103 protein-coding genes, 5 pseudogenes and 1 riboswitch are annotated in these 115,343 nt (G+C 29.6%); of the genes and pseudogenes, 20 read left to right on the plus strand and 88 right to left on the minus strand.

Features of this window, described 5'->3' with window-relative positions:
* Positions 1-1,124 (plus strand): transposase (locus V6137_RS00005; protein WP_425445816.1); only part of this gene is annotated, 1,124 nt, incomplete at its 5' end.
* A 524-nt stretch (positions 1,125-1,648) separates the two neighbouring features.
* Entirely contained in the window at positions 1,649-3,223 is a 1,575-nt protein-coding gene (gene abc-f, locus V6137_RS00010; protein WP_425445817.1) for a ribosomal protection-like ABC-F family protein, read from the plus strand.
* A 128-nt stretch (positions 3,224-3,351) separates the two neighbouring features.
* Here abc-f and V6137_RS00015 read toward each other — a convergent pair whose 3' ends face one another.
* Positions 3,352-4,185, minus strand: a complete 834-nt coding sequence (locus tag V6137_RS00015) for a hypothetical protein (RefSeq protein WP_425445818.1) — start codon at positions 4,183-4,185, stop codon at positions 3,352-3,354.
* Positions 4,186-4,874: 689 nt separating this feature from the next.
* Here V6137_RS00015 and V6137_RS00020 point away from each other — a divergent pair.
* A complete protein-coding gene (locus tag V6137_RS00020) occupies positions 4,875-6,224 on the plus strand; it encodes an NCS2 family permease (protein WP_425445819.1) in 1,350 nt (449 codons plus the stop codon).
* A gap of 71 nt (positions 6,225-6,295) precedes the next feature.
* On the opposite strand, the gene V6137_RS00025 is transcribed toward V6137_RS00020, so the two are convergent.
* Complete coding sequence (locus tag V6137_RS00025) at positions 6,296-8,380, minus strand: COG1361 family protein (RefSeq protein WP_425445820.1); 2,085 nt, start codon at positions 8,378-8,380, stop codon at positions 6,296-6,298.
* A gap of 210 nt (positions 8,381-8,590) precedes the next feature.
* On the opposite strand from V6137_RS00025, the gene V6137_RS00030 reads away from it, so the two are divergent.
* The 4 genes from V6137_RS00030 (at position 8,591) to V6137_RS00045 (ending at position 15,092) form a co-directional block, all read left to right on the plus strand.
* Positions 8,591-9,073: a hypothetical protein gene (locus V6137_RS00030; protein ID WP_425445821.1), complete on the plus strand. Its 483-nt coding sequence runs from the start codon at positions 8,591-8,593 to the stop codon at positions 9,071-9,073.
* 189 nt (positions 9,074-9,262) lie between these two features.
* Entirely contained in the window at positions 9,263-11,698 is a 2,436-nt protein-coding gene (locus tag V6137_RS00035) for an ATP-binding cassette domain-containing protein (protein ID WP_425445822.1), read from the plus strand.
* A gap of 26 nt (positions 11,699-11,724) precedes the next feature.
* Positions 11,725-14,103 (plus strand): excinuclease ABC subunit UvrA, encoded by a 2,379-nt coding sequence (locus V6137_RS00040; RefSeq protein ID WP_425445823.1) that lies wholly within the window; start codon positions 11,725-11,727, stop codon positions 14,101-14,103.
* The gene (locus V6137_RS00045; RefSeq protein ID WP_425445824.1) at positions 14,103-15,092 is read left to right on the plus strand and encodes a serine hydrolase domain-containing protein; all 990 of its coding nucleotides are present in this window, start codon (positions 14,103-14,105) and stop codon (positions 15,090-15,092) included. Before V6137_RS00040 ends, V6137_RS00045 begins: the two co-directional genes overlap by 1 nt.
* Positions 15,093-15,129: 37 nt before the next feature.
* On the opposite strand, the gene V6137_RS00050 is transcribed toward V6137_RS00045, so the two are convergent.
* The 8 genes from V6137_RS00050 to V6137_RS00085 all read right to left on the minus strand — a co-directional run bounded on the left by V6137_RS00050 (position 15,130) and on the right by V6137_RS00085 (position 21,942).
* The gene (locus V6137_RS00050) at positions 15,130-15,531 is read right to left on the minus strand and encodes an FMN-binding protein (RefSeq protein WP_425445825.1); all 402 of its coding nucleotides are present in this window, start codon (positions 15,529-15,531) and stop codon (positions 15,130-15,132) included.
* 16 nt (positions 15,532-15,547) lie between these two features.
* Positions 15,548-16,219, minus strand: coding sequence for an NAD(P)H-dependent oxidoreductase (locus V6137_RS00055; RefSeq protein ID WP_425445826.1), 672 nt, complete (start codon positions 16,217-16,219; stop codon positions 15,548-15,550).
* Complete coding sequence (locus V6137_RS00060) at positions 16,212-16,769, minus strand: flavodoxin family protein (RefSeq protein WP_425445827.1); 558 nt, start codon at positions 16,767-16,769, stop codon at positions 16,212-16,214. Before V6137_RS00060 ends, V6137_RS00055 begins: the two co-directional genes overlap by 8 nt.
* A 13-nt stretch (positions 16,770-16,782) precedes the next feature.
* A complete protein-coding gene (locus V6137_RS00065; protein WP_425445828.1) occupies positions 16,783-17,475 on the minus strand; it encodes a TetR/AcrR family transcriptional regulator in 693 nt (230 codons plus the stop codon).
* 227 nt (positions 17,476-17,702) lie between these two features.
* Positions 17,703-18,989 carry a glycoside hydrolase family 10-like protein gene (locus V6137_RS00070; protein ID WP_425445829.1) on the minus strand — a complete coding sequence of 429 codons (1,287 nt, stop codon included), beginning with the start codon at positions 18,987-18,989 and terminating at the stop codon, positions 17,703-17,705.
* Between the two features lie 159 nt (positions 18,990-19,148).
* Positions 19,149-20,957: a methyl-accepting chemotaxis protein gene (locus V6137_RS00075; protein WP_425445830.1), complete on the minus strand. Its 1,809-nt coding sequence runs from the start codon at positions 20,955-20,957 to the stop codon at positions 19,149-19,151.
* A gap of 169 nt (positions 20,958-21,126) precedes the next feature.
* Positions 21,127-21,636 (minus strand): hypothetical protein, encoded by a 510-nt coding sequence (locus V6137_RS00080; RefSeq protein WP_425445831.1) that lies wholly within the window; start codon positions 21,634-21,636, stop codon positions 21,127-21,129.
* Positions 21,637-21,657: 21 nt separating this feature from the next.
* Positions 21,658-21,942, minus strand: a complete 285-nt coding sequence (locus V6137_RS00085; RefSeq protein ID WP_425445832.1) for a hypothetical protein — start codon at positions 21,940-21,942, stop codon at positions 21,658-21,660.
* 608 nt (positions 21,943-22,550) lie between these two features.
* Between V6137_RS00085 and V6137_RS00090 the strand changes: the two genes are divergently transcribed.
* From V6137_RS00090 to V6137_RS00100, 3 genes are all read left to right on the plus strand, one after another.
* On the plus strand, positions 22,551-22,889 hold the full coding sequence (locus V6137_RS00090; RefSeq protein ID WP_425445833.1) for a LytTR family transcriptional regulator DNA-binding domain-containing protein: 339 nt from the start codon (positions 22,551-22,553) through the stop codon (positions 22,887-22,889).
* Positions 22,890-23,183: 294 nt separating this feature from the next.
* Positions 23,184-24,395 carry an ABC transporter ATP-binding protein gene (locus V6137_RS00095; protein ID WP_425445834.1) on the plus strand — a complete coding sequence of 404 codons (1,212 nt, stop codon included), beginning with the start codon at positions 23,184-23,186 and terminating at the stop codon, positions 24,393-24,395.
* A gap of 456 nt (positions 24,396-24,851) precedes the next feature.
* Positions 24,852-25,361 carry an LURP-one-related/scramblase family protein gene (locus tag V6137_RS00100; RefSeq protein WP_425445835.1) on the plus strand — a complete coding sequence of 170 codons (510 nt, stop codon included), beginning with the start codon at positions 24,852-24,854 and terminating at the stop codon, positions 25,359-25,361.
* 598 nt (positions 25,362-25,959) lie between these two features.
* Here the strand turns inward: V6137_RS00100 and V6137_RS00105 are convergent.
* The 4 genes and pseudogenes from V6137_RS00105 to V6137_RS00120 form a co-directional block, all read right to left on the minus strand.
* The gene (locus tag V6137_RS00105; RefSeq protein ID WP_425445836.1) at positions 25,960-26,325 is read right to left on the minus strand and encodes an ATP-binding cassette domain-containing protein; all 366 of its coding nucleotides are present in this window, start codon (positions 26,323-26,325) and stop codon (positions 25,960-25,962) included.
* 69 nt (positions 26,326-26,394) lie between these two features.
* Complete coding sequence (locus V6137_RS00110; RefSeq protein ID WP_425445837.1) at positions 26,395-27,138, minus strand: DUF5694 domain-containing protein; 744 nt, start codon at positions 27,136-27,138, stop codon at positions 26,395-26,397.
* An 18-nt stretch (positions 27,139-27,156) separates the two neighbouring features.
* Positions 27,157-27,663 carry an amidohydrolase family protein gene (locus tag V6137_RS00115; RefSeq protein ID WP_425445838.1) on the minus strand — a complete coding sequence of 169 codons (507 nt, stop codon included), beginning with the start codon at positions 27,661-27,663 and terminating at the stop codon, positions 27,157-27,159.
* Positions 27,664-27,896: 233 nt separating this feature from the next.
* Positions 27,897-28,112 (minus strand): annotated as a pseudogene (locus V6137_RS00120) (YkgJ family cysteine cluster protein); the annotation flags it as partial.
* Positions 28,113-28,304: 192 nt separating this feature from the next.
* On the opposite strand from V6137_RS00120, the gene V6137_RS00125 reads away from it, so the two are divergent.
* On the plus strand, positions 28,305-28,817 hold the full coding sequence (locus tag V6137_RS00125) for a hypothetical protein (protein WP_425445839.1): 513 nt from the start codon (positions 28,305-28,307) through the stop codon (positions 28,815-28,817).
* Positions 28,818-28,997: 180 nt separating this feature from the next.
* Here the strand turns inward: V6137_RS00125 and V6137_RS00130 are convergent, their stop codons facing one another.
* The 20 genes and pseudogenes from V6137_RS00130 to V6137_RS00225 form a co-directional block, all read right to left on the minus strand.
* Entirely contained in the window at positions 28,998-29,963 is a 966-nt protein-coding gene (locus V6137_RS00130; RefSeq protein ID WP_425445840.1) for a serine hydrolase domain-containing protein, read from the minus strand.
* Positions 29,956-32,319, minus strand: a complete 2,364-nt coding sequence (locus tag V6137_RS00135; protein WP_425445841.1) for an ATP-binding cassette domain-containing protein — start codon at positions 32,317-32,319, stop codon at positions 29,956-29,958. The genes V6137_RS00130 and V6137_RS00135 overlap by 8 nt, the downstream gene beginning before the upstream one ends.
* A 70-nt stretch (positions 32,320-32,389) precedes the next feature.
* A complete protein-coding gene (locus tag V6137_RS00140; protein ID WP_425445842.1) occupies positions 32,390-32,815 on the minus strand; it encodes a hypothetical protein in 426 nt (141 codons plus the stop codon).
* A gap of 29 nt (positions 32,816-32,844) precedes the next feature.
* Positions 32,845-32,976 (minus strand): hypothetical protein, encoded by a 132-nt coding sequence (locus tag V6137_RS00145; protein WP_425445843.1) that lies wholly within the window; start codon positions 32,974-32,976, stop codon positions 32,845-32,847.
* Positions 32,973-33,134 carry a hypothetical protein gene (locus tag V6137_RS00150; RefSeq protein WP_425445844.1) on the minus strand — a complete coding sequence of 54 codons (162 nt, stop codon included), beginning with the start codon at positions 33,132-33,134 and terminating at the stop codon, positions 32,973-32,975. The genes V6137_RS00145 and V6137_RS00150 overlap by 4 nt, the downstream gene beginning before the upstream one ends.
* 198 nt (positions 33,135-33,332) lie before the next feature.
* A complete protein-coding gene (locus tag V6137_RS00155; protein ID WP_425445845.1) occupies positions 33,333-34,154 on the minus strand; it encodes an amidohydrolase family protein in 822 nt (273 codons plus the stop codon).
* A gap of 218 nt (positions 34,155-34,372) precedes the next feature.
* Complete coding sequence (locus V6137_RS00160; RefSeq protein ID WP_425445846.1) at positions 34,373-34,735, minus strand: RsiV family protein; 363 nt, start codon at positions 34,733-34,735, stop codon at positions 34,373-34,375.
* A 319-nt stretch (positions 34,736-35,054) separates the two neighbouring features.
* Positions 35,055-36,599, minus strand: a complete 1,545-nt coding sequence (locus V6137_RS00165; protein WP_425445847.1) for a S41 family peptidase — start codon at positions 36,597-36,599, stop codon at positions 35,055-35,057.
* Positions 36,600-37,095: 496 nt separating this feature from the next.
* The gene (locus tag V6137_RS00170; RefSeq protein ID WP_425445848.1) at positions 37,096-37,233 is read right to left on the minus strand and encodes a DUF4351 domain-containing protein; all 138 of its coding nucleotides are present in this window, start codon (positions 37,231-37,233) and stop codon (positions 37,096-37,098) included.
* Between the two features lie 17 nt (positions 37,234-37,250).
* Positions 37,251-37,439 (minus strand): hypothetical protein, encoded by a 189-nt coding sequence (locus tag V6137_RS00175; RefSeq protein ID WP_425445849.1) that lies wholly within the window; start codon positions 37,437-37,439, stop codon positions 37,251-37,253.
* A gap of 27 nt (positions 37,440-37,466) precedes the next feature.
* Positions 37,467-37,973: pseudogene (locus V6137_RS00180) on the minus strand (Rpn family recombination-promoting nuclease/putative transposase).
* Between the two features lie 62 nt (positions 37,974-38,035).
* Positions 38,036-38,413, minus strand: a complete 378-nt coding sequence (locus tag V6137_RS00185) for a hypothetical protein (protein WP_425445850.1) — start codon at positions 38,411-38,413, stop codon at positions 38,036-38,038.
* Complete coding sequence (locus V6137_RS00190; protein ID WP_425445851.1) at positions 38,400-38,966, minus strand: hypothetical protein; 567 nt, start codon at positions 38,964-38,966, stop codon at positions 38,400-38,402. Before V6137_RS00190 ends, V6137_RS00185 begins: the two co-directional genes overlap by 14 nt.
* A gap of 188 nt (positions 38,967-39,154) precedes the next feature.
* The gene (locus tag V6137_RS00195) at positions 39,155-40,105 is read right to left on the minus strand and encodes a phosphotransferase (RefSeq protein ID WP_425445852.1); all 951 of its coding nucleotides are present in this window, start codon (positions 40,103-40,105) and stop codon (positions 39,155-39,157) included.
* Between the two features lie 124 nt (positions 40,106-40,229).
* The gene (gene fes, locus V6137_RS00200) at positions 40,230-41,471 is read right to left on the minus strand and encodes an enterochelin esterase (RefSeq protein WP_425445853.1); all 1,242 of its coding nucleotides are present in this window, start codon (positions 41,469-41,471) and stop codon (positions 40,230-40,232) included.
* 163 nt (positions 41,472-41,634) lie between these two features.
* Positions 41,635-42,438 carry a class I SAM-dependent methyltransferase gene (locus tag V6137_RS00205; RefSeq protein WP_425445854.1) on the minus strand — a complete coding sequence of 268 codons (804 nt, stop codon included), beginning with the start codon at positions 42,436-42,438 and terminating at the stop codon, positions 41,635-41,637.
* A gap of 133 nt (positions 42,439-42,571) precedes the next feature.
* On the minus strand, positions 42,572-44,050 hold the full coding sequence (locus V6137_RS00210; protein ID WP_425445855.1) for a nitrilase-related carbon-nitrogen hydrolase: 1,479 nt from the start codon (positions 44,048-44,050) through the stop codon (positions 42,572-42,574).
* 406 nt (positions 44,051-44,456) lie between these two features.
* Entirely contained in the window at positions 44,457-45,170 is a 714-nt protein-coding gene (locus tag V6137_RS00215) for a DUF362 domain-containing protein (RefSeq protein ID WP_425445856.1), read from the minus strand.
* Complete coding sequence (locus V6137_RS00220) at positions 45,122-45,403, minus strand: DUF362 domain-containing protein (protein WP_425445857.1); 282 nt, start codon at positions 45,401-45,403, stop codon at positions 45,122-45,124. Before V6137_RS00220 ends, V6137_RS00215 begins: the two co-directional genes overlap by 49 nt.
* 120 nt (positions 45,404-45,523) lie before the next feature.
* On the minus strand, positions 45,524-46,129 hold the full coding sequence (locus V6137_RS00225) for a hypothetical protein (protein WP_425445858.1): 606 nt from the start codon (positions 46,127-46,129) through the stop codon (positions 45,524-45,526).
* Between the two features lie 428 nt (positions 46,130-46,557).
* On the opposite strand from V6137_RS00225, the gene V6137_RS00230 reads away from it, so the two are divergent.
* Entirely contained in the window at positions 46,558-46,773 is a 216-nt protein-coding gene (locus V6137_RS00230) for a hypothetical protein (RefSeq protein ID WP_425445859.1), read from the plus strand.
* Positions 46,774-46,777: 4 nt separating this feature from the next.
* Positions 46,778-47,989 carry a DNA (cytosine-5-)-methyltransferase gene (dcm, locus tag V6137_RS00235; RefSeq protein WP_425445860.1) on the plus strand — a complete coding sequence of 404 codons (1,212 nt, stop codon included), beginning with the start codon at positions 46,778-46,780 and terminating at the stop codon, positions 47,987-47,989.
* Positions 47,990-48,008: 19 nt separating this feature from the next.
* Here the strand turns inward: dcm and V6137_RS00240 are convergent, their stop codons facing one another.
* The 18 genes from V6137_RS00240 to V6137_RS00325 all read right to left on the minus strand — a co-directional run bounded on the left by V6137_RS00240 (position 48,009) and on the right by V6137_RS00325 (position 69,230).
* Positions 48,009-49,178: a PDDEXK family nuclease gene (locus V6137_RS00240; protein WP_425445861.1), complete on the minus strand. Its 1,170-nt coding sequence runs from the start codon at positions 49,176-49,178 to the stop codon at positions 48,009-48,011.
* A 1-nt stretch (position 49,179) separates the two neighbouring features.
* Positions 49,180-50,559: a Sau3AI family type II restriction endonuclease gene (locus V6137_RS00245; RefSeq protein WP_425445862.1), complete on the minus strand. Its 1,380-nt coding sequence runs from the start codon at positions 50,557-50,559 to the stop codon at positions 49,180-49,182.
* A gap of 231 nt (positions 50,560-50,790) precedes the next feature.
* Positions 50,791-52,581, minus strand: coding sequence for a KAP family P-loop NTPase fold protein (locus V6137_RS00250; RefSeq protein ID WP_425445863.1), 1,791 nt, complete (start codon positions 52,579-52,581; stop codon positions 50,791-50,793).
* A gap of 218 nt (positions 52,582-52,799) precedes the next feature.
* Positions 52,800-52,946 (minus strand): hypothetical protein, encoded by a 147-nt coding sequence (locus V6137_RS00255; RefSeq protein ID WP_425445864.1) that lies wholly within the window; start codon positions 52,944-52,946, stop codon positions 52,800-52,802.
* A 158-nt stretch (positions 52,947-53,104) separates the two neighbouring features.
* On the minus strand, positions 53,105-53,230 hold the full coding sequence (locus V6137_RS00260) for a hypothetical protein (protein WP_425445990.1): 126 nt from the start codon (positions 53,228-53,230) through the stop codon (positions 53,105-53,107).
* Entirely contained in the window at positions 53,199-53,516 is a 318-nt protein-coding gene (locus tag V6137_RS00265) for a nucleoside triphosphate pyrophosphohydrolase (protein WP_425445865.1), read from the minus strand. Before V6137_RS00265 ends, V6137_RS00260 begins: the two co-directional genes overlap by 32 nt.
* A 12-nt stretch (positions 53,517-53,528) precedes the next feature.
* A complete protein-coding gene (locus V6137_RS00270; RefSeq protein WP_425445866.1) occupies positions 53,529-53,903 on the minus strand; it encodes an HIT family protein in 375 nt (124 codons plus the stop codon).
* A gap of 31 nt (positions 53,904-53,934) precedes the next feature.
* Entirely contained in the window at positions 53,935-56,400 is a 2,466-nt protein-coding gene (locus V6137_RS00275) for a DEAD/DEAH box helicase family protein (protein ID WP_425445867.1), read from the minus strand.
* A 44-nt stretch (positions 56,401-56,444) separates the two neighbouring features.
* Positions 56,445-57,473 (minus strand): NERD domain-containing protein, encoded by a 1,029-nt coding sequence (locus tag V6137_RS00280; RefSeq protein ID WP_425445868.1) that lies wholly within the window; start codon positions 57,471-57,473, stop codon positions 56,445-56,447.
* A gap of 286 nt (positions 57,474-57,759) precedes the next feature.
* Complete coding sequence (locus V6137_RS00285) at positions 57,760-58,746, minus strand: phosphotransferase enzyme family protein (protein ID WP_425445869.1); 987 nt, start codon at positions 58,744-58,746, stop codon at positions 57,760-57,762.
* Between the two features lie 189 nt (positions 58,747-58,935).
* Entirely contained in the window at positions 58,936-60,300 is a 1,365-nt protein-coding gene (locus V6137_RS00290; protein WP_425445870.1) for an ArsR family transcriptional regulator, read from the minus strand.
* 256 nt (positions 60,301-60,556) lie between these two features.
* Positions 60,557-62,272, minus strand: a complete 1,716-nt coding sequence (locus V6137_RS00295; protein WP_425445871.1) for an ABC transporter ATP-binding protein — start codon at positions 62,270-62,272, stop codon at positions 60,557-60,559.
* 384 nt (positions 62,273-62,656) lie between these two features.
* Entirely contained in the window at positions 62,657-63,379 is a 723-nt protein-coding gene (locus V6137_RS00300) for a flavodoxin family protein (protein WP_425445872.1), read from the minus strand.
* Positions 63,380-63,618: 239 nt separating this feature from the next.
* Entirely contained in the window at positions 63,619-64,740 is a 1,122-nt protein-coding gene (locus V6137_RS00305) for an NADH-dependent flavin oxidoreductase (RefSeq protein ID WP_425445873.1), read from the minus strand.
* A gap of 177 nt (positions 64,741-64,917) precedes the next feature.
* Positions 64,918-65,949, minus strand: coding sequence for an alpha/beta hydrolase (locus tag V6137_RS00310; protein WP_425445874.1), 1,032 nt, complete (start codon positions 65,947-65,949; stop codon positions 64,918-64,920).
* Positions 65,950-66,204: 255 nt separating this feature from the next.
* Positions 66,205-67,152, minus strand: coding sequence for an AraC family transcriptional regulator (locus V6137_RS00315; protein WP_425445875.1), 948 nt, complete (start codon positions 67,150-67,152; stop codon positions 66,205-66,207).
* Between the two features lie 50 nt (positions 67,153-67,202).
* Complete coding sequence (locus V6137_RS00320) at positions 67,203-68,141, minus strand: CPBP family intramembrane glutamic endopeptidase (protein WP_425445876.1); 939 nt, start codon at positions 68,139-68,141, stop codon at positions 67,203-67,205.
* Between the two features lie 228 nt (positions 68,142-68,369).
* Entirely contained in the window at positions 68,370-69,230 is an 861-nt protein-coding gene (locus V6137_RS00325; RefSeq protein WP_425445877.1) for a GNAT family N-acetyltransferase, read from the minus strand.
* 443 nt (positions 69,231-69,673) lie between these two features.
* Between V6137_RS00325 and V6137_RS00330 the strand changes: the two genes are divergently transcribed.
* Positions 69,674-70,918 (plus strand): DUF418 domain-containing protein, encoded by a 1,245-nt coding sequence (locus V6137_RS00330; RefSeq protein WP_425445878.1) that lies wholly within the window; start codon positions 69,674-69,676, stop codon positions 70,916-70,918.
* Between the two features lie 104 nt (positions 70,919-71,022).
* Here the strand turns inward: V6137_RS00330 and V6137_RS00335 are convergent, their stop codons facing one another.
* The 3 genes and pseudogenes from V6137_RS00335 to V6137_RS00345 form a co-directional block, all read right to left on the minus strand.
* Positions 71,023-72,681 carry an ATP-binding cassette domain-containing protein gene (locus V6137_RS00335; protein WP_425445879.1) on the minus strand — a complete coding sequence of 553 codons (1,659 nt, stop codon included), beginning with the start codon at positions 72,679-72,681 and terminating at the stop codon, positions 71,023-71,025.
* Positions 72,682-72,820: 139 nt separating this feature from the next.
* Positions 72,821-72,901: pseudogene (locus V6137_RS00340) on the minus strand (SEC-C metal-binding domain-containing protein); the annotation flags it as partial.
* 1,326 nt (positions 72,902-74,227) lie between these two features.
* Positions 74,228-74,728 (minus strand): annotated as a pseudogene (locus tag V6137_RS00345) (tetratricopeptide repeat protein); the annotation flags it as partial.
* 248 nt (positions 74,729-74,976) lie between these two features.
* Between V6137_RS00345 and V6137_RS00350 the strand changes: the two are divergent.
* Positions 74,977-75,936 carry a hypothetical protein gene (locus V6137_RS00350; RefSeq protein ID WP_425445880.1) on the plus strand — a complete coding sequence of 320 codons (960 nt, stop codon included), beginning with the start codon at positions 74,977-74,979 and terminating at the stop codon, positions 75,934-75,936.
* 2 nt (positions 75,937-75,938) lie between these two features.
* Here the strand turns inward: V6137_RS00350 and V6137_RS00355 are convergent, their stop codons facing one another.
* The 3 genes from V6137_RS00355 to V6137_RS00365 form a co-directional block, all read right to left on the minus strand.
* Positions 75,939-76,121, minus strand: coding sequence for a hypothetical protein (locus V6137_RS00355; RefSeq protein WP_425445881.1), 183 nt, complete (start codon positions 76,119-76,121; stop codon positions 75,939-75,941).
* A gap of 160 nt (positions 76,122-76,281) precedes the next feature.
* Positions 76,282-77,511: a hypothetical protein gene (locus V6137_RS00360; protein WP_425445882.1), complete on the minus strand. Its 1,230-nt coding sequence runs from the start codon at positions 77,509-77,511 to the stop codon at positions 76,282-76,284.
* Positions 77,512-77,763: 252 nt separating this feature from the next.
* Positions 77,764-78,390: a deoxynucleoside kinase gene (locus V6137_RS00365; protein ID WP_425445883.1), complete on the minus strand. Its 627-nt coding sequence runs from the start codon at positions 78,388-78,390 to the stop codon at positions 77,764-77,766.
* Between the two features lie 222 nt (positions 78,391-78,612).
* On the opposite strand from V6137_RS00365, the gene V6137_RS00370 reads away from it, so the two are divergent.
* Positions 78,613-79,476: a tRNA 2-thiocytidine biosynthesis TtcA family protein gene (locus V6137_RS00370; RefSeq protein WP_425445884.1), complete on the plus strand. Its 864-nt coding sequence runs from the start codon at positions 78,613-78,615 to the stop codon at positions 79,474-79,476.
* Between the two features lie 85 nt (positions 79,477-79,561).
* Here V6137_RS00370 and V6137_RS00375 read toward each other — a convergent pair whose 3' ends face one another.
* Together V6137_RS00375 and V6137_RS00380 are read right to left on the minus strand one after the other, a co-directional pair.
* A complete protein-coding gene (locus tag V6137_RS00375) occupies positions 79,562-80,416 on the minus strand; it encodes an ATP-grasp domain-containing protein (RefSeq protein WP_425445885.1) in 855 nt (284 codons plus the stop codon).
* 81 nt (positions 80,417-80,497) lie between these two features.
* On the minus strand, positions 80,498-81,838 hold the full coding sequence (locus tag V6137_RS00380; protein ID WP_425445886.1) for a S41 family peptidase: 1,341 nt from the start codon (positions 81,836-81,838) through the stop codon (positions 80,498-80,500).
* 368 nt (positions 81,839-82,206) lie between these two features.
* On the opposite strand from V6137_RS00380, the gene V6137_RS00385 reads away from it, so the two are divergent.
* The gene (locus tag V6137_RS00385) at positions 82,207-83,976 is read left to right on the plus strand and encodes an IS1182 family transposase (RefSeq protein WP_425445887.1); all 1,770 of its coding nucleotides are present in this window, start codon (positions 82,207-82,209) and stop codon (positions 83,974-83,976) included.
* Positions 83,977-84,184: 208 nt separating this feature from the next.
* On the opposite strand, the gene V6137_RS00390 is transcribed toward V6137_RS00385, so the two are convergent.
* The 17 genes and pseudogenes from V6137_RS00390 to V6137_RS00470 all read right to left on the minus strand — a co-directional run bounded on the left by V6137_RS00390 (position 84,185) and on the right by V6137_RS00470 (position 101,610).
* Complete coding sequence (locus tag V6137_RS00390) at positions 84,185-85,741, minus strand: YecA family protein (RefSeq protein WP_425445888.1); 1,557 nt, start codon at positions 85,739-85,741, stop codon at positions 84,185-84,187.
* Between the two features lie 136 nt (positions 85,742-85,877).
* Positions 85,878-86,327, minus strand: coding sequence for a YkvA family protein (locus tag V6137_RS00395; protein ID WP_425445889.1), 450 nt, complete (start codon positions 86,325-86,327; stop codon positions 85,878-85,880).
* Positions 86,328-86,370: 43 nt separating this feature from the next.
* Positions 86,371-88,065, minus strand: a complete 1,695-nt coding sequence (locus V6137_RS00400) for a DUF4153 domain-containing protein (protein ID WP_425445890.1) — start codon at positions 88,063-88,065, stop codon at positions 86,371-86,373.
* Between the two features lie 192 nt (positions 88,066-88,257).
* Entirely contained in the window at positions 88,258-89,040 is a 783-nt protein-coding gene (locus V6137_RS00405) for an ABC transporter ATP-binding protein (protein ID WP_425445891.1), read from the minus strand.
* 2 nt (positions 89,041-89,042) lie between these two features.
* Entirely contained in the window at positions 89,043-90,161 is a 1,119-nt protein-coding gene (locus tag V6137_RS00410; RefSeq protein WP_425445892.1) for a FecCD family ABC transporter permease, read from the minus strand.
* A gap of 26 nt (positions 90,162-90,187) precedes the next feature.
* Positions 90,188-91,228 carry an ABC transporter substrate-binding protein gene (locus V6137_RS00415; protein WP_425445893.1) on the minus strand — a complete coding sequence of 347 codons (1,041 nt, stop codon included), beginning with the start codon at positions 91,226-91,228 and terminating at the stop codon, positions 90,188-90,190.
* A gap of 301 nt (positions 91,229-91,529) precedes the next feature.
* Positions 91,530-91,712, minus strand: a riboswitch (cobalamin riboswitch).
* 108 nt (positions 91,713-91,820) lie between these two features.
* On the minus strand, positions 91,821-91,994 hold the full coding sequence (locus V6137_RS00420; protein WP_425445894.1) for a hypothetical protein: 174 nt from the start codon (positions 91,992-91,994) through the stop codon (positions 91,821-91,823).
* Entirely contained in the window at positions 91,987-92,913 is a 927-nt protein-coding gene (locus V6137_RS00425) for a transposase (RefSeq protein ID WP_425445895.1), read from the minus strand. Before V6137_RS00425 ends, V6137_RS00420 begins: the two co-directional genes overlap by 8 nt.
* A 124-nt stretch (positions 92,914-93,037) precedes the next feature.
* Complete coding sequence (locus V6137_RS00430) at positions 93,038-93,481, minus strand: VOC family protein (RefSeq protein WP_425445896.1); 444 nt, start codon at positions 93,479-93,481, stop codon at positions 93,038-93,040.
* Positions 93,482-93,547: 66 nt separating this feature from the next.
* Entirely contained in the window at positions 93,548-94,462 is a 915-nt protein-coding gene (locus tag V6137_RS00435) for a helix-turn-helix transcriptional regulator (RefSeq protein WP_425445897.1), read from the minus strand.
* 118 nt (positions 94,463-94,580) lie between these two features.
* Positions 94,581-95,171 carry a class I SAM-dependent methyltransferase gene (locus V6137_RS00440; RefSeq protein WP_425445898.1) on the minus strand — a complete coding sequence of 197 codons (591 nt, stop codon included), beginning with the start codon at positions 95,169-95,171 and terminating at the stop codon, positions 94,581-94,583.
* Between the two features lie 59 nt (positions 95,172-95,230).
* The gene (locus V6137_RS00445) at positions 95,231-97,288 is read right to left on the minus strand and encodes a S9 family peptidase (RefSeq protein WP_425445899.1); all 2,058 of its coding nucleotides are present in this window, start codon (positions 97,286-97,288) and stop codon (positions 95,231-95,233) included.
* Between the two features lie 146 nt (positions 97,289-97,434).
* The gene (locus V6137_RS00450; RefSeq protein ID WP_425445900.1) at positions 97,435-97,899 is read right to left on the minus strand and encodes a GNAT family N-acetyltransferase; all 465 of its coding nucleotides are present in this window, start codon (positions 97,897-97,899) and stop codon (positions 97,435-97,437) included.
* Positions 97,900-98,086: 187 nt separating this feature from the next.
* Positions 98,087-98,356: a CD3324 family protein gene (locus V6137_RS00455; RefSeq protein ID WP_425445901.1), complete on the minus strand. Its 270-nt coding sequence runs from the start codon at positions 98,354-98,356 to the stop codon at positions 98,087-98,089.
* A 519-nt stretch (positions 98,357-98,875) separates the two neighbouring features.
* On the minus strand, positions 98,876-99,802 hold the full coding sequence (locus V6137_RS00460; RefSeq protein ID WP_425445902.1) for a transposase: 927 nt from the start codon (positions 99,800-99,802) through the stop codon (positions 98,876-98,878).
* Between the two features lie 145 nt (positions 99,803-99,947).
* Positions 99,948-100,763 (minus strand): EFR1 family ferrodoxin, encoded by an 816-nt coding sequence (locus V6137_RS00465; protein WP_425445986.1) that lies wholly within the window; start codon positions 100,761-100,763, stop codon positions 99,948-99,950.
* Between the two features lie 77 nt (positions 100,764-100,840).
* Positions 100,841-101,610, minus strand: a pseudogene (locus V6137_RS00470) (serpin family protein).
* Positions 101,611-101,789: 179 nt separating this feature from the next.
* On the opposite strand from V6137_RS00470, the gene V6137_RS00475 reads away from it, so the two are divergent.
* Positions 101,790-102,521, plus strand: coding sequence for a VCBS repeat-containing protein (locus V6137_RS00475; protein WP_425445903.1), 732 nt, complete (start codon positions 101,790-101,792; stop codon positions 102,519-102,521).
* A gap of 165 nt (positions 102,522-102,686) precedes the next feature.
* Here the strand turns inward: V6137_RS00475 and rluF are convergent, their stop codons facing one another.
* The 6 genes from rluF to V6137_RS00505 all read right to left on the minus strand — a co-directional run bounded on the left by rluF (position 102,687) and on the right by V6137_RS00505 (position 107,129).
* Entirely contained in the window at positions 102,687-103,445 is a 759-nt protein-coding gene (gene rluF, locus V6137_RS00480) for a 23S rRNA pseudouridine(2604) synthase RluF (RefSeq protein ID WP_425445904.1), read from the minus strand.
* Between the two features lie 94 nt (positions 103,446-103,539).
* Positions 103,540-103,920, minus strand: a complete 381-nt coding sequence (gloA, locus tag V6137_RS00485) for a lactoylglutathione lyase (protein WP_425445905.1) — start codon at positions 103,918-103,920, stop codon at positions 103,540-103,542.
* A 110-nt stretch (positions 103,921-104,030) separates the two neighbouring features.
* Positions 104,031-105,023, minus strand: coding sequence for a hypothetical protein (locus V6137_RS00490; RefSeq protein WP_425445906.1), 993 nt, complete (start codon positions 105,021-105,023; stop codon positions 104,031-104,033).
* Positions 105,024-105,090: 67 nt separating this feature from the next.
* Positions 105,091-105,999: an MBL fold metallo-hydrolase gene (locus V6137_RS00495; protein WP_425445907.1), complete on the minus strand. Its 909-nt coding sequence runs from the start codon at positions 105,997-105,999 to the stop codon at positions 105,091-105,093.
* Positions 106,000-106,250: 251 nt separating this feature from the next.
* Positions 106,251-106,694, minus strand: coding sequence for a DMT family transporter (locus V6137_RS00500; RefSeq protein ID WP_425445908.1), 444 nt, complete (start codon positions 106,692-106,694; stop codon positions 106,251-106,253).
* Positions 106,695-106,706: 12 nt separating this feature from the next.
* Positions 106,707-107,129: a DMT family transporter gene (locus V6137_RS00505; RefSeq protein ID WP_425445909.1), complete on the minus strand. Its 423-nt coding sequence runs from the start codon at positions 107,127-107,129 to the stop codon at positions 106,707-106,709.
* Between the two features lie 101 nt (positions 107,130-107,230).
* Between V6137_RS00505 and V6137_RS00510 the strand changes: the two genes are divergently transcribed.
* Positions 107,231-107,911, plus strand: a complete 681-nt coding sequence (locus V6137_RS00510) for a Crp/Fnr family transcriptional regulator (protein WP_425445910.1) — start codon at positions 107,231-107,233, stop codon at positions 107,909-107,911.
* 45 nt (positions 107,912-107,956) lie between these two features.
* Here the strand turns inward: V6137_RS00510 and V6137_RS00515 are convergent, their stop codons facing one another.
* The 3 genes from V6137_RS00515 to V6137_RS00525 form a co-directional block, all read right to left on the minus strand.
* A complete protein-coding gene (locus V6137_RS00515) occupies positions 107,957-109,246 on the minus strand; it encodes a histidine--tRNA ligase (protein ID WP_425445911.1) in 1,290 nt (429 codons plus the stop codon).
* A gap of 491 nt (positions 109,247-109,737) precedes the next feature.
* Positions 109,738-110,715, minus strand: a complete 978-nt coding sequence (locus tag V6137_RS00520; RefSeq protein WP_425445912.1) for a helix-turn-helix transcriptional regulator — start codon at positions 110,713-110,715, stop codon at positions 109,738-109,740.
* Between the two features lie 61 nt (positions 110,716-110,776).
* Entirely contained in the window at positions 110,777-111,352 is a 576-nt protein-coding gene (locus tag V6137_RS00525; RefSeq protein ID WP_425445913.1) for a GGDEF domain-containing protein, read from the minus strand.
* A 355-nt stretch (positions 111,353-111,707) separates the two neighbouring features.
* Between V6137_RS00525 and V6137_RS00530 the strand changes: the two genes are divergently transcribed.
* Complete coding sequence (locus tag V6137_RS00530; protein ID WP_425445914.1) at positions 111,708-112,553, plus strand: YitT family protein; 846 nt, start codon at positions 111,708-111,710, stop codon at positions 112,551-112,553.
* A 33-nt stretch (positions 112,554-112,586) separates the two neighbouring features.
* Here V6137_RS00530 and V6137_RS00535 read toward each other — a convergent pair whose 3' ends face one another.
* A complete protein-coding gene (locus tag V6137_RS00535) occupies positions 112,587-113,996 on the minus strand; it encodes a sensor domain-containing diguanylate cyclase (RefSeq protein WP_425445915.1) in 1,410 nt (469 codons plus the stop codon).
* A gap of 215 nt (positions 113,997-114,211) precedes the next feature.
* Positions 114,212-115,105: a DMT family transporter gene (locus tag V6137_RS00540; RefSeq protein ID WP_425445916.1), complete on the minus strand. Its 894-nt coding sequence runs from the start codon at positions 115,103-115,105 to the stop codon at positions 114,212-114,214.
* Between the last annotated feature and the right edge of the window lie 238 nt (positions 115,106-115,343).

Consider the following 115,343-nt stretch of genomic DNA (forward strand, 5'->3'; position numbering starts at 1 on the left):
TAGTGTTATTTGGATTTATGCTACAAATAAGGAGTTTCAACAGATTAGAACGATGGATTGAAAAGGGCAAATTTAAAAAATTATTTTCTAGAAAAACTAAAATACCTCATATAGATACTATTAGAAGGTCTTTAACTGACTTTGATATTAGTAGTTTGTCTGATATGCATAATCATATAATAAAAAAAGCAATAAAAAATAAGGTTTTTAGAAAAGGTACTATAGATGGATTGAAAGTTGTTGCTATAGATGGAGTAGAGCTATTTGATAGTACTAAAAAATGTTGTGATAGGTGCTTAACTCGAGTTGATAAAGAGGGGATAACTCATCATTTCCATAGAGCCACAGTATGCTCAACTATAGGTTCAGATCCTCATTTGATATTAGGGCATGAAATGCTTGAGCCTAAAAAAGATTCTTCAAAAAAAGACGAAGGAGAGATTACAGGAGCTAAAAGGCTTATAAAAAAACTTCATAGAAATTTCAATCATTTTGCAGATATAATTATGGCTGACGCCTTATATTGCAAAGTGCCTTGGATAAAAGAAGTAAAATCTATAGGCATGGATGCAGTAGTAAGAGTGAAAGATAAAAGGCTTAATATTGTGAAAGATGCTTTAGCAATATTTAAATGCCGTCAGGCAGATGAAGAATGGATAGCTGAAAAAGAAAGTAATAAGAGCATTAAAATAAAAGCATGGGATGAAGATAATATTGAAATGGCTGATGGAGAAACAAAAATTAGATTTATAAAATTTAAAGAAAAAATTAAAAAAGGTGATAAGATTGAAGTTAAGGAAGCTTGGATTATAACAACTGATAAGGTTGTTTCTGTTAAAACTTTATGGAAAATAATGCATGACAGATGGCATATAGAAAACAATATATTTCATCAATTAAAAACAGAGTGGCATTTAGATCATTGCTTTATTCATAGCCCTACGGGCATAGAAACAGTTATTATGTTTATATTTATGGCTTTTAATCTAATGCAATTATACTTTTTTAGATGTATTAGAACATTTAGAAAAAAGGGGATGCTCCAAATAGATATAATTGAAGATTTAAGAGATGGAGTGTTACTAATACAGGATTGGAAAAATCCTATATTTGAGAAAACATAAGCTAAAGAAAAACTGGAAATTAAAATTTTGAATATTATGGGGAGGGGGAAAGTGTATCCTTTTTTAGGGCCAAACGGTCTTTTGATACCCATTAATAGTAAAATGTGTATAATAAACATTTTTTGTATGAGTAAAATTTTTACTGGAAATTAGATGCGAAATTTCTGCCAACTTTATAAATCAATTGACATACCTTTCCACTTATGCTAAAGTAAAGTTATAATAAATGGGAGTAGGTGTAGAAATGATCACTTTACAAAATATATCAAACTTAATTAAACTTAATAGTATCGTTTCTTCAAAGCCTAAAGGATATTTTGCTCTACAGGTTTAGCCTATTTATGTAAATTAAAATAATTTTTGTTGATAAGCAGGCTTAGCCTGCTATTTTTGTATATTTAAATAGATTACCACTATATCTAAGGGATGGCTTTGCCATCCCTTTTTTTCTTATTTTGGGGAGGTGAAAAAAATGATCAATGTACATTTAATTAAACATAAATTAAATGTAAGGAGAGATGCTTATGTCGACTATAACACTAAAGGATATGACATATTATTATGACAATTTTTTTAAAAATGTATTTTCAAATGTAAATTTAAACCTTGATACCGATTGGAAACTAGGATTAGTTGGTAGAAACGGTAGGGGTAAAACTACCCTATTAAGACTTTTAAACAAAGACTTAGACCCTTCTAAGGGGAAAATATCTATGCCTGTTAATACAGAGTATTTTCCCTATAATTATAAAAAAAGTTTTACCAAAACTATAGATGTTGTTAAGGAAAACATAGCCCCTTATCACCAATTAGAAGAAGATATGGATACCCTTATTAAAAAAGGAGACCCCAAAAGTATAGACACTTATGGAGAAATCCTTTCTAGATACGAAAAGCTCGACGGATATATTATAGATTCCTTACTAGAGAAGGAATTTAGACTTATTGGTCTTAAACCAGAGCTATTAAATAGAGACTTTAAACTATTATCCGGTGGAGAAAAAAACAAGGCGCTTATAGTAGCTATGTTTCTAAAGAAAAACCATTTTCTATTGATCGATGAACCTACAAATCACTTAGATATCGAAGGTAGAAAAAAACTTTCTAAGTACCTTGCTACAAAAAAAGGTTATATAGTTATATCCCATGATAGAACATTTTTAGATGGATGTATTGACCATGTATTATCTATAAATAAAGAAACTATCCACATTGAAAAAGGAAACTATTCTTCATGGTTAAATAATAAAAATTTACAGGATGAATACGAGCTAAATACTAGAAAGAAACTAGAAAGACAAGTTAAGGTTTTAGAAAAGGCAGCCAATAAAAATAGAAGATGGTCCTTTGATAAAGAAAAAGAAAAGATAGGCTGTAAAGGTGATAAAGGAGCCATTGGAGCCAGAGCAGCTAGGCTTATGAAAAGGGTCATTAACATAGAAAGAAGAACAAACAATATGCTAGATGAGAAAAAAGAACTCTTAAAAGATTATGAAACAGTTAAGGCCCTAAATATAAACCAAAGGCAATTAGAAGATGATATTTATATAACCACTAAAAAACTATCCTTCTCTTATGATAATAAAAAACTAATTGATAATCTAAACCTTAAATTATACAAAGGAGATCGTCTGTGGATAAAGGGGCAAAACGGATGTGGTAAAACCACATTATTGAAGATATTATGTGGAGAACTAGATATAACCGGTGGAACACTAGAAGTTAATCCAGAGATGAAAATATCTAGAGGATACCAAGATGTGGTTTGGAAACAAGGCTTTCTAAATGATCTACTAAAGAAAAATAAAATTAATGAAAATAAATTTAAATACATCCTTTCATTCTTCGATATAGGAGAAGAATATTTTAAAAGACCTATTGAGACCTTTAGCCAAGGGGAAAAGAAAAAAATTGATATAGCTAGAGCCTTTTCTAGTGAAAATCACATTTTCATATGGGATGAACCCCTTAATTTTATGGATATATTATTTAGAACCCAGCTTGAAGATGCAATACTAAAGTTTGAACCTACTATTATTTTTGTTGAACATGATGAATCCTTTGGAAAGAAAATATCAAATAAGATTTTAGATATGTAATCAGTTGGGGGATTACGAATCCCCCAACAACAAAAAAAGATTATTAAATCTATGCCAAGAAAAAAATTATTAATTTCCAGTAACAAAAGAATCATTAAATAATATTTTGAAGAAGGTACTATATAAAGTCATTTCACAAGCTTTTGACATTCTTCACAATAATAAATACTTCCCCCTTGATAAGTAGCTTTTTTTATAATAGAGCCACATCTTGGACATGGATTATTAACAGTTTTTCTGCTAACCTTAGTCTTATATCCTCCATACTTATTATATAAATCCTTCTCTGTATCTCGTCCACCTTTTTCAACCATCTCCTTAAGTGTATCCTTTATTGATAGAAATATATTTTCTTTTTCTGTTTTTGATAGTGTTTTTATCTTTCTCTTTGGATGTATTTTAGCATTATAAAGAATATCTTGTAATACTCCATTCCCTAATCCAGGTATTCTTTGTTCAGTTGCAAGGAATCCCTTTGCACTTAACCTTTGAACATCATCTAAAGAAATGAGATTATGAAAATACTCCATATCAAATTCTTCAGATAATGGAGAAGGTTTTTCCTTTGCAATATCATAATACTTATTATCAAATTCACCTTCTTTAAAACACCATAAACCCCCGTACATTTGAACACTTCCAGTCATTGATGATGAATCATCAAACTCAATTAATAATTGATGCTTTTTAGGCCTTCTTTCCCCTTTATTTTGATATCTAATATTAACTCCATCTCCTAATAATATTATAGCATCCTCTACCCTAATCTCGACAATACCACCAAAACTTTCTATGTTGCCTACGACTTTACCTTTAAGTAAATCCCCATAATTTTCAGGATCACCATGATACCAGGCAAATTTATGGGGAGAATGATTAGCTATTACGTTGACGATGGTTTTACCATAAACATTATCCTTAACCTGTCTAGATATGTTTATTGCTTCAGGAATTTCAAGCATAGACTTTCCTCCTTTAATAATTAGTATTTAAGTATTTGTTCTATATTTTTCCAAAATATCCTTTTAAAATATTCTTTAATTTTTATATTATTACTTATGGAGTAATAAAGACTATTTTTGTTAATATAATTGAAAACATAGTTCTTTCAGATAGTTCATTAAAGAGCTTTAAAATTCTACTGAATATATTAAGTACCAAAGCATACTATTTATATATTTCTTATAAATAGATCCTATCCCCCCTAATTTTATTAAAAATCCTTAATTAAAACTTGTCTTTTCTCCAATAATATTTACATTCTATTAATATAATTACGAATTTCTACTGTTTTGCCCTTTTACTTTGTTAGAAAGTTACCATTGACAACCTAAATAAAAATTTGTTAAACTCTTTAAGTCTCATGAAAAGCTTTGCAGAACTATAGTGAATTATATCACAAAATGTCAAAAAAATATCACTGCTTAGAAGGGGGTAATTTGTGAACTTTTTATATAGTCTATAATAAAATAGCAAAATATTGGTTTCAAAGAAAACATTTTCATGAACCACACAATAATTTGTAGTAAAATGTTTTCATGTCACTTTTATTAACTCACAACTAAATATTGTAAAAATTAATTTATTTGAATTATGTTTAACTTATCTATATATAATAAACATATCAAACAACTTATGAGGAGGAAAAAAAGTGAAACAAAACAACAGTTCAAATTCTTTAGTAGAAAGGTTTTATCATCTCTCTAAATATGGAACAGATGTAAAAACAGAAATCATGGCAGGTATTACTACATTCTTAACTATGGCATATGTTTTAGTGGTTATACCAGATATTTTATCAAGTGCAGGTATTCCTCAAGCAGGACTTTATACTTCTGTATGTTTAATAGCCGTTATAGGAACCTTTGGTCACGCATTCTTTTCTAAGTTACCATTGGCTACTTCTCCAGGTTTAGGACTTACAATATTCTTTGCTACTGCAGTTACTAATCCTGACGTTATGGGATATACTTGGCAACAAGGTTTAGCAGCCGTAGCAATATCCGGTGCTACATTCTTTTTAATTGCTGTTACACCTCTTAGAGAGAAAATAATAAATGGTCTACCTAAAAATATAAAAATAGCCATGACAGGTGGTGTAGGTTTATTTATTGCACTTATAGGATTTAAAAATGCTGGAATAGTTAATGCCGTTGACGGTGGTATGTACTTTGGCGATTTAACAAATCCAGAAGTAATACTTAGTTTAATTGGATTATTCCTAACCCTTATATTTATGGCTAAGGGAGTTAAAGCAGCTCTTATTTTATCTATAATTTTAACAACTATAATCGGTATACCTATGGGAATAACTGACCTTTCCGGCATTGGATTTTTATCAGTTCCACCATCAATAGGAGATACTTTCTTTAAACAAGATTTTGCAGGACTTTTTGGAAGCCAAGGTGTAGGTACAGCTATTCTTAATGTTATAATGGTTATACTTACTATAAGTTTAGTTGACCTATTTGACAACATAGGAACTGTTTTAGCGGTTGCCGATAGAGGTAAGCTTTACGATGAAAATGGAGACGTTAGAAATATGAAAAAAGCTTTACTTTCAGACTCTATAGCTACCACTATAAGTTCATTTTTAGGAACAACTACAACTTCAACTTATTTGGAGACTTCAGCGGGTATATCAGCCGGTGGTAGAACTGGACTTACGGCTCTTACTACAGGAATATTATTCTTATTCGCTATGTTCTTCTCTGGTATAGTTAGTATAATTCCAGGAGCGGCTACAGCACCAGCTCTTATTGTAATAGGTGTACTTATGATTGGGTCTATAACTAGAATAGACTTTACTGATATAACAGAGGGTGCTCCGGCATTCTTTACTATAACATTAATGCCCTTTACAGGAAGTATAGCAGAAGGTGTTGCCGGTGGTATTATAACTTATGTTGTTCTTAAACTAGCAACAGGAAGATATAAAGAAATTAAACCAGTTATGTATATACTGTCAATACTATTTATTATAAGATTTATTACAATGTAATTGGAAAACCATTGCCCCCCTAGATAACAGTTACTGTTATCTAGGGGGGCAATCACTATATACTGTTAAATTTATTCTTCTATATCCTCATATTGAGGTGGGAAAAACTCTGGGAAACCTTGGTTCATAAATTCTTCACATATGTCTCCATCGGGACTAAACTCTTCACATCTAGGCGGTTCGGGACAGAATCCAAAGGCAGGTATTAATAATTGAACTCTCCCAACTACTTTTATAATAATAAAAACTCCAGCAGCAAAATTAATTAAATTATCACTTTGAGTTATGTCTCCTAAAACCTTAGAACTTGTTTCAACCACAATTTTAAAGTTAAATTCATCCCTAGTGTTATCGGGGATAAATAAGACTATGTCTTTAAATATATCTGGTAAATACCCTGTTATATTAGTTCCCTCTTCAGTCTCAACCTCAAAGGGTATCCTTATGGTGAATCTTACCCGTTTAAAATTAGGTCTATTAGTAATAGGAGACATATTCAAAGTCCCATCTACAATAATTCCAGATTTAAATTTAATATTTTCAAAGGTAAAACAATCAATATCAAAGCTTACATCCTCAAAACATTCTCTTTGCTGACAGTGGGAATAAACTTTATCAGTAATCACACAAACCGTTTCTACAAACTCCGTTGGACAAAGAACATCTATAACACTACCTGAAGAAATATTTGACTCCACAATAATAGGGTCCCCTTCTTCTGGAGCAAAAGTCCCGGTTACTATGGCTCTATTTAAGAATCTTGATCCACAACCTCTAAATGTTCCAGATATCTGGAAAAATCCCGTAACTGTTTCCCCAATATTAAGATCCCCAATAACCCAAGTAATGGTTCTATTGTTGAAGGTTGCAGCCCCTTTACTTACATTACTATCCACAGATAGTATGTCATCAAGTTCTATTAAATCGGACAATATAACATTTGAAAGGAACGTATTCCCTGTATTAGTTACCGTTAGCCTAACTTCCCAAGCACTGGCTTGATCTTGAGGTATTGTAAGGGGACCATCTATAATATTTTTTTCAACATTTATTAGTGGCTCTGTTGGTTCTCCTGCTGGTCTAACCGTAATTGCCACTCCCCTTGCAGGTCCTGCAAATATTTCTCCTTCATTTGGATCTACTCCAGTTACATTTGCTTCATTAAGGGTTCTAAAGCCTGTCATTGTAAATATACCTGTAATATCAAAGCGTATTATAGCTGCATCTCCAGCATTTAGTGTTCCCACATTCCATGTTAATCTCTTAGTTACTGGATCATAGCTGGCATCTCCAGTGCCTGGGGTCTTTTCAACAACTGTAACATCGGTTACCGTATCAAGTAAGATATCATCTGTCATAACCACATTATTAACTGGACCTGTTCCTATATTTTGGACAATTATCTCTATATGCCAGGTATTACTGGTATTTTCTTCAACTATAGTTGGCCCAACATGAATAGCTTTTTGTATATTTAAAATACCCGTTCCCGGTGGAAGTGGTCTCAGAGTAATAGTATCCCCAAAACACTCCGATAATGTCCTTGGCCTGCCACAGGTCTTATCCTTATTTGGCACCCTATTTGAAGTAGCCGTATAAAAACAAAAGCTAAGGGGACTAAGTTCTGTTATATTAAGAAATGATGATAATGTAGTAAAATTAATTTGCCACTCTATAAAGAAGTCAGGATTACCATTAAAATCTGATCCATCTCCAGTGGGAACAATCCTTACATTATCCCCTAATGTAACAGGTTCTGTATAGTTTGGAGTAGGTGGTCCCATGGTACTTATACCTTCAGCTTGGTCTGCAAAACTATTTGGAGGTTGATTAATAAGATTTTCCCAAAGCTCTATGGTTCCATTAACCCCTCCACTTCCATTGACTGTTAATAACCATTGATAGGTCTCATCATTTTCATTTGTATTTAGTAAAACCCCCCAGTTAAAGTTATTAAAATCATCTAAAGCAATGGGGCTTCTATCGAGTCTCATCCTGAAAAATACAGTATTATTTTCAAATTGGAAAAAAACTGCAGGAAATTCTTCATTACCTACTATATCTATTGTAGCAGGTGACTCATCTCCTACCAAATCTCCAACACAAAATTCATCTTTAGTATACACTCGCCAATTCGTTGGCCATGGAGCAGCCATAAAAACACCACCTTTAATATACTCTTAAATTAATATTTTATGTTTAAATCTATATTTACCTAAGTCATTTATAACATATATTAACTAAATATAACTAGATAATATATACTATGCTATAACTTTTATTTAGTTCTTTACTTTATAAATTATATTAATAATGAAAGAAATACCTACCTTTGAACCATACTATATTCACTAGGAGGTCTTTCATTGTTTACTAAAATTATTATCAATTTTTTAGATACATATAATTTACCTTGGCTAATCTTAGCCCTAATGACATGGTCCTTAATCTATATTTCATGTTCTTTAAAACAGTTTTTTTACGCACTTCCTGTGGGTATCTGGACTATGGTGGTGGGGACAATCTTAGAGAACTTTTTTATTTATCATAAATTTTGGTCAGATCATTTTATTTTAGTTCATATTGGAGAGTTGGATTTGTTTCTTATTATTGGACCATTTTTCTCTATAGGACTATTATTAATAAGATTTCTTCCTAAAAGTTCCTTTGGAAAGTATATGATTATTTTATTATTTTCAGCTATATCCGTTGGTATTGAGTTGATTGCTATAAAATTAGGTTTTCTATCTTATAATGCTGAAAAATGGAGCTTAATACACTCTTTAGGAGCATACTCTTTAAGTTTAATGAGTGGATTGGGATTTTATTATATTTATTATAATAAGTGAAAAAACGTTATAACCTCAGCACCTGTATTTATATAATTGTTATTTTTATTTTAAAATTATATAAATACAGGTGCTTAAAGTATTTCCACCTTATATCATAGTTGTAACTTATTTTTTCAATTTTTAAAGGATTTAAAATTTCCATGTTGAAATCTTATTTTAAATAAAAGTATATTAAGGTTGGTGCTTATGAAGGAAATAAAAATAACAAATGCCCATATACATAACTTAAAAAATATCAATATATCTATACCTAAAAATAAATTAACGGTTATAACAGGAGTTAGCGGCTCGGGGAAATCAAGCTTAGCTTTTGATATTATTTATAAAGAGGGTAGAAACAATTATCTACATGCCATTGGATTCCCTAAGAATATAACAGGTAAAGATAGACCATTTGATACCATAAAGGGGCTATCCCCTACTATTGCAGTGGAACAAAGATTGATAAAGGGAAGTAATCCCAGTTCTGTTGTTGGTACCATAACAAAGATCTATGAATATTTGAAGATGCTTTACTGCTACGATGGAGAGATTACATGTCCCACATGTGGAAATATTATAGATAAAGATTTGATGTGCAAACATTGTAATACTAAAATAGAAAGATTATCTCCCCAACACTTTTCCTTTGGTTCCCCTACAGGTATGTGTATAAAATGCGGAGGACGGGGATATGTATATAAACTTGACTCTAAAAAAGTAATAGATAATCCCACTAAAACCCTAAAAGAAATATGTAAGCCAAGAACCATATTTTATCATATAGATAAAACATTAAAGGTTTTAAGTAAGGCATATGACTTTAGTTTAGATGAACCCTATAAAAGTTTATCAATTGATATAAAGAATGCCTTCTTATATGGCTTTTCATATAACAATAAGGAATATGACGGTATATTGAGTTATTTAAGGGATAGAATGATCACAACAAAGGGGGTAAGCCAACTTATAAAAAGTAAATTTACTAGTGAAAATATATGTCCCGACTGTAATGGTCAAAGAATAGGTCATAGGGGAAGAAATATTTACTTTATGGAAAAAAATATAGTTGATGTTTCCCAAATGACTATATTAAAACTTAAAAGTTTTCTTTTAAAAGCTCTAGAAAAAGCTAACTTATCGTCCTTTGGTAAAAAGAATATTAATATAATTTTAAAACAACTTAATAATATGATAGATGTTGGACTTTCCTATTTAACCCTATTTAGAAAAATATCCACCCTTAGTGGTGGTGAAGTCCAAAGACTCTTTTTAATGTCCCATTTAGGCTCTAAAATGGACTCCATAATATATATCTTTGATGAACCAACCTCGGGACTTCATGAAATGGAAAAGGGAACTCTCCTTGATAAAATAGAAAAGTTAAGGGACTTGGGAAATACCATTATAATAGTAGAACATGATAAAAACACTATAAAAAGGGCTGACCATATAATAGACCTTGGCATCTATGGAGGACAAAACGGGGGTGACATAGTCTATAAAGGGGACTATGATAATATTTTATTAAATAAAAAATCTATAACGGGTAAATATCTATCCCAAAATTCCCCTCTAAATATTAGGGAAAATAATATGACAGTTTCAAACTTAACACCTATGCTAAATATCAAAAATATCAAAACCAATAACTTAAAGGACATAGATGTTAATATCCCCCTTAAGGGAATTATTGGAATATGTGGAGTCTCTGGTAGTGGTAAAACTTCCCTTATACGTTATACCTTAGCTCCAATACTAAAGGATTATTTTTCAAATAGGGGGAAAAATAGTGATGGATCTAGCCTTTTAGATAATAGAGTGGCACCTATATTTAATAACATAGAAGGACAGTCCAATCTATCCCAATATGATGGTGTGGCCTTTGTCTCCCAAATTCCTATAGGTAAAAACAGAACCTCTATTATGGCTACATATTTAGGTGTATGGAAATATATAAGAAAAATATTTTCAGATATTCCCTATGCTAAAAAAATGGGATATAAATCAGGATATTTTTCCTTTAACTCCAAGGGAGCCTGTGAACACTGTGGCGGTTTAGGTTTTATAGAACATATGGTTAAATCCCCTAATATGGATATAGTTACTTCTACATGTCCAGAATGTAATGGTAATAGATACAAAGAAGATATCCTTAAAGTAAAATACAATAACAAAAACATATTAGATATTTTAAACATGAGCATATCAGAATCTCTAGACTTTTTTAGAGAAAATAAAAAAATTCAGAAAATATTAAAATCTATAGATGATATGGGTATGGGATATATTCTTTTGGGACAACCTACTCCCACTTTAAGTGGCGGGGAAGCCCAAAGATTAAAGCTAGCTAGGGAGCTCACTAATACAAAAAAGAACTCAAAATCCATCTATATATTTGATGAGCCTACTACTGGTCTAAGCTTTTATGATATAGAAAAATTATTAGTTATTATTGATAAACTATCTAAAAATGGAAATTTAATTATTATCATAGAACATGACCCTAATGTATTATCCTTCTGCGATCGGCTCATAGAATTAGGCCCTGGAGGAGGAAATAAAGGTGGAAAAATAATAGCAGAGGGCTCTCCCCTAGATTTAAAAAATGATGCTGATTCCATTATAGGTAAGTTTTTATAATATATTAAATTATGTGAGGTTTTATTATGAAAAATATAAAAGTGAAAAATGCTTATTTAAATAATTTAAAAAACATAGATTTAACTATTCCAAAGGATAAATTTGTTGTTGTCACAGGGGTAAGTGGCTCAGGAAAATCCAGTATGGTCTTTGATATTATATTTCAAACTGGAAGAAAGGGATATTTACAATCCATAGGTATACTACCCATGATAGATGAAAAGGAATACTATGATACCATAGAAGGAATAGGTCCTACAGTTGCAGTTAAGCAAAGTATAATAAAAGAAAGTAACCCTAGGTCAATTGTAGGTACTAAAACTAAAATATATGATTATCTAAGGTTATTTTATTCCTTAGAAGGGATCATAGAGTGTTCCATATGTGGCTCTAAAACAAATGAAAATCTAGTCTGTGAGTCCTGTGGTAATGTAGAGGAAAAATTACACCCTCCTGTTTTTTCCTTTAATACCCCTAGGGGGATGTGTTTACGATGTAGAGGTAGGGGTTATGTATCACAAGTGGATGTTAATAAGATATTAGACAATAAAGACCTTTCCCTAAGGGAAATCTGTAAAAAGTTAAATATAACTTCATCCAGGATAAAAAAAGAATTGAGAGAACTTCCAGATTCCTTTAACTTTGATATAAATACCCCCTTTAAAAATTTAGATGAAGAAGTTAAGGATATATTTTTATATGGTGGTGAATTCGGTGACTGTGGAGACTTTTGGGGAGTAGTAAACTATTTTCATTGGAAAGCAGCTAAGGGTAGAGTCTCCCCTGGGATAATAAAAAGAAAAACCTGTCCAAAGTGTAATGGTTATAAGGTAGGAGATGAAGCTAGAAGGGTGACAGTTATGGACAAGCACATAGCCCAAGTAGGAAATATGACTATTAAAAATTTAAAGAACTTTTTATCAAAGTTACATAATCAAAGTCTATCTAATTATGGAAAAAACATATTAAACATAATATCAAATCAAATACAAGATATTATTGATGTGGGACTTTCCCACCTTACCCTCTATAGACCCATGCCCACATTAAGCGGTGGTGAAATCCAAAGACTCTTTTTAGCATCCCATTTAGATTGTGAGATGGAGTCTTTAACATACATATTTGATGAACCCACCATGGGATTACATGAACTAGAAAAGAAAAAACTCCTTAGTAAAATAGAAAAACTTAAAAACCTAGGCAATAGTGTTATAATCGTTGAACATGATAAGAACACAATAAAAAAATCCGATTATATAATAGATTTTGGTCCCCTTGCCGGTGAGTTAGGGGGAGAAGTGATCTATGAAGGTGATTATAAGGGCTTATTATCCTGTGATAAGTCTATCACAGGTCAATTTTTATCGGGGAAAATAAATATACCCTATAAAAATAAATATAAAAATATAACTAACTTAACCCCTAAACTATTTATGGAAAATATAAGTACAAATAACCTGAAAAATATAAGTGTAGAAATACCCTTAGGTATGTTAGTGGGTATATCAGGGGTTTCAGGCAGTGGTAAAAGCTCTTTGATATCCCACACACTGATACCTAAATTAAAATCATATTTTAAGTATGGTAAATATTCTAATATTAAAGGCATGGAGAATGTTGCTGATTACAAAGAAATGTCCCAAGACCCCATAGGAAGAAATAGACGCTCTATCCCAATGACCTACCTAAACATATGGGATGAGATTAGAAATATTTTTTCCAATCTACCTATATCTAAAAAATCAAATTATACTTTAGGGAATTTTTCTTTTAACTCAACGGGAGCTTGTCCTGTATGTCAGGGTATAGGATATATGGAAGAAAATCTAGGTGAGTTTGGTAAGGTATCCTATATATGTAGTGAATGTGAAGGTAAAAGATATAATATCGATATTTTGAAGGTTAAATATAAAGATAAAAATATAGCAGATATTCTAGACATGAGTGTTTCTGAAGGAACAATATTCTTTAAAAATCACGAAAATATTTATAATATGCTAAGTACACTGGAAAAAGTAGGTATGGGTTATATAAAATTAGGACAACCCACACCCACCCTTAGTGGCGGCGAAGCCCAAAGAATAAAGCTTGCAAAGGATATTGGTAATAAAAAGTCATGTAAGGATAAATTAAATACACTATATATACTTGATGAACCTACTACTGGTCTAAGTTTTTATGATACATCTAAGTTATTATCACTATTAGATCAACTAATAAAGGATAATAATTCTATCATTGTTATAGAACATGACCCCGATGTATTATCCTTCTGCGACTGGATTATTGAACTTGGTCCTAATGGTGGAAATGAAGGTGGACAAGTGATAGCTGAAGGTTCCCCTTTGGATTTAAAAAATAATAAAAACTCAAAAATAGGTGAGTTTCTAAAGGTGGTGGATTAATGGAAAAGTTAGATTTTAATACATCTACTTTTAAGTCCTGGGATGATATAGATATTAAGGTGGATAAAGAAATATTAAAAAATATCGATATAGATGTGGTTGGAAAACTAAAAACAGTAAATGCCATATTAGTACTAAAGGAAAACTATATTGTTTTTGAAAAATATTATAATGACCATAATAAAAATGATTTACACCCTGTTATGTCTATAACCAAAAGTATTATTTCTATTTTGATAGGAATAGCCATTGATAAGGGCTATATTAAAGATGTAAACGAAAAAATATTAGACTTTTTCCCAGAGTATAAATCTAGAGATATTGATTGCCTTATTAGAAGAGTAACGATAAAGGACTTACTTACAATGACCTCTGGAATACTATGGCAAAATCGAGGCATGAAAGAACCCCTTTTAGATAGAATGAAAAGAAGTAAAGACTGGACAGAGTTTATATTAACACTACCTATAGAACCAAACCTAGTTGATAGGTTTTTATATAATAGTTCCAGTTCCCATCTACTATCTATAATAATATCTAAGTCAACTAATATGTCTGCTAAAGAGTTTTCTAAAAAATATCTATTTAGTCACCTAGGTATAGAAGATATAAAGTGGGAAACAGACCCCCAAGGTAATAGTATTGGAGGCTATGGACTTTCTTTAAAACCAAGGGATATGGCTAAGATAGGCCAACTATATCTTAATAATGGTATTTGGAACAATGACAATGTCCTATCGGGTAATTGGATAAAGACATCAACTACCCCCTATTCAAATGGGAATGATATAGGGAAATATGGCTATCATTGGTGGATAAGTAAAGATAGTAGACGCCATATCTACTTTGCTTTAGGCTATGGTGGCCAATATATAATAAATGTTCCACAAAAAAACACCTCAGTAGTTATTGTATCCCATGCCAATAGGGGGCAGTGGAATTCTCCAAAATATTTATTAGACAAATATATTTTGCCCTCTATAAAATAAAAGCTAAGATAAAGGGCCTATCCCTTTATCTTATCCTTTATATCTCTCCCTCTCCATTAAGGGCATTTTCTACTGCCTTTAGTATGATCTTACTACTAATAGTAGCTCCTGAAACATAATCTACATCTAGACCCTGTTTTTCTATTATCCTATCATTTATTTCATGACCAGATTTTCCTGGTCCATGACTATGTTCTATAATATCAATCCCAGTTATTTTATTATCCTCAACCACTACTTTTAATTTAACCTTTGACATTTCATTAAGAGTATATTTTCCTATATATTCTCCATCATTAATATCCGATAAGTCTATATTATTGATTTCTACAGCCTCTGCCGCCTCTTTTACATTATCAAGCTTTAAATAAAAACTTATTCCCCCTACTGCAACTAATATAATGATTACAAGTAACCCTATTTTTAGAGCTTTTTTCATCATAACCCTCTCCTTTTTATTCAATATACACTTTTCTTTTTATATCTCTAACCCCATTATCTTTAGCAAATTTTTTATTATTATGATTTAATAACATAGCCAAGGGTCTATATAATATTTTAGGCATTTTAAATGTTATTAAATCTTGAGCCTTATAAGATATACTACTTTCCTTTAAAACCTCCTCTACTAAAATGGTAAAGCCGGCGATGATTTTCTCTCCCCTTTTTCCTAACTCATTAATTGGCATTCCATCTATGACTGCACCCCCTCCATAACTTAATCCCCCTAACCATTTCATTTCTGTAGTTTTGGCAAAAAATCTACAAGATTCTATTAATGGTTTACAAACCTTTATATCAATAAATCCACTTTGAGCTATTGCAAAAAAACTTTTTCCCTTTAATTGGTTTCTAAGTTCATTGGATAACTTTTCAAAGAACCAAATATTTGTATAGGGAAGGGTATCCACATATAGGGGAGATATTATACCTATAACATCAACATCTATTAATATATTCTTTAGATTATTAAAATCTTCTTTTTGATTAAAATAATCTATAATATGTATTATATTAGCTTCATGCCCCTTATCTGCAGTGATATCTTTTATTGCTTTAGCAAAACTATAGGACGTTTTTTTCTTTCTATTGCTACCATTTAATAAGAGAATTTTCTTTTTATCCATAATTAATCACCTCTTTAATAGATAATAATACATCTTCTTTAATTTTTTCTATATCCTTTAGTGGATTAATAGTAATGGCTCTATGTTTATACTGAAAGTTTATGGCATTTCTCTTAACTAATCTTTTAAAAGCCTCTTTTTCACCTTCTATATTCTGTTCTACTATACCAATACCTATTAAAGACTTGTTCTTATAACGCATGGGATGGAGAAGGTTTCCCTTTTCAACTTTATAAAGGGGAAGACTTAAGGGCATGAATCTATCGACGGCTTTTTTAAGACAGAAAGAATAGCCTCCAAATCTTATTGGTGTAATCATCATAAGTACATGACATTTGGCTATAGACTTATATATATCTATCATGTCATCATTAAGTATACATTCTCCCGGGGCTCTAACTCCACAGGCTCCACAGGAAATACAGGGCTTAATTTTCATATCCTCTAATCTATAATAGGTTACTCTTTTATCCTTAGCCTCCAGTAGCTTAGTTATAGTGTTTCCTATATGACTATCCTTCTCTGTACCATCTAATATCACAATACCCATAGTCCCATCTCCTTTACATATTAATAATTCTCTCAGTCATACAATGAATATGATACTCTATAAGTTTATCTTTTTGCTCCTTTGATATTTCCTTTTCAGTAATCATTTTTAATATAAGTCCGAAGGTTGCAGACCATATTATTTGGGCTGTTAATTCTATTTCATTATCATCTTTACTATGAGATAGTTCTTTGATTCCTTCACATAACATACCTATCCCCTTATTTTTATGGGCAACCCCTTTAAAAAGTACCGATGTATGTTCAAGTATGCTACTTGAGTCATTAAGGAGCATATTTTTATATTTATCCGGTATTTCTAAAGCCATATATATATATCTTCTTAGTGATTCCTTCATTTTTTCTTTAGGGTCATTAGATATACCTTCAGCCGATAATAAAGTTTTTATAACCTTTTGATATTCCTTTTCCATAAGTTGATTTATTATATCCTCTTTATTATCAAAATAATGATATATAATAGGGGGTGAATATTCTATCATTTTAGCAATCTTTCTTATTGATACCTTATCTATCCCCTCTTTTGTAATAATCTCATTTGCTGCATCTAAAATAAGATTTCTTTTTTCCCTTTTCTCCCGCTCTTTACGTTCTTTTATTCCCAATACCTTTTCACTCCTTTTTAATTTCGTTAATATATTTAACACTGTTAAATATATTATACTCTTTTGATAAATATATGTCAATCCTTAATAATAAAACACCGGTGACTTTGTTCTACACCTCAAAAAAAGGAAATCCCAGTGGGATTTCCTTTTTTTGAGGTCTGTTTTATTATAAACAATGCATTTGACAGCAAATTTGTATTATATAAAGGTTTGACCCTTCATAAGAATAGATATTATCAAGTAAAAACAGTATCGGCTAGACATACATATATTTTAATTGATAATTATTATCATCTACATTTATATTATACTATTTGTCTAATATATTTGTCAATAACTTTGATAACTATTTTCAGTTTCTCCATATCCATAACATATTGCTTCTCTTGATAAATTGACTTAATAAGCCCACTTAAAGCTGGTTTCCCTTCAAATGAATTGTAAGTAAAAAATACACTTCCCTTTACCTGGGAAAAATTACTATTTAATGTAAGTTGTCTTTCTATTTCGGAAAATCCATGCCATGGACTATTTGGGTCGGGATTTCCTGCTCTATAGGCAGCTTGTCCAATATATAACTCAACATTAGTTCCCTTTGTGGTATCAACCCACCAATTTAATAATTCACTATAATCTGCTATGGAAAAGCCAATATGCCAATATATTTGGGGCACTATATAATCTATCATTTCTTCCTTTACCCATTTTCTAGTATCTGCATATTGCTTGTAGTATGACTGCATTCCCTTTGTGTTGCTACCTAATGGGTTTGTTGATTTATTTGCCCATATACCAAAGGGGCTAATTCCAAAGGAAACATCTTTAGAAGTTTCTTTGATTCTCTTAGAAAGTTCCCCTATAAGTATATTTACATTTTCCCTTCTCCAGTCATGAATATTTTCAAATCCCTTTCCATACTTTTCAAAGGCATCTTTATCATCAAAGTCCTTTCCTGGATAAAAATAATCGTCAAAGTGGATTCCATCAACGTCATAATTTTCCACTATTTCAATAACACCATCCATAACTAGTTCCCTTACCTCAGGAACACCGGGATTGAAGTATAGATTACCATCTGAATGTTTTACCACCCAATCAGGGTTCGCTATAGCTGGATGGAAAAAATCTAATGAAGCAAAGTCATGTTCCGGTTCATTGTACTTCTTCTTAGTTATCCTATAGGGATTAAGCCATGCATGTAACTGAATACCCCTTTTATGGGCTTCATCAATCCAAAACTTTAAAGGATCAAATCCATCACTTGGCATTACTCCCTGTTTTCCCGTAAGATATTTAGACCAAGGAAAATATTTAGAAGGATATAATGCATCTCCAGAGGGTCTTACCTGTAAAAATACAGCATTAAGTCCCATATCTTTTACATCATCTAAAATCTTAATTGCCTCTTTTTTAAGAACTTCTGCATCGGTAGTTGGCTTTGAAGGATAATCTATATTCAAAACAGTAGAAACCCAAAGCCCCCTCATCTCTTTTTTCTCTATGGTGTTCAAACTAGGTGTAGCAAAAGCTATAGTACTTTGAAATATAACCATAATAAGTAATATAGATATAATTTTAAAACTATTTTTCATAACATCCTCCTTTATATTTTTGTAAAGTCCTTTATATCTTATTTCGTCAGATTTAGGCAAATATCCTTTTAGTTTTTATTTTTTAATAAAAATAACTTAATAAAATAAAAAATGAGGAGCCAGATAACTTGGCTCTCCATTCTAAGTTTAATTTAAGTATTAATTAGACTCATTAACTTTAAAATTCTTTATATAATTATATAGTGTAATTGAATTTGAATTTAATTCTTCCGTTGATTCCGTTACACTTTGGGTAGCAGATGCCTGTTCATTAATGCCTATGGATATCTCCTTAGTTTTATCAGATATTTTTTCAACTAGATTAGAAGATTCCTTCATTGCAAGGGTCATTTCCTTTGTAGATTTTTCTTGCTTTATATAGCCCTCTAGGGTTTCTTCAGACATTAATGTGATCTTACTGACACCATCTGATATATTACCAAACTTAGTTGTTATGTCATCCATCTGATAATTAACTTCTTTTACATTTTCAACTGTAGTCTTTATGGCATTTTTCGATTTCTCGGATTCTTTTTGTATCTCTCCTAATATTGATTCGATCTTTTTCGTCTCCTCTTGACTTTGATTAGCTAGTTTACTAATTTCATCGGCTACAACTGCAAACCCCTTGCCAGCCTCCCCTGCCCTAGCAGCTTCTATAGCAGAATTTAATGATAATAAATTGGTTTGATCGGCTATACTTCTAAGACTATCTACTATCCCCTTTATTTCTTGGGCATTTTCATATAAAGTAGATATACTTTCATTGGTTTTATTTGAATCATTTACAGTGCTTTTAATGGATACTTCCATCTTTGCGACTATATCTTTCCCTGAACTAACAAGATCAAATATATCCTTAGCATCTTTATTTAATTCACGGAATTTTTCTGTGGCCTTTTCTGTATCCTCTAGCATATTTTCTGATTTTAGGTATGTGTCATTAACGAAATTAAAAACCTCTTCCGCATCAGACTGTATTAGATTTGTATTGCTAGCTAGCTGTTCTGTAGTAGCAGAAGTTTCCTCAGCCATAGCTGAAATATTAGCCGATGAATCCTGCATGGTATTAGCACCGACCTTTATCTTCAGTATCATCTCATCAAAGTATTCTAATATTTTATTGAAGCTTTTAGAAATAACCCCTATCTCATCTTCAACAATATATGGTATTCTTTCTCTTAAATCTCCTTGGGATACCTTTGTTGCTATCTCCTGTACTGTAATAAATGTATTATGTATATTTCTATTTAATAGTAATGCAAAGGTAACTGAAAGTCCCACAGCAGCTATAAACTCCATAATCATTGGAACAGTGAGATACTCAACTCTAGTATACCCAACCATGATTAGACCAAAGACACTGGAAAACATACCTAATATATAGACCGCTAAAAATATAAAGGCTATCTTTATCTTTTTTGAAAAACCTAAAAAGTTTAATGTCTTTTTACTATCTTTAACTTCATGAAGATTATAATGATATATTATATTTGAAAATTCATTTTCTGAAATAAGATAAAATATAGGTCCTTCAACTAAACCGGTAAATAATAACAATAATCCAAAGGCAATAATATCTTTAAAACTTGCCATTCCCATAGGTATAAGGGGCCCCACAGCCACTATAGGTCCTATTATTGAATATCTAAGAATGATAGCTATAGCATCAAAATATGGCATATTTATTAGTCTATTTTTTATATAGATACAATCATCTTGTCTAATATTATCCTTATCATTTTCTAATATGTTAAAAGCTTTTTTAAGATAGAAATGTCTTACTATAACATGGATTAACATTGTAACGGTAGAAGCTATTGTGGCAGCAATAAGGAAGGGCACTGGATTATTTCTAGCAAAATCAAATCCCATAATAGCGAAAAGTATAATAACCGGTACTGGAAATAGGTACGTAATCAACTCTTGCTTTGCCAAAATTCTTTTCATAATCTTTTTCGTATTCATAGATAACCTCCTTTAATTTTAAGTACTTTCGATAAATTTCGACTTTATATACCATTTTATTATACCATAATTTTTATATATTAGTAAATATATAAGCAAAAGGAAAGACCCACTCTAGTGGATCCTTCCTTTTGCTTATATTCTCCATAATGTTTACTTATTAAAATAATTAATATATCCAATCTGCCGGTAAGAAAAATGTCCAAGGTGCTGTAATAATAGCAATAGTCATTGCAATTTTAAATCTTAAGGCCTTTTCTTTAATATGCTTTTCAAATACAAGTTTATAATTAAATAAAAATATAAATCCTGCTGATACAAATACAGCACTTATTATTATTATTGAGGCAATAGGGTTAGTAAAAGGATGATAAGATAGGGCACCTACCACTTGATTTAATACTTTAAATTTATCCCCTAAAAGAATTATTAAAAATAATATTCCAGCCCCTATAAAATCTGCTAAAAATCCATATAGCCAAACCTTTAATATATTCTTTTTATAGAATATCTTTAAATTAAATCCCTTGTCCTTTAATTTATAAACATAAAAACAAATCATTATCATTAAAGAATCTATAACATAATTTCCTAAGATAGTTATAAATATAACTGGTGGAAAAAATAATAGAAACCATATAGGAAAAATTAAGTTATATAGTTTAGTTGTTTTCTTCATATTTTCTAAGTCCCCTTTTCTTTATTTATCAAATATATCCGATATTTTATGCTTCAATTTATTAACAATTGTTTCTTTCAATGATTTCTCGAGCTCTTCTGGATTAACCTTTGTTACTTTCCATGAATTTTCGACACAAATTTCCATAATTTCATTTATTATAAATCTATGCTCTTTATTTTCAGATCCCCAACTTAACATAAGAGTTCCAGTTTTTCCACCACTTACAATATATTCTATGTCGACTCTATTATCATCAATAAACTTTAAAATTATAACTGATATTAATGTTGAGCTAATCCTCATATAGTACTTTCCCTCATAATCATCATTGTATCTCCATCTTTATAGATGTATGAACTACTATTGTATTAATACAAATTTTTTCAATGAAAATATCTTTAATTTCTATTATGATAATCGTTGTAGATTTATATGCTATATTTGATTCTTATAAGAATCTAAAAAAAATAAACTGGAAATCCGTTAAAGATGATTAGTTTAAATAAGTCGCTAAAAATCAACCATAAAAGGTATAAAAAATATATATACTTATATTATTATCTCTATATTTCATCCTTAGATTCTTTTTAAATTTTGGACAAGTAGGTATCCAATCAGGGATAAATCCTGCAATTTATTATTCTGCTTCTATAACACACGGAATAGGAGAGATTTTTGTACTCTTTATAGTATTTATCTTTACAATGGAACAATTTATACTTTGGATAAAATTCTTTAAAAACAAAAATTTTGTTGAAGTAGAAAATTTCTATAAAAAATTTTTAACAAAAGTACTTTTACTCATTAGTTTGATATTACTATTTAGTGCTTGTTTTGAGGTGCTAATCTCAAATCGTTTAATAAATATTATATACAATTAAAATATAATAGGAGGATGATGAGGAATAATTATGAAAGTTAAAGTGAATTCAAACAACTTAATTATAAAGAAGAAAAAAGATCTTTCTCTAATACCACTATCGAACATTTTATACATAGAAAAATTTGGTAACATAAGTGTTATTAAAACTAAACAACACGAATTCGAAGTAAGAATAACTTTAAAAGATCTTGTTACACTATTACCCCAATATTTCATAAGAAGTCATAGATCCTATATAATTAACACAAGATTAGTAACAAAATTAAAACATATGAAAAACGATTTGTATAAAGTTGTTTTTAATATAGATGATTATGACTACGCATTTCTAAAGAAAAAAGAAATTAATAAAATAATTAATGATTAATACGTAAGGATATCATCGATTACAAAATAAATAATAGAGTTATATACAATAAAAATTAAAAAAATAAAAGTTAGCCTCAAAATATGCTTAATAAAACATATGACTTTTTGTAAAAAATAATACGCATTATACAAGAAAAATATCAATTCAACCTCCCTATGATGAAATCAATTATATATAATTGATTTCATCATAGAAAAACAAAAACCTATTGGCCAGAATATAGTAATTTAAGCGATCGTAAAGTTTTACAATCGACTAGATATGTGAAGATAAGTAAGGAGGGAAATATAAATGTCTTTAAGCTTAAAAGTAAATAATCTATATAAAAGTTACAAAAAACAAAAGATTTTAGAAGGTATTTCATTTCAAATCAATAAAAATGAAATAATAGGGCTTATTGGTAACAATGGTGCAGGTAAAACAACTTTAATGAAATGTATACTACAATTAACAAATATAGATAGTGGTGAAATTTTAATAAATAATATAAATATAAAAAAGAAACTTTGTTTTAAAAATGTTGGCTCCGTCATAGAAACTCCTAAATTATATGGATACATGACTGGATATGAAAATTTATATGCCCAATCTTTGCTTTACAATCATATCTCCAAGGATCACATCATTTCATTGTCTAAAGAACTAGGTATATACAATTCTTTAAACAAAAAAGTTAAAAACTATTCTTTAGGGATGAAACAAAGATTATCAATCGCACAAGCCCTATTAAACAATCCAATATTATTAATATTAGATGAGCCTATGAATGGACTAGACCCTCAAGGAATATATAAATTAAAGCAATATCTTAAAAAGATATCTAGAAATACTAGCATATTAATTAGCAGTCATATATTGTCACACATAGATTATTTATGTGACACAGTGCTTATGTTAAAAAACGGAAAAATTGTCAATTTAGATTTAAATAAACATAATAAAAAGTCTACAATATTCGAAACATCTAATTCTAAAAAATCAATGGAAATTTTAAATAATTTTAATAAAAATAGTAAATATATAAATTCACATAAAATAGCTGTAGAATTGAACAAAGAAGAGATACCTATTTTTATAAAAAAGTTAGTAAACAATAATGAAGAACTATTGAATGCTAATATTCAATATAAAAGACAAATTGGGTCTACAGATAACCTTTCTGATAATCTTAGAAACATATTTAATGATAATATTAAATTAAATTCTTATTATATAAATAACAATATTAACCCTAAAGAAATGAACTTGTGGAAATTTTTAGATGAAAGTAGTATACTAACTTTAATAATTATTATATATGGAATAATTACCTCTAGCTCAAATCTTCCTAGAGAAATAAATAATGGAACTCTAGGATTATTAGTAACAAAACATTATAAAAGAAAAGAAATTTTTTTTAGGAAAATTATTAAGTTTTGTACTTTTAAGTTTAATGCTATTTATTTATTTGTTTATAATCACATTTATAACTGGTATTCTATTATGGGGAATAGATGGTATTGATATACCAAAAACTATAATTACTTCTAATGGATTTAAAAAAATAAATATAATTGAAAGTTTAAGCTTCAAATATTTATCTTATTTCGTAACAATGTTAAATTTCACTGTGTTAGTTTTTTGTATTTCATCTATATTCAATAGTGTATCAGTTTCCTATGTTATTTCAATAAGTATTTTATTTTTCGGCGCCTCTCTAAGTTCCATATTTAAAAACTATAACTGGTACAAATATTTATATTTTAGTAATTTAGACATTAGTATTTATTTAGGTAATTACAACAAATTAATTAATGGATTATCTCTCAAAGAGACAATAATAAAGCAGTTAATATGCATGTTATGTTTTATATTTACCTCATTTTTTTTATTTAAAAGCAAAGAAATTAAGTCCAAAAATTAAGATGTGAACAGTTATTTAGAGATTATTTATAATATATTTAAAGGAGATGAATTTAAATGAGTATTTATTATATGGAACAACAAACATTTTCCACAAAAGATAAGTATCAAATATATGATACAAATAGACAACAAATATTAGAAGCTACTGGAAATAGATCTACCGGGACTTTCGATAGAGTTTTTGGGAACTTTTTTTCTATAGGATATACATTAAATGTAAATAATATAGAAGGAGAATTGGTATTTACACTTAATAAAAAAAGAGGATTTATTTGGAGTCATTATGATATGTTGGTTAATAAAGACCTACATGCTTCAATACAAGAAGAGAAAAGTTTGTTTAAATCTAATTTAATTATAAATAGTTCATTGGGTGAATACAAAGTTAATGGAGATGTATTTGCCAAAAACTTTACTATTAATAAAGCCCAAAATACAGTTGCAAAAATCAAGAAAAAAACATTCTCTTTTGGTGATAGTTATGAAATTTCTGTATATGAAGAGGATAATTACAAGTTATTCATAGCAACAGCTATAGCAATAGATAATTGTAAACATAATTAAATATAATTATCTGTATACTTATATATATTGCTTTTAATTCACTCTAAACATTTTAAATACTCGTATATATTTTTATCAAAATGAAAACTAAAAGGAATATATTATGTTTTCAAAATCAATAGAACTGTAAATAATTATGTATATATATCATTAAATGTTTACAATTCTATTGATTTATCCCCAGTTAATAAAAAATAGATACTTATATACTTTTGCATTTTTACTAACTAACTTTCTATAGTGCCGTAATAAAATAACAATGGATATTAAGATTTTTTTATTTTTATAACACCCTTTAAAAAACTAAAATATATTAGATACCCCCTTTATAATATCTATTAGCATATAGCTTATATACTCCTAAATGGATTATTATAAAAACAATTGAAATAATAAGAGCATATAAAGTCCCTATATCCCCATATCCATATGAACTATTAGTATAATAACTATATGCAATATTTATTATTACTGCATATAAAAATGGTATAAAGTAAATTACTAATATTTTTTTGATACCATTTTTTAATTTCATTTTCCCTTATTCCAATTCTATAAAGACTATGATATTTCTGTTTTTCATCTTTATACTCCATTTTTAATTTAAAATGTCATACTTTTTATCTAAAAGTAGGGGAACCATAATATTTTCCTTTACAGTTAAGCTAATAAGTAGGTTAAAGTCCTGAAACACCATGCCAATATTATTTCTTCTAAACAATGATAATTCATTCTTTTCCATTTTACATATATCTTTACCTTTTATCTTTATTTCACCTTTATCACAATTATCTATCCCCGACGCTACATTTAATAAAGTGGTTTTCCCACTTCCCGATGATCCCATAATACCTACAAACTCATTGTCTTTTAATGTTAGGTTTATATTATCTAATACTACCTTACTCACTTTTTTGTTGTTACTATACTTTTTATATACATTTTTTATTTCTAATATATTCATAATAGTTAGTCCTTTACTTTAATATTTTTTTAAACCTGGGACAAAGGGACAGTCCCTCTGTCCCAGGTTTTACTCTTCACCTATATAATCATTAACATCTACTAATTCAACCTCATCACTTTCTTGTAAAAATTGATTTAATAAGTATATATGGCTACTTCCTATTAAAACTAGTATTCTCTCTTCCCCAGATGATGCTAGACGACAAATGTTTGAAAAAAGAATTAAGTTACGTTGATACCACCATACTAACCAGTCAATGCCTACATACTCTCCTATATTACCAATACGAGCCATATTTATGTACTGTTTATGACTCCTTTTGATTTCACCTAGATTATTACAAATTTTATACATCTCTAATATACTTTTATTTGTATCAAGCTTAAAAATTTCTCCTTGAAAAATCTTATTAAATAACTCCGGTTGATTTGTTTCTGCCCAACCATGGACTTCTCCATAGGGTCTAGTGGCAACTCCTACTTCCATCCAGTCAATAGGATATACCCTTTCATGTCCTAGTTCTGAAGCTATAGGAAAGCCCACCTGCTGATCTTCCCTTGGTTCTAATTTAAGTTGTCCTTCTGTATATGCCTTATATTTATTATTGATAGTTTTTTCTTCTTCTGTAACAATTTCTAATGCAACTTTAGTTGGGTTAAAATCCTTTAGTCTATCTATGACTTCTCTTATTTCCCTTTGTCTCTTTTCAGACAAAAGATCATCTACTTCTGTGCTATACATATCTGAAGATTTTCTCATATGAAATGTACCCACTAGAAGTACCTTAGGCTTCGGAGAAGATCTTTTCATTTTCTGTACCCCCTTTCACTAAATATCCATGATAGAAGCTATATTGCCATATAAAATCTTTTCTATTTCCCCTTCATTGAAATCCGTTTGATTCAATATAGAAAAATATCCTTCATAATTACACTCAGGATAATCAGTACCAAATATTAAACGATCTGAACCAAACATTCTTAAGATACGATTAGTCTGTTTAATGCCATATAACATAACTAGCTCTGGTAATATAAATGAAATATCGACCCATGTACAGCCGGAAAAGGCATCTAGATATTTCATACCTCCCATATGGGCTGTAATAAATGTGATATCTGTAAATACTTTTATCATTTTATTGATTTTATCTGGGGCACAACTATCATGAAAGCCTGTCCTACAGGGATTGCTATGATACATAACAGGGACATCTAACTCTGCTGCTTTTCCCCATGTACATTCTTCCCCTTGATATTTAATAAATTCTAGTCTTTTATCTTCGGGTAATATATGTATATGGGCGTCTATTTTTCTAGCTTTATTCCAGTCCATATTATCCCCCTTAAAACAATATTATTTCGTTATTTTTTTCAATTATATATTCATTATAGCATATTATGGTAGTACCAGAAGACAATAAAAGATACTCAATAAATTGAATACCCTTATTTAAAACTATACATCTCTTTCAACTTTTCTATCATCTCAAAAACAACAGGACATATACTAGAAAACTCAATTATACTATACAAACTAAATAACCTATTCGGTTCATTTGTAAAGGGCTAATCCCTGCAATTCTCTGGTTTACATTTTTCAATCTTACAGCTATTATCTTTCCCTAAAAAACAGCAGGGCTCTTCCTTTACCCTATAACCATTGGGCGTCACTTTTATATACTTGTCCTTAAATTCTTCTTTTGTAATATTAAGCTCACTTGCAGCTGGTTCTATTTCATTTTCCTCAAAAGCTATGGAATAAACTTTACAACAATTTCTGCACTTACTACAATCATAATCTTTAAATAACTCTTCATGTAGCTTAGAAAACTAACTATCTATTTTAGATGGGTCCCCATGTATTTTTAGGTATCTTCTGAAAGCATAACTTCTGTTTTCAACTTTTTTAAACTCTTTTTCTACTTTTGATTTTACTTTACATGATAATATAGTCTATATTAGGGAGGTTTTTCTATGTTATTTAAAAAACTATTAATATTAAGTCTTGTATCGTTGTTACCTTTTACTCCTTTAAATAACAGTAATAATCTATATCAAGGAGTAAAAATTCCAATTCCTTTAAATAAGACATCTGATAATATTAGTTCAAAGGTCTATTCCATATTAAAGGATACAAAGACACCTTTAGAATCTGATATAATACATAATATAAATCAAAAATATGGTAATGATAATATTGTTAAAAATGGTTATAAATATTTTTTTAAACAGTTAAATGGAGGCGGTAGACACGAGCTTTCTATTCCTAAGAACAAAGTTTTAAAAGTTGACTATTATCTGTTAAATGACGGTGGGGATCTTCATTTAAAGATATATGATGATGATAATAATATTATAAAGACCATAGATCCAAATTCAAAAGGAACAATTGAAATTAAATTTCATAAACCAACCCATGTTCATATAGATACAATAGGTAAAGATACCCACTGCTATGTTAACGTGAAGTGGAATATTAAAAAGTAAAGGAATATATCCTCAGCTCCATAAATTTATTGAACTATGATGATCCTGAGATTATTTTTAAGGCTGTGGAGTAGGTTAGCTATCAACGGGCAACATGACGGGATAAATACCCTTTCTGTTAGGGGAGTAATTGATGTTGGTAACAAGGGGGTATCCCTAGTACTATGAAAATTAATTAAATTAAAAATCCTTCATAGCTAATATTATTTCCTTACTGATATCATAATAGGACTTACTAGAAGGCGTTGGTGTTGCTTGAATTACTACAACCGTTTTATATTGTGGATACACATTTACTTCCTGTCCTCCGAAACCACGACAACTATATCCATGGTTAGATAACCATAGGAGATAACCATACTCTGAATTTTTCAAACTGGATAATGTGGCCTGACGTATATATTCTTCTGATACAATTCTTTTACCTTTGAAAACTCCATTATTTAAAAGCACTAGTCCTATTTTCCCTAAATCCCTTGCTGATAAGTCTGAATTCGATTCCCCTTCCATTACTATATATGAAACATTATCAGGGCTATAGGGCCATATTTTACTTTTAATATTAAGGGGTCTATATAAAAATTCATTACAGATCTCATAGGAAGTTTTACCAGTAACTCTGCCAATTATGGCAGAAAGTAAGATAGCATCCCACTCTTTGTAGACAAACTTATTGCCTGGGCAGTTTGATACATCTATATCTGATAAGAAATCTACCCAATTATTTGATCTCATCATTTGAGTCATCATAGGGGAACTATAATGAATACCTGAGTTCCAATGTATACCAGAGGTCATTGTAAGTAAATGCCTAATGGTTATTACTCTATGATAAATATGTTTGTTGTAAGAAAACTCCTCTAAGTAATTACAAATAGGTTCATCTAAATTTTTAATAATTCCACGGTCAACACAAATTCCTATAATTATAGATACAATACTCTTCCATATTGATTTTATATTATTTTTACTATTTTTATTGAATTGATTATAATATTGTTCAAAAACAATTTTTCCATTTCTTATAACAAGAATACTGTTTACAAGTCTATACTGTTTTTGCTTTAGATAATCATCAATATTATTTAGAGAATCACTTTTCATATTTTCCTCTTCTGGTGTAGAAATCTGCCACTGGTTATCCATATAACCACCTTCCTATTATAGATTTTTTATTCCCCTTTAGTTCCTTAGGACTTCCAGTGGCAATAATACTCCCTCCGTCTCTTCCTCCTCCTGGTCCCATTTCAATAATATAATCACAGTTACTAAGTACCACTGGGTCATGTTCAGTTATAATTATAGAGTTTCCTTTGTCACAAAGTTCTTGTATTAAATACATAAGGTTTTCCCTGTCATAAAATGATAATCCTGTCGTTGGTTCATCGAAAATATATAGGCTATTTTTAACTTGTTTCTTAGCAAGCTCTTTTGCAAGCTTTATCCGCTGGGCTTCACCACCAGAAATAGTTGTTGTCTTTTGGCCTAATTTTATATATCCTAATCCCACTCTATTAAGAGTTTTAAGCATATTGTGTGTGATTTTATCTATATTTTCAAAAAACTCTACACCTTCTAAAACACTCATTTCAAGTACTTCTCTTATATTTTTATCATAAAGCTTTATCTCCAGTGCTTCTTCTAAAAATCCAGTACCACCACAATCTTGACACTCCATATCAATAAAATTCCCATAACCAACATGATAATGTATAACTCCCTCTCCCTTGCAGGAACCGCATCCGCCCTTTGAATTTAGACTAAACATACCTGATTTATATCCTTTTTTCTTGGCCTTTTCAGTATTAGCAAAGAGCTTTCTAATTCGATTAAAAATTCCAACATACGTAGCAGGACAAGATATTTTACTCCTTCCAATAGGTTTTTGATCAACTATAACACATTTATTTATATCCTCAAATCCCTTAAGGACAACCCCTTCAGATCTTTTATAGTTGTTATTTTCGAAAACCTTTTTTGGAGCTTTTATTTTTAAAACTTCTTTTAATTTGGGTACTAAAGTTTCCGTAATAAGGCTTGACTTTCCACTGCCGGATACTCCTGCAATTCCGACAATGACTCCTAAAGGAATATTTATCGAAATGTCTTTGAGATTATTTAATTTAGCATTTTTCATTGATATCACTTTATTTCTGTTAATGAATCTATACTTACTTTTAATTGTTATCTCTTTATCTCCTGATAGATATGGAGCAGTATTTGAGTGTCTACACTGGATAAAATCATTGTAGACACCTTGAAATATTCTATCTCCACCAAAAACACCCGCCCCTGGTCCTAAGTCTATAATATAATCTGATTTCTTTATAAAGTTTTCATCATGCTCTACTGCAATAACGGTATTACCTTTATTCACTAAATTTTTAATTATTCTAATAAGATTTTCCTTTTCAATCTCATGGAGTCCAATTGTTGGCTCATCAAGAATAAATATGATAGAATCCATATCTACAATTATAAATGTGGCTAAAAAGAGCCTCTGTACCTCTCCACCTGATAAAGTTGGAACAGGACGAGATAGGGATAAATGATGAAGACCTAAATCCATCATGCATTTAAGTTTTATAAGTATTTCATCAATTAAGCTGTTTCCATCGATTTCTTTGTTATACCTTTCTAAAAAATTATGTAATTCTTTTATATACATATTTTCTAAATCAACTATAGATTTTCCCGAAATTGTAGTATGTATAGCTTGTTGACTAAGTCCTGTACCTTTACACTTGGGACAAGTCGCTATGGTCAAACATTCATTTTCAATCAATAACTTGCCTAATCTACTATTTTTATTATTTACCCCTTTCAGTATCCAAGGAATAAACCCTGGAAATATAGTCTTTCCTCCATCTCCATATTTCAAATAATTAAATTCCTCAGTAGTCAATGTATTAACCTTTTGAGCAATTGATAAACCATGATATTTACAAAATGATTTCACCTTTTTCCCCGTAATTCCCCGCTTAGCCAATCCAAATACCAACTCATCTATTTGTTTTGATCTATCTCCAAAAAGCTTATCTTCATCAATTTTATGTATATGTCCTTTTCCTAAACATTTTACACACATACCCCTTGGTGAATTTTTTTGAAACATTGCCACTGAAAGGGGAATACCATCATTATAGTCCTCATCACGTTTTCCAAAGGTTGAGAAAAACATCCCTAGCATATTGCTAATTTTTGTACGGGTTCCAACGGTACTTCTTGGATTGGATTGACGAATAATCCTCTGCTCAACTGCCACAGTAGGTGAAATCCCTTGAATACTGTCGAAACTAGAAACAGTATCAATCATAAACTGTGTATCCGAAAACATAAGATACCTTTTTTTCCCTTCTTCATATAAAATATCAAAGGCAAGACTAGATTTCCCACTACCAGATACTCCAGTAATAACCGTCAATTTATTTTTAGGAATCTTTACATCTATATTTTTTAAGTTGTGGATATTCCCCCCGTGGACTTCAATGTAATCCCTCATTTTTAACCCCCTATTCTTTTTTATAAATCATTCTTATTTACTCAAACTGAAATCCATATCTAAATATTTATTAATTAAATATATCTGAAACTTTATCCTTAAATTTACTAATCATTGATTCCTTTAATGACTTCCTAAGGGCTTCTGGATTAACTTTTATTACTTTCCACGAGTTTTCAGCACAAATTTCCATAATGTTGTTTATCATAAATCTATGTTCACTATTTTCAGACCCCCAACTGAGCATTAAAGCTCCACTTTTTCCTCCACTTACAACCTGTTCTATTTCCACTCTATTGTTACCAATAAACTTCAAAATCGTAGCTGACATTAATGTGGAACTAATCCTCATATAATAACATTCCCTCATAATCATCATTGTGTCTCCATCTCTGTAAATATGGCTATTAGTATTATAACTACTAATACTTTGATCTAATATATCACCTAATTTTCTAATATCGTCTCCTTCAATAGTCATATAAGCCACATTCATACATTGAACACCCCTTATGCAATTTATTTTTATATGCCATCTACCAACTTCTCTAAATACCTTAAGTCCGCTTCCCTCCAGAAAATTTTGTAGTTTTTAGTATCTTCTCCCATATGCAAATCTATTGTCATATATTTTTCCCCAACTATATCTATTTTCATAAATCCCCTGACTTTTCATTTGTATAATCAAAAGTAAATCCAAAAGTATAATTTTTATATCCTTCTACTGGGAGCCAGTCTTTTAAAGTACGTCTAACCCTAAATTTACTTACATAATCTAATATTTCTTTAATAATCTTTTCTTCTTTTATTTCCACCTCGTAATGTTTACTATCATTGCCATCGTTTTCTAAATAATTAGCACTTATATATACCCCTTCAACTGTGTTATTTTCAACTATATCGTCTAATATATTCTCTACTTTTATGGGGCGAAAATAGAAACATATAATTAGTACTAGTAAAATAATAATATATCTTGAAATTTTCTTTTTTATTTTTGTAACCCCCTTTAACTAGATATTCATAATGGAAGCTATATTTCCATATGAAATCTTTTCTATTTCCTCTTCATTAAAATCCATTTGATTTAATATAGAACCATAACTTTTATAATCACATTCAGGATAATCGGTACCAAATATTAGACGATCTGCTCCAAACATTCTTAAGATTCGATTAGTCTGCTTGATCCCATATAACATAACTAGCTCTGGCAATATGAATGAAATATCAACCCAGGTACATCCTGAAAATGCATCTAGATATTTCATACCTCCCATATGAGCTGTGATAAATGTAATATCTGGAAATACTTTTATCATTTTATTGATTTTATCTGGGGCACAACTATCATGAAATCCTGTTTTACATGGATTACTATGATACATAACAGGAATATCTAATTCTGCTGCTTTTCTTAATACTGGTACTAACCTTAAATCATCAGCATCTATACCTAAGTTATTAGGATGAATTTTTAACCCATGTAGCCCTAGCTCCTTTATAGCATAGTCCAGTTCATAGGGAGCTCCATCTAAAATATAAGAGCCATTCATATTTATATCAGCAAAAGCCATAAACCTATCTGGGTACTCCTTTATAATCTTAGAGTGAAATTCATTTGTCTCTCTAGCTGAATAATACATATACATATCATTTGTAGGCTGCAAAATAGCCTTTTTAATATTATACTTGTCCATTAAGTCAACATATGTTTCTATATCTGCCTTTGCCCAAATACACTCTTCACCTTGATATTTAATAAATTCTAGCCTTTTATTTTCTGGTAATATATGTATGTGACCATCTATTTTTCTAATTTTATTCCAATCCATTTTATGCCTCCTTAAAATAATGTGACTTGTAGATTTCAATTGTATATTTATTATAGCACATTCTGGTAGTTTTAAGATAATAATAAAAGATAGCCTATAAATTGACTATCTTTTATCTAAAGTTATACAATTTTCAGTAAAACATTCATAAAACATGGGTAGGGCTTCAATAAATTGAAGCTCTACGCAGATCATTATTATCCCTATTTTTAAACTTATTATTTTATATATTTATCACTGACTAATATATCTGATAATATCTCTGTCGGTATAGTGAACTCTACAACCCCCATATAACCAGGAGCTACTTCGTATTCATTAAATGAGATTGTTAGCTTACCTTCATCATTGATATAGAACTCTTGATTCTTTGATATTTTTTCAAAAAACTCTCCAGGGCCATCTCCTTCTATTTCTTTTATCATATAGATTTTCCCTTCGTCTTCTTTGTTTTCCTTTATCATTTGCTCTTTAATGTTTTTAGTTATAACATCAACATAGCTATCATCTTTAAATAAACTTGGTAATGTTATCAAAACTTCCTTTTCCTTATCTATAGTGTCATATTTTACTTTGGTCATTGATGATGCTCTAGTCTCTGTGACATAACGTTATTCTCTCCTTTTTCCATATTCTTAATGGCTCTACACTTTATAGACGGCTAAGGTCTTCAAAAAGTTTTTATTTTTTTATAATTGCCTATTCTTTTATGAAAAATTAATAGTTGAAAATAAAAAAGACCATAACTAATATGTTTAACTACTAGTCATAGCCCTTCATTTATTACATATTTATCCCACAATAAATTTTAAAGAGCAGAATAATGTCTGCTCCTATTAAAATCTTAATCTTAAAATCCCAATATACTAGTTCTTCCTTTTACGATGATAATTCTAGTAATTATTGTTTGAAATTATATCGGTTATACAACTTAATAACTCTATCTAACATATCTTCATTATCTAACCATATATCAGGTTCAAAACCAACTCCATCTATAAAATAGGGAGGATATTTGTTCATATCAAGACCAGCACCTAGATAAACATTTAAATTAGAGTTAGGAAGATACACATTTTGTAAATCTGATACATCATGATATCCTGCTGTATTGGTCCCAACAAATACAACATTGTCTAAGGTTCTAAGATGCTCAATAAAAATTTCACCAGAAGATGCAACACCTTTATCCACTAAAACAAATATTATATTATCATTATTTACCCATTTACTATCTTCCACTTCAACCTTCCAATCATCATAAGCTTTATTTTTTAATGCTTCTACTTTGGGTCCATAATACTTTTCTACTTCTTCATTTAACCTTGGCATATCATACTTTTCCAGTAATGGCTCTATATTAATATCCTGTATGTTTTTTTGTGCCTGGAGATAAAGCTTACTATATCTTTTCATACTACTTTTTCCTGTCTTAGGAGGATGTCCTATATAATTTTCATACCAAAAATTACACCAAATATCACTTCCACCACCATTACCTCTTAAATCTATAATAAAAACTTCTTCATTCTTTAACTTTGAACCAGTTTCAACAAAATACTTAAGTGTATTCTCTTCTCTTTTATCATCAAGTCTTCTACATATTAGAACAGGTATCCCTTCTACTGTCTTTTGTTCAAATGCTGTTGGATTCCTATGAACCTTTCTTTTGGCTTTTGCTAGCTTTATGACATCCTTCTTCCTCTCTGAATCAAGATTATATTCTATTTGAAGAGATAATTTTGCCTTTTTATCATTTTGCAATAATCCTATATAATAAATAAGTTCCCCATTTTCATTTATAGCTAACTTTAAGTATTTCTCTACTTTCTCATCTTTATTAATTGATTTTAGATATCTTTTTTTATTATCCTTAGTAAAATAAAATCCTTTATTATTTTGTTTAATTTCTATTTCCTGATTACAATAATAATTTAACCTATGTTTTTTATTAATATGAATTCTACCAATTGCCAAATGACCATCTGTAATAAATGATAGTTCCTCATAAAATATGGTTTTAAGATCATTTACAGATAGTTCTTCCTTAGCATTAATACTATTGATAACTTGTTTTTTTGCTTGGTTAAAAATTTCATCACCGCCATAGTAACCATAACCACCATACATATATTTTAAAATTTTAAATAAGTACTCAGTATCTTCTAAGGCATTCTCTTTTGATATTGTTCCCTGTTTTTCTTCTCTTGGTTGTAATAAGCTTTCTATTTCATCCTCTGTAAACCCCTCTCTATCACCTGATACCTTGTATATATACTGCCTAATATCATTTTGGGATTCAGACTCAAGCCTAGCCTTTCTTTCCTGATTCACTTCTTTAATCACCTTATTAAAATCTAGTTCTTTCTCTGGCTTACATGATGGTAAAAATAATATTGCTAAAAATATTACTATAATCGATGTCTTAGCTAAATATTTTTTCATCTGATCACTCCTTGTCCTATTATTTTCTACTAAATATAAACGTGTTTCTAGCTAATACTTATACTTTATTTTGAAAAGCAAATTCTATCAACATATATATTAACTACTTTCCCATATAGTTTCATGACATTTCTTGCTGTTTACTTAAAAAGGAATGTATTCCATGCCTCGACTCATGAATTAAAATATCAGCTTCAACAGGTCTCCCTACCACATTCATACAAAGAAAATACATACCAGTGCTATCAATAGAATAACAAAATCCTCCCCGGGTCTTACCTTCAACATAATGTCACCCTTAGTTTTCATTAGTTACTGAGGAATTTGTAATCCCTCGGTAAATTATATGTTTATTATAGCATATAGTGGTAGGTTTTTGAGAAAAGTAAATCTAAAGCTCTTAGTAATTTCGAATCCATTCGAAGGTTTTCCATTATTCTACACTAAAAAAAGACTATAACTAATAGTTTTAACTACTAGTTATAGCCTTTTTTTATTACTGAATATACTTTTTAACATCATCTAGGCTTTCATACTCTAAAATATCATCAATTATAAGTTCTAAAGTCACAGAATCTAATTCACTTATCTTAGATTTAAGCTCTTCTGATACTGCTCCAAATTTTTTAATCAATAGTTTAATGCTAGTTTTTACAAGAGCTTTTTTTCTCCTCTTGTTTCGCCCTTTTCCATTCCCATTATTATTCCTTCTTCCCTAAACTTTTCAGCTAAAGTCATAACAACTTTCCTCCCTTCTGGATATGTTGCTTCTATTTCCTCAATTATTTCATTAGCATCTTCCTTCGTTAATTTTTCCCCTGCATTTAATATATATCTCATAAATGTTTCAAAATACTCTATTGCTGATTATTTATCTTCTAATTCTTGTAAATACTCCGTTGCTCTTGTAATAGTTTCTTTTAGACCCTTATTATCTTTTATAAATATATCTCTAAATATGCTAATCAATATTCTAAGCTTGGCTTCACCTTTTATCTCTTCATCTGTATATCTTGAAATATCATAAATTAAGTATTCATAATCTGGAATAAACCTTTGTATATCATTTGAAAGCTCTTCATATCCCGTTATCATTTCTCCCAGTGTAGTTCTTATATTCCAACTTTCCTTTCCATGATATACTACAAGAGGTATAATCATTGGCAGTTCATCTGTTTTCTCTTTTTTAACTTTTGCTTCCCAAATCTCTATCATATACTTTAAAAGCTGAAAAGATATGTTTTTACTAGTATAACTTTTATGTTAAAATAGAAAATAAATATATCCTTCTATATTATTTATATTTACCCTAAAAAGCATATCCGAAAAAACTTCTTTAAGTTCTTTATTATTTTGCCTCTCCCACTGATCTATTAGCTTACTTAATTGAAAAAAATCTCACCGCAGTTTACTAAGATGATAAACTTATATATATTTTAAATCCTTTTTATCCCTTGCAAGTGAAAGTAAACATTTCGCCTACTAAAAGGAGCAGGACTAGTATATAATAATTTAAACTTGTCAAAGTCACTTAACCTTTTTGAATGATAATAGGGTTTTTCAAATCTTAATTTTCCATTTCTAATCCAATCTGGTACTTTCATTCCATACATTTGTAGTTTATAATCTATTAATGCTGATATTTTTATTAAATATTCTAATTCCTCTTTATTGCACATCTCTATATCTATAGGTTCATATAGGCTATCTATAAACTCTTTATCTTGTGTTTTTAATAACTCTAACAGTTGATTTAAACTAGTATCTTCATCTGGGTATTCAAATAATGCCCTTAAGTACTTATTCCCAATCATAACCTAAATCCTCTCCTAAATATTTAATAAAATTCATTTGTCTCTCATCTACGATAGTCTTTGGCACATAATTCGAAACTATTTCTAAAAGTTTGTCTTTAGTATCTATATTTAAATCTTTACACAATATGTATGCATCTACAAAGTCTTTAGCTGGTTCCGGTCTAGCAGCTAACACCTTCATAGCTAATAATTGTTCTGCTTTAGGTTTTAATATCTTCAAATTAGAATACGCCTTATAAGTTTCTTTATCTTCTTTTAGAATAGATTTAAGAGGTTCTTTAATCTCTTCGTTTATCCAACCATCTGAAAGATTAAAAGTGGATTTAGTAAGCTCTAATATATTTTCTAATAATCTAAAGTTAGTTTCGCTAAATACACAATCCACATCTTTAGTTGCAGGTCTATTGTCATAAATCATAGTCATGATGGAATCACGATAGATAGTTATTTCCAACTGTAACTGATTCTCTTTTAACCGTTCATTTAAATAATCAAATATCTTTATAAGCTTATCTTTATCCAATAAACCTATATTATTGAAAATATCCATATAATCATCTCCTTGCTTATAAGCATATATTTATATTTTATCATATGATTATGTAATTTAGTTTCTTCTAAAATATAAACTATATGAATATATTCTTATTACTTACAACATTACATCATATAAGACGCTATATCTATTTAATACTTTCAATTTATTATCTATAATATCTTTCTCCAACCCTTAGTGGGTTAAATGATTACTATTTCCCCTTCTAATATCCCCTTTGATATTTTTCTAAGCTTTCTATCATAGAATTGAAAAAACTCATTTTCCCTAGCTCCATCGGGGTCTTTTAAGCTTTTTTCAATAAATTCAATACTTTCATTTAAACATGATAATTGTATATCCCACAAATATTCTTCGTAAGAAAGTCCCGTTTCTGTTAGGTTTTCGTAGTATGACTCTAGAAATATTTTTTTCAGTTCCTCTGTCATATAGTAAATGTTATCAGTTTCTGAACCGTGGGTAATAAGCCTAGCTGGGTCTATAGAATATGGCATAATACCTGAAAAACCCCAATCAATAAAAACTACTTCCTTTTCAGTTTTAATTGCATTAAGGGGTAATAAATCCCCATGGGAAAGTGTCCTTGGACAGGTTCTTTGTCTATTAATAAATATTTCATATGCCTTAAGTTCATCTGGTCTATTCTTTAGACACTCTTTGCGTTTTAATATCCTCTTAAGGTATTTATCCATCCTACTTCCTTCATGTATTCCATTAGGCTTTTCTGACCAATAGTAATTGGATATAGTAGCTAAACTATCAGCACATAAAACCGCCGTTTCCTTATTAAATAATTTTAAATCTATTCCCGATACAAACTCTTCTATAATCCAAAAATTTTCTTTATATTTGTAATCAGTGTAGTAAGCTGGAACTGGAAAGTTATTATTATTTAAATATTTTTTAAATACTTCAACCTCTGACTTATCTGTCCTTTTTAAAACATAAATCGATCCATCAACATTAACTTTATATACATCATAAACCCTTTCCTCTTCAGGGTTAGTTTCCTTAAAGGCAGTAATATCAATTTTCGAGGCCTCGGTAAATATACTCTGTACTACTTCTTTCAAAGTAGATAATAGGTTTTTATCTTCGACTCTTACTGTAGTAACTGACATATTGTTTTCCATTTTATCCCTCCATAAATTGCCTATTTCCTATAAGCTCCACTACATAATATACTTACCTCAAAATTATAACATCACTTTACCATCTATTTATGTTCACAAATGATTCTGTATAGAACTTAGTTTTTTATTTTTTTGTTCCTATAAGTTCTATCAACCCATCTGAAAGAGTTCCTCTCCAGCAAAGAGGTTGATGACCTCCCATAAACTCTTTATAACAATAATTATAACCCTTTTCCTTAAGCATATCTCTAAAGTTTCTATTTGTTGTTACCATCCCTTCAAAATGCTCTAGTTTTCCTACATCTGCATAAATTTTTAAAGGTAATTTATCTTTTTTCATAAATTCTCTAGTTAACCATTCTTTTTCTTCCTCATCCTCAGGGGACCACCAATATGCTCCAGATTGAGATAATACATTTCCAAAGATTTGTGGATACTTCATACCTATAAAAGATGCAGCTAAACCTCCTAAGCTAGACCCAGCAATAACTGTTTGTAATGGATCCTTTGTTACATTATAGTTAGTTTGTACCCAAGGTATCAACTCTTCAGACAGAAATTTCCCAAAGGTTTCATTACACATCAATTCACTAAACCTTGATTTAGATGAAGCGTTACCTACAAACACGGCTATAGTAGGAGGTATTTCCTCCTTAGCTATTAAGTTATCCAGTATGGTTGGTGTTGGAATAGTTTGTGTATATGTAAAACCATCAAATGTTAATAATAGATGATAAGGTTTACTATTTTTACTATAGCCACTAGGAGTATATATCCATATCCTTCTCTCGTTGTTTAACAAGCTACTTGACATCCTAATTTCTTTTAAGCTTCCCTTTGGAACATCTTCTTGTGACTCAATCCAAGGTTGCTTTACCGCATCAGGAAGTTCTAAAATTGATGTTATCTCTTCATGATCCCCACCTGGTTCGTCATCTGCTGGAGATACAAACTGTTTCTTATTATAGGGGTCTGTAACACACCTTTTACCATACTTATCCCAATTATCAAATACCTGTTCAAAATCAAGGGGAATATCTTTCCCTATAAAATAATTGTCTCTAACTCCATTTTGTACCTTATAAGACCTATAGTAGATATCTGTTCCCTCTAGTCTATCAAGAATATTATCTTTTAATATATATCCTGATATAAAAGAAGCTACAACAAACTGTTTGACACCCTCTTCTTCCTTTACTATAAAAGTAACTAGCTTATGTTCATTGTCACCTTCAATATCTTCAATTAATGGAGCTCCATTTTCTTCGATTTCTCTCCAGAAGCTCTCTAGTGCACTTTTATCTCCTGCTTTTACTTTGTTCTGTAATTTTTTTAATTTTGGACTTTTTATATTTTCGTTAGTCATATTTTCGCTAAATTGTTAAGCCACTAATGCTTATACAATTAGCTGCCTCCCTTCACTATGTCTTTTAATATTATAACTACTTACAATAAATCATTACACCTTAATATCCTTTAACCTTCACATAGATATAAAAAACCCTTAGATAAATATTTACCTAAGGGCTTTATTTAATAACTTTCTTCCAGTATCTATAAACATCTCCACCAAATTTAGAAGTATAGTGGGAATATTCAAAACCCAGTTCAATCATATCCCTAGATGGTCCTTCCTTTTTACGTTCATCTTCCCCTGGACAATCAATAATATATCCCCCTGACTTTAGTACACGACAAAGCTCTCTATATTCCTCTTCATAATCATCCCCAATAACATGACCAGCCATAATTATATCAAAGGTATCATCCTCAAAGGGAATAGTTTGTATAGTTCCATCTAAGACAGACATGTTTTTTACATTAAGTCGCTTCTGTTTTTCCCTTAAGTATTCCCTTAGAAGTTCTCCAGGTTCACTGGCATAAACCCATTGTGCCACCGGTGCCACAGCAAAAGCTAGACGGCCTGTACCACTTCCTAAATCTAGTACCCTTTTATCTTTAAAATCTGTAATGGATAAAATACGCTCAGAATCCCATCCCTTAATATAATCCAATTCCTCCATCATTTCTGGATAAACATACACCATCATCGTATCCATTACATCAATAATGTAAGCTTCACTTTTCCTTACTTCTTCTTTAGTTAAACCCTCTTCTACATCCTTAACTAAATTATTAAAATAATCCTTATATTCTGGACATCTATTTATAAAGTACCATAAAACCGATGGATTATAGGCTAAGGCAATAGAAAGATGCTTTTGGGACTCTTCTTTCTGTAAATTTTTTGCTATAACTTCAATCATAAACTTATCCATTAATAATAAACTGTCAAATGAAAATTCTTCTGCTTCTATCCAATTAAGCGACATATTTTTCCCCCTTAGTTGTTGTATAAGATCATTGTATATGGTTATCTTTAGTGAAGCAAGGTATTAAACATTTTAGATTGTTTTATACTTATGAAACTGGGCTAAATATATCATTGTTGATAATCGGTATACCTTAATACACATCCTTTTTATGATACTTTTTTCTCAGTACGATCATAAGAATTAATGCTATAATACTAATCCAAGCGAAAACATCCCCTATCCCTGAATATATAGTTTTTACTCCGTTAATTGGAACTTGGGCTACTGTTACCCATTCAGAAGACTGACAGTGATCCATAGAAGCTATGATATTCCCCTTTGGGTCAGTGGCTAAAGAAAGCCCATTAATCGATTGTCTAAATAAAGAATATCCATTTTCTACTGCTCTAAAATAACCAACAATGGTATGTAACGGATCTATTTCCCTCCAATCTGCAGTGGGAGCAAGCATAATGTCTACATTCTTTTGTCCTGCTTGTCTTATTATCCTAGGAAAGTCTTGATCCCAACAAATAACTCCAGAAATTTTTCCATAGGGTGTATCAACGGTATGGATATTTCCATCCCCCTTGACAGTACCTTCAATGAAATTTCCACCAAACTTATAATGGGACAATACTATGTCACCATGGGGATCAACCATTATGAGCTTATTTTCATCCTTTTCCTTTGTATCTTGGTGTTCACTAAATAAAGACATTAGCAGATAAATGTTTTCTTCCCTTGCAATACTCTTTGCTTTCTTTAGAAGCTTTGATTCATCCTCCTTTGCTACAATTGGGAGAACTTCACTCCAAAGTACAATCTTAGCTCCAGCTCTTGCTTCTCTTATAGTTGCTTCAAAGGTTTTATCTTGTAACTCTTTAGTTATTTCTCTAAAGTATTCCCAATCATCTTCAGCAGCCTTCCAATATTGTTTTCCTTCAGAATTCCTCAAATCATAGGTGTGGATTCCTGCTATTCTTACTGTTCCTTTTTTAGGTATTTTAATTAAACGTATTCCCCCATAAACAAAAACCAAGGATATGATAGTTCCGTAGATAAGGATTGCTTTCTTTATTTGATTTTTATTGTCTAGATTGTCCCAAATATAGGTTACTGTTGAACCGAACCAAGTAATTAAAAAAGTAAGTCCCCACAATCCGGTTATTGAAACAAGTTGTACTAAAGGCAATATCCTATATTGAGAATATCCCAATGCTCCTGTACTTCCCATGGGACTTAAAGATGCATATATATAATCAATCGAAGTATAGGCTAAGGGGAATATCAGTGTGGCAATAAATCCTCGGTACTTATAGTATAATAATCGATCTAGTAGAAATGCTCCACCATATAAAAACCCTAGTAAAGCTGGCAAATAAAATAAGAAACTCTTTGGATTATAAGATGAAAATCTTAAAAAGGCTAATTGACTACATACGCTAAGAATAATTGCAACAATAATATAACCTTTTAAAGGTTTTTGCTTACGGGTAAACCTAAGTATAAAAATTGGGAACATCCATGCTGCAAAGGCAAAGCTCCATCGTCCATTACTAAAAAAAGTGAAAAAAGCTGCTAAAATTAACAGAACAATATTTATGTATAATTGTTTTTTATGTTTCATTTTTCAATACACCTCCTATGTTTCTCTGTAACACTTCCATAAACCTCTCCAACAAATTTATCCTTGTCTAATGCTACTGACATGATATTTAAAGTAAATAAAAAACTATATTAACATATGAGATTATTAATTCAATATATTTCTCTAAATTCCTTTAAAAAGAATAATATGTTGTATTTATAGGGTGAAAAATAAGCATGAACTTTCTCCATGCTTATTTTAGTTATGCTATTCTTTATCCTACTTCTTTAATTGGTTATAATCATTTCTTGCTGCCGTTGCTGTAAATAGCATATAGGTTCTAAATAGACTTTTAAAATATTTATTGAAAACTTCAGTCTCTAGCTCATCTGTCCTTTTTAAAACATATACCGACCCACCAACATTAACTTATATCAATCCTCTCTTATCTATATTTACTAAAATTAAGTTTCGATACTATACGGGCTAAGAAGTTTTCCTTTTTTAGTTCCACTGCCTCATGGACACATAACTCATGACAGCACATACATTCAATGCAAATATTATAATCAATCTTTTTATTATCTGTACTAATAGCCTCTACTGGACAACTCTCCACACATACATTACAACCCTTACATTTTTTCATATTAACCTTTGGCTTAGTCTTAAAGAAATCAATAACCTTAACTAGTGCATTATAATTCCGTTGTTTAGTGCTTTTATAGCGCTTTGGTAATTTAAAATTATCTAGTTTAGGAATCCTTGTATAGTCACCATCTATCCTTATATTCTCCAGTTTACTTTCCCCTATATTTCTTTTTCTAGATCCCCTTAGGATAGGTATATCTTCTATATCCATCCTCAACATATCAATAGCTACAGTATCTAGTGCTAAGGGATCTGTACTGATTAGAATCTTATTTGCTTTATATACATCTCCTGCAGTTGGCCCTTCTCCCTCCATAGCAGAAATACCATCCATAATATGTAGTTGGAATTTTGCTGATTCATGGATATCCGCTATTATTTCACCAAAGTTCTCTGGATTGGGAGCTACCTTATGATATTTCGCCTTTCTCAAACCGGGTATACACCCAAACACATTTTTCACAGCCCCTGTATAAATACCTGCCGAATGGGTTTTAAGCCTATCCAAACCTCACATCCCTGACTTTTTAAAATCCTTATCATTCCCCTGACAAATTCACAGTGGGTCACAGCGGCTGATTCAGGTGGTTTAGGACCAATTAGATTTACCTTTAATAAAACTTTATCCCCTGGATGTACAAATGAGTCCCATCCCCCTAATTTTTCTATACCATCATTAATCTTTGACATTAACGTACTTAGATCATATTCCTTACACTCATTAATAACTACCTTACTCATATTACCCCCTCCTTGCTATTAAGTTATTAATTCAATATATTTCCTTAAATTCCTTTATGAACAATGATATATTTGGAATATAATAAAAATAAGCATGGAGAAAATCCATGCTTATTTTTATTATGCTACTTCTACCATTTCACAAGTTTTGTTAAAAATTAAAGCCTCTCTTATATCATCAAATCTAATCCATAACCTTTCGTCATAATCACCACATATATGAGATAATGTAGTATCACAATTTTCTAATCTTTTATCTCTCCAATATAAATTATCATCCTGAATTAAGTTATTTTCATATTCATCCATAGCTGCTAAAATAATATCTTCATTTTCTAAAGTATTTCTGTTTCTTTTAACACTATATTCTAATGCTCTATCAATGATAGCTGTTTTCCCACTTATTTCTCTACCATCTATTTTAGAATAACTATAATCTATTTCAGAATAACTGGACATTTCGTCTATTAGCTTGTAGTAGTGCTTCTCTAAAACTAAAGATATTAGCCTTGGATTAGCACCCTTATTCAGTAAGATTTCTTGTACATGTTTTGAATTTTCTATTACCTTACTAAAAAAGAGTTCATAATTCACAGGATTATCACATTCATATGCAAAGTTTTCTATGTCAGTTAAGGTTTTCTTTGAGTCTTTAGATAATGAAATATTATATAATTTCAAATATCTTTCTAGGTCAGCAATAACTAAGTTTGGCTTAATTTTCATAAACTAATCTATCCCTTCTATAAACTAAATTTTTGATACTTTGATTTATAGCTTGTCCATATTTGTAGATTTTATTCACATTTAGAATATACTTATTGCATATCTCTTCATCTGAACAAACATCCTCTGCTCCTTCAAATTCTATTCCCTTCTGATGAATTAATAACTCAATTCTATATAGATAACAAATATTATTGCAGTAAATTTAAAATTTTTTTCTGTTTTTGTTTTCTAAAATCTCTCCTTTTTATTTCGCTAGCATAATTTTTTTATTTATCTATCAATTTATATAACTAATAATGTATAGTACAATAATTCTATGACCATAATCATAAAATAAGGCGAACTTACGTTCGGAAAAGAGGGTTTGAATTTCAATTGTACTATAGTATAATATATTTATATTACATATATAGAGGGTGAAATTTTTGAATTTTAAAAAGCGTGGTGGCCCTAGAAAAGGAGCCGGAAGAGTCCCTTTGAAAGATAGTGAAAAAAAGAAGGGAGTCAAAATATACATAACAAATAAAACCAAAGAAGAAATTATTAAGTATGGCTTTGGTAAAAATTTTTCTACTAAAGCCGTAAATTTAATAAAAGCAGAATTAACGAATAGAAAAAATAAATGTACATTGGAGGAATAATGATATGAAAAAGACAGTAGTGGAGCTTTTTGCCGGAGTGGGCGGTTTTCGTTTAGGATTAGGTAAGGCTTCAAATGAATGGGAATTTGTATGGACTAATCAATGGGAACCAAAACGAAAGTCACAACATGCTTTTGAATGTTATACTCAACATTTCAGAAAAACAGATAGTGATATAAATGAGGATATAAATAATATAGATAAGAATATAATCCCAGAACATAGTTTACTTGTTGGAGGATTTCCCTGCCAAGATTATAGTGTAGCAAGAACAGGAGCTAAGGGTATAGAAGGTAAAAAAGGAGTTCTTTGGTGGAATATATATGAAATATTAAAACTAAAGAAACCTTCATTTGTATTACTTGAAAATGTAGATAGATTACTAAAGTCACCTAGTAGCCAACGTGGTAGAGATTTTGGTATAATGCTCGCTTGTTTTGACAAATTAGGTTATTCAGTAGAATGGAGAGTAATAAATGCAGCCGAATATGGTTTCCCCCAAAGGAGAAGAAGAATTTTCATATTTGCTTTTAAAAATGACACAACATACTCTAAAAAATTCGATGGAGTAAACTTTTATGACTGGGTTCATAATACTGGCTTTTTTCAATCCCAATTTCCAATATTAAGTGAAAATACAGCACGTTATACCCCTTGTGAAACTAACATTAAATATAATGATTTAGTAGAAGTTTCTGATAATTTTAGCTTTAAATTTTTAAATACAGGTGCCATGGCTAAAGGTAATATATATACTGAAGAAACACGCCCAAAATTCAATGGGCCTTTTAAAACTTTGGGCGATATTTTAGAAAAAGGTGTTGGCAGTGAATATTATTTGAATAAGGACTTGGACAAATGGAAATACCTTAAAGGTGCCAAAAAAATTGATAGAGTCAGTAAAGATGGACATAAGTATAGATTCTCTGAAGGTGCAATAGCTTTTCCTGACCCTCTTGATAAACCTTCAAGAACTATGCTTACAAGTGAATCTTCTAAAAATAGAAGTACCCATATAATTCTAGATCCTGAAACAAACAAAAAACGAAAACTTACACCTGTTGAATGCGAGAGATTAAATGGATTTCCTGATAACTGGACAAATACTGGTATGTCACAAAGATTCAGGTATTTTTGTATGGGAAACGCATTAGTTGTAGGTCTTGTAGAAAAAATGGGAATTCAACTTAATAATATTATAGAAAATGAGAACTAAAAGCTGTAGCTTTTAGTTCTCATTTAACTTCAACAAATTTTAATGTTTCAGTATTAACATCATAACTATATTTAATAAGCCTCACATTCATCCATTTGTCAGATACTATTGGTCTTCTTCCTTTTGTATAGTTTCGAACACAAATTTCATTTTTATAATCTATAACTTTTTTAGGAAAATCATATGCTACAATAAAAGCTTCAATCATCGAGTAATCCCCAGCGGCATATTCTTGATTAATCCAATCTACATATTTCATAGTCTGGTCTACTGCATCCTTCGTTGCAGTGTCTTTTTTAATTTCGATTAGTAAATATTTTGATATAGTATCAAACCCCATTATATATCTATAACCGAATATATCTATTTTGTCCATATAATCTATAGGTTTAAATGGGGAAGCTATAACTTGATGAGAAATATAATCCCAGTGTCCAAATATGTTTTTTTCATCAGAACTTAATACATCAATTATTCCAGCCTCAACAGCCATTTCATGTTTTATAAAATCTTCTTTAGAACTATATTTTAATATATCTTTTGAAGATACTTTATAATTATAGTCCATTATATTGTTTATCTTATTATGTACATCCTTTTTAAAAGAAAAAACATTTTTCTGTGAATAAATATACTCTTCATTACGTTTTAATATTATGTCTCTTAATGCCTTATTTTCTTCATCATCTATCTTTATAAATGAAAGTTTCCAAAAAGCTCTTAACATTCTAAATCTTTCTGGCTTAAAAGAAAGGATATCATCCATGTCAACTCCATTTATGAAAAAATACGGTGATGGCTCAAAAGTACATACTATTCTATTATTTATATTCTCTTTTTTATTAAGTACCATTTTTCCTTTTATATCATTATATCTTTGAACTTCTGGCTCTAATGATTTAGGATAATTTAAATACTTACACTCTTTAGTATCGGTGTCAACCGAAGTAAGTTTACCTATTCCAAATATTTTTCTGTCACTAAAAAAATAGATGTTGTCACCTGGTTTCATACTTAAATAATCTGCAAAAGTTCCCTCATGAGCTGTTAACCATCCCTTCCTATTAGATGGTGGCTTCTGGATTGTACTATAGACTCCATTGTTAATACAAAATTGTAAGTAAGGATTATCTGCAGGCTGTATTTTCTTTTTCTTAGGTTTCTTTATACTAAAAATATATCCAGCCATATTATACTCCCTCTTTATTTATTTCATCTAATACATAACTATTGTTTAACCAAAAACACTGTTTTGTAAATTCTTCACCATTTGGTAATGGATAAGTATCATTTCTATTTCTAGCATGTGGTCTTACATGTGCCACTCTATTTTCTGAAGGTGACGGAAAATTATTGAACTTTCTTTTTCCTACCCTTCGAATTTCTATACCTTCATTTATAACTTCTACAGCTCTTCTCCAAACCTTTTTAACTTCATTATCTAAATTCTTTAAGGGCATATTCCAAAACATACCCTTATGCAACCTAAGTACATTATCTTCATCAAATTTGAAAATAACAAAAAAGAATTTAGTTTCTATAAACATCTCCCTTAATTTAGAACTTGTCCATTTTTCTTGTACAATCTCTTTGAATTTAAAAGTTGGAAATGACATATGTTCTTTAATCTTGCCATTTCTTTCTATACGAATTGCCTTTACTTTTATGTTAGCTTTTGCAAATTCTGATGCATTTTTCGTATTTACCCCCAACATTCTTAGAGCAACTTTTGAGGCAAAATTCTTTAACCCAGTGTTTTTTACTGAATATTCCTCTGCAAGTTCTTCTACACTTTTTCCATGATTTGAGTTTATAATATCTAAAACATATTGTTCAAATGTTTTATCTTCCAAATCATTAACATTTTTTATTATAGGTTCATATGTCTTTTTTCCTTTAATCATATAATCATTTAAAACATGGGTCATATACTTGTTTTTTAAAGACAATGCCCGCTGCTTTGCCAATTTATCAGAGAAAGGTTGCTTTCTTAATGACCTTTTATTTGCACCTTTAGTACATGCACCTAAATAAAAGGTGTCCCCCTCAGATAATTCATGGGCCTTACCTTCTCTTATTTTATTCACTATTTTTTCCCAATCATCTTTAATTATTTTTAAGTCTTCTTCAGGATATTCAAATAATTGTGCATATTCTACTGTATAATCTAATCTATTAAGTTCTTTTTTATATAAATAGAAAATAAGAAGCAATAACTTATTCTTTCTCCAAAATGTACTACTTGCAAAATTTTCATTCACAATATCCATATAATTAATTATATTTAATACAAGTCTTTCTTTGGCAGAATATTTTTTGCCCCTTTTATTCTCTTTAAAAGGAGTTACTTTTAGCTCCACACCAGCTGCATTAAAATCAGGTTCATTATCACTATTAGGTTCATATTTAAAATGATACTTTTCAGTAATTTGACCTAACCGCCCTTTTCCTTTATAGTTTTTATATTCATCGGGTAATATTTCTCTAAATGTTTTACCTATTAATTTTTTAGCATATTCTTCGATTTCAACAGGTGAAGCCTTATCATATGGTAAATCCTTTAATAACATAACATTCGCCCCTTTTTTAAATAATATATATTTAAACTAAAACTTTCATATCAATACATATACATCTTAATTTCTCTTTTACAACTGTTTTTAACCCATATTTCAAGATGATTTTATAGCTTCATTTAATATTAAATATTTTTCACTTATCATTTTTATTTATAATATAGTTCTCCGCAACTAATCTATCAGAGGTTTTACTATAGATTTCATTTGAATGTAAATGTAATATTATAGTTCTGGGTTATACATAAATAGACTTGAGACATATGAAAATATAGATATTTCCTCTATCCTTATGTCATGGATAATTCTAATACATGATTTACCAATTTTTTCATCCTCTACATATAAGTTTTTTTTATCTTTTTCACTTAAACTTTCTAAAAATTCTTTGATTGTTTTATGTTTATGTTTATTATAATTGCTTTCTTTAATAATATTTAAAGCTGTTATATTATTGAAATATTGAAACATAAACCACCTAATGTATTTCTTGAAATTTATCTTTTCATCGTAATACTCTAGTTGATTAGAAAAAATGCATATATCTTTCGATATTACAAGTATATTTATTATCGTTTTGACTTCTCTTGGAGTTATATGCTTCTTTTTGTTGACCCAATCTAAAAATGTATTTATAAAAGCCTTCTCTTCTTCTTCGAAAACATCAGAAAATTTATCGTTTTCTTCATATTCTGGCTCTTTAACTTCATATCCACAACTAACTTCATCTATATTACTAGAATCTTTAGTATTATCAATTTCATTTAATATATAAGTTATATATCCCCCATATGAAGGTATCGCAGTTAAGTGTATTGGGATATTTATATATTTCTTTAAATACTCCATTCCAAATTTAATTTTATCTTTATTTTCTATTTTCTCATCAAAATAATGTTTATGATTTTCTGCTAATGAATAACATACAGAGGTATAATTAACAGATAATATAATTACTATATCTTCAACTGACAAAAAAAGCTGCAATGCATCAAAAAATTCTGAAATAGTTTTATCTGAGCATCTATCTAATTCATCAACCATGACTACTATTTTTTCTTCATTTTTATTTATCCATGCCTTTAATAGTTTTTTTAAATCCTTCTTAATATTTTCACGAAACCCTAAATCTTGTTTGTAATTTGGTAATTCTATCTTAGAAACAACTCTACTTGATAATGGTTGAATAAATTTTATCTGTTGTTTAATAAATGGTATTAAGATATTTATGATAGACATTATAAATGGTATAATTCCTGCTATACCTAAAAATTTATTTTCCAATATGCTTAATGATAAATTCTCACCTTTTAAAAAATATAGCCATACCATAGAAAGAATAAGCATAATGGCATTTATTACATATTTAGTAATATTTTCTTTTAATCCATCTATTATACTAACTCTTGCAAAGGAAAATTTCGCCCTAAATTTGTTCAAGTTTTCAAATTTGTCAAATAGCTTCGCTAACATAGACGCCCATATTTTTTGTCGCTCATCATATTCAGATGCATTATATCGTACAACATGCATTTTATTAATATGATTTCCTCCTATTTTATTGAAACTTTCTATTTCTTTCTCTATGAGATTTAAAAATGATGATTTTCCTTCTCCCCATTCCCCAAAAACTCCAACATTTAGTGGTGTTTTTGTAGTTTTTTTTGCGATATGTCTTGTTAAAATTTTAGCATATGTATTTCTTGAAAGTTTATCTATATAACTACCTCTATCTATAGCTATCATACCTGATTGATACTTTTTACTAAGTTCCTGAAATTTTTTTTCAAACTCTTTTTTTTCAATCTCAGCCCGAATTCTGCGATTTTCTTTAAGTAGTTTTTCCCTCTCTGAATCTAACTGTGCTATTGCATAATCATCACTATTTTTATAATCTTCATACTGCTCTTCAAAATCACCTTCATAATCTTCATATCCATTAATAATATAGCTAATTTCATCACCTATTTCAGTAATTCTTTCTTTATTTTTTTTAATTACATTGTCTTTATCCAAAATTCTTCCCCTTTTCTTTATTAATATCTAATAGTACATTGTAATCATTTAATCATATTAGCATCTTAAATTTTCAAATCTTTAATTATTACTTTTTGATGTGTTAAAATATTTTTTTATTAATTAACTATTAAGCTATAACTCATTTAAATATTATACTCATATATTCCCTCCTGAAGTGAAATCTTTTATAGTCATAACATTGCCACATACTGAATTTACACCTTATTTCCTATTCCTCTCATCTCAACCCATTCCCTAAACTCATCTATATTCCTCCCATTAAACAAGAAATACTCTATAGCATACATAATCCTACTAACTCCAAATCCCTTTATCTCAATAACCTTATCTAGCTCTTCCACTGACCTATCTCAAATCTTACATACAATTGATCACTACCTTTAGGTATCTCTTCTATTCTCTTCTTTTTACTATCTTCATATCTATAACTTGTCCATAATATCTAACACCTAAATCATCTTTAAATAATATATTGGACTAGCTATAGTTATAGTTTTTATTATATGTTTTCTAAATCTACATTCTTAAGTTTTATATGATAAAGGTCATTTTTATAATTCAATATAAAAAGTATCCTCTGCTTATCAACTCCATCACTCAAAAACCTTAACCAACCTAACCCCATCACTAAATCCCCCACGTTCATCTCTCTTCTTCTTCCTAATCTCCTCTAACTCTTCCCTAGAAACACCTTTACTTTCCAAAATCCCATAAATAACTTCTAATATATCCGCCAATTCTTCTATATCATGAGATTCTAAATACTCCTCTACTTCCTCAACTAATTTTTTATTTAATGAGTCCTTAAGTTCATCACTATTTACAATTTCTACCTCACACTTTTTATTATCATTTCTAATTATCTCAGGTATTTTATCTCTAACTAATTTATTATATATTTTTTCAGCCATATTGGTTGCCTCCTATCCTTTGTATGGTACTAACTGGGGTTTTAAGTTTCTTATTCCACCCCTAGGGTCTTCTACATCCCCTTTATATCTAGGTATAATATGTATATGTAGATGCATAATAGTTTGTCCTGCAGCTTCATTTATATTAACTGCAATATTATATCCATCTGGATTATATTTTTTATCTAGTAGGTCCCTACACTTATCAATTAATTCTTTTATGGATTGTAGTTCTTCTTTGGTTGCATCAAAATAACTTTGAAAGTGTCTTTTAGGAATTACCAACATATGTCCTTCGTTAACAGGGTATTTATCAAATATAGTATAGGCTAAATCATTTTCTACTTTAATATTTAGTTTATCAGTATTACAAAATATACAAGACAATCTTTTATCCCCCTTAAAGTGTCATAAATAATTATTTATATTTACTAAAATATTTGTTCAATCTATTCTTATAGAACTGCTTAGTTCTAAAGTTTATGGCATCTTTAAATTGTTCTATAAAGACTTTATTATTTATATATTCATTTAGTTTATTATCTAAACAAAATAGACCTTCCTCTTCATAGAAAAAATTACTATGGGTCTTTTTTAAATATTTGATAGGATTTCTTTTTGCCAAGTTTACATACTGTTTTTTATCCCAACTTTTATAGTTTTTAGTGCTTTTGTCCCTTAGCATATCTATTCCATTTGAACCCTTGGAATAGAACTCTTTAAAACTTTTGTATATATCATTATCATCTATTTTCATTTTTATTTTCCCATTATTATAAAAAGCTAAAAGTACAGGCATTTTATATGTTTTACTCATACTAGTGTTTTCTATCATATTTATAAAATCAATGGCAACTGTATTTAGAAGATTCTTTTCTTCTTCTAAGAGTTCTTTATTTTTATTTAAAAAGCCTATATAGTTTTTAAAAATATTATTTTTTGACTTTTTCTTCATTGCATTATATATATCATTATCCATATATGTTAGCATATCAACTCTAGAAGGTCTTTTATCTATTTCATTTTTTATCCTATAATATTCTTCTATAATTTTATCTCTAAACCTTTTACTTTCTTCTGATATTTTTTTAAATATATCTATTAATCTAAAATCAAAATCTATACGACATTCCTCTGGTAAGTCTTCTTCTCTAGGTATAATATTTTTCCCTTCACTACCCTTTATATGTTGACTTGTTCCTTTAAGTAAAAATGGAATCAAATGGGCCTTTTTATAATTTCCAATAAAGTCCAATACATTGAGATACTTTTTATTTGTATCTTTCCTTAACCCCCTTCCCAACTGTTGTAAAAATATTGTTGGTGATTCTGTAGGTCTTAAAAACAATACCATATCCAATGATTTAATGTCCAAACCTTCATTAAACATATCCACTGAAAATATAATATTAATTTCTTTATTTTTAAGTTTTTCCAAAGCTTTATTTCTCTCTAAAGAATATGTCCCCTGTTCTCCACTGTAAACTGAACAGGCTCGTACATTATTTTCATTAAAATATTTTGCCATAAATTCTGCATGTTCTCTACTGGTACAAAAGCCTAAAGCTCTGTTACTACTGAACTTTAAATAATTCTTTAGTATTAAGTTGGCCCTTTTATTAATACTTAAAGCCTCTTCCAATTGTTTCTTATTATATTTACCATCTACTAAGTCTATGCCTTTATAATCAACACTATCATCATATACTCCATAATATCTAAAGGGAACTAACCAACCTTTATTTATTGCCACATTTAATGTTGCTTCATAGATTACATTATAATCACATAACTCGTATATATCTTTATTATCTAGTCTATCAGGGGTTGCTGTAAGTCCCAACATAAATTTAGGATTGAAATATTCTATTATATTTCTATAACTTTTGGCCACTGCATGATGGAACTCATCTATAATGATATAGTCAAAATGATCTGGTTTAAAATATTTATTATTTAGATAACTTTCCTTTCCAAGGGTTTGAGCACTGGCAAAAATTATATCTGAGTATACGTTCTTATTATCCCCCATAAAAAACCCTGTTTTTGAGTCAGGTCTTATTGTATTAAATGTTTCTTCTGCTTGTTTTAATATTTCTTCCCTATGGGCTACAAATAAAATCTTATTATAGTCTTTAGAATCAAAAGCTGCCAAATAGGTTTTACCTACCCCTGTGGCAGCAACCACTAATCCTTTGTCTATCCCTGACTCTCTAGCATTTTCCAATTCATAAAGGGCTTCTATTTGTGCTCCCCTAGGTTTATATAACTCTGTTACTTTGGCAGTTTTATCCTCTTTTATATCAAGATTCATTTCCCTTCCGTTAGAAAGTTTTGGTTTTTTCCAATTGATTGAATACCTTCTTAATTCATCATCATTTATAACTATTGAATTATTATAAAATAATTCTTGAAATATTTCTTTATATGTCATAAAATCTTTGATATTTTCTTTTTTGTTAATTCTATAATTCCACTCTACCCCCTTTGTCATTGCTGACTTTGATATATTCGATGAACCAATAAATATTTCACCTCCATCCTTATAGTTAAACATATATGCCTTTGGGTGAAAGCTTCTTGATTTATCAGCATAAAATCTTACATCCCCTTTATCTCCTAATATGGACCTTATTAAATATAATGCAGATGGTTCGGTTATATTTAAGTAGTTTCCAGTTAAAATCCTTATTGGTATATTCCTTTTTGATATTTTCTTTAAATCCTCTTCCAATAATCTAACTCCCGATTCCATTAAAAAAGCAACAATAATATCTACACTTATAGCTTTTTCTATGGCTGCCTTTATATAACTATAAAGATGGTCATTAATCCCCGTTATACAATTTGTATTTCTATATAACTTATCCTTTGTACCTTCCATGTCTATTCCCCCAGCTTTGTGCTAACTATTTAATCTATTCCCTATCACTCATATGTCTTAACTATATTAATAATATCATTACCATATTTTTCAGCTTTAATTTTTCCAAAACCTGAAACTTTGATTAATTCCTCTTTATTTTTAGGCATTTCTGATATTAGGTCTTCCATTTGCTTATTATTAAATATAAAATAAGGTTTTATTTTTTCTTGTCTTGATCTTTCCACTCTAAACTTTTTTAGCTTATTAACTAGTTCTTCTTTATTATAATGACTTGTTTCTTCTTTTATTATCTCTTTACTATTATATCTATCATCTGGATCTTTATATTTTGAAACTATATAGTGCTCTCTTTTTTCAATATGTTGAGCCCTTAAAAAATTTCCTATATCCATAATTGATTGATAAGACATATTAACAATATCTGTATCCTTTAAAAGCTTTCTTAAGCTTTCATTAATCTGATCATGTTTGATTAACTTTTCTTTTATATTTTTAGGTGCATATCTCGTACTAATCACACTCTTTGGATTTGCCATAACCACCCTAGAAAATATGGGACATCTATTAATAAGTTTATATTTTTTTAATAGTTCTTTTACAATACTTATATGTCTTTCATTCTGTGTTATAGGGCTATATATACCTTCCTTTTTTACTACTTTCCCTTTGGAGTTTTTAATTCGTCTTATAAAGTCCCCCTTATTATTAACATATATATCTCCATTTAATTTTTTAGTTTCTAGTATACATATAAACTTGTTCGTTATTATTACAAAATCAATCTGAGCTTCATAACCCTTATATTTTATATACAAATCATGTAAACATACCATTGGCAGAAAGGAATTTTTCAGCTCATAATATACATTCTTCTCACCAATGTGACCTGCTTTTAGAAAGTTTATATCCCTTTCTATTTTTCTTAAATTTTCTTTTCCTTTGTTAGTTTCCTTTAGCTGCTCTAGTTCTAAAACTATTGGATTTTCATCTGTAAAATTCTTTATAAAAATTGGTCCTTCTATTGACTTTCCTATACTAAGTATAGAATCCTTTAACCCTTTTAAAATCATTTTTCTCCCCCTAATACCCCTTTGTAAACTTCCAATATTTTCTCTAATCTTGTTACTATTTTATCATAAAATGTTTATATTTGTAACACCCCTATAGGACTCAAGTCTTATATCATTAATTTTAATACATTTACATTCTATAGGTTAAGGACCTGAAAACCGGTCTAGGCATGCCTAGACCCTACATAAGATATTAGTCCCCACATGGAATGTTAATGTGTTAATTCCTATATAAAAGAAGTCTACACTGAAAAATCAGTATAGACTTCTTTTATATAAATCTCTTCTATTCCTCTTCTGCAAACCCTTTTCTTAAGTTATTCATTATATCAGTTAACCTATCTCTTACATGTATAATACTCTCTTTATGTCCTTTTTCATCTAAAATATCCACTGCATGGGATAGTCTTGCAAAGGTCATTAGATTATGAAATCTCATAAACAAGGGAATTTTTTCTAGCATAACATCATCTATATCTGTTTCCTTTCTATAACCCTTGATAAAATAATTATATTTTTCTTTATCAATAATCCTAGTGCCCTCTATGATATCCCTTAGGGCATAGGCGATATCAGCTCCATACCAATAGTAAGCACTATCATCAAAGTCTAAAATCTGGACACTATTATCTTGCCATATTAGATTATCTAGTTCAAAGTCATAATGGATTAGTCCAAAGTTTTCTTTGTTTATATCAAGACTCTCTAATTGTTCCCTTACTCTTCCTAACTCCTTTTTCGCCTCAATATCTTCCTCACATAGCATATCTTCAATATAGGCTAAATTATCTTTCCAACTCTTTCGATTATAATTGGGCTGTTGTTTCTTCATAGTATGATGAAGATGTCCTAAAGCTTTTCCCCAGTTATAAAATTCTTCTTCTTTTAAATCTTCAAACTTATGTAAAATACCCTTTAGTCCTTCAAAGACAACTCCATAAAATGTACCTAGTTCTGTTTCGAAGGTTTCGATATATTTGCCATTTAAAGACTTAGTAGGTTTAGAAACCTTCATTCCTTTTTCTAATAGTCCTTCTAAAAGTTGTATCTCCCCTTTTATATGATCAATATCCCTTTCACTGGAGTGGTTCATCCTAAAGTAATAGGTCCTCCCTTGTTTTTTAAATACAAATACAAAGTTAGCACTTCCCCTCCAATAGAAAACCGAATTTGGGTCATAACCCCACAGTTTGATCATATCTTCAACAAATGGGCATCGCCACTCTTCATCAACTTTATTTAATATTTTGCTAATTAATCTTAATGACATCATAAGATCAGTACCCCCTAGTATATGACTTATTATTTAAGTATTATATCATTATTTAAAATATATTTATATTGTATAAATTAAAGGTTTAATGCTTGAAAACCGGACTGGGCATGCCCAGTCCCTACGCAACATGTTGATTCCTGCATGGGGTATCAAAGGATGTTGAGTCCCACGTAAGAGGTTTAGATTTTATATAAACTTCTTTTCAATCCCATTAACCCAATTTGCTAATGTTTCTTTGTTCACACTGTAATACACCCTATTTCCGATCCTCTCTTTGATAACAATGTTACCAGCTAAGAGAAACTTTATATGATGGGAAATGGTTCCACCTGAGAGATCCATAGTTTCCCCAAGTTCTCCACCATACATCTTTTTATCAGTCAAATGTTTTATTATTTCATACCTACTACCATCGGATAAATATTTTATAATTTCACATAGACTTTCTTCATCTATATTATGGTCTGTAACTTTCACTTCTTTTAATTTAAAATCTCTCTTTAATACTTCTACAAATTTAATGATAGAGTCCTCTCTTATCTTATGATAAATCCTTCCTTTATCCTTTATCTCTTGTAATAGCTTTATAATATGAAGAATAGTTATATGGTGGGTTATAGTAGCGTTGGTTATGTTAAGCTCCTCTGCCAATTCACTGGCGTACCTTGGTTTATCCTTTATTAATAACATTATCTTAAACCTACTATCATCAGATAGATTTTTAAGTATATTTTTAGTCCAATTTCTTTCATTATTTAAACCATATTTATCATTTAAACACTCAACATTATAGCCTATAAACATGCATACATCTTCACCATTTGACATAGTTAAATTATCGAAGGCATAGTTGTCTATTATTCTAGGGGATAGATATATATTTTTATACTCATATTCATCAAAATCATCAAGTAAAGGCTTTATCATATTAAAACCTTCTTTTTCTATTCTTTTTTTAAGATCAGTTCCCCATTGCCTTCCCTTTATATCTAATGGCATAAGCTTTTTTTTAAGTGCTTCTTTGGAGTTTCTAAAAAATTCACTACACTTAAGAAAAAAACCCTTTACATCCGATGCTACCTCTACTATATACCATTTAAATTCCGTTGATATATTAACCTTTTTTAGCATATTTATTATATCTTTTATATCTATATCCTCTTTATCTACTTTTACATATTCTTTATCCCTATACATTCTAAGTAGTTTAATATATATATTATTTAAGATCATATCTTCCTCTATATTTTCCATATGGGAAAGAAATTCCTCTAAGTCTTTTCCATAGGAGATTTCCTTCCAATTGGAAACAAAATTAAATAAATCAGTATCCCTTCCCTTTCTAGGAAATCTTTTAAAGAGTTTATTTAACATTTCCCTATCAATCTTTTTAGTTTTACTTATATATCTTATAAGTTTATTAGTTTCATCATCTAGCTTAAGATCATATCTATTATATAGATTTTCTGTATGTTTAATATCGGCTCCCATATATAGGCCCATTATTAGATTATCCGTCTCTATATTTTTGGTATTTACGAAAATAGCCATTTATTCACCTTCTATTTCTTATTTGTATATTATTTATTTTAACATATAAGAGATTTTAAAGGTAAGTAAATAGATTATCATATAATGATATACTTTTTATAAATAATATGGATTTGTGGTCTAATAGGTCTTGTAATACAAGATCTAAGGGATTGAATATATTCAATCCCTACATAGTATATTATTTTACATATATATTATTTTACATAGGATAATCAAAAGAATATTTATACATAGGTTGTTTTACAATGACATATTAGCTAACTAATTTTTCTTTACTGGTAAAACCCTCCTCCACATAATAAAGACTATAAAAGTATCCCTTTTTATCAATTAAGTCATAGAAATCTCCTACTTCTACTATTTCCCCATCCCTCATAGCTATTATTTGGTCATATTTTTTTAATATATCTTCCATTAGCTTATGGGTTACTACTATTGAAGTTACACCTGCTAGGCTTAATAGTGACTTTTCTATGCTATAGGCTGTTTCATTATCAAGGGCCGATGTTGATTCATCTAGTAACATTATAGATGAGTCTTTCATAAGGGCTCTGGCTATGGCAACTCTTTGCTTTTCTCCCCCTGATAGTTTGCATCCATTTTCCCCCACTTCTTCATATATTCCCTTAGGTAATGTAGCTACAAGCTTTGATAGTCCTGCTAAATTTATTGCCTCTGATATCTCTTTATCACTATAATCTTGATACAAGGCTATATTATCCCTAATAGTTCCATCAAACATAAATACATTTTGCTGTATAACCGATATCTCTTTATAGATATCTTCTAGTAATATATCACTATGTTTTAGTCCATCTATATCTATCTCCCCATTAAATTCATCATAATATCTTAAAAGAAGTTTTAATATGGTTGATTTTCCACTACCGCTGCCCCCTACTAAAGCGTATTTTTTACCCTTTTCAAATTTAATATTTATATTTTCAAGTGCCTTTTTTTCTCCATCATAACTAAAGTCTACATTTTTAAACTCTATACTTTCCTCAAAACTCTCTAGGTTATATTTAGCATCCTCTTTTACTTCTGATTTTGTTATGTTACTAATCTTTTTAGATATGTTTTTAAGGGACTTTATTTTATTTACTATCTGTACACTCTGAACTAATGGATTAGCTAAGTTATTCATTAGTTGGATAAGGGCTATTAGGGTTCCCACCGTTATTTGACCCTTTAATACATAATATCCCCCAAAGCCTATGGGAACAACAAACATCAGTGTTCCTAAAAATCCAGCGATAGTATCTACCATACCACTAAATATTGAAAATCCTTTCTTTTTTTCTTCTGTACTTTCATTAACTTTATCGTAGATATCTTTTGTTTTTGAAAATATATTAAAGTTTTTTATAACTTCAAATCCCGATAGTATATCCTTTGTTTTAGTGGTTAACTCTTCTAAAGACTGAGAGTAGTCAGATTTTTTATTTGATAGCTTATTTCCAAATAACTTTGGTATAGTCATAGCTAATATAGTTACTGCTAAAATAGCTATGGTTACAGGTATACTTATATATATAACTGAAATAAAGGCAAATATAAATCCAGAGGCAAACTTTACTAGATTAAATATGTTTAAAAGCCCATCTTGTTCTATCATGTTTATATCATTTGTCAACATAGATATATATTTTGCACTATTTTCTTCAGTAAAACTTTTTATGTCTTTTTTCAGAATATGGGAAAATACATTACTTTTTAAATAGGTCAGTGTCTTTTTCATGTATATAGCCTTAGATATCTTCAGTAAAACTTCAAAAATTACTTCGCATAAAATATAGATTCCAAATACAATTAACCCATCTAAAAACATCCCCAAATCTTTCCCCGATGCTAAGTCTATTATGTATTTAAACATAAATGCCAATGCCACGCTTATAAAAGAATTAATAACTACTAAAATATTTGTTACTAAAAACCATCCTTTAAATTTAAATATATAATTTTTCATATTACTCCCCCCACTTTTTATAACTATCTAAATGTATTTTTATTGTTATATAAATAATATATTCGTTTTTGATGATTGTCAATACATTTTTTTGATAGTTATAAAAAACAGTTTTATTAATTTGTGGTGTCAGAATTTATATATACTAATAGAAAGTTTATTATTACCTAGTAATTTAGGGCATTAAAAAGCGGTCTGGGCATGCCCAGATCCTACATCAAATATTTGATTCTTACATAAAATATTTAGTTTATATATAAAGTATTTAATTTCTATATACTCAATCGAAGGATTACAAATCCCCCTATGTTCAATAAATTCAAATCAATAATCGAATCTGTACATAAAACTAGCCTATACTGAAAAAACAGTATAGGCTTAACCCTATGATTTATCTAACATCATATCAAAACTCCTATTAGATTCCTGAACATATATTTCCTTTGGTATAAAGTTTTTATTAAGTAATTTTTTAGTTTCTTCCGATAGTTTCATATCAGTGGCTATCTCTTTACCTGCTCTTTTTATATGTTCTAAATATCCAGATATAATGGGTTTAAGTTCCTCCACTTGATTAGCTAATAGTGTCCCCTGTGTAGTATAAATCTCTCCTATTATTTCTGTATGCATATGATGTGCTACCCTGTTGGCCCATTTAGACACTACTTGGAACTGACTTTCTTCAGAAAATCCACAGTTTGACATCATTACTAGTTTAGGTGTTTTTTCATCTACCGGTTCTACATGTCTAGTTTCCCCCTGTTCATCTATCTCAAAGTGGGGATCTCCTAATACTACCAGTCGGTCCATAAACACTTTAAGCATTCCAGAAATATTATCAAAATACAATGGAGTAGCCAAAACTAAAATATCTCCTCCCTCAGTAATAGAAAGTACTTCTTTCATTTGATCATCAATTATACATTGTCCTTTATTTTTAAACCAACAGGCAAAACAACCTTTACAGTGTTGTATTTCTTTTTCTGAAAGAAATACATTTACAGTTTCTGCCTCGGCCTCTTTAGCTCCCTTTAAAAATGCATTAGCCATTACATTAGTATTACTACTTTCTCCCTTAGGACTTCCATTAACAACTACAATCTTCATATCCAACACCCCTTTTAAAAATATGTAATCAGTGTAATAGTTTAAATATATATAACTATTACACTGATTATCTTAATTCTATCCTTAATCTATTATTTTATCAAGTTTTTTTTACTTAAGTATGGAATATTATAAATATTGTTTTTAAAAGGACTGTCTAATATGGAAAACAAAAATCCCCTAACCAGACTAATTTTAAGCCTTCTGGTTAGAGGATATTATTAATAAAGATTATTCACTTACTCCACTACCGGTAACCATCCAGGTCTACTAATAAGGGCTTTCCAAAGAGGGTCAGGTATAACCAATCTGTCTTGATCCTTTTTAGATAAAGTAGTCACAATCTCAGATTCTTTTCCTTCTTCTATCTTTTGTACCCAATCTGGTTCCATGAGTAATTCCCTCCCAAGGGCAACCATGGCAACACCTGCATCTAATGCCTTTTTAGCTTCTTTAGCTGTATGGATAGAGCCTACACCGATTAATGGTACTCTATCATCAATTTTTTCTAAAAGGTACTGTATTCGGGTATTTGTATCATCAACCCCTCGTCTAGGTTTAGACCAAAAATCCATTAAAGAGACATGAAGATAGTCTAAGCCTTTATCTGACAGTTCATCTACTAGCTTAAGGGTATCTGTCATTGTGATCCCCGGTGTTGTTGGTTCTTCTGGTGAGAACCGATATCCCACTATAAAAGGTTCTTTAGCATGGGTTTTTACAACCTTTTTCACTTCGTCTACAACTGCTAGAGGGAAGGTTAAACGTTTTTCTAAACTTCCTCCAAAAGAGTCTTCCCGTCTATTGGAGTGGGGAGAAAAGAATTGTTGTATTAGATATCCATTGGCTCCATGGATCTCTACACCATCAAAACCCGCCTCAATGGCCCGTCTTGTTGCATCCCCAAATGACTTAATTATATCTTCTACTCCCTTTTCTGTTAAAGCTCTAGGAGTCACGTCTCTTCTTTCTGAAGCCACGGCACTGGCACTAACCACATCTTTGTTTGGCACTAACTCAGGGGGACACTCCCTTCCACCGTGAAAGATCTGAAGAACTGCTTTGGCTCCCTGTTCTTTAATACTACTTGCTAATCTCTGTAGGCTTGAAATCATATCATCATTGTCGGCTCCAAATTCCCCATGAAACCCTTTTCCATCTGGAGTTACATAGGCACAGGCAGTAATAACCATACCTACCCTCTTTGACCTTCTTACATAATAATCTATCTCAACATCGGATACTGTTCCATCGGGGTGGGAAGAATAATTGGTCATAGGGGCCATTGCAATTCGATTTTTTATTTGGCTATTATTTTTAAATGTAAGTTTTTCAAATAGTGATTCATAATTTGGATTCATATTATCATTCTCCTTTTTCCTTTACATTTTTAAACATAAAAAATTCTAGGTAATATATAAATTACCCAGAATAAATTAATTGATTCAAACTATAAAATACTTTTTAACATATTATATTTCTAGACTGATAGAACATTCCCATAGGTAATGTAATGAAGTTTACTAAAAAATAAAACTTTATTTTAATATAAAATCTACTCCTTGTACTAATTTATCATTTAAATCATCTGGATACGAATGACCTATTCCGTCATTAATATAATATTGGTATGGAACTCCAATATCCTTAAAGTCTTTCATCATTTCCTCCACTTCCTGCACTGGCAGATCCTTCTCGCCGTCCATAAACACACCTTTTACACCTCGATGTAACAACCCTTTAACATTCTCTTTTGTAAATAAATTTGACTTAGCTGAGCACAGAGCAATAAATCCCTTTACTGGAACAGTATTAGTCAGTGCAATCTCTATAGCTGCACTAGATCCACCTGAGAATCCCCCAATTATGATACTATTCTCATCAATTGAATACTCGTTGTTTATAGCTTCATAACATCTCTTAATCTCATCATATGCTGAATCATAACATTGCTTAATTTCATAACTACTTTTTGAAACTGGACGTATCTGTTCTGAATCTGGCCAATTCTTCTGATCAGGACTATAAAAAACTGTTTTTGTCCACGTATAACCATTGTGACCATCTAATTGACTTGATTGAATATAAGCAACAATGAAACCTTTATTTAATAACTCTTTCGGTTTCCAAAACTCTTTGTGATATGCTATATTATCTCCATCACCATGTAAAGTTATAAATAAAGGATATTTTTTTCCTTCAGTATAGTTTTGAGGCAATAAAACCTCCCATTCAAAACTCACATTTTCTTGTTGCTGATTTCTTAGAAAATCATTTTTCTCTCTTATTTTTGTGTATTCCTTACTGTTAGTAAATGGATCAGAGAATCTGCTCCAAAATAGAGGACATACATAACCTCTGTCAACTAAGTATGTTAAATCTTTTAGACACTCATCATATAATCCTGATTTGCTATGAAGTTGAGCTCTATCTAGCATAATAGTAAATAAATGTTTTTGGAACTCTTCTTCTGGAAGATTTTTCATTCCATTTTTTAATAAAGTTAAAGCTTCCATATACTTTGGTACAGAGTATGCCTTCTCTAATTCTTTAAAACTATTGTATTTCATATACACTACCTCCACAAAAATTATACTCTACTATCAATGTTCTACATTTTTTTTAATCCACCTCTTTAATAACCATTAATTCTACAATTCGTTTATATTTTCATCAATATATAAAAAACATCAATTTCAAAACATACACTTTCCACAACACAATGGGATGGTCATAATTATAGTGTCCATATAAAAAATGCCCCCTAAATAATCGGGGGCATGGTGTTCAACTTAGACAAGCTATTACATAATTGTCTGTTATAACTACAACGATTTTACTGGCAGATAAATATCTATAAAATGTTTTTTCTCTGGATGTGTATTTGGATCATTCATATACATCTCAAAAACACAACCATCATCAGGTTGAAGTCCACTGTTAGGAAGCCATTCACTATAAATGTAATTCCAAGCAGTTGTATGGTCTCTTGGTTCATCCACCTGAAAATGTCCAATAGCATATTTCCCTGCTGGAATAACTATCTTTCCTATTTCACCTTCTACTTCTGCATCTTCAGATACTGTTAGACACATACTTGTTTTTAAGTTATCCTGTTTAGTAAATTCAGGATTATCATGATAAATTACAAAGGGTTTTGAGTTATTATTCAGCAAACCCTTGACCTTAGCCCAATTCATCAGTCTTCTCATCATTCCTTGAAATTCAACAGCAAATTCTTCATAAGAACCCATGTGTCTTAAATAAATTGCTCTAATCTCTTTAATTTTTCCCACCTCAACATTGCCTTTACCTAACATAATATCTTCCTTTCTCGATGTATTTGTTACACCTTCATTATATCTAGGTAATAAATAAATGGATTTACCATTCTTGCTATCCACTTGGCAATTCTTGCTATAGTTTTGTCTTACTTCTGTAGCACTCTTTCCAAAGTGTCTTTTAAAAAGTCTAGAAAACGCTGCAGACTCAGAAAACCCCAGCATCATTGCAATCTCAGTTATGCTCATAGAAGGATTGCGTAAAAGTAAAGAAATAGCTCTCTCCATTCGTATTCGATTTATATAGTTCAATAGTGTTTCTTTTACAATTCCACTAAAAATTCTATGAAAATGAAACTTTGAAAAACCAGAAACTTCCGCAAGGATATCAAGAGAAAGATCTCCACTAAGATTGGCTTCGATGTAATCTTGTACCCTATTTATTCTTGAAATATACTCCATATAGGTGGCGGATTTATCAGAACTAGCCATTTATTTCACCTCTTTATCAAATCTATATTAAATGCCAGAATATTTAATTTTCAATCATGGGGACCCATTGAGTGGGGTATAGTATATGTTTTATATTTTTTAGATGTCATTATCCCGATTATGCAAATCCCTATTAATAAGACAATGGTAGTAATAAAACTACCTTCTGGGCCAAAATCTCCACCTGTAAAAAATACTGGACCGGTTTGTTTCATTGTAATAATTGTTTCTCCATTGGAATTAAACCCACTAACAGGTAATCCAAAAATGTTTCCTAACGTTAAGTTCCAAGAAAAGTGCATTCCACAAACTCCCCAAATATTGTTTGTGTATATGGCATAGCTAGCAAAGAAGATTCCAGACAAAAATAAATTTATAAAGGATAGTATAGTTACACCAGAGCTAAAAAGATGCAGTATACCAAATATAGTAGATGTTAATAAAATTGCTAAAAATGGTGTGTATCGATTGCCTAGAATAGGTATTAACCAACCTCTGATTGCGATCTCTTCTGATGCACTTTGGACTAACCATCCTAGAATAATCCACATAAAAGTTAAGAGATCAACATTCATATTGAAACTATCAATTTCTATCATCCCCAAAGCAATTAACACCGTAGTAATTGCTAAAATTGCAGCAAATACAACAACAACCCCAATTAAATAAAATTTTATTGGGGTGGATACTTCAAAACCCATTGTTTTAATAGGCCTTTTTTCTACAAAATGTACCCACACGAAAAAAATTAATATTTGCACTCCACATGTAATAAATCTTTTCAATCCATGGACCAAGCTACTATTTATATGAAAACCTATAGTAAAAATATTTCCTATTGTATCTGCAACTATTCGCCCAGCATAAAGCCCAGCAAGCCACAGTACGAAATAAATTATAATTATAGTAAGAATTTTATATTCAAAACTATTTGTTGTTGATTTTTTAAATAACGTACTTTGTTTTAATTTATGGTCTATACTTATCATTTGGTCTACCCCTTTTTTATACTAAGCTCACTCTATTAGCTATATATATTCCACATATATACATACATCCCCTTCTTATTTTCCATAGTTATATATGTTTATTATGAAAATGATACAATCTTAAGAAGAAAGGCTATTTTTTCGCTTTTTTGTCCAGTACAGGGTGCATTCTGTGCCAATTTACTCATTATATATACCTGAGGATTACCTCTTATATTATCTATTAATTTATAACTTTATTAAAAGACATCGATAATTACTATATACTTTAAATCCTAGCTTTTTTGAATACTCAAATGCTTTTTCATCATCAGATTCGATAAAGAAGAGTGCCTTTTTTATATTATGATTTTCAAAACCATCATTTAGTGTAACAGTAATTAAATCCTCTTCGATACCTTTATTAGCTATGTCTTTATCAATAAACAGGGCAAATATCTCTAATTCATTTAGATCCATTTTACTCTTTCTAGCAGCAATACTTCCCTTTATCTGAGAATCTACCCAATATGAATATATAATCCAATTATTGAAATCCTTTTTTATTTGCTCACTATTCCAATAAATATCATTAGCTTTAGAATCATGATATTTTGCAAACGAAGGATAGTTAGTATGATTAATCTTTGTTATAGAGTGTCCTATATCACTTGGTCTAAACTCACTTTCTTTAAGTCTTTGGTCAATACTAGAATCAATAATTTGGAATCCATGACTTAATAAACTGTTGATTGCAACCTCATTTTCTTTTGTATAACCTATATAAGCTTTATAGCCTTTGTAATTTTTATTTAAATATTGTACAAATATTGATATTATCTTTTCAACGTTATTCTTAATAAATATTCCACTTGTTTGTAAATATAAATCTTTTTTTAAAACATTAAGATAAATAACACTTATTAATTCATCATCGATGAAGTATCCAAGTAAATCATCATCTGGATATTTTAAAAACTTTTTAAATTTTTCTAAAAATTCTTTTTGAGAGTTCCGTAATGGATAACTATTTGTAAGTGGACTTTTTGACAATGAATAAGCCAAATTTGCTGCTGTTTCTATCTCATTTTCTTTTAATTTTCTTAACATATTGATTGCCCCCCCTTTTTATATTTAAAAATTGTACCTATAATAATCGAAAAAAATAGTTCCTATATCAAGAACTATTACATCAAAATTATATCATGGTACTATCATCTATTCATGTCTATAAATAGTTATGTATAGAACTCAGTCTTTTAAAATTCGTATGTAAAATTAACCCAAATTATTGTTTTTTATGGTATAATAAAAGTTAAATAATATATATATATTAATTAATTGGGGGATTACGAATCCCCCAACAACCAGTATAGGAATCGTCTGTCAACCATTATATCAATTACTTATGAACTAGCAATTTAATTATCACTAACTAGCAAACTAATCATTTATTTATTATTTAGTTAATTACTTATTGACTGATAAACCAATCATCTTTTCATCAGAAAAATAATTACTTAAAACTAATTGAATGGAAGGGAGGAATATTTTTGACTAATACAAATTTACAGGTCATAAAACCGGTATCAAAAAAAGAAAGGATAAAGGAGCTAGATATCATTAGGGGTTTTGCTTTGTTTGGAGTTCTTTTGGTTAATATGGCTATGTTTAATTCTACACTTTTTATAGAAGCTATTGAAGGGTCAGCTTTGTCTAGTCCTCTAGAGTTAACTAACTTTGCAGATAAGTTTGGTGCCTTTTTTATTAAGATAGTGGGGGAAGGGAAATTTTATACCATATTCTCATTCCTGTTTGGTTTGGGCTTTTATATTTTTATGGGGAGGGCTGAGATGAAGGGTTTTTCTTCTAAAAAGCTATTTTTGCGCCGTTCATTTTTCCTATTGTTATTTGGGGTACTGCATTTTTCCCTTGTTTGGTATGGGGATATATTACATACCTATGCTATCATAGCTTTCCTGCTGGTCTGCTTTAGAAATAAGGGTTTAAAGTCAATAAAAAAATGGATTATAATATTGCTTATAGTATCTACTTTATTAATGTCCCTTGGCATGTTATTAAATGATCTATCATCGGAAGCATTATCACCGAAAACCTATAAAGAACAAATGGATACTATGGAGTCTCTGGCAAAGGAATCTATTAATCTATATCAAGATGGTTCATTTTTCGAGATAGTTAGGTATAGGGTAACAGTGGAGTGGCCCCGTATGCTTATGTCCCTTATTGTTATTATTCCAAAGATTTTAGCTATGTTCTTGATTGGACTATATGTGGGGAAGAGAAAAATATTTAACGATATAACAGGTAATATGCCTCTTATAAAAAGGACATGGAAAATAGGGGGTATAATAGGGGGTATAGCTACAGTTATATATACTTTCATAGAGCTTTCTATTATATCAATAGATCCTATTTTATCCTCTGGAGTGGTAACTTTCTTTAAAGAGATAGCAACAGTATTTCTATCTTTGTTTTATATAACTAGTTTAATTTTATTATATAGAAAAAATATATTTAAAAAGATACTTAATCCCCTTAGGTATCTGGGACAGATGTCACTAACCAATTATTTAGTACAATGTATTTTATGCTCCCTTATATTTTATGGTCATGGTTTGGGCTTAATAAATAAAATCGGCATTTCTGTGGGGATATTACTGACTTTTGTTATATATTTTAGTCAAATTATCATTAGTAAGTTATGGCTAGGAAAGTTTAGATATGGTCCCTTTGAGTGGATATGGAGACGTTTGACCTATGGTAGGAGATTGTAGTGAAAAGGGTCTAGGCATGCCCAGACCCTACATCAAACATTCGATTTTTATATAGACATCTCATCTTTTTCATAATGCTTGTGAGCCATATTAATTCTAAGTTTCTAAGAAATACTTTCCTTTGATCTTTCCATATCAATAATATTACAGTCTGCTTTTTCCTCAAATCTATATATTTCATCATGGGTTATTAGGATAATACATCTCTTTTTGCTTTCTTTTATGATAATATTTTCTGCCTTTTCTTTATTTTCTTTATCTAAGTTTGATACAATCTCATCTAAAATAACTATAGGAGTATCAGATATTATTGCCCTTACAAGAGACAATCTTTTTTTCTCTCCTCCCGATAGAGCTTTACCTCCATCTCCAACTTGCTGATAAATCTTGTTGTCTGAAAAGCCCAGTTTTCCCAATAACTCCCTTCCTTTATTTAATCTTTCTTTAGTCTCTATTTCTACAGTTTTAGGGTATATGATATTTTCTAATATTGAGCCTCTAAATAAAAATATATCTTGACTGGCATAGGAATAGATTTTATTGGTATTTTCATATCTTTTATTTACAATTATTTTACCTTGTTCTAATTCATAAATTCCTATTAAAGATTTAATTAATGTAGTTTTTCCACATCCACTTTGGCCGTAAATTATATTAATACTTTTATCCCTTATCTTACAGCCAAAGTCTTTAAGTAAAGTCTTGTCGTTACCTTTTATTGTAATATTATCAACACAAATTGAATTTTCTATATTCTCAAATCTAAAATTATTATTTCTTATTACATCATCTTCTTTTAAAAAACCATCTATATCTTCCACACTGGCTAGCCCTTTTTGAAGCATTTGATAGTAACGTATAATATTAGTCACAGGGGAGTAAAATCTTGTAGTGTACATTGAAACTACTAATAGACTACCAAAGCTAAAGTTATTTCTTAATATCCCCATGGCTATATATCCTAAAGATATGGATATAGCTATGGTTCTTATTGTTTTTTCAATGATATAAAATATACTTAAACCTTTATCAGCTTTATGGCTAAGAAAATAATAATTATGATTATATTTGTCGTAGTCATTAGTTTCCTTTTTCTGTCCAAAGAAAGTCCTTATGGCATCTAGATTTATAAATGTTTGAGTGATATGGTTTATCATACTTTTTTCTTTATCTATTTTATTTATGTATAGTTCTTTCTGATATTCTCCGGAATTATATCCCATATAAATCAATATAGGTAATCCCACTATAAGGAAAACTAGTACTACAATACTGATTTTTGATATAAAGAAACTAATCCATAATAAATCTAGAAAATCAGATATCAAAGTGAATAATGCTGTACTGAAAACAGCTTCAAGTCTAGCAGTATTATTATATATTGTGTTAATAATATTTCCTTTATCACTTTTATTAATATATCTGTAGCTGATATTTAACAATTTTTCATATGTTATATTTCTAATATTGTAAATTATTTTGTTAAAATATTTTGAAGATAAATAACAAAATATATTTCTAACTATGGTGCTTAATATGATTATTATACTGTAGGTAATAAATAGTTTTAATACTATATTTAAATCGTCTGAGTTGGATTTTAAGTGAGCTAGTATTTGGTCTGATATTTTGCCTAGATATGATGTTGGTAGTATACTTAAGAAGGAAGAAATAATAGCAAGTACAACTAAGGAAAAAAATTTTCCTCTACCTACCTTGGCTATCTTTATAAGGTGGGTTACCTTTTTTATACTTTCTCTCATTATGTTTTTTCATTCCTCTCGTAGTCAATGCTAGAATATTTTTATATTATATCTTTCGCCAACTCCCTAGGTTTAACCTTTATTTTCCTTTTTATTTTATATTTTAGGGCAGTAGAAAGGGTCTAGGTATACCTAGACCCTACATTTTATTTTTTCCACAACATTTTTTATATTTTTTACCACTACCACAGGGACAAGGTTCATTTCTACCTACTTTTTTTACTATTCTCTGTCTTGTAGCTTTATTGTTATTTGTCATAAAGTCGGCCGGTTTATGACCCTTTAGTTCCCATCTTCTAGTGTTGTTATAAAGCTTAGTGAGGTTTTGTAGTATCTCTCTCTCCTCTTCGTATGAAAAGTCATCTAGTGAAAACATTTCATTGCATATATCTACTAAATCACTTACTTCGCAGTATTGAAACGTGTATATAAGGTCATCTATTATATCCCTTGCTTCATCTTTCCTTAGTCCATATACTTTTCTAAAATAATTTATTACTTCTTTCTGACTTTTATTTAATAGTAACTCTCCTGCCCTTTCTATCTCTCTAATCGTTATATATTTTAATGGGTAATAATCTAAATCTTTTCTGGACTGCTGGGAAGCATAAATAGCTTTATATTCTTCATTTAATATAAAATATATAAGACCTTCATTTATTTCAATATAAGGACTAAATTTAGGATATTCATAAATTAATCCTATCAAATGTCTAGTATCCATATCTATGTTATATCTGTCTTTTAATAAGTCTATCAGACTTAAACCATCTATTACTCCATAATAATGGAGAGTTCCATCTAATATCTGACATACCTCTGTATTTCTTCTTATTTGATCCTCTAAATCCGGTGATTTTAATAATTTTCTTAAAGGAGAGGATATTTCCTTTGGCAAAACTAATAATAAGAATTCTGGGTCTACTCTAGTACTAAATGCTATACCTATACTTTCAAGATACCCACCTATCTTATAGTCATATCCTATTTCTATAGCCCCATCATTGTCTAGCATATTTATTAATAAATCTATTTCATGATGTCCTAATAGTTTAATCTTTTTGTCTAGATTCTTAGGTATCCTTTCTGCTAAAGCCTGGATTAGATCTTTTTTATTTAGCTGACTTAGACCTTTAAACCCATAACTTTTTCTTATACTATTTAGTTCTTTTTTAGTTAGAGTATTTAAATAATCTTCGTAAGTATCTTTTTTACTTATTGCTAATGTAAAGTTATTTAAATTACCCCTAATATTCTTCCCAAACTGCTTAAATACATTTTCTACTATGTTCTGAAACTTATCATTTTCAACTAATTCTTCAAAGGGTTTGTCTCGTAGTTCTTCGATATTTTTCATATTATTAAACATTTCATTAAAATTATTATTTTTTATGAAATTTTGAAATAATTCCTCTGTATTATCTTCATAAACATTTAGTGCTTTAAGGGCAAAATCATAGTCATCTTTATACTCTAAAGCTTTCTTAGCATATTCTTGTATAAGACTATTATCATCATTTATTATTGATTTTTGTACTCCTAGGTTATATAAGCTTCTAGCTATTAACTCATTGTGTTCTCCATTATCCTCTACATATTCTAAAGATTTTTCAAAATATTCTTTAGCCTGTTTGTGTTTACCACTATAGTTATATATTATCCCTAGATTATAATAAACATGTGGATCATCTTCTTTTAATTTTATTGCATTTTCATAGTGGATTTTTGCCTTGTTATTATCTCCAATCTCCATATAATAACTGCCCATTCCTTCTTCTAAATAATAATTTAATGGATACAAGCTTAGTATTTTATAGTTATTGACTAATACCTCTTTATTCCCAGTTTTTTGATTCATTAAAACATCTATCATATATATAGCCCATGTTATATCTATTTTATGTTCATGTTTTTTTATATAGTATGAAAGATAGTTTATTGTTTCATATCTACTACTTTCAATCTTTAATATCTCAATAAACTTTTCTTCATAGTTAGATTTAGTTAACTTTATGCCATAGTGTTTTTCTATTTTCTTTAAAATCATAGTTATTATCCTTTCTTTTAATTATATCTATATTATAACTTATTTACTCTATATTAGTATGCCAAAATAGAACTAGACTAAATTTAATTAGATTTTATCGAAATTTCTTTTTATTATTGGGAAAATCCATAATTTCCCTAGTTCATCCTATAATTATATCATAAATTCCAGTTGACATTTTCATACAATTAAATGTACACTTAATTGAAATAATAGTTATTATTGAATATATGGGGGGGTTAAGTAAAATGAAAAAAATATTAATAATATTAGTTTTATTTTTTGGATTAATGAAGGATTCTATATCCTACGGTACAAGTGATTGTACCGCTGGGACAGGGGAACTAGTATGTTCAAATGAAAAGATATTATTGGAATATGATTTTTACAATATTTCAAAATATGGATTGGATTCTAATAAAATAGATTTTAAAAATATTGATATAACCTATTATCAGTTACCTGAAATGTTAAGTTCAGATTTAAGTTATTATAGGATAGAAGATTGTAATAATGGGGTTTTATTAAATAGAAATATATTAATAGATAGACAAAATAGTATTTTAATAGTTTTAAGACGAAAAACAGAAAGTGAAAGTTTTGAAATATTAAATGCTGTAGAATTTGATAAAAAGGATATATTAAAGGATATAAATATTATTTTAGGGTATAGTGATGGTCCTCTCATTAAGACAGTACTTACAGATGAAGATAATAATATATATATAGTAGAAAATGACACTTTAAAGGTTCTAAAAAAAATTAATATGAAAAATTGGAAAACCCTATCGGGACATCTAGATACAGCTAATCCCACAGGAGAAAAATGGGATAAAGTATTCTTATATCAAATAAATCAAAATAAAAATAAAATAAGAAAATTTGACATATTATCCAGTGAAGTTCTATATGAATATAATTTATCAAATTCCCCTATAAAGGGAAAAATAACGACAATAAAATACGAATCTGGAGGGGTAATATATATATCATCAAAATTAAATGATAAATATGCTATTTACCTTGCAAATGAAAGAACCTTTGATTACTTTGAGATATGCAATAATATATATACAAAACCAATAAAAAACATGTGGCCATACTATGGAAATAATATGTTTTATTTAGCTATATTTCAGCCTACTAATGAATATCCTATAAAATTAATAGAAATGACTGATGAGGAAACTTGGAAGGAAATAAAATAATATTAAGGATACTCTATCGAAACATGCCATATCTTATCATAGGGTTCACATTCCCCACCAAACATAATGGCAGCTATTTCTGGTTCCATAGACATATCAAAAATCAACTTTTTATCATCCATAGTTGCGTAGTATAAGGATATTCTTTCCCCTGCTACACATAGTTTATTATTAAAATTTTTCATAATGATTCTCCCTTTGCTATATTTAATATAACTTTCACTTACTCAACTATCTAAACATTAAGATGGCTATCTCAACAGAGTAAGCCATCTTAATGTTTATAATAAACTAAATACTTTATAGAAGGTTAAGTAAACCTAAGTATATACTATATTCATAGCTTTACTTAATCTTTTTCCATTGTTCAGTCACTATTTTTACCAACTTATCTGCTGTGTCCCTGTTAAATGGCATAACCATACCACTATAAATGTAATAAATTAAATATGAATGTAATACTTCATATCCCCCTTTATCATACTCATCTGCTGTGGGAAGATATCCATCGCAACCGTTTGTATATGCTCCCAAATATATAAGGTCATCATTGGATTCTTTAGCTACATTAACAGCAATTTCACACATTATTTCATTTGAAACTCCACAGAAACATCCGTCATCAAGTATAAAGTATTGAATTTCTATGTCTTTATTTTGTTTCTTTATGTCTTTGTTATTTAACTTTTCAATTTCTTTAAGCCAGTTTGTACCATCAATATTACTTTCCCTCATTGCTTCATTTGAGATTTCCTTTGCCTGTTCTAATGTTGGGACATCAGCAAAAAAGGTTTCTTTTTGGGAAAACATAGATAACTTTTCAATTCTACGGGGTTTAAGCTTTTTAATACAGTTTTTAATTGCATTATCAATCTCAACTGCCATCTTATTTAAGTCTTTTAATGAACCGGTATATTTGGGTTTAATATTTCCTGAAGCCCCTTGTGTTATCATCACGTGGCAATTATACTTTTCTTTAAGTAACTTTCTTGTAACTCCTATAAAATCTGAAGATATAAGATAATTGTCCCCAAGTAACACATTCCCATGGGCTGTAACCCTTAAAATCAACAAACGTAAATTTCCAGTGTTAGAATCTACAATTTTAAGAACTCCTACACGTTTATCTAAGACCCCATGCTCATCTCTACGATTAATTCCAATATTAGCTTCAGTATTTCCCCATGCTGCTTTAATTGGCCTAAGGTTTTTTTCTGCCTCATCTACCCCTAAAAGCACCTGTTTACAAAGAAAGGAAAAGTACTCTTTTTCGATAGCAGTATTAGGCCCTGAGTGGGTATGACTAAAACATAACATAACATTATCACGGGTAATCCCAAGCTTATTTGCTATTTCATCACGAAGTATGTTTGACTCTTTATAAGAAAACCCTATGTGGTCAATGGCCAAAAGACAACATTTCTCTTCATTAAAAATCCAAAGTGAAACTTGTGCAAATAGTTTGTGCAAAACCCCTCTAGATAAATTATCTTTTCTATTAAAACCTATAGTTTCTACATTAAAGGATGGAGTTATATCCATCTCTGAAAATCCTAATAATACATTATTTTTCATAAACTTGCTCTCCTTTTATAATCTATTTTTTATCTAAGGAATGCAAAGTCTAATCTAAGACAGTAAACTTTTCTTATAGCTCCATGCATAATTACTGTCATATATTAGACAATGCATGGAGCTAAAACAATGGAGAGTGGCTGTATCATCATAATAAACACCTCAAATTCATTTTATTGTTATAAAAAATATATTAGCTAAATATTCTATATGCCTTTATGAAGTTCCTTCTTTTTCGAGCTTTAATATAGCTTATATCTCTTCTAGCCATTTAGTTGTAAATGCTCCTAATTTATCAATGGACATATTATCAACATTGATAAATGTAGTATAGTCATATTTTGAAAACCACTGTTTTTTATATGTATGTAGATTATTTATATAGTGGTCAAAGAAGTTACGACTTCTATTTTGGTCTCCTTCCTTTCTTTTGCGAAGTACTTCCTTGCTGGCATCTAGGTATAATATACCATCTAGTTTACATTGTCTTAACCTATGTAACTCATCTTTTAATAACTCTTCTATATTCCAGTCTTTATCTATTGATTTTGGAAAATATAAAGTATAAAACTCGATTTCTTCAGGTCCTAAGTCTATAATAACTTTATCAAAGGATTTTAATCTGTTATATCTTTCAATTTCTGCATTTATAAATAGTCTTTGGATCTCAATATAGTCTTTTAGTTTATATTTATCTAAGCCTAATCTTTTAATTTCTTTTATAACTGGTCCTGGATTTTCATAGCTTACCTTAACATCCTTTAGGTTCGATTCTATATATTTTCCTAAAGTTGTTTTTCCACAAGCCATGCCCCCTTGAATTGATACTATAAACGACAATGACATCACCAACCTTATATTAAGTATGATACTAAACATTTTTCCATTGAATATAGCCTATTATTATGAATATTATAGTCTTTGATTTTCATATTTGTCAATATGACTTTTTATAAGAAATAAAGGGTTCTATTGTTAAATAAATTATTTAGTGGATGTTTATTCTAATAGTTGAAATTTCCCTCACTAGACATTTTTCTAAATAAGTGATATATTACTTACTAATGTTAAGAAAAAACTAAGTTATTATGGGGTGATAAAATGAGTACTATATCTGGTAGTGGATGTGATTTATTAATTCCCTTAAGTGAAAGAAAACCTCTAAAGGATATAGAGCGTAGTATTATTAAAACATATAGAAAGTATCTATGGTCTAAATTTGTTAAGGCTGTTAATGACTACTCTTTAATAGAAGAAGGGGATAAAATAGCAGTGGCCATATCCGGTGGTAAGGATAGTTTGTTGATGGCTAAGCTTTTTCAAGAGTTAAATAAACATGGTAAGATAAACTTTGATTTAGAATTTATAGCTATGAATCCAGGTTTTCATGAAAGTAATAGAGAGTTATTATTAGATAACTGCGATCACTTAGATATTCCTGTTAAGCTTTTTGAATCTGATATATTTAAAATAGTAGATCATATAGCAAATGACTATCCCTGTTATATGTGTGCAAGGATGCGCCGTGGTGCATTATATTCAAAGGCTAAAGAGCTTGGATGTAATAAGCTGGCTTTAGGTCATCATTTTGATGATGTTATTGAAACAAATATGATGAATATATTATGTTCCGGTAATTTTAAAACTATGTTACCTAAGCTAAAATCTAAGAATTTCGATAACATAGAGTTAATACGTCCCCTTTATTATGTTCGTGAAGAAGATATAAAGAGATTCACTCAAAATAATGGTCTATCTCCTATGAACTGTGGATGTGTAGTTGCTGCTAAAAAAACTTCCAGTAAACGTAGAGAGGTCAAGGACTTGATTAAAAAGTTAAGTGAAAGCTTTGAAAATGTTGAGGCAAATATCTTTCAATCAGCTAATAATGTTGATATAGAGCGTATTTTGGGATGGAAAAAGGATGATAAGAAATATTCTTTTCTAGATTTTTATGATGATTAATATAAATAGTAAATAAAGCCATAGGGCTACCCTCAGTGTGTGTTTAGGGTAACCCTATGGCTTTATTATGTGAGATTACATAGTCTTAATACTTTTCTTTAACATACTTTAGTATTTCTTTAAATAGATCCTTATTTGAAGCCATATAAGCTGATCTAAATGCTGGGCTAGCATTAGCTTCGCAAAACACATACTCACCATTTTTTCCAAACATTAAATCTATCCCAAGTACGTCTCCTCCTATTTTTTCATGGACTATCTTACAGATTTCTCTAATTTTACCATCTAAGGGATAAGGTTCTGTCACTGCCCCTTGGGAAATATTTGCTCTAAAATCTCCATTTGTAGTCTTCCTCTTTACCCCTATTAAGGCTTTACCTCCTATAGAGTAGATCCTTAGACTGGCTCCTGCACTGGTTTTTATATACTCTTGTGCTAATAATTCTCCCTGATTATATTTTTCATGTATCTCATCAAATTCTTGTTTATTATTTATTAAAAAGACTCCGTCACCTTTCAGTCCATGTATTTCCTTTAAAACAAAAGGAGATTTAACTTCTTTAACTAGAGCTTCATAACTAGAGCCATAAAAAGTCTTAGGTAAACATATGTCAGTTCCTGCTAATAAGGCATTTGTAATTACTTTATTATTACAGATATTAATAACCTTTTGACTATTTAGTGTCCAAATCCCTTTATTTCCATAAAACTGTGATATTGTTTTATTTCTTGTCAAATCTATAACAACATCCGGGGTGGGCAATTCATTATTTTTATATTTAACAATAGTCCTATTATTACATGAAGTAAGCTCTATATGATTTTTATTTAATTGAAGCATTTCTATACCTAAGTCTTTAGCTAAACTTTGATAGTGAGCCTCTCTTTTTCTGTTTCTTGGATCATCGTTCTTTCTTAAATTTAAGTAATATAACAACATTTTTATTCCTCCAGTTAAAAAGTTTATTTAATATATCAATCAAAATGTCATTCGTTGGGAACCTTTGAATAATATAAGATATTACCACTCTATTATATCCAACTTTTTAATCTCTTCATAGGCATCATCTATTCCCTTTAGATAATTTTTAAAGGATTGCTCTACAGCCACATTAGGTATAAAATTTCTTGGATAATTAGCATAACTAGGCATATATACATTAGAACACATAATACCTATCTTAGAATTAGGTAGTATTAACTTAAGCCCTGATGCATAAAAATTAACATTTTCTCCTGTGGCTTCTCCAACAGAGGTAGCTCCTAACTCCTCTTTAAAGGTTGCAGCTGCCTTAACCCCTGCAGAAAAAGTGTTTTTACCGGTTATAATAAAAATTCTTCCCCTTAATTTATTTACTTCTTTTAATTTCAAAACTAGGGTATGGGTTATTCGAGTATATCCTCCTTGATTAAACCTTAAATCTACTATAAGTCTTTCCACATCATTATTATTAATATAGTCTACCAATCTATTACTAAACTTTTTAATATCAGGGATAGATTTTGTGTATTCCTCTACACTTTCATGTACAATACTTTTATCCATGCATTTATTATATTGAAGATATAGTATTTTATCTTCTTTTATGTATTTATACCAATAGAAGTTGGGATTGTCTTTCATATCAGCCCTAGTATCCCGGCGATACTGAATTGACTTTTCTTCCATTATATCTTTAATGGACACCATATTATCAGACTCTATCTTTTGAGGAGTCATATCTACTTCTAAGACTCCTTTCTCTTCATCTTTAAATTTAACTTTTATAGTATCCTCTTTAGTTATATCTAAAAACTTTAATGCCTTTGGGCGCAGGATATACCTTCTACTTTGAGATTTTACCCATTGATTGGTATCATGGGATATTATTGAATCCATTCTTTTAACTATTTCATCAACAGATATATCATTTATACTAAGTAACTCTTTCCCTATAAGTTCTTTTTTTCTTTTATCAGTTTTAACCAGTCTTAACTCATCCCCAAACCAATAGGTCTCCAGTGGATATCTTTTCTCTTCTTCATATAACTGGTTATCTAATCTTGTATGACCTTCTCCTGATTTTGCTATCAACTTAGTCAGTTCATATTTTATTTCATAATCCTGAAGTTCTGAAACCCTCTCCTTTAATTGAGTTATCCCTTTACTAAAACCTTCTTCCTCTAAGGTATTATATATTTCCTTAGCCAATATTCTAGGTAATTTTTCTTCTAAGTATTCTATATCTTCAATCCACTGTTCATCCGTTAGACTCTCTTTACTCTCTACTGTAGAAACACTATCTTTCGACGTATTACATCCTGATAAAATAATCAATAAAAAAATTATAGCTGTTGTTTTCAAAGTTCTTTTAAATATCATATAGTTTTCATCTCCAATCTATAATTATATGGCATACTCCTTGTCCTATATTTATTTAGGTCCCATTATAACATATTTATTGTTTTTATGTTATTTTTTATTTGAAATTGTATGTTTTGGTTTTTATTCATTTTTCTCTATAAGGTACTTAATTGGGGGATTGCGAACCCCTCAGCAACTCAATAATGGACCTCCAGTGAATAAACAGTAGTCTCTCTAATAAATATAATTAAGGGGCTGTCGGGAAATAGATAGTTACTGAAAAATAGTATAATGGATATCCATTATACTATTTTTATATAAAAAAAGGGGAAGGTTAAAAATAACCTTCCCTTTTCCGTTATATAATATGATATTATATAACTACCATGAACAATTACTATTATAATGATTATTTCGAAATAGGGCAACAAAAAATTGTGAATTTTAATCTTTATCATATTGGATTACCTGAAGACGATGCAGTCTACACCTTAAAAAAAGTATTGGAGGAGTTGAATTTTGACCAGCTTATAGCTAGGTACAGCAATAAGGGAAGAAAAGGGTACAATCCAATTATGATGTATGCACTTATAATCTATGCAAATATGCGTGGAATAAGAAGTGTTGATAAAATTGTGGAATTATGTGAAAGAGATATATGTTTTATGTGGCTTGCAAAAGGTGAAAGACCCAAAAGAGATGCCTTTTATTACTTTATGAATGATAAAGCCACTAACTATATAATGGAAAATCTTCATTATCAATTCGTTAAAATTCTTGAAAAAGAAGGACTTATAACTCTCAAATCTTTATTTATAGATGGTACTAAAATTGAAGCAAATGCTAATCGTTATACCTTTGTATGGAGAGGAAGTATCAATTATCATCTTTCAAATTTGATTTTCTCCATAGAAAAGCTTTATGAAAGGTATAATAAACTTTTAGTTAAAAATGGTTATGATGGCAAATATAATCTTTGCAAAGAAGATATGTTTGTTATAGAAGGAATGGACAAAGTCAGAGAAGTTATTGAAAAAAATAAAAAGCGAAAACTTAGTAAGAAAAAGAAAATTTCTAATAATAAGATAATAAAAATATCTAATATATGTCCCATTAAGCTTCTTGATCTTAGGGCCAACCTTACAAAAATAGCTAAAGGAGAAGATATTAGTTTTGTATCTGGTAAAGGACAGAAAAAGCCTGAACTTCAAAAGATATATGAAAAAGTTCAAGAGTGTGGGAATAGAATAATGAAGTATAAGAAATCCTTTGAAAGTATGGGAGACGACAGAAACAGCTATTCCAAAACTGATGTAGAGGCTACATTTATGAGAATGAAAGAAGACCATATGTTGAATGGACAGCTAAAACCAGCTTATAATGTACAGATTGCAGTGGAAAATTATTTTATTATTCATACATATGTAAGCTCAGATAGGACTGACTATAATACTCTTATACCAATAATTGAAAAGCATCATGAAATGACAGGAGTGAAGTTAGAAGACACTACTGCTGACAGTGGCTATTGTAGTGAAAAGAATCTTTTATATCTGAAGAATAATGGTATAGAAAGCTATATAAAACTCCAAGAACATGAAAAAAAGAAAACAAAAAAATATTATCAGCAAATAGGGAAGCATTATAATATGAAAAGGATAGAGAAAGCTGATACAAATGGAGATAATAAAGTTTATTACATATGTCATGACGATAGGGAATTAAAGTTTATTAGATTGGAGACCCGGAGGGAAAAAGACTTTTTAAGAACATATAAAGTATACGAATGTAAAGATTGTAGTGGATGCAAATATAAATCAGAATGCCTATATAACTATGATGAAGATAAAGACTTAGAAAAGAACAAAGTAATGAAAATCAATGAAAACTGGGAAGAACTAAAGAAGCAATCAGAAAAAAATATACTTAGTGAAAAAGGCATTAAAAACCGTCAAATACGTTCTATACAAACCGAAGGTCATTTTGGCGACATTAAAGAAAATGACGGAATAAGAAAATTTAATCATCGTTCTAAGAAAAAGGTCTATAAAGAAATGATGTTTTATATCATGGGAAGAAACCTTAATAAATATCATAGATTTCTACAAGGAACTTTGAAGAAATTTGAGCCTAAAACTACCGAAAAAATAGCTTAGTAAAGTTTATGAACAAATATATACTAGCTTTTTTTGTTGTATCCAAAAATAATTTTCTTATCAAAAAGATAAAGAGTGCTTAGGAACTTGCTTTTTACTACAAGTAAGTTCCTAAGCATTTTTTGTTATTTAGGATTTGACAAGTTAAAATTTGCTATTTCCCGACAGCCCCTTAATTATATTTACTAGATTTATTTTTATAAAAGTACTACTTATTTCCTCCACAGCATTTTTTGTATTTCTTACCGCTACCACATGGACAGGGTTCATTTCTACCTATTTTTTTACTTCTTCTTTGACTTGTATTTTTATCATTATTTGAAGATAGGTCACTGGGCTTATAACCTTTCATCTTCCACATTCTAGTATTGTTGTTTAATACCACAAGATAACTTAATATTTCATTTGCATCTTCTGTATTCTCTATAACAAATATCTCTCCGGCAAATTCCATTATTTCATTTAATCCTTGGATCTGTATCATACTTATAAACTCAAAGATTATTTCTTTAGCTTCTTTTTTGTTTAATCCATACTTTCTTTTGAAATAATTTAGCACTTCTTTTTGTTTCTTATTTAATAATATATCTCCAGACTTTTCCGTTTCTTTTATAGTTATATATTTTAATTGATAGTAATCTAAATCTTGTCTTTTTTTATGGATAGCATACATTTCCTTATATTTATCATTTAATATATAATATATTAAATCTTCATCTCTCTCAATATATATGCTGAATCTTGGGTATTCAAAAGCTAAGTTTACTAGCCTTTTAGTATCCATCTCTATATTGTATCTTTCTTTTAATATACTAATAATATTAGATGTATTTATTACTCCATAGTAATGTAAACACCCGTCTATTAATTGAAATACTTCTGTGTTGTCCCTTATATCTTTAGCTATATCTCTAGAAGCCAATAGCTTATCTAGAGGTGCTAAAAGTTCCGTTGGAAGTATCAATAGTATAGTCCCATCATCCAATGATTTTGAAAATCCTATGCCTATCTCTTCAAGATATCTGGCTATTTTATAGAACTGATTTAGTTTAAGTACCCCTTCATTATCCACTATTTTTTTTAGTAAATCCATCTCATGTTGCCCTAATAATCTAATTTTTTTATCTAAATTATTTGGTATTCTTTCTGCTAGAGCTTTAGCTAGTTCTTTTTTATTTAAGGTACTTAGTCCCTTAAATTTATATTCTTTTCTTATATCAGTTAACTGCTTTTTAGTTAATGTATTTAAATAATATTCATATGTGTCATCCTGCTCTTTAAGAAAATTTTGTTTGTTATTCTTTTTTAAATCTTTCTTTACTTCCCTAACTACTTCTTCAAACATAATATTAAATTTATCATTTTCCATTAACTCTTTAAATCTATTGGCATCAACCCCATCGCTTTCTAGCCTTAATCTTATAGTCTCCATATAGTGGGATTTAGCCTTATCCATGTTATTTATTATCATATAACAATTGGCTATCTCAGATTCTAAGTAATAATTTTTAGGATAAGATCTAAGCACTTCATAATCCTCTAACACTCTATCTTGATTTTTATTTTCTATATTAATAAGAAAATCTATCATATATATGGCCCAAGTCATATCTATATCTTTCTTATTATCCCTTAGAAACTTTGCAAAATATTTTTTTGATTCTTTTTCTAATACCGACATTGCCAATATGTTAATAAATTCTTTTTTATAATTGGATTCTGTTAATTCTACTCCGTAGTGTTCTGTTATTTTTTTTAAAATCATCTGCATTATCCTTTCCTTTAAATATCCTTATCTATTATAGCTTATATTACTACTAATATAAAGGATTGTTATCAGTAGTAATATACTAATGGCATTTAAAGGGAGTAATCTTTCATTAAATATTGTCATGATATAGTTAAAACTTTTTCTTTATTTTTGACCATAACCCAGAGCCAATCATTTCATCGGCAAACTTTAAGATAGACTGAATAACCTCTAATACATCTCCATCTCCTGCCCAGTGTTTTTTTACTATATTTTCATCTGTGTTATTAATAACAGCATTTAGTACATAGGCTGCCACCGCTATGTCATCTAAAAACCCCACTGGACCCACTAATACCTCTGGCATCAAGTCTAATGGAGAAATAAAATATGCAATAGCCGCCGCTAGTTTTGCCTTTTCCTTTGCTGGGACTCCTTTATCAATAGACATTTTACAAAGTAAGTGAAATAAATCTGGGGCAAATAGTAGGTAGTCAACAAACTTGTGGTTTCTTCCTACTTTAGTTTCTGACCACTTTCTAATTTTTTCTCTAATCTTTTTGTAGAATCCATCATTTACATTTGTATCTAGATTATTCATATAAACCTCCTCTTAGGCAGTTTGGTGTTTTATTACCTTACATTTATTCTTTTACTTTTATAAAGCTATAAAACTCAATGTTTCTAATAACTAATTCGTCATTTGATCTATACTTATATCCATATACTCCCTTAAATATAATTTTTATTTTTATATTTTCAGTTTCATCTGTATAGGTCATTCTGTCTATGGGTATGTTTCTTTTTTTTCTGTTTTCATTATATATATCCTTTACTACCTTATATAAACTTTTTTTGTAGATTATTTCTTTTTTATTTTTTATAATAAACTCATTATTATCAATATTATAGTCAATATCTAACCCTATATTTCTATCATCTTCTTTATTGTAGTCTCTTTTATTAAACTCTTTAAAGTAATCAAAGTCTGATATATCACTAAATGTGTTTTTATTGTATAAGCTATAGTTGAAAAATTCCTTTTCTCTACTAGGGCCTATTCTATTGTCGTATAATTCAAATCCAAATATAACATTCATATCTTTTATTTTAAAATCATTGGGAAGGTATTTTATATCATCTAAATCATGATATCTATCAAAGTACAATATTACACTATTAATGTTATTTTTATCTTCTTTTGTAAAGGACTTTTCTTTAGGCAATGATTTTATCTTTAGGTTTTCACCTATCATATCATACTTTTCTAATACACTTTTAAAACGGCGATTTTGACTCCATTTTGATATTGAATAGGAACTAAGGGGTCCTGTCACTCCTATTATTGTTATGACCACTAGTGTAATGATTATTATTATGTTTTTTATGTCTTTTTTAATTGAATAATATATCATCGAAAAAGCAAGCCATAATCCTATTAATACTACAAAATATCTACTTTCTGTTATTCCATAACTATTTATCCTTATACCTATCGCTAAAAACATTAGCCCTAGTAACGGTATAATAGCTTTAGGAATAATTTTTAAGAACTTTTTAATCCATTGATTTATATCCCTTAATGGGTATATAAAGAAAAATGTTATTGTACTTATTATGGAATACCATAATACCAAGTTTCCAATAATACCTTCTGGTAATGCTCTTATAACTACTATTTTCCCAAAGTATATATATAAGATAACTGTGTAAACACTTAATAGGGGCATAATTATATATTTTAATAAAACCTTTAGTACTTTAGGATAATCCTTTATAGAAATATTCTCTTCCTTCTTTGGTATATCGGCTAAGAAAAATCCTGGAGCAAAAATTCCTGCCACTATAAATCCTATGTCCCCGAATATTTTCCCTGATATATCTGCATTAAATAATAGGTTTATTGTTACTAATATAGCTGCAAGTCCTAAGTATAAAACTAAAGAATAAACATATGTAACAACAAATCTAGAGAATAACTTAATAACATATATCTCGTAATTTCCTCTTCTACTTATATAGGGTATAAGGGTAAATATAAGATATAGTGCTATGGTATATCCAACATATTTAGTCCCTGATACATAGTCTATTTCCCTAAAGTATAAAAAATATAAAAGTACTAGTATAACTGGCACCACTCCTTGAACCAGTATTCTTATTTGTTTATTTATATTTGGTTTAGCCTCAAATAATAAATATACTGATAAACTTAAAGGGATTCCTAGGGCAACTGTCATTACTATAGGTCTAAGAGTAGCCCTCATGTCATCTATATAGTCTAAATGATTTCCATATATTAAAATTATTACAGTTAAAGTTGAATATAATAGTGCCATGGGAAACCTTCTAATACTAAAGAATAATTTATTTCCTAAAGTTTTCGTTAATTTAGTAATATTAATTATTATCACTCCTTTTATTTTTATTTTATCATGGATTAGTGGTAGTTGTAATAGGATTGATTAAGTAATTTTAGAATATGGGCATTTATTTAAATAATTAGTATATAAAAAATAGGCCCAATAAATTTAGGCCTTATTTATATTATGTCTTGGTAAATACATTATATTTAGTTGTCCTGTTTTAGGGTGCTTTTTAACTTCTGCATTGACTTCAAAAACTTCTTTAAGGAGTTTTTCTGTTATAATTTCCTTTGGTTTTCCTTCAGTTACTATTTTTCCTTCCTTTATTACATATATCCTATCACAATACATTACTGCTAAATTTAAGTCGTGTAACGCAGCCAATACCTCTAGACCTAGGGATTTTATAAGGTCTAAAAGTTGCAGCTGATACTTTACATCCAAATGATTTGTTGGCTCATCTAATACTAAGAATTTCGCTCTTTGGGCTAAGGCCCTAGCCACCATTATCCGTTGTTTTTCTCCCCCAGATAAAGTTGAAAAATTTCGTTTTCCATAGTCCTCCATATCCACTTTTTTTAATGACTCATAGACTATTTCATAGTCCTTAACACTATCAAACTCCAACATTTTTTTATGGGGAGCTCTTCCCATCATTACTATTTCCTCAACTTTAAAGTCAAAGTTAAAGTTGTTAAATTGTCTCACCACAGCCAGTTGTTTTGCAGTTTCCTTTAAAGGAATATTAACTATTTCCCTTTCGTCTAAGGTTATAAGTCCTGCATCAGGTTTTATTACTCTGTATATAGTTTTTAGTAGAGTTGATTTTCCACTTCCGTTTGGCCCTATTAATCCTACAAATTCGCCCCTATTTACATTAGCCTCGACTTCTTTCAGTATATGATTACCACTTATGGTAACAGATATATTATTGGTTTTAAGTTCCATAATCAATTGCCTCCAAATCCATAGGATTTTTTCACCATAAGCCATAGGAAAAATGGCGCTCCCAGTAGAGAAGTTATTACCCCTATGGGTATTTCAGTTCCCCCCATTATAGTTCTTGCAAATACGTCTGTCCATATTAGAAAAATAGCTCCTATTAGAGCACTTATGGGTACTAATTTTCTATGATCAGATCCAACTATTCCCCTCACTATATGGGGAATAAGTAATCCCACAAAGCCTATGGTTCCAGCAACATAAACTATCATTCCTGTCATAAGGGAAGTTATAAGCATATAAACTTTCCTGTGGGAATTTAGGTTGGTTCCTAGGGTTATTGCGTTTTCATCCCCCATAAGCATCATATTTAGGTTTCTAAATTGGAATATGAAAAATAATACTCCCAATACAATTATAATGCTTGGTGTAATGATATTTTGCCACGAGCCTGATACTAGACTTCCCATTAACCAAAAAGTTAAAGTTTTCATTCCCTGGGCATCATTGGCTATAAATATTATAAAACTTGTAAAGGATGAGCATATGGCACTGATTGCCATACCAGCTAATAATAACTTCACCGATGATGAATTTCCTCCGATATTAGACAGTATATATACAGCCACGGAACAAATAAATGCTCCTATAAATGCCGATATCCCTATGGCATTTGTACCAAATATACCTCCTACACCTAACATTATGGCAAATGTAGCCCCTAATGAGGCTCCCGAGGATATACCTAGGGTATAGGGGTTGGCTAGAGGGTTTTGTACCATAGCCTGCATTACCACTCCTACTATAGAAAGACCCATGCCTACAACTGCTCCTAAGAGTACCCTAGGAACTCGAATTCCCCATATTATGTCATAATTCATTCCTGAAGTAAGGGTTTCAATATCTCCTATGGGTATTTTTACTGTATTATAAACTACTATTCTAAATGCCTCTGTGGCTTTTATCTCCACAGGACCAAATACCACAGCAAATATAATTGATAAAAATAAGGTTATTATAAGTAATAGGATTGTTATTATAAAAACCTTCCTATCTTTAATTATTCCTTCTTTAAAGCTATTGGTATTTTCCCCTATGGATTGTCCTAGTTTTTCTGTGTTTTCCAATATTATCACCTATTATTTCCATATATTTATTTAAATAATTCTGGATAAAACTCCTTAGCAAACCTTTCAATACCCTTTATAGTTCTAATTCCTCCAGCATAGGTTTCTGCTAGGGGTGTAAATATTATTTTATCATTTTTTATAGCATTTACATTATTAAGGACAGAATTATTTTTTAATCCTTTTATACTATCATTATCCTTTTCTTGCTCTAAATAATGGATAAGTATAATAGCATCTGGATTTTTAGCAACTATATTTTCTATGCTATAGGTTCCACTCTTTTCTGCTAAATTTATTCCCCCTGCCTTTTCTATCATGTCATTTATAAGGGATGTTTTACCATATACACGATATTTATTATCTCCAGCCCCTTCTAATGCAAGTACTTTAACAGGTTCTTTATCCTTTATTTTATCTTGGATATTGGATATTCTTTCTTTCATTGAGTTTATAAGTTTATCTGCTTTATCTTTAATATTAAAAATCTTTCCTATATCATCTATGTCTTTATATACATTTTCTATGGACCTTTCATCGGCTACCCCTGAATTCCTTTGGATAAACGTGTATACTCCTTTTTTATTCCAACTTTCCACTGAACCTATGTTTTTATCCATAAATGCACTACTCCATCCAAATATTAAATTGGGTTGTTTTGCTATAACCACTTCTTTAGAAGGATATCTATTGGATAGTACTGGTATCTTTTCATATTTCTCTTTAAGTTTAGGTAAAATGGGATTATCTAAGTATGATGTTCCCACCATAATATCTTCAAGACCTAAAGTAAGTAAAAGCTCCGTTGGAGGCTGATTTGTAGTGATGATCTTATCCGGTCTTTTAGTAAATGTTATTTGATATTCTTCTCCTTGGGAATTATAATTTTTTATAGTCACTGGGTAGTAAGATGTTTCTTTTGTTGGGTCTTGTGTATCCTTCTGTTTCTGTTGTTTTACTTTGTCTTGATTGTCATTGTTAGATGTATTTGCATCACTTCCACATCCAACGGTTAGTGTTGCTATAAGGAATAAGCTAAGTAAAACTGTAATAATTCTTTTTGTCATAATTGTCATCTCCTTTATCTTTTGGTGGCGAAACAAAGGCACCATTGAAGGTCCTTTGTTGGTATAGAGTGTAAAGTGTAGGGAGTAGATATCTATTTAGCTAATAGTATATGTAGAGATTCGGTATATTGAATCCCTTAGATTTTCTTTTAGAAGAACTATTATACTAAGCAATTCTTAATATAAAAAAGCCCCTATTAGGAGCCTTGTATAAATATAATTGTAATATAAAACTTAAGTTTTCTAAAAAAAGACATAATATCACCATTATATAAATAACTATCTCCCTCCGAAATAATTACCTAAGAAAGATTTATAGGCAGGTTTCCTGGCTTACACTTCATCCTAGTCTCTTCCCTTCCTGGCCCTTTAGCCAGTGGTTAACGAAGATTTCGTCAATGATTACAGTAGCGGGGGCTGCACCGGACTTTAACCGAATTTCCCTTTTATCCTCATGAAAGGCACCCATTCTTTCAGCATATTCAGTTATACATTTAAACTTAATTATAGGTAATTATGTTGTTATTGTCAACTTTATTGGAGAGGGGAAGTTAAAAAGAAGTTAAAAACGGTTCATTGATTGGTTATATTATTATTTGATTAAAAATTTAGCTTTGAAACTTTCATTTTTTACCTTATATCCCTTATTTACTTGTAAATTTTCAATAAATTCATTAAGCTTGTCCACTTTTATAACATAAAATATAAAACTTAACTCCATAATTTTAATTTTTGGACCTTGAAAATGCTTTATTTTATTATCCACATATTTCTAAAAAGTCATCAACGATATTCTTATATTTTTCATCACTAAATAATAGCTCCACCCCTAGTGAACAAAGACTGGACACTCTAGACTGAGTTATATTGCCAAAGTAATGGCAGATATTTTTGACCTTATAGTCGCAAAATCTACTCATAAGAACCATAGCTATAGCTTTGACTTTTGTTAAATTTCTAATATATTTTATTTTTATTTTATCTTTATCTTCTCCTATATAGTCCCCTACGAAAGTTAGTATATCATCTGGCTCTATATCCTTTGCTATGATAGTTTTTTCACTTTTATATTCACATTTTTGGTTTCTAAACCCATATTCTGCCTCTATCTGTTCTTGCTCCTCAGCAGAATTAGGCACTAACATAAAATCTAAATATTCCTTTATAGCTTTTTTCTTATTTTTATCACTATATAACTTCAATATAAGGTCACAATCTACTATTTCAAATCTATCATCTAAATCTCCTAAATAAATTGGTGCACTGGAATATGGGTATTGGAAAACCTTATTACTCCAATTCCTTAGTTTTCTAGGATTCTTGTGAATATATTTTGAGGCCTGTAATATATAATTGTCCTTATCTATTATCTCACTTCTAAATCTGTCGGAGAATACATGACCCCTTCTTTTATATTTTCTATTATAATATTTAGCATAGGACAAGTTTATACCGTGCATTATCTTGGTTATATCAGCACCTGCAGCATCAATAACCATATGGGCATGATTATCCATAAGGCAGAAGGCATATAACTTAAATCCATACCTTTTTTTATATCTTTTTATTCTTAATAAAAATTGATCCCTATCCTGATCATCTTTAAATAGGAGTATCCCATCTACACACCTAATCATAATATGATAAATTGAAAAATTCGTTTTTAATCTAAATGGACGTGGCATAACACTACCCCTTTCACTAATATATTATGATTTCATTATTAGCTTAAGGGGTAGTGTTTATACCTATATTCCCGATTTTTCACTGAACCGTTTTTAAATTTCTACCTAATATAGTAGTTAAAATTTATGATTCCTTGTTATAATTCCCTGTTATTTCGATGGTATTTCCATCTGGGTCTTCTATTGTGAAAAAATAATAGGGTGATGCCACATTTAGATACATAACTGGAGAAACTTTACCTATATCTAATTTCTTAAGTCTTTCATATTCAGCATTTAAATTATTGATATAAAAATTTAGCACAAAATTATTACCATAAGTTATTTTAAAGTCTTTATATCTTTCTAGATATTCTTCACTATAAACCCCTTGTAAATTTTCACCACTTCCCATTCTTTTATCATCATACTGCTGATTCATAAGGGCAATACAATTCCCGTCAAAATTAAACTGAGCCCATCTATTAAAATTTTTAGAAGTAACTTTCATTTGAAGTAATTTTTCATAGAAGTAAATAGATTTATTCATATCCTTTACAAATAAATATGTAGAACCTAATTTAAGCATATATTATTCCTCCCTGTTAAGTTGACTATATACTTATTATAAAATATATATTAGGACACCATTGTGTCATAGATTGTTTTTTTCTAGAGATATTTTAAGCCTTCTAACAAACTCTTCCCTCACCCAAGTGGGTTCTATAATCCTAACATAGGGAACTAATCCGAAAAGAATGGAATATAACCATTCATCCACAGGAAAATCTAGATTAACAATTATCCTATCATCCTCAACTTTACAATTTTTATGGTCAAAATAATCGGGAAGTTTACCTTGTAAAGCTTTATCAACTTCTAATATTATTTTGGTACTTTTTCTTTTAGAATCCATATTATCATCCCAAGGGAGGATCTTGGGTGTTTCTTTAATTTCAAATTTATCTCTTAAGAGATTGCAAGATATAATCCTATTTAGTTTAAATAATCTAAAATCTTTTCTAAGTTCACAATAGCCATAGACATACCAGGTGGTTCCCAGCATTACCAAGGTATAGGCACATATAGTTCTAGATGTTTCTTTAAAGTTACTATCTATATATTTAATCTTAACTTTACGACAATTATTTCTAGCCTTAGATAATATATCTACATTGTACCTTAGCTTCTTTTCATTCATTAAAGGATTTAATTTTATGACTAATTTATCTTTTTCTAAATCGGTTGGAAGTATGGTATGAAATTTATTAGATATGGATTTTATTTCTGAATATGGTACTACTTTTTCTAAGCTTTTTAAAAAAGAATTGAGAATTTTGGCTTCATTGGTATTTAAAAAATTTTTATCTAGTTTATAATTATCAAGTAATTTGTAGCCACCTTTTTTTCCAACATCGGCATAAATAGGTATCCCAGCCATACTTAAGGAATCCATATCCCTTTGGATGGTTCGAACCGATACTTGGAAATAATCAGACAGTTCCTTTGCGGTGGCCTTATCCCTATTGATAAGTATCATCAATATACTAAGAAGTCTATCTATTTTCATAAGTAATCTCTCCTAAAGTTTAGAGGTATTATACTGTTATGATTATATTAGATCACTAAAATAATTTGAATATAATGTAATTCTATCTATTTTTAAGCATGATTGCAACGGTAATATTTTATTGTTTCTTTTTACAACTAAAATAAAAAAATTCTTGATCCTTTATGATTATATCTGTAAATCCATATTTTTCACTTAATTGTTTCAAGGTATTATCTCTTGGAATAGGTTCCCTCCCCAGATCATATCCAATTTTTCTATGATGCTCTTTTATACCATCTCTAGTTTTAGTCTGGGCTATTAAAAACTTACCTCCAGGTTTTAAAGTGTTTTTCACATTTTCAAATGCTATATCTATATTTTCAAAATGGGGAATACCGTTAAATATAATAACATAATCAAATTTGTTGTTTATATTAACCTTTTTATCAAAGTCTAAGCATTTCGTGTTCACATCTGGGAATATATTTTGTAGCTCTTTTAACATCTTTTCTGATATATCAATAGCAAGATAATCGGTTAACTTTTTATCTTTTAAAATATAATATAAGATTCCAGTTCCACAGGCTACGTCAATCACTGACTCTCCTTCCTTTAGTCCTATTAATTCTATTATTTTAGTTGAAATATCGATTTTATCTTTAGGTGTATTTTTAGACCACTGTTTATAATTTTTATTGAAGTATTCCTTTTGATTTTTAATTTTCATATTTTATGCCCCCTATAAAATTAAGTAAACACTACCCTTAGGCAGTGTCCACTTAATTTTTATAAACCTCTATAGTAATTAAACCAAGATATTATTCTCTCATATTTATCTATCACATGACTCGGACGGGATAACCCATGGAACTCATTGGGGTATCTTACCATTATAGCCTCTTTTCCCAGTCTTTTAAGTGCTATATAAAATTCATCTGTTTGACCTGTTGCTACCCTTAGGTCATTTTCCCCATGCATAAGCATCATAGGTGTTTTCACATTTTCCACATGACCAATAGCTGAATGTTCAATAAGATGTTCATAGTCCTTCCATGGCTGACCACCATATTCATATTCATCGGCAAAGGTTATATCTGAGGTTCCGTAGCCACTTAACATATTAGTAACACTAGCTCCTGCACAAATGGCTTTAAATCTATCTGTTTGGGTGGCAATCCAGCAGGACATATATCCTCCATAGGACCATCCATGAACATACATATTTTCTTCATCTATATAACCCTTTTTGATTATTTCATCTACTCCAGCCATGATATCCTTATAATCTTTATCTCCCCAGTTTTTATCTATTGAACATGCGAACTGTTGTCCATAGGTTATACTTCCCCTAGGATTTGTATATATCACTACATAACCTTCAGCTGCTAATAACTGAGCCATAAACATAAAGTTAGGACCATAGGATCCATGGGGTCCCCCATGAACTAATAATACTAATGGATATTTCCTGTCAGGATTGAAATCTTTAGGATATATTTCCCATCCATCTATGGATTGATCATCGATACTTTTATATGTGAATTTGTCCCAATCTCCTAAAGCTATGTTCTCCATCAATTTACCATTTAAATTAGTTAATTGTTTTTCTCTTCTATCTTTATCTAAGGTATATAATTCTATGGGAGTTTTGGGATCAGATACAGCATAAACCATAACTCCATTTCTAACGGTCAAATTAGATATTGATTTTTTATAATCAACTAAGACCCTTTTCGGAGAAGTGGATGGAGTAACTTCATAAATACATCCTACGCCCCTATCCATTACTAGGAAAGTTAATTTATCATCATGCCATCCTATACTTCCTCCCCTTGGTCTATCTAGTACTCTTGTAATATTCTTTACTCTATTTACATCAATGGGAGTAGCTTCCCCCTTTGTTTTTAGATCCTTCATATAATCTTTTACATCAAGAAGCCAAATATCTGTTGTTGTGGATTCCCCTACTTTGTTATCATGACCTGCAAAAGTGATATAATTACCACAGGGGGACCATTTAGGACTATAACTTGGTCCAGGTGCATTATAAAGTAGATGTGGCTCCTTGTTATAAATATCAAACAGCCATAGGTCTATAGATTTATCATAGTCAGCCGTTTCAGAGTGTCTAGAACTTACAACAATATACTTTCCATCAGGTGACAAGCTAGGGTCGTTATGATCATAATCCCCTTTGGTTATTTGTCTTCCTTTAGATTCTTCATCTGTGTTAAGCCCTGAAGGTACTTCAGCTATAAACACTTGATTTTTTACATCTCCAAAATATCCAACACCGTCACGCCTATAGCTGAATCGAGTAATAACTTTAACTTTATTTTCCTTTTTATCATCTTTATCATCATCTTTACCTTTATGGGCTTTATCAGATAATTTTTTTATACGCTCTTTGTCATATTTGGGAGCTCCAGGGTACGGAGCCCATTTTTCATCATGACTAAAAACCTCTGCATTATAAATGATACTTTTGCCATCCGGTGTCCATATTAACGGACCTGATACTGATTCATCCGTCTTTATAGCCCATGATTCACCACCTTCTAATGGCAATACCCTTATCTGACTTTTATCCCCTCTAGATGATATAAAAGCTAGTTTCTTTCCATCCGGTGAAAAAGTAGGAGAGCTATCCTTTCCTGAGAAAGTAAGCTGTCTATGGTTTTTACCATTTATTTCCACAAGATAGATATTAGTAAGAGTTTCGTCCTTATCTTTATCTATTTCTTTAACCACATAAGCCACTAAACTTCCATCTGAAGATATTGTAACCCCACTTGGGGTTTTAAATCTATAGTGATCCTCTATTTTAAGTCTTCGTTTTCCCATAACTATTTCCCCCTTTTACTCATATGTAATTACTTAATATTAGATATATTGTACCATATATTGTGATATAAGTGTAATTTTTCATTGGTTAGAGATATCCTATTATAGGGGGATTTACTGCTTTATTTGCTGAACCGTTTTTAAATTTATTTATTATATTCTTTTTTCATAGCAATAAATTCTTTTGTCTCACCATTTACATCCCAAGTAAAGTCATCGATCTTTTCAAAATCTAATTTTTCATAGACCCTTATAGCTCTTTTATTAAATTTAGCAACAAGTAATTCTATGCTATCAAAATCATATTCTTTTATACCAAATTCCAATATAGACTTAGTAAACTCTGTACCCATACCTTTTCCAGTTAACTCTGGCTTCATCTGTACCCCTAGCATGTACTTACCATCATCATAATCAAAACTACAGTTACCTATTAATTCATTTTTTTCATTATAAATAACAAATGTGTTTTCTTCCTTATGGATATTTTTTGCCCATTGATTTTTAGCTTCTGTTTTATCGTTATTATAAAAACTATACTCTCCTTTATATTTCCATGTTGCAATCTCACTACCATCTTTTTCTGCTGGCTTTTTAAATTCAATATACATAATATACTTCCTCCCTTTTTCATATGTAATATATATATTTATACTTTATCATTGGTTATCATATATTTTAATCTAATAAATAGTTCTTAATGGAACTTGAGCCTACAAGATTTTTTATGAAAAATATAGTAAAAAATATAACCATACTACTGGATCCAGTAGTATGGTTATATTTTTCATTGTGGATTTATTTTTTCTGTTCTCTTATTACCCTTCTTATACTTTTTTCTGAAAGATAATATATCTCTGTTAATTCAGTAATGGTACTTCCTTTAATATATTTATTAAATATTTCTTTATTTCTATCTTTTAATGTCTTTCTCGTTCCATTCTTTTCTCCCCAAGATTTTTTATTTTCATTTTTTCTTGGTATATATAAAGTTTCACCATCTATGTATTTTTGAACTATTTTTATTATATCCTTTGGTAAAACATTTTGTGCATTAATATAACTCATATCTTTGCCCTCCTTGTATTTGTATCTATATGTCTCTGAGCAAAGACTACTTATAAAGTAATTTAATGCGTTAATAAATCTATTTCTTCATAGCAGTCTTTGCTATGAATATAAAAATATTTTTAAAGACGGATACTTCATCAAAATCACCTCAATTATGGTTTTTAACTATTTCATTAATTTTATTTTTAATTGTAAAAGCTTATAACATGATTTTATCATAAAACTTAATGGTTCTGTAAAATTTTATTTATCTTCAAAACTCTAAGTATAAATTTAAGTTCAATATTTTATTTTTCCTTCACTAGAAAAATAAAAACGGTTCATTTATATTATTTAATTAATGCTTATCTAATAAAACTTGTTCTAATCCAATTATTCTTTATCTAATTTTTATTATATATATTTTTCTGATATTTATAATTGTATTTAAATAGCTTGTCCACACTTTATTGTTTTAAAATAAGACTTTTCTCCATATTATTTAAAGTTTTATAATTTAAACTGACTTCAATTCTATTATCCACATACTTCTAAAAAATCATTAATAATATTTTTATATATTCCATCACTAAATAGTATCTCTACCCCTAGTGAACAGAGACTAGACACCCTTGATTGAGTTATGTTCCCAAAGTAACTACAGATATCTTTCACCTTATAATCACAAAATCTAACCATAAGAACCATAGTTATAGCTTTTGCCTTTGTGAGATTTCTAATATATTTTATTTTTATTTTATCTTTATCTTCTCCTATATATTTCCCAACAAAAGTTAATATATCATCTGGCTCTATATCCTTTGCTATGATAGTTTTTTCACTTTTATATTCACACTTTTGGTTTCTAAACCCATATTCTGCCTCTATCTGTTCTTGCTCCTCAGCAGAATTAGGCACTAACATAAAATCTAAATATTCCTTTATAGCTTTTTTCTTATTTTTATCACTATATAACTTCAATATAAAGTCACAATCTACTATTTCAAATCTATCATCTAAATCTCCTAAATAAATTGGTGCACTGGAATATGGGTATTGAAAAACCTTGTTACTCCAATTCCTTAGCTTTCTAGGATTCTTGTGAATATATTTTGAGGCCTGTAATATATAATTATCCTTGTCTATTATCTCACTTCTAAATCTGTCAGAGAACACATGACCTCTTCTTTTATATTTTCTATTATAATATTTAGCATAGGACAAGTTTATACCGTGCATTATCTTGGTTATATCAGCACCTGCAGCATCAATAACCATATGGGCATGGTTATCCATAAGGCAGAAGGCATATAACTTAAATCCATACCTTTTTTTATATCTTTTTATTCTAAGTAGAAATTGCTCCCTATCCTGATTGTCTTTAAATAATAGTATTCCGTCTACACATCTTATCATAATATGATAAATTGAAAAATTCGTTTTTAATCTAAATGGACGTGGCATAACACTACCCCTTTCGCTAATGTATTATGATTTCATTATTAGCTTAAGGGGTAGCTTTTATACCTATATTCCCGACTTTTTACTGAACCGGTTTGAAGTTTTTTAGATTTAACTTATTAATTTTTTCACTGAACCGGTTTTAAATTTATATAAATAACTCCGGTTCTTTTCTATCTGTTAAGTTAACTTCTAATTCATATTTATGTCTTAGATAATCTTCATCATTATAATATTTTGCTTCAATAGGACAATTCTTAATACAAGCACCACATTTTATACAGATTCCACTTAATACAGATACATTATTATGATCAATTGACCCCATGGGACATAGATTCACACAGAGTTTACAATTGGTACAATTATTATTTGTTTTTGGAGTAACTTTTCTAATATCAACAGCATTGCCATTTTCATCTTTAGGCATATAGTATTTTCTATAGGGTCTATTTCCTTTAACTTCTATATTATTTATTATACTATTAGTCTCTAATTTTTTCCATATATTATGGGCAAAATCGCTTACTATATCCATATCCTCTCTATCTGGTCTACCCTTTGCTAAAGTTTTAGAAAATGAGTGTTCACCTATAAAAGCTCCTGCTGCAATCACCGAAAAACCATCAGACTTAAGAATATCTTTTAGCTCTATTAAAGCATCATCATAGTTTCTATTTCCATAAACAACTATAGCTATAGCCAATGCACCATTTCCTTTAATAGTATTTAAATATTTTAATAACACATTTGGAACTCTTCCTGCATAAACTGGAACTCCTACTATGACAATATCATCTTTGTCAAATGATACTGATTGTTCTCTAGATTTTGGTAGTGTAAAGTTAATATTTCTATTTATATCCATGTTTTTATAAATATTATTTGCTAACCCCATTACTACTTTTTTAGTTGTATCTGTTGCACTAAAATATAATGTATTTATTTTTCTATTTATAATAATATCCCCTCCCCTTAAAGTTTTATAATAATTATGTTACTCCCTCTATTTTATTTACATCTAGATTTTATTATACTACTTTAAGAGGTCTTACTCCACAGTGAATCTAATGTTATTTTCCATTCTAAATATTCTATATCTCCTTTTTTCTCCATCATAATAATCTCTTTTTCTTTACCCTGTTCATTGTTAAATACTGTTGTAAAACTACGATTTTTATCAAACTTCTCTGACCATTCTCCATTAAAATATATAGCATTAATAAGATACATTATAACTTCTTCTGATATAGGAGGTTCTATCATTTTTTTTATTTTCCATCTGTGGAGTCATTAATCCAACCGTTAATTTTTTTAGCTGAGTCTTTCTTAGAAAAATCAATTTCATTGACATATGCATCGAAAACCTTTTTATTGATATCTATAAAATTACTATTTATTTTCTTACCCTTTCCAATCCATATAGAGTTATTTATATCCAGTTCTATCCCCTTGTCTATATCCCTTAGATATCTTAATAGATTGTTATAGCTTTCATTTAATACACTTTTTTCCCCACTTTTATACTCAAGGACACTTATCATCTCTTTTTTTGTTGTAGTCTCCGCCCCTTGATAGGTCATAGTAAGTGCTGTAGAAATACTAATGGGTGATATAAATATGTTTTTTCCACGGTCCTTATTGTTTAATCCTTTAAATATATGAAATGCCAATTCAGTATTGCCTTTTATAACACTATTGTCAATATTATCTTCATTAAAGGATAAATCTTCATTAATATCTGAACTACATCCGGCTAAAAACCACATTAATATTAATGTACATAATAATATACAATTTATTTTTTTCATCTTTTCAACTCCTAATAGTTTATTAGTTACTATATTTCTTTAGACGGAGAATATAAACCAAATGTTTCTCATATACAATGAATCTTATTCTTATATTGCCAAATAATCAGCGCATAGTAACACTTTATATTAGGCATCTTCATATTATATTAATAAATAGGTCTAAAGGAGGTCTGTTTATGAATTATTCTTCTTATTTTTGGAGAGAACTTAAAAGTAATGGTTTTATTATAGTAGATTTTAAGCAAGGGGATGTAACTGGTGATGGATATATAGATAATGTTTATCTAGTTGGAAAGAAACCCTATGGTCCTACTAGTCCCTTTGTGGATAATATAACTCTAATTGTTCAAGATGGAAAGACATGTGAATTTACTAAAATAACTTTAGAGGTTAATGGAGGATATGGGCCTACTATATTTCTAGGAGACTTCACTAAAAATGAAGTGGATGATATTTTAATTAGTATTGACTCTGGAGGAAGTGGAGGTTATGCATTTTATTATATATATTCTATGATGGATAATATACCTAATCGAATATTCTATTTTGAAGATTTCAATGAAGAGTATACCTATGATGTTATATATCAAGATAATTATCAAGTAAAAGTTATAGAAAAAAATACAGGAGATACTTATACAATCGATATTAAATATAAGGGTGATGAGTATTTATCAGAAATATATAATGATGATGGAACATTAAAGGAACCTATTGAAGGGTGGGTAAATCCCCTTGGTGGGTTATATCCAGTGGATTTTAGAAGAGATGGTAGCTATGAATTGTACGCAACTCGAAGTATAGCTGGACGATATAATGCCGATGGTTTAGGTGTCGTTCAAGTTTCTCTAGAGTGGAACGGCAAAGAGTTTGAACCATTCTTTGAAACGGTGGGGATATTTGGATAAATTGGGGGATTACGAATCCCCCAATAACTCAATTCGAGAATGTAAAAAGTTGGTGATTTACACACAACTATTTACAGTCCCCTCAATTCTGCCTTTGAAAGCTCTTTTACCGGTATACCCGGAAATGAATTCCCTGCTACTAGTGTACATGGAATTCATTAATCTCTACTTAGTTAAATTGTTAACTGTTCCAATGGAAGCTTCCTCAGTTTTAACGGAATCTGCTATCAATTCATTGATAGTTTTTAGTTCATGGTCAGTTAAATATCGCCATTTTCCAATGGGCAAATTCCCTAGCCTCACATTCATTATTCTAACCCTCTTAAGTTTAGTTACATTATAGCCTAGATACTGACACATTCTTCTTATTTGTCTATTTAACCCTTGGGTTAATATTATTCTAAATGTCCGTTTTCCTTCTTTTTTTACTTCACATTTTTTAGTTACTGTATCTAAAATAGGAACTCCACTTCCCATTTTCTCTATAAATTCTTGCGTTATGGTTTTATCAACGGTTACAATATATTCCTTCTCATGGTTATTACCTGCCCGAAGAATTTTATTTACTATATCACCGTCATTAGTTAAGAATATAAGGCCCTCCGATGGCTTATCTAATCTTCCTATAGGAAAAATCCTTTTTGGATAATTTACAAAGTCTACTATATTGCCCTTAACTTTATGCTCTGTAGTACAGGTTATTCCAATTGGTTTATTAAGGGCTATATATACTGGCTTTTCTTTTGATTTTATAGGCTTTCCGTCCACTTTTACTTCATCTCCATCGGTCACTTTAGTACCCACCTCTGGCTTTACTCCATTTACTGTGACTCTCCCCTGTTCTATAAGTGTGTCTGCCTCCCGCCTGGAGCATAAACCAGTTTGTCTTATGTATTTATTTAATCTTATTTTTTCATTTTTCATAGATATATTTTTACATCTCCCTCCATTTTTTTATTTTATATTCTTTAGCATAATATTAGGCTGGATAAATCCAGCCTTAATATAAAAAATTTTATTATCCCCTTATAACTTCTATCTCATATCCATCGGGATCTGTTATAAAATAATACTTAGGTGGACTATCGGGAAGTCCCATTAGTTTTGTAACTTTATATCCCATATCCTTATGCTTTTTATGAGATCCTTCTAAATCATCCACAGAAACTGCAATATGACTAAATCCATTACCTAGTTCATAGGGTTTATCTGGATTGTAGTTATAAGTTAATTCTAAATCATAAGTACCATCTTTATCGGTTAAATAAACCAAAGTGAATTCATATTCTGGATAATCCTTCCTCTCCTTTTCTTCTAACCCTAATGCCTCTTTATAAAATTTTAAAGACTTTTCTAAATCCATTACTCTAATACATGTATGTAACATTTTATAATCCATAAGACCACTCCTTTTGATTTTAGATGTTATAACTATAGTTACCCTTAGTATAGTATTTAATTCATATATCCAAAGCTTAACACCTTGAAATTAGTACATTATTATCTCCCTTATCCTGCTGATTCTAATATATCTATTAGCTTCTTTACATATTCTTCACCTTTGCAATAGGCATCAGCAGAGTTTATATATATATAATCTTTACCTAAAGTTACATTAACTAGAGGTTCGTCTAATTTAAGATAAATATATGGTTCATAATTACCGGTGTCTTTATCCACTTCTTCAAATGACAAACTTTTAATATATTTAACTACTTTTTCAATAGTGTCTTTACTATATATAATTTTTTTATCTTTATAATTGCCACGATAATGAAAACTAATATCTTCTAACCCCTCTGATTTTAAATACCACAAAGGATGATAGTCCCCCTGTATCTTTTCCACTTTCACATTCATTTCATGGTATTTTTTAAAATCTTCTATATAGTATTTTGTAGTATACTTCATACTTAAACCTTTTCCATAGTCTATACTATAATACTCCACATCTCCTTTTTTAATTATTTGTCCATATTTATTATATTCTATATTATCTTCATTATAGCTTCCATGACCACTAACTGAATGAGATTCCCTGTCTTTATCCCTTATATCTTTATAGTCATTGTCAAATAACATATAAGTTAACTTACTGAATATCCTTGCTTTATATGACATACCTGTTCTATCACTTTTAGCACTTGTAAAAAAGTCACTATTTAAATCCTTTCTCCATACATTCATTCTAATATATTCATTATCTATATAATTATCATCACTAATTTGATTTTTATACACGTCAAATCTAACCATAGCTTCATGTTCTAAAACATTTTCATAGGGCTCTACATAATCGGATAAGCTGGCTTCTTTAATTCTTAAAATATATTTATCTCCATCCATAATTAAAACAGTATTATTAATAAATGGTTTTAACAAAGTGACAAGTTGTTTATCTGTTTTCTCCATTAGTGTTTTATCCCTATGGGCAGAATAAAATTTAAAGGATACTATAACTATAGCCAAAATAAGTATACCAATCCATATCTTTTTTTTCAATATTAATCCCCCTTTTATAACTTCATTTATAGCAAAGAAAAGGTTGGTGATATTTCACCAACAGATTTTATAAACCTTCAATATACTCTTTATAAGCCTTTTTTAATTCATTGTAGCTAGTTTTACCTATGATATTTCCTTCAGCTTCTTGGTAATTACATTTAGTGGCTAACCTTTTTAAAAAATCCCCCTTAGATGTTTCATAATTATACTTATTTCCTAATTTTCCTTTTATCTTATCTTCATATTCTGAAACTAATACCAGCTTAACATTATGTTCATATCTCTCACCTAGTTCCCCTTTATTATCCACCATAGCCCCTTTAATATATTCAATATTCTCATCTATGGTTTCTCTATCTACTTCTCCTGAATGGGCTGATAAAAAAGTTTTGGCCGGTAAATTTTTTATAAACTTAAGACTTTCTATATATCTTTCAAGATCATGATATTGTAATATGGGAAAAGGCTCTTCAACCATGTCTCCTATAAATGCAACTAAATCCTTTTTATCAAAGCAAATAGCAGAACATATAGTATGGCCTGGAGTATATATAAACTCCACTCCATCATCTTCATAGGTCAATTTATCCTCAAATGTAATATTAGGTAATTTTATTTTTATATCACCTTTATGAAATTTCCCTTCATATTTTTTTATATCGTATTCCCCGATTTCTTCCATTCTTTCTTTACAGGTTTTATGACCTATTATATCAGAATATTCAAAGGCCATATTCCCCCAGACATGATCCCAGTCTGAATGGGTATTAAAAATAACTAGTTCTTTTTTACTTAAACCTTCTTTATATATATATTCCTTAATCACATCCATGCATCTAGGACCTAATTGGGTATCACATAAATAAAGTCTATTATCTCCTTTAATTAGATATACTCCTAAATCCCCAAGGGGAGAATCCCCTTCTTCAAAAATAAAGTGTACTCCTCTACTGCCTATATTTTTTATAATCATTAGTATCCTCCCATTTTTGTACTTATTATATCATTTATATTTGTATACCACAATTTGGGAGATTTCTATTTTTCACTGTTTATTTATTGTATCAGGGTGTGAATTCCCCCTCTACTTATATTAATTGAAAATGGAGAATTGAGAATTGACAGTTAAAGGTAATTTCACTCACTTTGTTCGTGAAATATCATCTATCAAATGGGCTTTAGCCCATTTGTACCTTAATTGTCCATTGTCAATTGTCAATTATATTAAGCCCCTTCCTCTCTATATTCCTTATCAACTTTAGTGTTATATATTAGTCCTACCATCAATAATATTCCCCCTACTACTTTTCCCTTTGAAAAGGTATCTAAATAAAAATAATCTATTATTGCACTGGTAAACATTTGACCTATAAATGGTAGTATAACTATATATACAGCTGGCACCTTTGGAACCGTAACATTAAATAAAAATACCACTGCTACTCCTAAAAAACCACCTAAAAAATAATAAAATGGTGCACCTATTACTTTTTCAATTGCTGGTGTATTATTTCTAACAATAACACAAATAATAATTGAAGCTATAAATCCTACTCCATAATTTATCATAACTCCATTTAGCACCCCTACCTGCTCTCCAATCTTACCGTTTAATATTGTTGAAATAACTATAGATATTCCTATTAAAAAAGCTAAAAATATATACATACTATCCCTCCTCTACATTGTTATCATTGCTACTATTCCTAATAAAATAATAGAGAATCCTATTAACTTTTTAGGTTTGAATTTAATTACAGGCATATGAAATATTCCAAAATGATCTATTATGTTTGATACTATTAACTGACTAAAGAGACTTATTCCCACTGTTAAGGTTATACCTAACTTAGGAATACAAATATTATTTAATACTATTACCGAAACACTTAAAATCCCTGGAAGAAAGAATATCTTAGGTGCCTTCTTTATATTACTCCATTTATTTTTAGTTATTAAAGATAATATTACTATAAAAAATACAGCTATAATATGGAATATTAGATTACTAAAGTATGGTCCTACTACTCCTGATAACATTCCATTAAAAAATAACATTATAGCAAGTAATATTCCAGTTATTAATGTTAAACCTTTATACATATGATCCCTCCTATCTTTACTTTTTACTATAAATAGATTATCATGATTATTAATCAGATTACATGACATATGTCATGTTAACATATATTTTAGGAGGAATTATGAAAAAAATTAATGATAAGAAACTTTTAAATTATTATATAAAAAAGCATAATATGGATGATATACTAGATAAGGATATTATCCCTTATATGGAGCTTCATTATTATGAAAAAGGAGAACAAGTCCTAATCCCTAAAAGTAATTTATTATATTATTATTTCTTTATTGATGGTAAATTAAAAATATTTTCCCTTTTAGAAAATGGTAAGTCTATACTTTTAGAGTTTTATACTACATTTGATACCTTAGGAGATGTGGAATTATTAAAAGACCGTCCTATAGTGTCCAATGTTGAAGCGGTAAAGGATAGTTATCTAATTGGAATACCAACAAATATACTTAGGAAAAAGTGCTATAACAATCCTAGATTTTTAAGATTCATGATTTCATCATTAAGTAAAAAACTTGAAAACACATCTAATAATAGTTGTTATAATCTATCATATCCCCTTATTAATCGATTATCTAGCTATTTATTAGAACATATTACCGATAAAGACTATATAATATTAAATTCAACTTTTAATGATATCTCAGAATTTTTAGGGACTACCTATCGCCATCTCCATAGAACCTTTAAAAAACTCGAAAATAATAGAGTAATAAGATTTGATGATGGTAGGATATATATTTTAAATAAAGGTGAGTTAAGAAGGCTTTCTAAAAATTTATATAGATAAATTTAAGTTTAAGTCTTAGTAGGGATACTAAGACTTAAACTTAAACTAATTACCTTTCACATATCCCCCTATATTTTCTATTTCCACTTCTTCTTCCTTTCCAGTTTTCATATTCTTAATTTTTACTTTCCCATTTTTTAATTCATCTTCTCCTATAATAATTACATAGGGTATATTCCTTTTATCTACCCCTTTTAACTTTTTCCCTAGCTTTTTATTTGTCATATCTATATCTACTTTTACTCCTAGTTTTCTAATATCATTAGCTATTTTTAGTGTTTTAATCCCCCTTCCCATTGGAATTATTATTAAGTCAACCAAGGGTTTATTTATATTTTGATTTTTATCTAAAAGGGCTGTATATATAACATCTAGTCCAAAGGATAGTCCCACTGCAGGATATTCTTTATTATTATTTAAAAATGAACCTATTATATTATCATATCTTCCTCCACTTCCTATACTTGATGTTATACTGCCATCAGATAAAAATACCTCATATATTGTTCCTGTATATATATCTAATCCCCTTGCTAAAAATGGATTAAATTTAACCTTGTCTAATAAATCTAATTCCTGTAAATAACTATTTAAATTCTTTAGCTCATCTATACCCTCTAGGGTCTTAGGGGACTTATAGTTTTCTAGTAAGTATTCTAAATCATTTATGTTTTTATCCTCTATAAGCTTTTTAAGTTTTTCTATTATATTATTACCAATTCCCTTCTCTATTAGTTCCCTTATAACCCCTTCACTGCCTATCTTTTTTATTTTATCTAACGACAATACTATATTACTTAAATCCTCTTTTCTAGTACCTATACTTTCTAGTATTCCATATAATAACTTTCTATTGTTATAATATATATATACATCTAGTTTAAGTTTATCGAAAACATCAAATACCATACTCATAAGTTCTGCTTCTGCCATCATTGATTTAACTCCCACTACATCCACATCACATTGGGTGAACTCCCTAAGTCTTCCCTTTTTTACAGGACCATCCCTAAATACTTTTCCTATCTCATACCTTTTAAAGGGCATTTTTAAGTATGGATTCATTCCTATTATTTTTGTAAATGGTACCGTTAAATCATATCTTAGACCTAAATCACGATTTCCCTGGTCCTTTAACCTATATACTTCCTTTAATATCTCATCTCCTCCACCGTATTTATATGATAATAAGTCAAAATAACATATAGTCGGTGTCTCCACTGGCATGAAACCATATGTTTCAAATGTACTTTCCAGTTTCCTTCTCACATTTTCCCTTATAGTTTGTTCCTTTGGTAAAAAGTCTTTTGTTCCCTTTAAGTTTTCTAATTTCATAATTATCATCCTTTCTTTTTATTTGATAGTTAACTGGTTGGGGGATTACGAATCCCCCAACAACTCACAGGGATTACGAATCCCTCAACAACTTACAGGGATTAGGAATCCCTCAAGGACTCACAGGGATCACGAATCCCCCAACAACCCATAGGGATTACGGGGATCCCTTAACTCTCCCCTCTCAATTCTCAATTCTCCATTATAAAAAGGAGCCAATAGATGCATTAATGCATCTATTGGCTCCTTTTTATATCAAAATTCCTTTATCACCACTAGATGCAAGCCCTATTTTTTCAATGGAAAACAGAGCTTGCACCTTTTTATCCTTAAAAGATACAAACCCTCTCTAGTGATGATGAAATTGTATATTAAAATTTGTTACTATAACAGTCATAATAAAACCCCTAAACGAAAGTAACTCTTAAATAAATTTGAAGCTACTATATTTTTATTTATATTATCATCATATATTCTTTTTGTAAAGATTTTTAGGCATACTTTTTAAGCATACCTTCTATGATCTCTATGATATCTTCTCTTAATTCATTTGGCGACAATACTTCTATCGCCCTTCCTTGACTTAATAACCACATTATAATCCCCTTTTTATGGGTTGTGGCATTTATTATGTATTCCCCTTTATTTTCCTCTACAACTTTAGCATTAGGTAATCTATCTAATACTGCTTCAATGGAGTCACCTGTAAACCTAAACTTTATATTTTCTATTTTTCCCGATTGCATAAACTGAATCCTATCTCTAAATTGTCCCTCTTCAAATCTATTTTTATATTCTACCCTAAATCTATCACTTAATATTTTATATTTGTTAATTCTATCTAGTCTAAAAATAGTTGGATCTTTATAATCCTTTCCTTCTATATATGCTATTAAATAAAAATAATACTCAGAAAATAATAGACCCTGGGGATATAACACCTTTTTTCCTAAGCTTTTAACCAATTTACCATCTTGTCCTAATTTAGAATATTCAATCTGTAATTTATTATGATGATCTATGGAATATGTAATATCCCAAATCTTATTAATCAATTCTTCATTATGTTTTGGTGAACTATAGTTATATAATTCATTTCCTATAGTGTTCTTTAGATAAAATCTATCTTCATAGACACAAAGCTCTAAAAGTTTTTCCACCAAATCTTCTATTTCATTTTTATTAAACCCTCTAGTACCTAATAATACCTTTATTATAGCAAGTACGTCTTCTTTAGTAAGGAACTTATCTTTATCCCTATTGAGAACATATCCACCTTTTTTTCTGCTATATACTATATCCCATTGCTTTCTTTCATTGGCAATATAGGTTCTTATATCATTTATATACCTTGATATTGTTTTATCACTTACATTAAATTTTAGTGCCACTTCATTTTTTTTAACCGTACCTCCATTAAGTAATATATCATATATATATAGTATTCCTTCTACTTTACTTCTTCTCATGTTATCACCCCATTTAGTATCATTCTACTATATATATATGCCTATGTATAGTCCTAAAGTCCTATTTATTGTATGATTTTCTTTTATACATTTCATTATCTGCTGTCTTTATCAACTCAACTAATGATGTATATTTATCTCTAGAGTATTGCGCAAAACCATAGCTTAATGCTATATTATAACTATTAGCTTCAATTTTATTAAATAACTTAATACTTTTATATACCCTATCCCAGACTTTTTTAGCTCCGTTAATATTTGTTTTTGGAAATACTAATAAAAATTCATCTCCGCCAAGTCTTATCAATATATCAGTTGATCTTATGTTTTTTCTTATAAGATCACTTATATCCTTTAAAAGTTTGTCCCCTTCTAGATGTCCAAACTGATCATTTATCTTTTTTAATCCGTCTACATCAATATAGCATATTGTAACTTGTCCTCCATTGGTTCTCGAATCTCTAATCTCTCTATTTAAAACCTCTATACCTGCCCTTCTATTTAGGGCGCTGGTAAGATAATCTTTGGTGGCTTCTTTTTTTATTTTTTTTATTATCTTTTTTAGCCTTTTAACCTCTTTATCTCTTTGCCTTAACTTTATTATCAGATCATCTTTTGATAAACTTTGGTACCTCAAGTATTTCACCCCTAAATTAATTATATTTTTAACCACACTATCTATTTTAATACTTACAGGGGACAGATATTGTCCTTTATAAAAAAAACATCTAAATTTATACAATTTAATAATAATTTGCATATTATTTTTGTCATATTTGTATGTGTTTTTTGTAATAATCTGTTTAACAAATATTAATCTATAATAAATCTATTGACTTCTATCTATTGATTGCATAAAATTGCTATGGATTTCTGATTTACTAATAAACCCTAAACTAGGGTGTTTTTTATTGCCTTTTCTAAATATTTTATTTACTATCTACTTTATGGGGTATTATTTCAATAAATTTAATATGTTAGGAGTGATATATATGAAAAGTTTAATAAAAGATTATACCATTATAACATTAGGGGTAATTATTGTTGCCCTAGGTTTATGTTTCTTTTTAGTACCAGCTGATCTAGCTGTTGGTGGAGTTACAGGTTTTGCAATGGTTTTTAATAATATATTCCCTGTACTATCTATTGGTTCCTTAATGTTTATATTAAATATTTTATTATTTATTGTAGCATTTATACTTATAGGTCCCCAGTTTGGAGCTAAAACCATATATGCCAGCTTTGCATTATCCGGTGCAATATGGGCAGTTGAAAAATTATTTCCTCTAGCTGATCCCCTTACAGATGATATGATATTAAATTTGTTTTTTGGAATACTAATCCAAGGTATTGGAATGGCAGTAATATTTTATCAAAATGCCTCTACCGGTGGAACTGATATAATAGCCAAAATATTTAATAAGTTTTTTCATATTGAGATTGGGAAAGGTTTATTATTAGCAGACTTCTTTATAACCTTAATGGCAGGGCTAACATTTGGTTTAGAATTGGGACTATATGCTTTATTGGGTGTTATTATGAATGCCTTTGTTATAGATAATGTTATAGAAGGTTTAGACCTTAAGATGAGTATATCTATAGTTAGCCAAAAGCCTGAAGAGATTAAATCTTTTATTAACAATTCATTAAGTAGAGGGGCCACTATATATCATGCTAATGGCGCCTACACAAATAAGGAAAAAAAAGTAATTACCACTGTAGTCAGCAGAAGGGAATTTATAAGGCTTAAAACCTTTATAAAAGAGACCGATGATAAAGCCTTTGTCATGGTTGCCCATGTTAAAGAAGTATTGGGAGAAGGTTTTAGCATAGTTTAAAAACTAATACTACTTCTATTAATAGAAGTAGTATTAGTTTTTCTTTATATTTCTTTTATATCTGTACATATTCTTATCGGCCATTTTTATCAATGTTTCATAATCTGTACCATCTGTTGGATAATCTGCGATACCATAACTAAAACTACATACTATCTTATTACCTTCTACCTTTAGTGGATTTTTTCTAAAAAATTTCTGTAGGCTTTCAAATTTCTTTATTAAATCTTCTTTTTTAGATTCTAACAATACTGCTACAAATTCATCTCCACCTACCCTAGCTAGAACATCTGTATTTCTTATGCTATTTTTTAGTTTTTTGGCAAAATATTTGATAGTTAAATCACCCACAATATGACCATAACGGTCATTTATTGGCTTTAGCTCGTTTAAATCAAAAATCGCTAAAGAAAATGTTTTTCCACATTTACAATTATCCAGTTTATCTTCAATATATTTTTCAAAATAATTTCTATTATATATATTAGTTAATTTATCATACATTGACATTGATACCACATCTTCATAAAGTTTATGATTGCCTATTGCTATTTCTATTTGACTTTTCATATATTCCATCAATTTTAAATCCATATCATCGAAAACATCATTATCTTCGCTATCTATATTAATAATTCCATATAATCTATTATCAATAATAATAGGGGCCGTAATACTAGACCTTATATAAAAGCCCTCCTTGTTTTTTAAAGGCTCTTTATAATTTTTCCCCATCATATCTTCAATATCATTTACTATAATACTTTCTTCAATCTTCCCATTTGTTTTTTTCCATATAAAAGTGTCTTCTAAAACTATAGAAAAGTTTTCTACATCTTCTTCAGTAAATCCTATCTGTGAGACCACATCCAATCTCCCTTTTTCATCTATTAAAAGGACACTGCCAACCTGAGCATTTTCAACGACTTCTAAAGTTTTTTTAAGTATTAAATCAAATAAATCATATATATTCTTAGTTTTTACAATGGATTGACTTATAGATAACATTGCCTCCTTTGATTTAAGTTGCCTATTTAAGTTTTTTTCTATTATCTTTTGTTCTGTAATATCAATGGCAACCCCTGCAACACCTATAATTTTGCCGTTATTATCTCTAATGGCAACTTTATTTGACTTTATATATCTATAAGACCCATCTCCTAGTTTAATGGTGGTATTATAACTACCTTTACCTCCATTTTTAATTAATCTTCTGTCGAACTTCTCATATTTTTTTGCAGTCTCCATAGACATAAGATCCATTGCCCTATGACCTATAACCTGTTCTTTAGTAACATCAAAATATTCTAAAAAAGTTTCATTACAGTATTTATACACCCCTTTTATATCTTTGAAATAAATTGGATTTGGTATCATATCTATGATATTTTGTAAGTGCTTAGGACAGTTAAAAACTTGGGAGGGTATAGTTTCAAATTTCATTTATAACCCCTTTCTCATATAATTATATATAAATAAACATTATTTATGTCGATTTTATTTATATGTATAATTATATTTTAATTGAAAGTATATTTCAATGTATAGATATCCCATTCTCCCTTATATAAAAATCTATTTATGGTCTAGTCAACTCCCTGCTCTCTGCACCTTGTACCCTACACTAAACAAAAGAAGCACCGAAGGTGCCTTTGCTCTTATATGAATAGTAATGATACCCCCGCTACAGTTATAAATGCACCTATTATTTCTTTAGACGTGACCTTCTCTTTAAATATTAAAATCGATGATGGTATGATAAGTACCGGTACTATTGCTGTTATGGTGGATACCACTCCAGCTGTAGTATATTGTATCGCCAATAAAGAAAGGGACACCCCTAAAAAGGGTCCAAAGAATGCACCTATTGAAACCTTCTTCATTGCATCCTTATTAGTAATAGCTACTTTTAACCCTTTCCATCTTTTCATAATAGTAAACACAATTATAAACCCTATTATCCCCGCAATAATCCTAATTTGAGTAGCCGCAAATGCATTATAATCTCCCATTCCAAACTTACTTAATATAAGACCTAATGACTGTCCAAATGCTCCAAGAAAGGCAAAGGAAACCCCTTTTATAGGATGGGACAATTGCATTTTTTTCTTTCCAGGACTTCTCATGAGTATAACCAGTGCTATCCCAATAATTGTCACTGTCATACCTATTAAGTCTTTAATAGTAAGTACCTCTCCCATAATTATAAATCCTAAAAGAGCTGTTATAGGTGGTGATGCAGACATTATAAGCATGGATATTCTAGCTCCCACCTCAACAAATGCTTGGAATAAAAATAGATCTCCCACTACAAAGCCTATTAACCCAGATACCATTAACCAGGTCCAATTATCCACTGTGGCATCTAATGGTACAAACATCCCCCTGGTTATTAGGGTAAATACTCCCAGTAGAAAAAATGCCATTATAAGTCGAATAAAGTTTACAGATAATGAACCTATTTTTTTACCTGCCAATTCAAATGATGTTGATGTAACTGTCCAGCATATAGCCGTAAATAGGGCTATTATTTCTCCTATATGTGATTCCATAGATTAACCTCCTTAATTTGATAAAAAATTTAGACCCACTAAATATTTACCTATACATTATACCAGTTATCCTTTATCTTTTTAAAGTGCTAAATTGAAAATTAATAAAACTTAATTTTTTTCTATTCCACTGAATTTAATTGTCGTTTTATGACACATTATGATATAATTAAGTAGTATATGTTAATTAAAGATTTCAGAAAAATCTATATTTTATCACTATTAAGGGGGACTATAA

Origin of the sequence: Dethiothermospora halolimnae (assembly GCF_037577855.1) — a bacterium.
GTDB classification, from domain to species: domain Bacteria; phylum Bacillota; class Clostridia; order Tissierellales; family VENL01; genus Dethiothermospora; species Dethiothermospora halolimnae.

Coding starts and splice junctions, on each gene's coding strand:
- V6137_RS00360 (WP_425445882.1), bottom strand. CDS start 77,511: ATGAAAAATAATGTATTATTAGGATTTTCAGAGATGGATATAACTCCA.
- V6137_RS00500 (WP_425445908.1), bottom strand. CDS start 106,694: ATGTATATATTTTTAGCTTTTTTAATAGGAATATCTATAGTTATTTCA.
- V6137_RS00220 (WP_425445857.1), bottom strand. CDS start 45,403: ATGAGTAAGGTAGTTATTAATGAGTGTAAGGAATATGATCTAAGTACG.
- V6137_RS00195 (WP_425445852.1), bottom strand. CDS start 40,105: ATGGAAAACAATATGTCAGTTACTACAGTAAGAGTCGAAGATAAAAAC.
- V6137_RS00405 (WP_425445891.1), bottom strand. CDS start 89,040: ATGGAACTTAAAACCAATAATATATCTGTTACCATAAGTGGTAATCAT.
- V6137_RS00460 (WP_425445902.1), bottom strand. CDS start 99,802: ATGCCACGTCCATTTAGATTAAAAACGAATTTTTCAATTTATCATATT.
- V6137_RS00190 (WP_425445851.1), bottom strand. CDS start 38,966: ATGGATATTTTCAATAATATAGGTTTATTGGATAAAGATAAGCTTATA.
- V6137_RS00275 (WP_425445867.1), bottom strand. CDS start 56,400: ATGGAAGGTACAAAGGATAAGTTATATAGAAATACAAATTGTATAACG.
- V6137_RS00380 (WP_425445886.1), bottom strand. CDS start 81,838: ATGATATTTAAAAGAACTTTGAAAACAACAGCTATAATTTTTTTATTG.
- abc-f (WP_425445817.1), top strand. CDS start 1,649: ATGTCGACTATAACACTAAAGGATATGACATATTATTATGACAATTTT.
- V6137_RS00355 (WP_425445881.1), bottom strand. CDS start 76,121: ATGAAAAATTTTAATAATAAACTATGTGTAGCAGGGGAAAGAATATCC.
- V6137_RS00370 (WP_425445884.1), top strand. CDS start 78,613: ATGAGTACTATATCTGGTAGTGGATGTGATTTATTAATTCCCTTAAGT.
- V6137_RS00145 (WP_425445843.1), bottom strand. CDS start 32,976: ATGAAAATAGATATAGTTGGGGAAAAATATATGACAATAGATTTGCAT.
- V6137_RS00390 (WP_425445888.1), bottom strand. CDS start 85,741: ATGATTTTAAAAAAAATAACAGAACACTACGGAGTAGAATTAACAGAA.
- V6137_RS00365 (WP_425445883.1), bottom strand. CDS start 78,390: ATGTTTAGTATCATACTTAATATAAGGTTGGTGATGTCATTGTCGTTT.
- V6137_RS00260 (WP_425445990.1), bottom strand. CDS start 53,230: ATGGGGTTAGGTTGGTTAAGGTTTTTGAGTGATGGAGTTGATAAGCAG.
- V6137_RS00445 (WP_425445899.1), bottom strand. CDS start 97,288: ATGGGAAAACGAAGACTTAAAATAGAGGATCACTATAGATTTAAAACC.
- V6137_RS00515 (WP_425445911.1), bottom strand. CDS start 109,246: ATGAAATTAGAAAACTTAAAGGGAACAAAAGACTTTTTACCAAAGGAA.
- rluF (WP_425445904.1), bottom strand. CDS start 103,445: ATGAAAAATGAAAAAATAAGATTAAATAAATACATAAGACAAACTGGT.
- V6137_RS00100 (WP_425445835.1), top strand. CDS start 24,852: ATGAGTATTTATTATATGGAACAACAAACATTTTCCACAAAAGATAAG.
- V6137_RS00155 (WP_425445845.1), bottom strand. CDS start 34,154: ATGGATTGGAATAAAATTAGAAAAATAGATGGTCACATACATATATTA.
- V6137_RS00125 (WP_425445839.1), top strand. CDS start 28,305: ATGTTATTTAAAAAACTATTAATATTAAGTCTTGTATCGTTGTTACCT.
- V6137_RS00375 (WP_425445885.1), bottom strand. CDS start 80,416: ATGTTGTTATATTACTTAAATTTAAGAAAGAACGATGATCCAAGAAAC.
- V6137_RS00060 (WP_425445827.1), bottom strand. CDS start 16,769: ATGGGTATTGTGATATTAGATGGTACAGAGAAGGATAGTCATATAGGA.
- V6137_RS00175 (WP_425445849.1), bottom strand. CDS start 37,439: ATGAGATATATATTAAATGCAGGGGAAAAATTAACGAAGGAAGATGCT.
- V6137_RS00025 (WP_425445820.1), bottom strand. CDS start 8,380: ATGGCTGCTCCATGGCCAACGAATTGGCGAGTGTATACTAAAGATGAA.
- V6137_RS00300 (WP_425445872.1), bottom strand. CDS start 63,379: ATGAAGATTGTAGTTGTTAATGGAAGTCCTAAGGGAGAAAGTAGTAAT.
- V6137_RS00450 (WP_425445900.1), bottom strand. CDS start 97,899: ATGTATATTGAATTTAAAAAGCCAGCAGAAAAAGATGGTAGTGAGATT.
- V6137_RS00045 (WP_425445824.1), top strand. CDS start 14,103: ATGGAAAAGTTAGATTTTAATACATCTACTTTTAAGTCCTGGGATGAT.
- V6137_RS00540 (WP_425445916.1), bottom strand. CDS start 115,105: ATGGAATCACATATAGGAGAAATAATAGCCCTATTTACGGCTATATGC.
- V6137_RS00245 (WP_425445862.1), bottom strand. CDS start 50,559: ATGTTATTAAAGGATTTACCATATGATAAGGCTTCACCTGTTGAAATC.
- V6137_RS00320 (WP_425445876.1), bottom strand. CDS start 68,141: ATGATAAGTATAGACCATAAATTAAAACAAAGTACGTTATTTAAAAAA.
- V6137_RS00015 (WP_425445818.1), bottom strand. CDS start 4,185: ATGCTTGAAATTCCTGAAGCAATAAACATATCTAGACAGGTTAAGGAT.
- V6137_RS00040 (WP_425445823.1), top strand. CDS start 11,725: ATGAAAAATATAAAAGTGAAAAATGCTTATTTAAATAATTTAAAAAAC.
- V6137_RS00090 (WP_425445833.1), top strand. CDS start 22,551: ATGAAAGTTAAAGTGAATTCAAACAACTTAATTATAAAGAAGAAAAAA.
- V6137_RS00440 (WP_425445898.1), bottom strand. CDS start 95,171: ATGAAAATTAAAAATCAAAAGGAATACTTCAATAAAAATTATAAACAG.
- V6137_RS00080 (WP_425445831.1), bottom strand. CDS start 21,636: ATGAAGAAAACAACTAAACTATATAACTTAATTTTTCCTATATGGTTT.
- V6137_RS00350 (WP_425445880.1), top strand. CDS start 74,977: ATGAAAAAAATATTAATAATATTAGTTTTATTTTTTGGATTAATGAAG.
- V6137_RS00530 (WP_425445914.1), top strand. CDS start 111,708: ATGAAAAGTTTAATAAAAGATTATACCATTATAACATTAGGGGTAATT.
- V6137_RS00115 (WP_425445838.1), bottom strand. CDS start 27,663: ATGGACTGGAATAAAGCTAGAAAAATAGACGCCCATATACATATATTA.
- dcm (WP_425445860.1), top strand. CDS start 46,778: ATGAAAAAGACAGTAGTGGAGCTTTTTGCCGGAGTGGGCGGTTTTCGT.
- V6137_RS00265 (WP_425445865.1), bottom strand. CDS start 53,516: ATGGCTGAAAAAATATATAATAAATTAGTTAGAGATAAAATACCTGAG.
- V6137_RS00075 (WP_425445830.1), bottom strand. CDS start 20,957: ATGAATACGAAAAAGATTATGAAAAGAATTTTGGCAAAGCAAGAGTTG.
- V6137_RS00095 (WP_425445834.1), top strand. CDS start 23,184: ATGTCTTTAAGCTTAAAAGTAAATAATCTATATAAAAGTTACAAAAAA.
- V6137_RS00035 (WP_425445822.1), top strand. CDS start 9,263: ATGAAGGAAATAAAAATAACAAATGCCCATATACATAACTTAAAAAAT.
- V6137_RS00435 (WP_425445897.1), bottom strand. CDS start 94,462: ATGAAAATAGATAGACTTCTTAGTATATTGATGATACTTATCAATAGG.
- V6137_RS00395 (WP_425445889.1), bottom strand. CDS start 86,327: ATGAATAATCTAGATACAAATGTAAATGATGGATTCTACAAAAAGATT.
- V6137_RS00510 (WP_425445910.1), top strand. CDS start 107,231: ATGAAAAAAATTAATGATAAGAAACTTTTAAATTATTATATAAAAAAG.
- V6137_RS00055 (WP_425445826.1), bottom strand. CDS start 16,219: ATGGATAAAAAGAAAATTCTCTTATTAAATGGTAGCAATAGAAAGAAA.
- V6137_RS00335 (WP_425445879.1), bottom strand. CDS start 72,681: ATGAGAGAAAGTATAAAAAAGGTAACCCACCTTATAAAGATAGCCAAG.
- V6137_RS00475 (WP_425445903.1), top strand. CDS start 101,790: ATGAATTATTCTTCTTATTTTTGGAGAGAACTTAAAAGTAATGGTTTT.
- V6137_RS00110 (WP_425445837.1), bottom strand. CDS start 27,138: ATGAAAAGATCTTCTCCGAAGCCTAAGGTACTTCTAGTGGGTACATTT.
- V6137_RS00210 (WP_425445855.1), bottom strand. CDS start 44,050: ATGAAACATAAAAAACAATTATACATAAATATTGTTCTGTTAATTTTA.
- V6137_RS00425 (WP_425445895.1), bottom strand. CDS start 92,913: ATGCCACGTCCATTTAGATTAAAAACGAATTTTTCAATTTATCATATT.
- V6137_RS00495 (WP_425445907.1), bottom strand. CDS start 105,999: ATGATTATAAAAAATATAGGCAGTAGAGGAGTACACTTTATTTTTGAA.
- V6137_RS00050 (WP_425445825.1), bottom strand. CDS start 15,531: ATGAAAAAAGCTCTAAAAATAGGGTTACTTGTAATCATTATATTAGTT.
- V6137_RS00455 (WP_425445901.1), bottom strand. CDS start 98,356: ATGAGTTATATTAATGCACAAAATGTTTTACCAAAGGATATAATAAAA.
- V6137_RS00505 (WP_425445909.1), bottom strand. CDS start 107,129: ATGTATAAAGGTTTAACATTAATAACTGGAATATTACTTGCTATAATG.
- V6137_RS00315 (WP_425445875.1), bottom strand. CDS start 67,152: ATGGCTAGTTCTGATAAATCCGCCACCTATATGGAGTATATTTCAAGA.
- V6137_RS00520 (WP_425445912.1), bottom strand. CDS start 110,715: ATGAGAAGAAGTAAAGTAGAAGGAATACTATATATATATGATATATTA.
- V6137_RS00135 (WP_425445841.1), bottom strand. CDS start 32,319: ATGAGGGATTACATTGAAGTCCACGGGGGGAATATCCACAACTTAAAA.
- V6137_RS00165 (WP_425445847.1), bottom strand. CDS start 36,599: ATGAAAAAATATTTAGCTAAGACATCGATTATAGTAATATTTTTAGCA.
- V6137_RS00400 (WP_425445890.1), bottom strand. CDS start 88,065: ATGGCACTATTATATTCAACTTTAACTGTAATAATTTTAATATATGGA.
- V6137_RS00085 (WP_425445832.1), bottom strand. CDS start 21,942: ATGAGGATTAGCTCAACATTAATATCAGTTATAATTTTAAAGTTTATT.
- V6137_RS00535 (WP_425445915.1), bottom strand. CDS start 113,996: ATGAAATTTGAAACTATACCCTCCCAAGTTTTTAACTGTCCTAAGCAC.
- V6137_RS00240 (WP_425445861.1), bottom strand. CDS start 49,178: ATGGCTGGATATATTTTTAGTATAAAGAAACCTAAGAAAAAGAAAATA.
- V6137_RS00205 (WP_425445854.1), bottom strand. CDS start 42,438: ATGTCGCTTAATTGGATAGAAGCAGAAGAATTTTCATTTGACAGTTTA.
- V6137_RS00105 (WP_425445836.1), bottom strand. CDS start 26,325: ATGAATATATTAGAAATAAAAAATGTATATAAAAAGTATAGTAACAAC.
- V6137_RS00280 (WP_425445868.1), bottom strand. CDS start 57,473: ATGATTTTAAAAGGGTTAAAGGATTCTATACTTAGTATAGGAAAGTCA.
- V6137_RS00140 (WP_425445842.1), bottom strand. CDS start 32,815: ATGAATGTGGCTTATATGACTATTGAAGGAGACGATATTAGAAAATTA.
- V6137_RS00185 (WP_425445850.1), bottom strand. CDS start 38,413: ATGATTGGGAATAAGTACTTAAGGGCATTATTTGAATACCCAGATGAA.
- V6137_RS00415 (WP_425445893.1), bottom strand. CDS start 91,228: ATGACAAAAAGAATTATTACAGTTTTACTTAGCTTATTCCTTATAGCA.
- fes (WP_425445853.1), bottom strand. CDS start 41,471: ATGACTAACGAAAATATAAAAAGTCCAAAATTAAAAAAATTACAGAAC.
- V6137_RS00310 (WP_425445874.1), bottom strand. CDS start 65,949: ATGAAATACAATAGTTTTAAAGAATTAGAGAAGGCATACTCTGTACCA.
- V6137_RS00070 (WP_425445829.1), bottom strand. CDS start 18,989: ATGAAAAATAGTTTTAAAATTATATCTATATTACTTATTATGGTTATA.
- V6137_RS00430 (WP_425445896.1), bottom strand. CDS start 93,481: ATGCTTAAATTAGGTTCTACATATTTATTTGTAAAGGATATGAATAAA.
- gloA (WP_425445905.1), bottom strand. CDS start 103,920: ATGGATTATAAAATGTTACATACATGTATTAGAGTAATGGATTTAGAA.
- V6137_RS00130 (WP_425445840.1), bottom strand. CDS start 29,963: ATGGATAACCAGTGGCAGATTTCTACACCAGAAGAGGAAAATATGAAA.
- V6137_RS00290 (WP_425445870.1), bottom strand. CDS start 60,300: ATGGCTATTTTCGTAAATACCAAAAATATAGAGACGGATAATCTAATA.
- V6137_RS00225 (WP_425445858.1), bottom strand. CDS start 46,129: ATGAAAATTAAGCCAAACTTAGTTATTGCTGACCTAGAAAGATATTTG.
- V6137_RS00295 (WP_425445871.1), bottom strand. CDS start 62,272: ATGAAAAATTATATATTTAAATTTAAAGGATGGTTTTTAGTAACAAAT.
- V6137_RS00285 (WP_425445869.1), bottom strand. CDS start 58,746: ATGATGTCATTAAGATTAATTAGCAAAATATTAAATAAAGTTGATGAA.
- V6137_RS00160 (WP_425445846.1), bottom strand. CDS start 34,735: ATGACCAAAGTAAAATATGACACTATAGATAAGGAAAAGGAAGTTTTG.
- V6137_RS00325 (WP_425445877.1), bottom strand. CDS start 69,230: ATGTTAAGAAAATTAAAAGAAAATGAGATAGAAACAGCAGCAAATTTG.
- V6137_RS00385 (WP_425445887.1), top strand. CDS start 82,207: ATGAACAATTACTATTATAATGATTATTTCGAAATAGGGCAACAAAAA.
- V6137_RS00305 (WP_425445873.1), bottom strand. CDS start 64,740: ATGAATCCAAATTATGAATCACTATTTGAAAAACTTACATTTAAAAAT.